The following is a 115343-nucleotide window of genomic DNA, read 5'->3' as shown; positions in this document are numbered from 1 at the left end:
CACGGAAAGATGCGTCAGCCAGCGCGGGTTGCTGTCCGGCGCTTTGACCTCAAAATGGAGCCAGTAAAATTTAAGATCGGCGGGAAACTCCTCAACGCCAATATGGCGGCGATGCGGCCAAAGCAACAGGCTTTCCCCGGCTTCGACACAGAAAACACATTCTTCTTCCTGAATTTTCAGGCAGCCTTTTTCCACAAATATAATTTCCCACGATTGCAGACGCCTGGCAGGATGACGCCCAATGCCGCGAGAAATAAATAATCCGCCGTTTTGGACTTTAATCGGTAATGTCATGGATAATTCGAGCATTAATATGTCATTTCCCGCTCATTCAGCACCGTATTTCATATTAGCTTTTGATTATTAACTAAAAATAGTCATTTCACTCGATCCATCTCACATTTTTAAATACGGGTCGGAATCGTCATCTTTTTTTACTCTTTTATCGCCTTGTCGCTCACCGCTATCTGGGCAAAATGAATCAGGTCATAACGCGAAAATAAAAATTACTGCCATAAAATACCCCGTCAGCGAGGAATATCTATGACCTCTACAGCCTTAAGGAGCACGAAATGAACGTACTGGAAGTCGATCTGCATAAACTGACGGTCAGCGATCCGTTCCTCGGACAGTATCAACAACTGGTTCGCGATGTGGTTATTCCTTACCAGTGGAATGCGTTAAACGATCGTATTCCAGAGGCTGAACCCAGCCATGCCATTGAAAATTTCCGCATTGCCGCAGGCCAGCAGACGGGCGACTTTTACGGCATGGTCTTTCAGGACAGCGACGTGGCGAAATGGCTGGAAGCGGTTGCCTGGTCACTGTGCCAGAAGCCCGATCCAGCGCTTGAGAAAACCGCCGATGAGGTGATTGAACTGGTGGCCGCCGCGCAGTGTGACGATGGCTATCTCAATACGTACTTTACGGCAAAAGCCCCGCAAGAACGCTGGAGCAACCTGGCGGAGTGCCACGAGCTTTATTGCGCCGGGCACCTGATTGAAGCGGGCGTCGCCTTCTTTCAGGCCACTGGCAAGCGTCGGCTGCTAGACGTCGTTTGTCGCCTGGCCGATCATATCGACAGCACTTTCGGCCCTGGCGAAAATCAGCTGCACGGCTATCCGGGCCACCCGGAAATTGAGCTGGCGCTGATGCGTCTGTATGAGGTAACAGAGCAGCCGCGCTATATGGCGCTGGCAAGCTACTTTATCGGGCAGCGCGGCGTCCAACCGCACTTCTACGACGAAGAGTACGAAAAACGCGGCCAGACCTCGTACTGGCATACCTACGGCCCGGCGTGGATGGTCAAAGACAAAGCCTACAGCCAGGCGCATCTGCCAATTTCGCAGCAGCAGACGGCCATTGGCCACGCGGTACGTTTTGTCTATCTGATGACTGGCGTGGCGCATCTCGCTCGCCTGAGCAACGATGAAGGCAAACGCCAGGACTGCCTGCGCCTGTGGAAAAATATGGCGCAGCGTCAGCTGTATATCACCGGCGGGATTGGCTCGCAGAGCAGCGGCGAAGCCTTTAGCAGCGATTACGATTTACCGAATGATTCGGTCTATGCGGAAAGCTGCGCTTCAATCGGCCTGATGATGTTCGCCCGCCGGATGCTGGAAATGGAAGCCGATAGCCAGTACGCCGACGTGATGGAGCGCGCGCTGTACAACACCGTCCTCGGCGGTATGGCGCTGGATGGCAAGCATTTCTTCTACGTCAACCCGCTGGAAGTGCATCCAAAATCGTTAAAATTCAACCATATTTACGATCACGTTAAGCCCATCCGCCAGCGCTGGTTTGGCTGCGCCTGCTGCCCGCCGAATATCGCCCGCGTGCTCACCTCCCTTGGTCACTACATCTACACGCCGCGTGCGGATGCGCTGTACATCAATATGTACGTGGGTAACAGCATGGAAATACCGGTTGGAAATGGCGCGCTCAAACTGCGGATTGGCGGGAACTACCCGTGGCAAGAGCAGGTGAAGATCGCCATCGACTCTGTGCAGCCGGTACGTCACACGCTGGCGCTACGTCTGCCGGACTGGTGCCCTGAGGCAAAAGTGACGCTCAACGGGCTGGAAGTGGAGCAGGATATTCGCAAAGGTTATCTGCATATCCGTCGGACCTGGCAGGAGGGCGATACGATAACCCTGACGCTGCCGATGCCGGTTCGCCGCGTGTATGGCAATCCGCTGGCGCGTCACGTCGCCGGTAAGGTCGCCATTCAGCGCGGGCCGCTGGTCTATTGCCTTGAGCAGGCCGATAACGGCGAAGAACTGCATAATCTGTGGTTACCGAAAGAGAGTGAGTTCCGGGTCTTTGAGGGCAAAGGGCTTTTTGCGCATAAGATGCTGATTCAGGCTGAAGGCGAGAAGCAAAGCGCCCCAGATGCGCAGCATCAGGCGTTGTGGCACTACGATAACGCGCCGTCATCGCGCCAGCCGCAGACGCTAACGTTCATTCCGTGGTTTAGCTGGGCCAACCGTGGCGAGGGCGAAATGCGGATTTGGGTTAACGAGCGGTAATACTGTGCCGGATGGCGACTGCGCCTTATCCGGCCTACAAGATTTGCAATATCAGTATATTGCGATGAATTTTTGTAGGCCCGATAAGCGCAGCGCCATCGGGCATTACCTCTTGCGTCAGAACAGCCCCAGCGGCTTATCGGAATAGCTCACCAGCAGGCACTTGGTTTGCTGGTAGTGTTCCAGCATCATCTTATGCGTTTCGCGCCCGATGCCCGACTGCTTATAGCCGCCGAACGCAGCATGTGCCGGATAGGCGTGATAGCAGTTGGTCCATACGCGCCCGGCCTGAATGCCGCGCCCCATCTTATAGGCCAGATTGCCGTTGCGGCTCCAGACGCCAGCGCCCAGGCCGTATTGGGTATCGTTAGCGATTTCCAGCGCCTCCTCCATGGTTTTAAAGGTGGTTACCGCCAGCACCGGGCCAAAGATCTCCTCCTGAAAGACGCGCATATTGTTCTTACCAAACAGAATGGTAGGCTCAAGGTAATAGCCCTCTTTAAGTTCGCCATCCAGCTCCTTGCGTCGCCCACCGGTCAGAATATCGGCCCCCTCTTTTTTACCGATATCGATATAATTGAGGATAGTCTCAAGCTGGCCGTGGGAGACCTGCGCCCCCATCTGTGTACCGCTATCTAGCGGGTTCCCGCTGCGAATGCTCTCTACCCGGCGAATAGCGCGCTCCATAAAGCGCTCATAGATGGACTCCTGGACCAGCGCACGGCTTGGACAGGTACACACCTCGCCCTGGTTAAAGGCAAACAGGGCAAATCCCTCCAGCGCTTTATCAAAGAACGCATCTTCCTCATCCATCACGTCGGCGAAGAAGATATTGGGCGACTTGCCGCCTAACTCCAGCGTCACTGGAATAATATTCTGCGTGGCGTACTGCATGATCTGTTGACCCACTTCCGTCGAACCGGTAAACGCCACCTTCGCGATACGTTTCGAGGTCGCCAGATATTCGCCAATCTCGCCGCCCGCGCCGTTCACGACGTTGACGACGCCCGGCGGTAACAGATCGCCAATGACTTCCATTAACAGCAGAACGGAAAGCGGCGTCAGGCGTGCCGGTTTAAGCACCACGCAGTTACCCGCCGCCAGCGCGGGCGCCATTTTCCAGCTTGCCATCAACAACGGAAAGTTCCACGGGATTATCTGTCCCACGACGCCAAGCGGTTCGTGAAAATGGTAGGCCACAGTTTCGCTATCAACTTCGCTGATCCCGCCCTCCTGCGCACGTATACAGGAGGCGAAATAGCGGAAATGATCGATCGCCAGCGGTACGTCGGCGGCGCTGGTTTCACGAATCGGTTTACCGTTATCCCAGGTTTCCGCTGTCGCCAACAGTTCGAGGTTTTGTTCCATCCGATCGGCGATCTTAAACAAGATAGCGGCACGGTCTTGTACTGACGTATGCGCCCACTTATCTTTCGCCTTATGCGCGGCGTCGAGCGCTAAATCGATATCTTTTTTACCGGAGGAAGCGACTTCACATAGCGGCTGGCCGGTCACTGGCGTCAGGTTTTGATAATATTCGCCGTCGGCGGGCGCAACCCAGTCACCACCAATAAAATTGTCATAGCGGGCTTTTAACTTCAGTGGGTACCCGTATTCACCTGGCTGAATACGTGTTGAAGGGGGATTGTTCGTCATGACCAACTCCTTATTGTAAAGGTACTCCACAAGGGTAGACGGTGCTGGTGAATTTTTCGCCAATGATTTCCCGCTTTACGACAGCAATCACGAATTACTTTCCTTTACGTTTCTCCGTCTGGTTTTAGCCATACTAAACAGGTGCCTGTTTAACGTACGGAGAACACTATGCAGCAATATATCGGTATTGATGTGGGAGGAACTCACGTCAAATATGGCGTGATTAACAGTGACGGCGAAGAATTAACCCATCATCAATTCGATACGCCAGAGGACGCCTCCACGTTTACCCGCAAATGGCAGGATGTGGTGGCGCGTTGCCAACAGGACTATGACATTGCGGCAATCGGGGTTAGTTTCCCCGGCCATATTAATCCCCATAACGGTCATGCGGCAAAAGCGGGCGCGCTGGCTTACCTGGATGACGTCAACCTGATGGAGTTGTTCAGCGGGCTGACCGATCTGCCGCTGGTCGTGGAGAACGACGCGAACTGTGCGGCGCTGGGCGAAATGTGGCGAGGTGCCGGGCAGCATTATGACAATCTGGTCTGTATTACCATTGGAACCGGCATTGGCGGCGGTATTATCGTCGGACGAGAACTGTATCGCGGCGCGCATTTTCACGCCGGTGAATTCGGCGTCATGCCGGTCGGGAATAATGGCGAAAGTATGCATAAAATCGCGTCAACCAGCGGATTAATGGCGTCGTGCCGCCAGGCGCTGGCGCTGCCTGCCGAAGAGATGCCGCCTGCGGATGTGATCTTCGAACGAATGGCGACCGATGTTCATCTGCGTGAGGCGGTCAATGACTGGGCGCGTTATCTTTCACGCGGCGTTTACAGCGTGATCTCTATGTTTGATCCGGGCGTGGTGCTGATCGGCGGAGGAATAAGCGAACAGGAAAAGCTCTACCCGCTCCTGACGCGGCATCTTGAAACGTTTGAAATGTGGGAGGCGCTCCAGGTGCCGATTCAGCCCTGCCAACTGGGAAATCAGGCGGGCAGGCTGGGCGCCGTCTGGCTGGCGCAGCAAAAGCTCGCCCGAAGCTAACGAGTTACGCCTTATCCGGCCTGCATCGTCTACGCAGGCCCGGTAAGCGTCCGCGCCACCGGGCAAAGGCGTTACATCGCCGTGCGATAAAGTTCCACAATCTCATCGTGAGTCGCCTGAATAAGGCGCAAAGAATACGGGCAAAATTATTCTGATAACAGGTTCACGCTGGCTATTTTAAGAAGCCAGAAAAATAAAAAGCAACGCAATAATTGTATTGCTTCATTTGTTATTTAATTTAACCATTTCATTCTTTTTGCGGAAATAATAACGCATCACGTAATAAATGATCATTCCCACGACGTCGTGTAAACCCAATCCGGTCAAAATATTCAAGGATCTGAATGGCCAGTTTCCGCCCTACATTCAGCCTGTCGCGAAAATCCGCCGCACACGTTGATCCTCTCTCTTGATCCAGCTCGCGGATCATATTGGCGAAAGCGACAATCCGATCGTTACGATAGTACCGATCTTTTACGATCGCGGTAATGATGCCTTGCTGTGCCGCCTGCCGCAGCACCAGCCGCATCAATTGTTCTTCCGTTCCGGTCTCTTTCGCCAGATCGCGTACCCACCAGGGCTCATCGCCAAATAGCGGTTCGACTTTTTGCCAGACGGCCTGCTGCTCATCGCTAAATCCTGCTTTATGATCCGGCAGATGCAACCAACCGTGATGGCTATGAATCAGGCCGTCGTCGCGCATCCGCTCGATCAGCATCAGAACCAGCGCTTCATCCTCCATCGGCAGGGCCATGCGGCGTAAACGCTCGCGTCCCGGCCCCGGTTCATCGCGGTGCTGTTCGTGGTAGGTCGCCAGCGTATCAAGAATCTTACGCTGCCAGCGGGCGGCGACGGGCGCGCTTAACAGATTGTCTCCGGCCTGGATAAAACCATGTTGCTCAATAAGCTGACGCATACCGACAGGATTAAGCTGACGCGCCCAACCGAAATCCGGCAGGTTGACGGCGCCGCGTTCCAGATGAATGGCCAACGCCGCGCTATCGTCCTGCGCGGCGGCAAGCGTTGAAAGCCAGTGCAAATAATCTGGCTTACGTTTACCGCGACGCGGCGCCTTAAGCGTCACCACGCGTGCGCCGGCAAGGGTGGCGCGTGCGGAAATATCACGCAGCACCAGTCTGTCATTATCGGCCAGCCACAACGGCGTATCAAAGATCAGCTCGGCCAGCCCGCCTTCCAGCAAAGAGACGCGACCGGTCACATGGCTGGCGGCATGGTGAATATGTAGCGGTTGCCATTGGGAAAGCGGCGCATGAAGCGCCAGAGAAACGATCACCCGGGAAAAAGCTTCCCCCACCGGCGCATCGGAAAGCAGCCAGTCGCCGCGGTTAAGCTGCTCCTTCTCCGCATCGCCCGCAATATTGAGCGCAATACGTTGCCCGGCATACGCATGGTCGGTGGGCTGATTTTGCGCGTGTAGACTTCGTACGCGCATCGGCGTATTAACGCCGGTCAACCATAGCGTATCGCCCACGTTTACCTCTCCGCTCAACGCCGTTCCGGTCACCACCAGTCCCGCCCCTTTCACCGTAAACGCACGGTCGATAGCCAGACGGAAGCGATGCTGCGCGGCGTGTAAACGTGCAGGAAGCTGCTGTAAATGAGCGCGAAGTTCTGCAATACCGCGTCCTTCATTGGCGGCGGTGACAAATAAAACGGTATCGGCGAAGCCATAGTTGTCGAGCGCCGCCAGCACCTCTTCACGTACTTCACCGATACGCGCCTCGTCCACGCGATCGGCTTTGGTCAGCGCGACGGTGAGCTGGAGATTACCCGTCAGTTGTAGGATCTGTAAATGCTCGCGCGTTTGCGCCATGACGCCGTCATCACAGGCGACCACCAGCAAAGCGTGATCGATACCGCCTACGCCCGCCAGCATGTTAGAGAGGAATTTTTCATGCCCAGGCACATCGATAAAGCCCAGCACACGACCATCCGGCTGCGGCCAATAGGCGTAGCCCAGATCGATAGTCATCCCGCGTTTTTTCTCTTCCGGCAGGCGATCGGCATTGACCCCGGTAATCGCCTGGAGCAACGTCGTTTTACCGTGGTCTACGTGTCCGGCAGTTGCAATAATCATTTCAGCATCATCTCCATAAACCGGCTTTCGTCTTCAAGACAGCGCATATCCAGCCATAAACGGCCATCATAAATTCGGCCAATGACCGGTACAGGCAGCATGCGCCAGCGGGCCGCCAGCGCCTCCAGCCGACTACCGCGCCCGTCGTGCGGGGTAAAGGTCATGGCGGCGCTGGGAAGGCGGTCTACCGGTAATGAACCGCTGCCGATTTGCGACAGGCAGGGTTTAACCTCCAGCGCAAATTCATCGCCGTAACGTGCCGCCAGCCGCGCCTGTAACCGCTGCGCTTGTTCGCGAATCGACGCTTCACTGCGAGTTAACAGACGCAGGGTGGGTAATTTCTCCGCCAACGCTTCCGGGTGCAGATACAGACGTAACGTTGCCTCCAGCGCCGCCAGCGTCATTTTATCAGCGCGCAGAGCGCGCTTCAGCGGATGGCTTTGCAGTTGGGCAATCATCGCTTTTTTGCCGACGATAATCCCGGCCTGCGGCCCGCCCAGCAACTTATCGCCGGAGAAGCTTACCAGGCTGACGCCTGCGGCAATGAGCTGCTGCGGCATCGGCTCTTTGGGTAAGCCATATTGACTTAAATCCACCAGCGAACCGCTGCCCAGATCCGCCACCACCGGAATATCCAGCTCTCGCCCGATTTCCGCCAGTTCCGCTTCCTCTACCGTTTTGGTAAAGCCCTCAATGCTGTAATTACTGGTATGCACCTTCATCAACAGCCCGGTATTTTCATTTACCGCCTGACGGTAATCTTTCGCGTGCGTCCGGTTGGTGGTGCCCACTTCATGCAGCGTACAGCCCGCCTGGCGCATAACATCCGGAATACGAAACGCGCCGCCGATTTCGACCAGCTCGCCACGCGAAACTACCACCTCTTTGCCGCTGGCGGTCGCCGCCAACATCAGCAATACCGCCGCCGCATTGTTATTGACGATACAGGCGTCCTCCGCCCCGGTGATTCGGCATAACAGCGTCGCCAGCGCCCGGTCGCGATGCCCCCGCCCGGCGCCATCTAAATCGTATTCCAGCGTCACCGGCGCGCGCATCGCCTGCGTTACCGCCTCAACCGCTTCTTGCGCCTGCAATGCGCGGCCAAGATTGGTGTGCAACACCGTCCCCGTCAGGTTAATCACCGGGCGCAGCGCGCTTTGCGCCGCATTTTCCAGCCGGAGTTTCGCCTCTTGCGCCCAGTCTGCGTACCAGTCGGGAAGCGTTTGCGTATTCCGGATGACGTCGCGCGCGTCGTCAAGCATCCGCCTAAGCAGATCAACCACCTGGGTATGGCCATACCGATCGCGCAGAGAAAGAAAGGCGCTATCGTGCAATAAACGATCGATAGCAGGAAGCTGGCTGTAGAGTGTACGCGTTTCGCTTGTCATGAAAATGCCTGGCTGTTGGTGGCCCTCTCCTGGTGGGAGAGGGATATCGACATAAGGGGGATTGTAACGTGAGTTTGCTCAGGCGGACATAATGCGCGTCAAGCCTTTGGCGCTTCGGTGCGGGCAAAGCTTTCGCGTTGAAAAAGCGTTTCGACCAGTTTGACCAGGTGGGGGCGGCTAACACACCAGCCAGGCGCGACCCGGCGGAAGTTGAGATAGCCTACCGCACAGGCAATCGCGATAGTCGCCAGATTGACCGTATCCGTTTTTAGCGTCCCGTCGCTCAGATAACTTTCGAGCATATCCAGGCTGCGGTTGATTTTTTCCCGCTGGCGCAACAGTTCCGTTTCCGATTGTTGCGCCGCCGGGCGCGCCTGTTCGCGTACAGAAACCAACGCTGCATCCATAATGCCGTCAGCCAACGCTTCAAGCTGGCGAACTTTAAGCGCTGCCATCGGGTCACGCGGGAGCATCGCTGGCGCGATATCCAGCAGCTCAATATATTCCGCGATGATCGGCGAATCGAACCAGTACTCCCCTTTCTCCGTCACCAGCGCTGGCACCTTACCCAGAGGGTTGTATTGCGCCACGCCGTTATCCGCCTCGTAGGGTAGTTCATTAATAAATTCGAAGGTAATGCCTTTTTCGAGCAGCAGAACAGAGATTTTGCGCACAAAAGGGCTGGTGTAGCTACCGATGAGTTTCATGCCGTGTCCTTTTTGCCAACCAGTAAAAATCATAGTATGGCTCAAATAAGACGAAAAGAGACACAAAAGGAGGTTGCTGAATGACATAACGTGAGAGGGCTCGCGACAAAATGTTTGCCGGATCGTATTGACGTTACCCGGGCTTAAAATTTCTTGTGAAGAGGATCACAAAAATTCAACAAAGCACCAAAATAAAAATGTGAAATATCTCACATAAAATGGTCTTTTAAGGGCTAAAAATTAGATTCGTTGTTTTTTTACACAGCCAATTTGTGATCAATATCACATCAATTACCTCTCTACCCCCTATATTTATGTGACACAAATCACATAAATTGTCCCTGTCTGGACAGTTGAACGATTCAGTGCCAGATTGCGCAGTATCTACACTACAGGGTCCGGCTACCTCTGCCGCTACATTAACAAACCTCGGGCTTTCAGCCTGCGCGACAGCAACATAAGAAGGGGTGTTTTTATGTCATCCGATATTAAGATCAAAGTGCAAAGCTTTGGTCGATTCCTCAGCAATATGGTGATGCCTAATATCGGCGCGTTTATCGCGTGGGGTATTATCACCGCATTATTTATTCCAACAGGGTGGTTGCCTAACGAAACGCTGGCGAAACTGGTTGGTCCGATGATCACCTACCTGCTGCCGCTGCTCATCGGTTATACCGGCGGTCGTCTGGTTGGCGGCGAACGCGGCGGCGTGGTGGGCGCTATCACTACCATGGGCGTTATTGTCGGCGCGGATATGCCGATGTTCCTCGGCTCGATGATCGCCGGTCCATTAGGCGGCTACTGCATTAAGAAATTCGACAGTTGGGTAGACGGTAAGATCAAATCCGGTTTTGAGATGCTGGTGAACAACTTCTCCGCTGGCATCATCGGTATGATCCTCGCCATCCTGGCGTTCCTCGGTATTGGTCCGGCGGTTGAAGTCCTGTCCAAAATTCTGGCGGCGGGCGTTAACTTCATGGTGGCGCACGATATGCTGCCGCTGGCGTCCATTTTTGTTGAACCGGCGAAAATCCTGTTCCTCAATAACGCGATTAACCACGGCATCTTCTCACCGCTGGGTATCCAGCAGTCCCATGAGATGGGTAAATCCATCTTCTTCCTGATTGAAGCTAACCCGGGTCCAGGGATGGGCGTCCTGCTGGCGTACATGTTCTTCGGTCGCGGCAGCGCTAAACAGTCTGCGGGCGGCGCGGCAATTATCCACTTCCTGGGCGGTATCCATGAGATCTACTTCCCGTACGTGCTGATGAACCCACGCCTGATTCTGGCGGTGATTCTCGGCGGTATGACTGGCGTATTCACCCTGACCATCCTGAACGGCGGTCTGGTTTCTCCGGCTTCTCCTGGCTCCATTCTGGCCGTACTGGCGATGACGCCAAAAGGCGCTTACTTCGCTAACATCGCTGCCATCGTGGCGGCAATGGCGGTCTCCTTCGTGGTTTCTGCAATTCTGCTGAAAACCAGCAAAGTGAAAGAAGAAGATGACATTGAAGCGGCCACCCGTCGTATGCAGGACATGAAAGCGGAATCTAAAGGCGCCTCTCCGCTGGCGGCTGGCGACGTGACCAACGACCTGAGCCATGTGCGTAAAATCATCGTGGCTTGCGATGCCGGTATGGGTTCCAGCGCGATGGGCGCAGGGGTACTGCGTAAGAAAGTACAGGATGCGGGCCTGAGCCAGATCTCCGTCACCAACAGCGCCATTAACAATCTGCCGCCGGATGTGGATCTGGTCATTACTCACCGTGACCTTACCGAGCGCGCGATGCGTCAGGTACCGCAGGCGCAGCATATTTCGCTGACCAACTTCCTGGATAGCGGCCTGTACACCAGCCTGACCGAACGTCTGGTTGCCGCACAGCGCCACAATACTAATGAAGAGAAAGTACGCGATCATCTGAAAGACAGCTTTGAGGAGGGTGATAACAACCTGTTCAAACTGGGTGCGGAGAATATCTTCCTGGGCCGTAAAGCCGCTAACAAAGAAGAGGCGATTCGCTTTGCCGGTGAACAACTGGTGAAAGGCGGCTATGTTGAGCCGGAATACGTCGAGGCGATGCTGGACCGCGAAAAGCTGACACCGACTTACCTCGGTGAATCCATCGCAGTTCCGCACGGTACGGTAGAAGCGAAAGACCGCGTGCTGAAAACCGGCGTGGTGTTCTGCCAGTATCCGGAAGGCGTACGCTTCGGTGAAGAAGAAGACGATATTGCCCGTCTGGTCATTGGTATCGCCGCACGTAACAATGAGCACATCCAGGTCATCACCAGCCTGACCAACGCGCTGGATGATGAATCCGTGATCGAACGTCTGGCGCACACCACCAGCGTGGATGAAGTGCTGGAACTGCTGGCAGGTAAAAAAGCTTAACAGTTAAGTATCCCCAAAATAGTTCGAGCTGCAGGAAGGCGGCAACGCAGTGAATCCCCAGGAGCGTACATAAGTACGTGACTGGGGTGAGCGAGGAGAGCCAACGCATCTGCAGTTCGAAATATGAAGGCGATATCCTCTCCCTTGTGGAGAGGGTTAGGTTGAGGGAAAAGCCTCGCCCCAGCCCTCTCGGGTAAAAACATTAATGAAGGTTAATACTATGAAAGCATTACATTTTGGCGCAGGTAATATCGGTCGTGGCTTTATCGGCAAACTGCTGGCTGACGCGGGGATACAACTGACGTTTGCGGATGTAAATCAGGTCGTACTCGATGCCCTGAATGCCCGTCATAGCTATCAGGTTCATGTTGTGGGTGAAAATGAGCAGGTGGATACCGTTTCCGGCGTCAACGCTGTCAGCAGCATCGGCGATGATGTTGTCGACCTGATTGCCCACGTTGATTTAATCACTACTGCCGTGGGTCCGGTTGTGCTTGAGCGTATCGCTCCGGCCATCGCTAAAGGGCTGGCAAAACGTAAGGCGCAGGGCGTGGATGCCCCGCTGAATATCATCGCCTGTGAAAACATGGTGCGCGGCACCACACAGCTGAAAGGCCACGTAATGAATGCGCTGGCGGATGGCGATAAAGCCTGGGTTGAACAGCACGTCGGTTTTGTCGATTCCGCCGTTGACCGCATCGTGCCGCCATCTGCTTCTGCGACCCATGACCCGCTGGAAGTGACGGTAGAAACCTTCAGCGAGTGGATCGTCGATAAAACCCAGTTTAAAGGCGCGTTGCCAAACATCCCGGGGATGGAGTTAACGGATAACCTGATGGCATTTGTCGAACGTAAACTCTTCACGCTGAACACAGGTCATGCTATAACCGCGTACCTCGGCAAATTAGCCGGTCATCAAACCATTCGCGACGCTATTCTCGATGAGAGTATTCGCGCGGTGGTGAAAGGCGCGATGGAAGAAAGCGGCGCGGTGCTGATCAAACGCTACGGTTTTGATGCCGACAAACATGCGGCATACATTCAGAAAATCCTCGGTCGTTTTGAAAACCCGTATCTGAAAGATGACGTCGAACGCGTAGGTCGTCAGCCGCTACGCAAACTCAGCGCGGGCGACCGTCTGATCAAACCGCTGCTTGGCACCCTGGAATATGGTCTGCCGCATGTGAATCTGGTCAAAGGGATCGCGGCGGCGATGCATTTCCGTAGCGATGAAGATCCGCAGGCGCAAGAGTTGGCGGCACTGATTACCGAAAAAGGCCCGCAGGCCGCGCTGGCGCAAATTTCCGGGCTGGATGCCAATAGCGATGTGGTGGCGGAGGCGGTTAACGCATATAACGCGACCAAATGACGCAGAATCCGGCGCAGGTTAGCCTGCGCCCAAATAACAGATTGTCAGATATGCAGGCAATAATGGAACAAACCCAGGCCTTTGAAAATCGTGTGCTTGAGCGTCTGAATGCTGGCAAAACCGTACGGAGCTTCCTGATTACCGCCGTCGAGTTATTGACCGAGGCGGTGAATATTCTGGTGCTCCAGGTGTTTCGCAAAGACGACTATGCCGTGAAATACGCTGTGGAACCGTTGCTGGATGGCGACGGGCCGCTGGGCGATCTTTCGGTACGTCTGAAACTTATCTATGGCCTGGGCGTACTCAGCCGCACCGAATATGAAGATGCGGAGCTGTTAATGGCGCTGCGCGAAGAGCTGAATCACGACGGCAATGAGTACGCCTTTACCGACGATGAAATCCTCGGGCCGTTTGGCGAACTGCACTGCGTCATGGCGCTACCGCCGCCGCCGCATTTTGATACGTCCGACGCGGCGCTATACGCCATGCAAATTCAGCGCTACCAGCAGGCGGTGCGTTCGACGATGGTCCTCTCTCTGACCGAGCTGATTTCTAAAATCAGCTTAAAAAAGGCCTTTCAAAAGTAAATCCCGCCGTTAACCTCTTTCTTCTTCTTTTGGTCGGTACAGCCGCCGGTAATATTCCAGACGCTGCAAATAAATGGGCGCGCTCTCCGACGGCACCTCGGAAGGAACATAATCACGCGGCGGCGTTTTATTCAGGTATTCACGGAACGCCTGGCTGGACGCCATAAAATCGACGGCTTTATCAATAAGAAGTGGTACGTTCTCACCTATTTTTGCCATGATAGATCCTCCATGTGGGACCCGCGTCTGACTCCCGCGGTCGCTTATTTGAGTTTAGGATCAATTTAGCGTTGTCATTGAGGAAAATGTGCTTAATCGCTTTTCTTGCCGACAAAAGGGCGCTTCATCTTTTCTTTCGACAAAAAGGATTTTATTCTCAACGAGATAATTAAATAATGAGCAGTGTAATACTTGCCATAATTGATTATCTTTACGTCATGAGTTGTGAAGAATCACTCACTGCGCGCATACTATAAGGTATCTATCCCATTTCTATCAGAAGCTATCCCATGAAAGAAGTTGAAAAAAACGAAATTAAACGCCTGAGCGATCGTCTTGACGCTATTCGCCACCAGCAGGCAGGTCTCTCTCTGGTTGAATCCGCCGATAAATACGCGGAGCTGGAAAAAGAAAAAGAGACGCTGGAAGCAGAAATTATCCGTCTGCGCGAAGTACACAGCCAGAAACTGAGTAAAGAAGCGCAGAAGCTGATGAACCTGCCGTTTCGCCGCGCGATCACTAAAAAAGAGCAGGCCGACATGGGCAAGTTGAAGAAAAGCGTGCGTGGCCTGATTGTTGTCCACCCGATGACGGCGCTGGGCCGGGAAATGGGGCTCAAAGAGATGACAGGTTTCGCGAAGAGCGAGTTCTAAACCTTCCGCATCCCAGGCTCTCAGGACACCCGTTGTACGGAGGATGTCTTGAGAGCATCGGGCTATATTCCGAATTTTTCATGGAAGTATTTACACCGATTATATACAAGTTCATTTTTAACGGTAATCCCTGCTTTTTCAGGATGAAAAATCCCACTATCGTGCCTGTTTGTATTTATACAATGAATTTTTTCATCCTCTTTTCTCATACCCCGCAGAATATGATTGACCCGCAAAATTAAATAACATTATCATCCCTGAAAAAAATCCCCATACATAAACATTATAATTATATTTTTATAAAGCATTGCTATGAGCAATTGATAAATAACGTCGGGTTTTTGCGCGCTTCTATAGAAGCGACGAATGTTTTCATTCTAACCATACGTTAATGAGTTATTGGCAATACTCGCTGAATGATGAGCTAGTTGTATAAATAACAGGTTAACTATTTATATTATATAAATTATTAACAAGGATATTTCATATGCACAAAAATGGAAAATTTATCCCCCTGCTTGCGTTGGGATTCACATTCTTTTTATCTGGTTGTGATTACTTCGCAGATAAACACCTTGTTGAAGAAATGAAAGAACAACAAAAAGAACAAGAAACAAAGATAAACCTGTTAGAAAAACAACAAAAAGAACAAGAAGCAAAGATAAATCTGTTAGAAAAACAACAAGCTACGATTATCAACACAACCAAAAAGGTCACCGAAGTCGTTGGCCGCGTTGAACGCAAACAACGGCTATTCGACTATACAGAACTGGACCCATCACAAACGCACTATTTTATTATTAACAACGGCAATATCGGATTAGCCGGGCGTATTCTATCTATTGAGCCAATAGATAATGGAAGTGTTATTCATCTTGATTTAGTTAACTTACTCAGCATTCCGGTATCAAACCTTGCGTTTAATATGACATGGGGTACGAAAAAACCTTCCGAGGCAAAAGATCTGCCTCGCTGGAAACAACTCCTGCTCAACACGAAAATGGACTCGACAATCGAACTCTTACCGGGAGCATGGACAAACGTCACGCTAACATTAAAAGGCGTATCGCCCAATAATCTTAAGTATCTAAAAATAGGTATTGACATGGAGAATGTCATATTCGACAGCATACAACCTATTAACGATACAAAAAAGAAGCCAAAAAAATAATAGCCATTGATACAATTATTTTAGAAAAGGAAATTACTCATTCATGAATAGAATATTTAAAGTCCTCTGGAATGCCGCTACGGGAACATTTGTTGTCACCAGCGAAACCGCAAAAAGCCGCGGCAAAAAAAACGGCCGCAGAAAGCTGGCGGTTTCCGCACTCATCGGTCTTAGCAGCATTATGGTTTCTGCGGATGCACTGGCCAACGCAGGAAACGATACAGGCGACGGCGTTACTCCAACGGGTACCCAGACTGGAGGAAAAGGGTGGATTGCAATTGGTACCGATGCCACAGCCAATACTTACACCAACGTTGATGGCGCAAGCGCCGCAATGGGTTATAAAGCCTCCGCGATGGGGAAATGGAGTACCGCCATTGGTTCCTACAGCCAGTCCACCGGCGACTCTTCGTTAGCGCTTGGCGTAAAATCGGTTTCTGCCGGTGACCGGGCCATTGCAATGGGCGCCTCATCCTCAGCCAGTGGAAGTTATTCAATGGCAATGGGTGTGTATGCCAATTCGAGCGGCGCAAAATCGGTTGCGTTAGGTTATAAATCTGTCGCGAGCGGAGCAACTTCCTCTGCATTAGGTTATCAAGCTACTGCGAGCGGCGACGACAGCGCTGCTTTTGGTAATGGCGCAAAAGCGGTAGGCACCAACTCAGTTGCCCTTGGCTCGGGCTCTATTGCCCAGGAAGACAATTCCGTCGCCGTGGGTAACAGCACCACTCAGCGGCAGATCACCTACGTTGCTAAAGGCGACATCAATTCCACCAGTACCGATGCCGTTACAGGTGCGCAAATTTATTCTTTAAGTCAATCCGTCGCCGATCGACTCGGCGGAGGGGCTTCCGTTAATTCTGATGGTACAGTGAATGCGCCCCTCTACGAGGTAGGCACAGGCATCTACAATAACGTAGGCAGTGCATTAAGCGCACTTAACACGTCTATCACTAACACAGAGGCCTCTGTCGCAGGATTAGCCGAAGACGCGCTGTTGTGGGATGACAGCACCAGCGCCTTTAGCGCTAGCCACACGGGAAACGCCAGCAAAATCACCAATCTGGCGGCAGGCACCCTGGCCGCAGACAGCACCGACGCCGTTAACGGCTCCCAGTTGTTTGATACGAACGAGAAAGTGGATCAGAACACTGCTGATATCACCGCCAATACCGACAGCATTAACCAGAACACCGCTGATATCACCGCCAATACCGACAGCATCAATCAGAACACAACCGATATCGCCGCCAATACGACCAGCATCAATCAGAACACCACTGATATCGCCACCAACACCACCAATATCAACAGTCTGAGCGACTCCGTCACCACGCTCACCGATGATGCACTGCTTTGGGATGCAGCCTCTGGCGCATTCAGCGCTAAGCACAACGGAAACGACAGCAAAATCACCAATCTGGCGGCGGGTACCCTGGCCGCTGACAGCACCGACGCCGTTAACGGCTCCCAGTTGTTTGATACAAATGAGAAAGTGGATCAGAACACCGCTGATATCACCACCAATACCAACAGCATCAATCAGAACACCACTGATATTGCCACCAACACCACCAATATCAACAACCTGAGCGATTCCATCACCACGCTCACCGATGATGCCCTGTTGTGGGATGCAGCCTCTGGCGCATTCAGCGCTAACCACAACGGAAGCGCCAGCAAGATCACCAATCTGGCGGCGGGCACCCTGGCCGCGGACAGCACCGATGCGGTTAACGGCTCCCAGTTGTTTGCCACCAACGAAAATGTGTCTCAGAACACCGCTGATATCACCACCAATACCAACAGCATCAATCAGAACACCACTGATATTGCCACCAACACCACCAATATCAACAACCTGAGCGATTCCATCACCACGCTCACCGATGATGCCCTGTTATGGGATGCAGCCTCTGGCACATTCAGCGCCAGCCGTAGCGGAAGCGCCAGCAAGATCACCAATCTGGCGGCGGGCACCCTGGCCGCGGACAGTACAGACGCGGTAAACGGCTCCCAGTTGTATGAAACCAACCAGAGGGTGGATCAAAACACCTCTGCTATCGCAGATATTAATACGTCCATCACCAATCTTAGCTCTGACAACCTGAGCTGGAATGAGACAACGAGTTCGTTCTCTGCCAGCCACGGAAGTAGTACGACAAACAAAATCACCAACGTTGCTGCCGGAGAGCTGTCTGAAGAAAGTACCGACGCCGTTAACGGATCGCAGCTGTTCGAAACCAATGAAAAAGTGGATCAGAACACGACCGATATCGCCGCCAATACCACTAACATCACTCAGAACAGCACCGCGATTGAGAACCTGAATACTTCTGTCTCCGACATTAATACGTCCATTACCGGCCTCACTGATAACGCTCTGTTATGGGACGAAGACATCGGCGCTTTCAGCGCAAACCACGGTGGAAGCACCAGTAAAATAACCAATGTCGCCGCCGGGGCGCTTTCTGAGGACAGTACAGACGCGGTAAACGGCTCACAGTTGTATGAAACTAACCAGAAGGTGGATCAAAACACCTCTGCTATCGCGGATATCAATACGTCCATCACCAATCTTGGTACCGATGCACTGAGCTGGGATGACGAAGAAGGCGCGTTCAGCGCCAGCCACGGTACCAGCGGTACCAATAAGATAACCAATGTGGCTGCAGGTGAAATCGCCAGTGACAGTACTGACGCTGTTAATGGCTCTCAGCTCTATGAAACTAACATGCTGATTTCTCAGTATAGTGAATCTATTAGCCAACTAGCCGGCGATACCAGCGAAACCTATATCACGGAAAATGGTACCGGCGTGAAATACATCCGTACGAATGATAATGGGCTTGAAGGCCAGGATGCATACGCAACGGGTAACGGCGCAACGGCAGTAGGTTACGACGCCGTCGCCTCTGGCGCTGGCAGTCTGGCTCTTGGCCAAAACAGCAGCAGCAGCATTGAGGGCAGTATCGCTTTGGGCAGTGGCTCCACCTCTAACCGCGCTATTACAACCGGTATACGAGAAACGAGCGCAACAAGCGATGGCGTCGTCATTGGCTACAATACAACAGACAGAGAGTTGCTGGGCGCGTTGTCATTGGGGACGGATGGAGAAAGCTATCGTCAAATTACCAACGTTGCTGACGGCTCTGAAGCGCAAGATGCGGTAACAGTTCGTCAGTTACAAAATGCCATTGGTGCGGTCACTACTACACCGACCAAGTACTACCACGCAAACTCAACGGAAGAAGATTCACTGGCTGTCGGAACTGACTCACTGGCAATGGGTGCGAAGACCATCGTCAATGCTGATGCAGGTATTGGTATTGGTCTGAATACACTGGTGATGGCTGATGCCATCAACGGTATTGCTATCGGTTCTAACGCACGCGCCAATCATGCAAACAGTATTGCAATGGGTAATGGTTCTCAGACCACTCGCGGCGCACAGACTGACTACACCGCCTACAACATGGACACACCGCAGAACTCTGTCGGTGAGTTCTCTGTCGGCAGTGAAGACGGTCAACGTCAGATCACTAACGTCGCGGCGGGTTCGGCAGATACCGATGCCGTTAACGTGAGTCAATTGAAAGTAACGGACGCGCAGGTTTCCAGGAATACCCAGAGCATTACTAACCTGAATACTCAGGTATCGAATCTGGATACCCGCGTCACCAATATCGAAAACGGCATTGGCGATATCGTCACTACCGGTAGCACCAAGTACTTCAAGACCAACACCGATGGCGCAGATGCAAATGCCCAGGGTGCGGACAGCGTCGCGATTGGCTCTGGCTCTATTGCTGCCGCTGAAAACAGCGTGGCGTTAGGCACAAATTCCGTCGCAGATGAAGCTAATACTGTGTCTGTTGGCTCTTCTACTCAACAACGCCGTATTACCAACGTTGCCGCAGGGGTGAACAACACTGACGCGGTTAATGTGGCGCAACTGAAAGCCTCAGAAGCAGGCTCCGTGCGTTATGAAACCAATGCAGATGGCTCGGTTAACTATAGCGTGCTCAACCTGGGAGACGGGAGTGGCGGCACCACTCGGATCGGCAATGTTTCAGCGGCGGTGAATGATACGGATGCGGTTAACTATGCGCAATTGAAACGCAGCGTCGAAGAAGCAAACACCTATACCGACCAGAAAATGGGGGAAATGAACAGCAAAATCAAAGGAGTAGAAAACAAGATGAGCGGCGGTATCGCTTCAGCGATGGCGATGGCCGGTCTGCCACAAGCCTACGCCCCGGGCGCCAACATGACCTCGATTGCTGGCGGTACGTTTAATGGTGAAAGTGCCGTCGCCATTGGTGTCTCCATGGTAAGTGAAAGCGGGGGCTGGGTGTATAAATTGCAAGGAACCAGCAACAGCCAGGGCGATTACTCTGCGGCCATTGGCGCGGGCTTCCAGTGGTAATGAAGTAACAACACTCCCGACATCAAAGGCAATGGCATAATGCCATTGCCTTTTCACTTCCCTTTGCTGTCCTCTCCCCTCAACTGGCCCTACCAATTTTAGCCAGTTACCACAGCCTACTCACATTTCACTAAATTAACTCTACAATACCGTTGCCAATAAATAACATCTGGTTAACTATTTGTTGTCATTATCCATACACAACAATATTGGCAGGACCACTTTTACACATAATGTGACTTCAACGAGATGAGCAAAGATTCATCCCATTATGCGTGTGGTTCTCAGGAGACCTGCAATGAACCTCTGGCAACAAAACTATGACCCGGCGGGTAATATCTGGCTTTCCAGCCTGATCGCATCGCTCCCAATCCTGTTCTTCTTTTTCGCCCTGATTAAACTCAAGCTGAAAGGCTATGTTGCCGCTTCGTGGACGGTGGTTATCGCGCTCGCCGTCGCGCTGCTGTTCTATAAAATGCCGGTCGATCACGCGCTGGCATCGGTCGTGTATGGCTTCTTCTACGGGCTATGGCCGATAGCCTGGATAATCATCGCCGCGGTCTTTGTCTATAAAATTTCGGTCAAGACCGGGCAGTTTGACATTATTCGCTCGTCAATTCTGTCGATTACCCCCGACCAGCGTCTGCAAATGCTGATTGTCGGCTTCTGCTTCGGCGCGTTCCTTGAAGGCGCGGCAGGTTTCGGCGCGCCGGTGGCGATAACCGCCGCGCTGCTGGTGGGTCTGGGCTTTAATCCGCTGTATGCGGCAGGGCTGTGCCTGATTGTAAACACCGCGCCAGTCGCCTTTGGCGCGATGGGGATCCCGATTCTGGTTGCCGGACAGGTCACGGGCCTGGACAGCTTTGAAATCGGTCAGATGGTCGGTCGTCAGCTACCGTTCCTGACCATTATCGTCCTGTTCTGGATTATGGCGATTATGGACGGCTGGCGCGGCGTGAAAGAAACCTGGCCTGCGGTGATGGTCGCTGGCGGCTCGTTTGCTATCGCCCAGTATCTCAGCTCCAACTTTATCGGGCCGGAACTGCCGGACATCATCTCTTCACTGGTGTCTCTGGTGTGTCTGACGCTGTTCCTCAAACGCTGGCAGCCGGTACGCATCTTCCGCTTCGGCGATATGGGCGCGTCGCAGGTCGATCAGACGCTGGCCCGCACCCGCTATACGACAGGGCAAATTGTTCGCGCCTGGTCGCCGTTTCTGTTCCTGACCGCCACGGTCACTCTCTGGAGCGTACCGCCGTTTAAAGCGTTGTTTGCCCCCGGCGGCGCGCTGTATGACTGGGTAATTAACGTTCCGGTACCGTATCTCGATAAACTGGTCGCCCGTATGCCGCCGGTCGTACACGAAGCGACCGCTTACGCGGCGGTGTATAAATTTGACTGGTTCTCCGCCACCGGCACGGCGATCCTGTTTGCCGCGCTGTTGTCTATCGTCTGGCTGAAAATGAAGCCCTCAGCCGCAATCCAGACCTTTGGCAGCACGCTGAAAGAGCTGGCGTTGCCGATTTACTCCATCGGCATGGTGCTGGCGTTCGCGTTTATCTCGAACTATTCCGGGCTTTCCTCCACGCTGGCGTTAGCGCTGGCGCACACCGGCAGCGCCTTCACGTTCTTCTCGCCGTTCCTCGGCTGGCTGGGTGTCTTCCTGACCGGGTCCGACACCTCATCTAACGCGCTGTTTGCCTCTCTACAGGCTACCGCGGCGCAGCAAATCGGCGTCTCTGATGTGCTGATGGTGGCGGCGAACACCACTGGAGGCGTAACCGGGAAGATGATCTCGCCGCAGTCTATCGCCATCGCCTGCGCGGCGGTGGGACTGGTAGGGAAAGAGTCCGATCTGTTCCGTTTTACCGTCAAACACAGCCTGATCTTCACCTGTATGGTGGGCGTGATCACTACGCTTCAGGCCTATGTTTTAACCTGGATGATTCCGTGATTGTGATGCCAAAACGCCTGTCAGACGAGATTGCCTCTCGCGTGCGGGCGCTGATTGAAGAACAAAACCTGGAAGCGGGCATGAAATTGCCCGCCGAGCGCCAGTTGGCTCTACAGCTTGGCGTATCACGCAACTCTTTACGCGAAGCGCTGGCGAAGCTGGTCAGTGAAGGCGTGCTGGTGAGTCGTCGCGGCGGCGGGACATTTGTCCGCTGGCAGCACGAAACCTGGTCTGAACAGAATATCGTGCAACCGCTGAAAATGCTGATGGCGAACGATCCGGACTACAGTTTCGACATTCTGGAGGCCCGCCACGCCATTGAAGCCAGTACGGCCTGGCACGCCGCCATGCGTGCCACCGCTGCCGACAAAGAGAAAATCAGACTCTGCTTTGATGCGACGCTCAGCGAAGACCCGGATCTCGCCTCCCAGGCCGACGTGCGCTTTCATCTGGCGATCGCGGAAGCCTCGCACAATGTGGTGCTGTTGCAAACCATGCGCGGTTTCTTCGACGTCCTGCAATCCTCCGTCAAACAGAGTCGCCAGCGTATGTATCTCGTTCCGCCCGTATTCTCAAAGCTGACGGAACAACACCAGGCAGTGATGGACGCCATTCTGGACGGTAACGCCGAGGGCGCGCGTAAAGCGATGATGGCGCACCTCAGTTTTGTCCACACCACGATTAAACGATTTGATGAAGACCAGGCCCGCCAGGCGCGTATTACCCGCCTGCCCGGCGACCATAATGAGATGACCAGGGAGAATAAATCATGATTATTTCAGCAGCCAGCGATTATCGCGCCGCAGCTCAGCGCACGTTGCCTCCTTTCCTCTTCCACTACATCGACGGCGGCGCGTATGCGGAATATACCCTGCGCCGAAATGTGGAAGACCTGTCGCAAGTCGCTCTGCGCCAGCGCGTGCTGAAAAATATGTCCGATTTAAGCCTGGAAACGACCCTGTTTAACGAAACGTTGTCGATGCCGGTGGCATTAGCGCCGGTAGGCCTGTGCGGCATGTACGCCCGTCGCGGCGAAGTACAGGCCGCCGCCGCCGCAGACGCAAAGGGCATTCCGTTCACCCTTTCCACCGTCTCCGTCTGTCCGATAGAAGAAGTTGCACCAACCATTAAGCGCCCGATGTGGTTCCAGCTTTATGTGCTGCGTGACCGGGGCTTTATGCGCAACGCGCTTGAACGTGCGAAAGCGGCGGGTTGCTCCACGCTGGTCTTTACCGTGGATATGCCAACGCCGGGCGCGCGCTACCGTGACGCCCACTCCGGGATGAGCGGCCCAAACGCCGCCATGCGCCGTTACTGGCAGGCGGTGATGCACCCTAAATGGGCGTGGGATGTCGGCCTGAACGGTCGCCCGCATGATTTAGGCAATATTTCCGCCTATCTGGGTAAACCGACCGGCCTTGAGGACTATATCGGCTGGCTGGCAAATAACTTCGATCCGTCCATCTCCTGGAAAGATCTGGAGTGGATACGCGAATTCTGGGACGGCCCAATGGTGATCAAAGGGATCCTCGATCCAGAAGATGCCCGCGATGCGGTACGTTTCGGCGCTGACGGTATCGTGGTGTCGAATCACGGCGGCCGCCAGCTCGATGGCGTGCTCTCTTCCGCCCGCGCCCTGCCCGCCATTGCCGATGCGGTGAAAGGCGATATCGCCATTCTGGCGGATAGCGGGATCCGTAACGGGCTGGATGTCGTGCGTATGATTGCGTTGGGGGCCGATACCGTACTGCTGGGTCGGGCCTATCTCTACGCGCTGGCGACGGCAGGAAAAGCGGGTGTCGCCAATCTGCTGGACCTGATCGAGAAAGAGATGAAAGTCGCCATGACCCTGACCGGCGCGAAAACCATTAGCGAAATCAGTGGCGATTCACTGGTGCAGGAACTGGGGAAAAGTTTGCCCGCCGCGCTGGCGCCAATGAGCAAAGGCGATACCGCCTGAACGCCTGGCGCGTGAGAGCCCGGTAAATTTCTGCTATTCTGCCCCCCCGCATTTAAGGGGGCATCATGCTTAACATCGTACTCTTCGAACCAGAAATCCCGCCGAATACCGGCAACATCATTCGTCTTTGCGCCAATACCGGCTTTCGTCTGCACATCATCGAACCGATGGGGTTTACCTGGGATGATAAGCGCTTACGCCGCGCAGGGCTGGACTATCACGAATTCGCCGCGGTTCAGCGCCATCACGATTATGCCGCCTTTGTCGCCGCCGAAAACCCGCAGCGCCTGTTTGCGTTGACGACAAAGGGCACGCCCGCCCATAGCGCCGTAAGCTATCAGGATGGCGATTATTTGATGTTTGGCCCGGAAACGCGCGGCCTGCCCGCCAGCATTCTCGATGCGTTGCCTAAAGAGCAGAAGATTCGCATTCCGATGATGCCGGATAGCCGTAGCATGAACCTGTCGAATGCGGTGTCGGTGGTGGTGTATGAAGCGTGGCGCCAGTTAGGATACTCCGGCGCGGTATTACGGTCGTAATATATTCAATGCCGGATGGCAGCTGACGCCTGATCCGGCCTGGCCGATCCCGATGGCATGTTCCCGTTTATGCGGACTCTCGCTCAATCAAATGAAAGCCAATATCCACAATAGCTTCTGCGCACGGTTTCTGTTCAATACGATCGGCCAACAGCGTAGCGGCGCGCTGGCCAATGGCGCGTCTGTCAACGCTTACGGTAGTAATTGACGGTCGATTGCTGGCGGCAAAATCAAGGTCGCCAAAACCAATAACCGCTAAATCATGCGGGATGCGCAAACCACGGCTTTCCGCCTCCATCATCGCCCCCTGGGCCAGGGTATCAGAACTGCAAACAATGACATCAAACGTCCCTTCGTCAAAAAGCTGGCTTAAACCGCTGCGCCCCAGCGAAAGCGATGCCGGAAGGGGGACATCTACCTGCGGTACGGCATGAATAGCGTGGCGTTGAAGAACACTACATAACCCCTGCTTACGTTGCGCGGCTCGGCGATCGGCGGTCCACAACAAGCCGGGACGACGATAGCCCTTACTCAAAAGATACTCCCCCGTCGCCTGCCCGACTTTTTCATGGGAAAAACCGACCAGCATATCAAGCGGCGTGGGCGTTAAGTCCCAAATTTCCACCACCGGAATAGCCGCGTTCAGGATGACCTTTTTCAGTTCTATCGTGTGATGGATCCCGGTAAGCACCACGCCATCGGGGCGGCGGGAAAGCAGTGTCGCCACCAACTCCGCTTCCGTTTGTTCGGTATATCCCGCCACGCACAGCAATATGTGATATCCGCGTCGGGCCAGTTCATCGCTCAGTGACTGGATGGTATCGACAAACATGTTGTTGTTAATTTGCGGCACGACGACAGCGATTAATTTACTCCGTCGCGACGCCAGACCACCGGCTAACGCGTTGGGTATGTAGCCTGTGACGCGAACCGCCTGCATGACTTTCTCAACCGTTTTGGGGCGAACCAGTTGTGGCGAATTCAATGCCCGGCTGACTGTCATCGGAGACAGCCCGGCGCTACGTGCTACATCTTCCAGCGTCGGCGCACGAGGTGATTTGGTTCTCTTCACGTCTGATGCCCCTGCAAAGATTGGCTGATTTATCCGCGCATTATTCATCATGCCTGCGGCTATTGCCAGCTTCGCATCAGGAAAGGCCGTAAATACAGTAGCTTATCAAGCTCAGTCATTACAAAATGATAGCGCCATCATTTTGTATTATGCATTTCCCCAGATATTTTTGGATCGTGATCCATTTTGCAATAAATCCTGCTTTTTATACGACATATGTGATCAAATGTTCAAATCAACATCAACTTTCTGGATCCTGCGTTCGCTTAATAATAAAAATGTTAGCGCAATCATTTTGTGATTATCAGGAGAAAAAAATGGCTTTAAGCGCGAATTCCGACGCCGTAACGTATGCAAAAGCGGCGAATACCAGAACCGCGGCAGAAACCGGCGATCGTATCGAATGGGTGAAGCTATCACTGGCTTTTCTACCGCTGGCGACGCCAGTGAGTGACGCGAAGGTACTGACCGGGCGCCAGAAACCTTTGACCGAAGTGGCAATCATCATTGCCGAAATCCGCAGTCGCGACGGCTTTGAGGGCGTTGGTTTTAGCTACTCCAAACGTGCTGGCGGCCAGGGTATTTATGCTCACGCCAAAGAGATAGCCGATAATCTACTGGGCGAAGATCCCAATGATATCGACAAAATATACACCAAGCTGCTGTGGGCCGGAGCCTCGGTGGGGCGTAGCGGGATGGCGGTACAGGCTATCTCCCCTATCGATATCGCCCTATGGGATATGAAGGCTAAACGTGCCGGTCTGCCACTGGCAAAACTGTTGGGCGCGCACCGCGACTCCGTTCAGTGTTACAACACCTCAGGGGGGTTCTTGCATACACCGCTCGATCAAGTGCTGAAAAATGTGGTGATTTCCCGCGAAAATGGCATTGGCGGTATTAAGTTGAAAGTCGGACAACCCAACTGCGCTGAGGATATTCGCCGCTTAACCGCAGTACGTGAAGCGCTTGGGGATGAGTTCCCGTTAATGGTTGACGCTAACCAGCAGTGGGATCGCGAAACGGCTATCCGCATGGGGCGTAAAATGGAACAGTTCAATCTTATCTGGATTGAAGAACCATTAGATGCCTACGACATTGAAGGCCACGCCCAGCTTGCCGCCGCGCTGGATACGCCTATCGCCACCGGGGAAATGCTGACCAGTTTCCGGGAACACGAGCAGTTGATTCTGGGCAATGCCAGCGATTTCGTTCAGCCAGATGCGCCGCGTGTCGGCGGTATCTCTCCGTTCCTGAAGATTATGGATCTGGCGGCGAAACACGGGCGTAAGCTGGCGCCGCACTTTGCGATGGAAGTACACCTGCACCTTTCCGCAGCGTATCCCCTGGAGCCGTGGCTGGAACATTTCGAGTGGCTGAACCCATTATTCAACGAGCAACTTGAGCTGCGCGATGGCCGCATGTGGATTTCCGATCGTCATGGTCTGGGTTTCACGCTCAGTGAACAAGCGCGCCGCTGGACACAATTAACATGTGAATTTGGCAAACGCCCTTAACCCGACTGGCGGGAATCCGTCCCGCCTCTCTTACCTTACAGGATGCATTCTGCCCTTATCTGAGGAGTAGATAATGAACACAATAATAAAGCGCACAAAAGTGCGTCATACCATTCTTATATTTTTATTTCTTGCTACCGTATTTAATTATGCGGATCGCGCAACTCTATCCGTAGTTGCCCCAATAATGAATAAAGAATTAGGTTTTGATCCGGAAGCGATGGGCCTGGCCTTCTCCTCATTTGGTATTGCCTATGTCATTATGCAACTACCCGGCGGTTGGCTATTAGACCGCTACGGTTCACGACTGGTTTACGGTTGCGCATTGATTGGCTGGTCGTTAGTAACCATGTTTCAGGGAACGATCTATCTGTATGGCAGCCCATTAATTGTACTGGTTATTCTACGTCTGCTGATGGGCGCGATTGAAGCGCCTGCCTTTCCGGCGAACAGTCGTTTAAGCGTACAATGGTTTCCCAATAATGAACGAGGTTTCGTTACTTCAGTTTATCAGGCTGCGCAATATATCTCGCTGGGCATTATCACCCCGCTAATGACGATCATTCTGCATAATTTAAGCTGGCATTTTGTCTTCTATTATATTGGCGCTATTGGCGTGATGCTCGGTATATTCTGGTTAATGAAAGTCAAAGATCCGATGCACCATCCAAAAGTTAATCAAGCGGAAATTGACTATATTCGTAGCGGTGGTGGCGAGCCCTCTCTGGGCTGTAAAAAGGAGCCGCAGAAAATAACGTTCGCGCAGATTAAAACCGTCTGTGTTAACCGGATGATGATCGGTGTTTATATCGGGCAATTCTGCGTCACCTCTATCACCTGGTTCTTCCTGACCTGGTTCCCGACCTATCTGTACCAGGCGAAAGGCATGTCGATTCTGAAAGTCGGTTTTGTGGCCAGTATTCCAGCCATTGCCGGTTTTATTGGCGGCCTGCTCGGCGGCGTGTTCTCCGACTGGCTACTCAAACGCGGCTATAGCCTTACCGTCGCGCGGAAACTGCCTGTTATCTGCGGTATGTTGCTCTCTTGCGTAATTGTGATCGCCAACTACACCTCTTCAGAATTTGTGGTCATTGCGGCGATGAGTCTGGTCTTTTTTGCCAAAGGGTTTGGTAACCTGGGCTGGTGCGTACTCAGCGACACCTCGCCGAAGGAAGTTCTGGGTATTGCCGGCGGCGTATTTAACATGTGCGGCAATATGGCAAGCATCGTTACGCCGCTGGTCATCGGCGTGATTCTTGCCAATACTCAGTCGTTCGACTTTGCCATTTTATACGTTGGCTCGATGGGACTTATTGGTCTCATTTCATATCTGTTTATCGTCGGCCCGCTGGATCGCATTACGCTGACATCATCCGCAGCCTGATTGTCCACATTGCGAATTCTTCGCTCCGCTGTTCCGGGATTGCACTCCATCGGAACAGCGTTTTTTAGTTGTACCTCGCAATTCAGATGCCGTCGCCATACTCAAACGTATGGTGTAGCCCGTTGAAATGCTGGTCCATATCCATCGACGGCTTATCGCTGCCCGGCTTGCCGACAATACGCGCCGGAACGCCTGCGGCGGTAGTGTGCGGCGGGACAGGCTGTAAAACGACGGAACCTGCGCCAATTTTCGCGCCGCGCCCCACCTCGATATTGCCAAGAATTTTCGCGCCCGCGCCAATCATCACGCCTTCGCGGATTTTAGGATGACGATCGCCGCTCGTTTTCCCGGTACCGCCCAGGGTGACGGATTGCAAGATCGACACATCATCTTCAATAACCGCCGTCTCCCCCACCACAATACCGGTGGCATGGTCGAGCATAATCCCGCGGCCAATTTTCGCTGCCGGGTGAATATCCACCTGAAACGAGACCGAAACCTGATTTTGCAGGAAGATAGCCAGCGCGCGGCGACCTTTATTCCACAACCAGTGACCAATGCGGTAGGCCTGTAGCGCATGAAAGCCTTTCAGATATAACAGCGGCGTGGAGTATTTATCCACCGCCGGATCGCGAGTGCGCACGGCCTGAATATCGCAGGCTGCCGACGCGATCATTTCCGGGTCGGCGGCATAGGCTTCTTCAACTACTTCACGGATAGCGATAGCGGGCATGATGGGCGAAGCCAGTTTATTTGCCAGCATATAGCTCAGCGCACTGCCCAGATTTTCATGCTTGAGTAGCGTGGCGTGATAAAAACTGGCCAACATAGGCTCACAGTCAGCTAAAGCGCGGGCTTCAGCTTTAATATTCTTCCAGACGATTTCCAGTTCTTCACACGGCATGGCTTACTCCAGACGGGCAGAAAACGACCAACCCGTTCTGTGCGGGTTGGGTCGTTTATGCAAACAGTTCCTTACGGCTAGTGGCGACTCAGCTCTTCCTTGCGGGCGCGACCTAATAACGTTAATGCTGCCTCGCGCGCGTTTTTTCCGCAATACAATACTTGATAAATTTCCTCGGTTATTGGCATTTCAACACCAAAACGGTGCGCCAATTCACGAACTTCTTTCGTATTGCGATAGCCTTCGACCACCTGGCCAATCTTATCCTGCGCGCCTTTAACGTCCATGCCCTGGCCAAGCATCATGCCAAAACGACGGTTGCGCGACTGGTTGTCGGTACAGGTCAGCACCAGATCGCCTAAACCCGCCATCCCCATAAAGGTGGCGGGATCGGCACCAAGCGCTGCGCCAAGCCGCGACATTTCGGTCAGTCCACGCGTGATTAGCGCCGTGCGGGCGTTCGCGCCGAAGCCGATGCCGTCAGACATCCCCGCGCCAATCGCAATCACGTTTTTCACCGCGCCGCCAAGCTGCACGCCGATAAAATCCGCATTGATATAGACGCGAAAACTTTTTCCGCAGTGCAACAGTTGCTGGAGATCGTCGGCAAAGGTCTCATCGGTTGAGGCCAGCGAGATTGCCGTCGGCAAACCCGCCGCCAGCTCTTTAGCGAACGTCGGACCGGAAATCACCGCCAGCGGGATTTGATCGCCTAACGCCTCGCGAGCGACATCCTGCAACAGGCGCCCCGTTTCCGCTTCCAGGCCTTTGGTCGCCCATACCAGACGCGCATCCGGACGCATCAGCGGTTTAATCTGCCGCAGCACGTCGCTGAAAACATGGCTTGGCACCACCACCAGAATGTTACGACTGGCCGCCAGCGCGGTTGCTAAGTCGCTTTCCAGGTGTAACGTATCGGGAAAAGGCACATCGGGAAGGAACGCGACGTTGCAGCGATCGTGCTCCAGGGTCGCGATATGTTTTGGGTCGTGGCCCCACAGGACAACCTGGTGGCCGTTTCTCGCCAGAGTGATGGCAAGAGCGGTGCCGTACGAGCCGGCACCGATGACTGTCATTGACGCATTACTTTGGTTCATCAGGCATCCTGATGTTCTTCAGTACCTTCGCCAGCCTGCTGCTGCAAATAGTTCATGAACAGCGCATCAAAGTTGACCGGCGCAAGGTTCAGTTGCGGGAACGTACCGCGTGAAACCAGGCTGGTGATGCACTCGCGAGCATACGGGAACAGAATGTTCGGGCAGTATGCACCCAGGCAATGCGCCATCTGAGTACCTTCAATACCGCTGATGGAGAAAATACCGGCCTGCTGAACTTCGCACAGGAACGCGGTTTCTTCCCCCAGGGAAGCCGTTACGGTAACACGCAGCACAACTTCATAAACGTCATCCGCCAGTTGGGAAGATGCCGTATCAAGATCCAGTTTAACCTCTGGCTGCCAATCTTTCTGGAAAACATGCGGTGCGTTTGGCGCTTCGAAAGAAACATCCTTGGTATAGATACGTTGGATCTGGAAAGCCATTTCAGTGTTATTTTGTTCTGACATGTGTAAAACCCTTTAGTGTTGTCCTTAAATACTTGAGTACGCCTTAACGCAACAGCGGATCCAGTCCACCACGCGCATCCAGCGCATACAAGTCGTCACAACCGCCAATGTGCTGTGCATCAATAAAAATTTGCGGAACCGTCGTTCGGCCACTACGTTTGATCATCTCTTCACGCTTCACGGCGTCGCCGTCAATCGCAATTTCCTGGAAACTCACGCCCTTGCTGTTTAACAGCGCCTTTGCACGATGGCAAAACGGGCAGGTTGCTTTGGTGTAGATTTCAATATTGGCCATGACTTCGCTCCTGTTTTTTTACCCGATGGATTTCATGTCGACGCAAAGGCAAGTCATTCCCCTTGCGCCATGAAAACGACGGGTAATCACTTACCGCGCACCAGAGGCAGATTCTCGCCGCTCCAGCCTGCTACGCCTTCTTTCAACACAAAGACCTTTTCAAAGCCGGCTTTTGTCAGCGCGTTAGCGGATTCCTGGCACTGCATACCAGAACCGTCGACCACGATAATCGGCTTGTCTTTGTGCTTTTCCAGTTCGCCAACATTGTTGGCTTTGATTTCGCTCGGCAGCAAATTGGTCGCGCCAGCGATATGGCCTTTACGGAAATCGTCACGTTGACGTAAATCCACAACAACGGCGTCCTCTTTGTTGATAAGGCGCGTGGCTTCGCCGCGTGTAATCACCTTAACTTTTGAAGTCAGACCTTTGAACGTGGTAAATAAAACCGCCACCAGTAACGCAATCCAGGCGATACTCAGTATGGGATGACGGCCAACAAATTGCATAATTTCTTGCATGGGGGGTAACAACTCCCGACGTAGTGATTAAAAAACCAGGAAAGGAGTATACCTGCGCAGTGGCGCAAATACAGCCAGAGCGTGCACTGGAATGCATTTTTGCGGGGCGCTACGAAAAAAAATCACGCTATTACTTGCCTTCTCACGCCAGCGCGATCCCTTTCTTTGATCTTCTGAGGCTATTTTATCGATTCAGCTGTAGTAAAATTACGCAATTATTTTGTCTATTGAGTATGAGGTTGTCGCAATGTCGGTTTCTAAAAAACCTATGGTACTGGTGATTCTGGATGGCTACGGCTACCGTGAAGAACAGCAGGATAACGCTATCTTAAACGCCAAAACCCCGGTGATGGATGCTCTGTGGGCAAAACGTCCGCATACCCTGATCGACGCATCCGGTCTGGAAGTGGGTCTGCCTGACCGCCAGATGGGCAACTCCGAAGTGGGCCACGTTAACCTGGGCGCAGGCCGCATCGTTTATCAGGACCTGACGCGTCTGGACGTTGAAATTAAAGAACGTACTTTCTTTGCTAACCCAGTCCTGACCAATGCGGTAGACCAGGCGAAAAACGCCGGTAAAGCGGTTCATATTATGGGTCTGCTGTCCGCGGGCGGCGTCCACAGCCACGAAGATCACATTATGGCGATGGTGGAGCTGGCCGCAGAGCGCGGCGCAGAAAAAATCTATCTGCACGCCTTCCTCGATGGTCGCGACACGCCGCCGCGCAGCGCTGAAGCCTCGCTGAAAAAATTCGAAGACAAATTCGCCGCGCTGGGCAAAGGCCGCGTGGCGTCTATCGTCGGTCGTTACTACGCTATGGACCGCGACAACCGTTGGGATCGCGTGGAAAAAGCGTATGATCTGATGACCCTGGCGCAGGGCGAATTCCAGGCAGATACCGCTGTGGCTGGCCTGCAGGCCGCTTACGCTCGTGATGAAAACGATGAGTTTGTCAAAGCGACCGTTATCCGCGCCGAGGGCCAGGCTGATGCGGCGATGGAAGACGGCGACACGCTGATTTTCATGAACTTCCGCGCTGACCGCGCGCGCGAAATTACCCGCGCTTTCGTTAATGCTGATTTCGACGGCTTTGCGCGTAAGAAAGTGGTTAATCTGAACTTCGTGATGCTGACCGAATACGCCGCCGACATCAAAACTGCCGTTGCCTACCCACCAGCGTCGCTGGCGAATACCTTTGGCGAATGGATGGCGAAAAACGACAAAACTCAGCTGCGTATTTCCGAAACGGAAAAATATGCGCACGTAACCTTTTTCTTTAACGGCGGCGTAGAAGAACCGTTTGCTGGCGAAGAGCGCATTCTGATCAACTCCCCGAAAGTGGCCACTTATGACCTGCAACCGGAAATGAGCTCTGCAGAATTGACTGAAAAATTGGTCGCGGCGATCGAAAGCGGTAAGTACGACACCATCATTTGTAACTATCCAAACGGCGATATGGTCGGTCATACCGGCGTGATGGAAGCCGCCATCAAAGCGGTGGAAGCGTTGGATAACTGCATTGAACAGGTAACAAAAGCGGTTGAGTCCGTTGGTGGACAACTGTTGATTACCGCGGACCACGGCAACGCGGAGCAGATGCGCGATCCGGCGACCGGTCAGGCGCATACCGCCCACACCAACCTGCCGGTGCCGCTGATTTATGTCGGCGAGAAAAACGTGAAGGCGGTTGAAGGCGGCAAACTTTCAGACATTGCGCCTACCATGCTGTCGCTGATGGGGATGGAAATCCCGCAAGAGATGACTGGTAAGCCGCTGTTCATCGTGGAATAATCCCTCCCCATGAGGGGAAAGGCGATTAACACCATTCAACAGGCCGTGAAACTAAAAACGTTTTCAGTCAGGCCTTTGTTCTACGCCAGCGTACTTAGCGCTGGCGTATTGTTGTGCGCCTTTTCCGCCCACGCGGATGACCGTGATCAACTCAAATCTATTCAGGCCGATATCGCCGCGAAAGAACGCGACGTACGCCAGCAGCAGCAACAGCGCGCCAGCCTCCTGGCACAACTGAAAGCCCAGGAAGAGGCCATCTCGGCCGCAGCGCGTAAGCTGCGCGAAACGCAAAGCACTCTGGATCAGTTAAACGCGCAAATTGATGAGATGAACGCCTCAATTGCCAAACTGGAGCAGCAAAAAGCCAGCCAGGAGCGTAATCTCGCCGCGCAGTTGGACGCCGCTTTCCGCCAGGGCGAACACACCGGCATTCAGCTTATTCTTAGCGGAGAAGAGAGCCAGCGTGGGCAACGCCTGCAGGCCTACTTCGGCTATCTGAACCAGGCGCGCCAGGAGACTATCGCCGAACTGAAGCAGACTCGCGAACAGGTCGCCACGCAAAAAGCCGAGCTGGAAGAGAAGCAAAGCCAACAACAAACGTTGCTGTATGAGCAGCGCGCCCAACAGGCGAAGCTGGAGCAGGCGCGTAATGAACGTAAGAAAACGCTTGCCGGACTGGAGTCGTCTATTCAGCAAGGCCAGCAACAGTTAAGCGAACTGCGCGCCAACGAATCACGCCTACGCAACAGTATCGCGCGGGCGGAAGCGGCGGCCAAAGCGCGAGCGGAGCGTGAAGCCCGCGAAGCGCAGGCGGTACGCGATAAGCAGCAGGAAGCCTCGCGTAAAGGCAGCACCTATAAGCCGACGGAAAGCGAGCGTTCGCTAATGTCCCGCACCGGCGGTCTGGGCGCGCCTCGCGGTCAGGCATACTGGCCGGTACGCGGCCCGATATTGCATCGCTATGGCGAACGGCTGCAGGGTGAGCTACGTTGGAAGGGGATGGTGATCGGCGCGTCGGAAGGCACCGAGGTCAAAGCCATCGCCGACGGCAGGGTGATTCTGGCGGACTGGCTGCAAGGCTATGGCCTGGTGGTGGTCGTGGAGCATGGTAAAGGCGATATGAGCCTTTACGGCTATAATCAGAGCGCGCTGGTCAGCGTAGGCGCGCAGGTACGCGCCGGACAACCTATCGCCCTTGTGGGCAGTAGCGGCGGTCAGGGCAGACCTTCGCTTTATTTCGAAATTCGTCGCCAGGGTCAGGCCGTCAATCCACAGCCGTGGTTGGGAAGATAAGTTTTGCCTCAGTTTCGTCGCTCCATTCTCACGCTGGCCACTTTGCTGGCGTTTGCACATCCCGTTTTCGCTGGCAAGCTCGCCATCGTGATTGATGATTTTGGCTATCGCCCGCACACGGAAAACCAGGTTCTGGCGCTGCCGCCAAACATCTCCGTCGCCGTACTGCCCAACGCGCCGCACGCGCGCGAAATGGCAACTAAAGCGCACAATAGCGGGCATGAGGTGTTAATCCATCTGCCGATGGCGCCGCTAAGCAAACAGCCGCTGGAGAAGGATACGCTGCGACCAGATATGAGCAGCGATGAGATCGAGCGCATTATCCGCGAGGCGGTAAACAACGTGCCGTATGCCGTCGGGCTTAATAACCACATGGGCAGCGCAATGACCTCCAGCCTGTTCGGTATGCAAAAAGTTATGCAGGCGCTGGAACATTACAATCTCTATTTTCTCGACAGCATGACGATTGGCAATAGCCAGGCGATGCGCGCGGCATCCGGTACGGGTGTGAAAGTGATCAAGCGTAAAGTGTTCCTCGACGATACGCAAAACGAGGCGGATATCCGCCGTCAGTTTAATCGCGCTATCGAACTGGCCCGTCGCAACGGTTCCGCTATCGCGATTGGTCATCCGCATCCCGCAACGGTTCGCGTGCTGCAACAGATGGTTTATCGCCTGCCGGCGGATATCACCCTGGTACGTCCAGGCAGCCTGCTCAACGAACCGCAGGTAGATACGTCCCGACCTGGTGTGACGCCGCAGAAAATTGACGCGCCGCGCAATCCCTTCCGCGGCGTGAAGATGTGCAAGCCGAAAAAACCGCTGCAACCGGTCTACGCTACGCGCTTTTTCAGCGTCATCGGCGAGAGCATTACGCAAAGTTCCGTGGTTGTCTGGTTTCAGCACCAGTGGCAAGGCTGGGGGAAAATCGCCGCGCCTAAAAACGTGAGCGCTAAGACAGATTGAGCGCCTTACGGGCCATACGACGGTGTGACAAGGTTTTGTCGCGCCATTGCCACAGCCGGAAAGACCAGAGCAGCGTCTGATAAGCCGCTTTCGCGCTGCGGACGTTAGCCATCATCCGTCTATACATGCCAGAAGTAAAAATTTCGGCAATCATACGCTGGCGGGTCAAAATATCAGGCTCTTTACGTACCGCATGACAAACGCGTAACGCTTCCCAGGTAATTTGCTGGCGAAACTCCGGGTAAATCGGAATACGCCGGGCATAATCACGATTGAGCTTTTCTAATAACCGCGTAATTTTAATATAATGCCGCTGATAATTAAGATTTTTACTGCCTTGTCTTTGCAAACGGCTTACCGAATTATCATGCAGGAAATATTTATATAATGATTGTTCGGTATAACGTACGCGCGTGGCATTAAACATAACTTCCGTCGACCATAATATGTCCTGATGATGTAGTCCGGGAACGAAAGTAATATTGTTATCGGTAATTAACGCACGTCGATAAACGCCCATCCAGACAACATGCGTCCAGCGCCGCGAGGCCAACGCCATACGCAACCAATCCGGTCCGCTTAATACCCCGGTGGAGCGCAGGCGATCGGTCGGAATAGATTGCCAGGCGTGCCCGGTTTTTCGGACGCACCAGTCCGCGTTGCACTGCGCAACGTCCAGATCATCGTTAAGCGCCATGGTCATCAGCGTTTCATACATCTTCGGGTAGACCAGGTCATCTGCATCGACAAAGGCGACATAATCGCCGGTCGCTGCTTGCAGGCCAAGATTACGGGCGACAGATGCGCCAGCATTGGCCTGATGAAGCAGTCGAACATGCGGGTAATGTTCCGCGTAATGTTTTGCTATCTCAACGGAATGATCCGTCGATCCATCATTCACAATAATAATTTCCAGCGCCGACCACGTTTGCGCGATTAATGACGCCATGCAAGCATTAAAATCCGCTCCCGCATTATATAACGGGACAATGATACTCACTTTGGTTTTACTATTTTTCATAACGATTACCAGAAAAACCTTAATTTACCCTGCCTTTATACTGTGGCTCTATTAAGAAACTATTAAGCCGCCATAATTAATTTTTACAGTAAAAAGCAAGCACAAAACTCAGAGTAGAGCGTTACGTTAGCGAGTAAAATAAGAGTAAAGCGCAATTACGAATGCTTGATGTCTATGACAATTCTTTACGGCTTTCCAGATTTTCCCTAACAAAAAAGGTTGGCGAATGACACCAACCTTTTACGATGAAACGTATATCAGACCCGATAAATATCATCGGGTCTCTATACATATTAATCCCAGCTCAGAATAACTTTTCCTGACTGGCCTGAACGCATGGCGTCAAAACCTTTCTGGAAATCATCAATAGAGAAACGATGGGTGATAATCGGTGACAAATCCAGACCGGACTGGATCAGCGCCGCCATTTTGTACCACGTTTCGAACATCTCACGACCATAAATACCTTTAATGAACAAGCCCTTAAAGATAACTTTTGTCCAGTCGATAGACATATCTGATGGCGGAATCCCCAGCATCGCAATACGACCGCCGTGATTCATAGTGTCCAGCATGGTACGAAACGCCGGCGGCGCGCCGGACATCTCCAGACCCACATCGAATCCTTCGGTCATTCCCAGCTCCGCCATGACGTCGTTCAGGCTCTCTTTCGCGACGTTGACCGCGCGGGTGACGCCCATTTTGCGCGCCAGCTCCAGACGGTATTCATTGACGTCAGTAATCACCACATGACGCGCGCCAACATGTTTCGCCACCGCGGCGGCCATTACGCCGATTGGCCCCGCCCCCGATACCAGTACATCTTCGCCGACAAGATCGAAAGACAGCGCCGTATGCACCGCATTACCAAACGGGTCGAAAATAGAGGCTAAATCATCAGAAATGTTATCCGGGATTTTAAACGCATTGAACGCCGGGATGACCAGATATTCCGCGAAGCAGCCGGGACGGTTGACGCCCACGCCGGTGGTGTTGCGACACAGGTGAGTACGACCACCACGGCAGTTGCGGCAATGACCGCAGGTGATATGACCTTCGCCGGAGACGCGATCGCCGATTTTAAAGCCTTTCACTTCCTGACCGATGCCGACCACTTCGCCGACATATTCATGCCCCACGACCATCGGAACCGGGATGGTTTTTTGCGACCAGTCATCCCAGTTATAGATGTGAACGTCAGTACCGCAGATGGCTGTTTTACGGATTTTAATCAGCAAATCGTTATGGCCGACTTCCGGTTCCGGAACGTCGGTCATCCAGATGCCCTCTTCCGCTTTCAGTTTGGATAACGCTTTCATCTTACATCCTCAGGCAATCACGCCCAGTTGTTTACCAATACGCGTGAACGCGTCTACCGCACGCGTAATTTGCTCAGGCGTATGCGCCGCAGACATCTGGGTACGAATACGCGCCTGACCTTTTGGTACGACCGGATAGAAGAAACCGGTAACGTAAATGCCCTCTTTTTGCAGTTCGCGGGCAAATTTCTGCGCGACAACCGCATCTCCCAGCATTACCGGGATGATGGCGTGATCCGCGCCTGCCAGCGTAAATCCCGCGGCAGACATCTGCTCACGGAACTGCCGGGCGTTCGCCCACAAGCGATCGCGCAGTTCTGCGCCCGCTTCCACCATCTCCAACACTTTAATAGAAGCCGCCACGATTGCCGGCGCCAGGGAGTTGGAGAACAGATATGGGCGGGAACGCTGACGCAACCACTCAACGACCTCTTTACGCGCCGCGGTATAACCGCCGGATGCGCCGCCTAACGCTTTGCCCAGCGTACCGGTAATAATATCTACGCGGCCCATTACGTCGCAGTATTCATGGGAACCGCGACCGTTTTCGCCGACAAAGCCTACCGCGTGAGAATCATCAACCATCACCAGCGCATCGTATTTATCGGCCAGATCACAGACGCCTTTCAGATTGGCGATGACGCCATCCATTGAGAACACCCCGTCGGTGGCGATCAGGACATGACGCGCGCCGGCCTCACGCGCCTCTTTCAGCCGCGCTTCCAGCTCTGCCATATCGTTGTTGGCATAGCGATAGCGCTTCGCTTTACACAAACGCACGCCGTCAATGATAGACGCGTGGTTCAGCGCGTCGGAGATAATGGCGTCTTCCGCGCCCAGCAACGTCTCAAACAAGCCGCCGTTAGCGTCGAAACAGGAGGAATACAGAATCGCATCTTCCATGCCGAGGAAGCTTGCCAGCTTTTGCTCCAGCGCTTTGTGGCTGTCCTGGGTGCCGCAGATAAAACGCACGGACGCCATACCGAAACCGTGGCTGTCCATACCCGCTTTTGCGGCATTAATCAGCTCAGGGTGATTCGCCAGCCCGAGATAGTTATTGGCGCAAAAGTTAATAACGTGGCTTCCATCCGCCACGGTGATATCCGCCTGCTGCGCAGACGTAATAATGCGCTCTTCTTTAAACAATCCTTCCGCCCGGGCGGTTTCCAGATCGTTGGTTAACTGTTTGTAAAAATCCCCACGCATTGCGATTCTCCAGACTGGGCAAATTTCAGCACATATTACCCAAAGCGATACGTTGATACGAGATGACGCGTCATCACTTCTTTAAAATGCAGCATAAATCACGCGTATCCTCACGGGTTATCAGTGAATGGATGAATAGTGTTATGATAAGAGCATTCATGTCTGAGACAGTCTCTGACACCATAATTCAAAGGTTACAGTTATGATCATCGTTACCGGCGGCGCGGGCTTTATCGGCAGCAATATCGTTAAGGCCCTGAATGATAAAGGTATCACCGATATTCTGGTGGTGGATAACCTGAAAGACGGCACCAAGTTTGTAAACCTGGTGGATCTGAACATTGCTGACTATATGGATAAGGAAGATTTCCTGATCCAGATTATGTCCGGAGAAGAGCTCGGCGATATCGAAGCTATTTTCCATGAAGGCGCCTGCTCTTCCACCACCGAGTGGGACGGCAAGTATATGATGGATAATAACTATCAATACTCCAAAGAGCTCCTGCACTATTGTCTTGAACGCGAAATCCCGTTCCTCTACGCCTCTTCTGCCGCCACCTATGGCGGTCGCACGTCTGATTTCATCGAATCGCGCGAATACGAAAAACCGCTTAACGTTTACGGCTATTCTAAATTCCTGTTTGATGAATATGTGCGCCAGATCCTGCCAGAAGCGAACTCGCAGATTGTCGGTTTCCGCTATTTCAACGTCTATGGACCACGTGAAGGCCATAAAGGCAGCATGGCAAGCGTGGCATTTCATCTGAATACACAGTTAAACAACGGCGAAAGCCCGAAACTGTTTGAAGGCAGCGAAAACTTCAAGCGCGACTTCGTTTACGTGGGCGATGTGGCCGCCGTTAACCTGTGGTTCCTGGAAAGCGGCAAGTCCGGCATCTTTAACCTGGGCACAGGCCGTGCGGAATCTTTCCAGGCCGTCGCCGACGCGACGCTGGCATACCATAAAAAAAGCAGCATTGAATACATTCCGTTCCCGGATAAGCTGAAAGGTCGCTATCAGGCGTTTACGCAGGCGGATTTAACCAATCTGCGCAACGCGGGCTACGACAAACCCTTTAAGACCGTCGCCGAAGGCGTCACGGAGTATATGGCCTGGCTGAACCGCGACGCGTAAGTATGAAAATTTTGGTCATTGGCCCGTCCTGGGTGGGCGACATGATGATGTCGCAAAGTCTCTATCGCACGCTTAAAGCGCGCTATCCCCAGGCGATAATCGACGTGATGGCGCCAGCCTGGTGTCGTCCGTTGTTATCGCGTATGCCGGAAGTTAACGAGGCGATACCCATGCCGCTGGGCCACGGCGCGCTGGAAATCGGCGAGCGCCGTAGATTGGGCCATAGCCTGCGTGAGAAGCGCTACGATCGCGCCTGGGTGCTGCCAAATACGTTTAAATCGGCGCTGGTTCCTTTCTTTGCCAATATCCCGCACCGTACCGGCTGGCGCGGCGAAATGCGCTATGGCCTGCTGAACGATGCGCGCGTCCTTGATAAAGACGCCTGGCCGCTGATGGTGGAGCGCTACGTGGCGCTGGCCTATGACAAGGGGGTGATGCGCACGGCGAAAGATCTGCCGCAGCCGCTACTCTGGCCACAGCTCCTGGTTAGCGAGGGTGAAAAGTCGTTGATACGCAGCGACTTTTCGCTATCTTCTGAACGTCCTCTGATCGGCTTTTGCCCCGGCGCGGAATTTGGCCCGGCAAAACGTTGGCCGCACTATCACTACGCCGAACTGGCAAAGCAGCTCATTAACGAAGGGTACCAGGTCGTACTGTTTGGCTCGGCAAAAGACCATGAAGCCGGAAATGAGATCCTGGCGGCGCTGAATAGCGAGCAGCAGGCATGGTGTCGCAACCTGGCGGGGGAAACCCAGCTGGAACAGGCCGTCATTCTGATAGCCGCCTGTAAAGCCATCGTCACCAACGATTCCGGGCTGATGCACGTCGCGGCGGCGCTCGACCGCCCGCTGGTCGCCTTGTATGGCCCAAGTAGCCCGGATTTCACGCCACCGCTGTCTCATAAGGCCCGGGTGATTCGTCTCATTACGGGTTATCACAAAGTGCGTAAAGGCGATACGGCGCAAGGCTATCACCAGAGCCTGATCGATATCACGCCGCAGCGGGTTCTGGAAGAGCTTCATTCGCTGTTGTCGGAAGAGGGCGTTTAATGCGGGTTTTGATCGTTAAAACATCATCGATGGGCGACGTATTACATACCCTGCCTGCGCTTACCGACGCGCAACAGGCTATTCCAGGGATTCAATTTGACTGGGTTGTCGAAGAAGGGTTTGCGCAAATTCCGTCCTGGCACAGTGCTGTCGATCGCGTGATTCCCGTCGCTATTCGCCGTTGGCGCAAAGCCTGGTTTTCCGCGCCCATTAAAGCGGAACGCACAGCCTTTCATCGGGCGGTATGCGCATACCAATACGACGCTGTGATTGATGCGCAGGGGCTGGTGAAAAGCGCGGCGCTGGTGACGCGTCTGGCGCATGGGATAAAGCACGGTATGGACTGGAGTACTGCCCGCGAACCGCTGGCCAGCCTGTTTTATAACCGTAAACACCATATCGCAAAGCAACAACATGCGGTTGAGCGGACGCGCGAGCTGTTCGCCAAAAGCCTGGGATACGATAAACCGCAGTCGCAGGGCGATTATGCCATCGCAAAACATTTTCTGCATTGCCAGCAGGCGGTCAGCGATCCATATGCGGTATTTTTACATGCCACGACCCGCGATGATAAACACTGGCCGGAAGCAAACTGGCGCGAGCTTATCGGTATGGTGGGCAACACCGGATTACGGATAAAACTTCCCTGGGGCGCGCCTCATGAGGAGGCCCGGGCTAAACGACTGGCCGAAGGCTTTGACTATGTGGATGTGTTACCGCGCATGAGCCTGGAGGAGGTCGCCAGAGTGCTGGCTGGCGCAAAATTTGTCGTATCGGTTGATACCGGCCTGAGCCATCTCACCGCCGCGCTCGACAGACCGAATATTACGCTATATGGCCCAACGGACCCTGGGTTAATTGGAGGTTATGGGAAGAACCAAATGGCATGCTGCTCACCAGAAAAAAACCTGGCGAATTTAGATGCCACAAGCGTATTTGGAAAGATTCATTAAAGAGACACTGTCTCATCCCAAACCTATTGTGGAGAAAAGATGCTAACCACATCATTAACGTTAAATAAAGAGAAATGGAAACCGATCTGGAATAAAGCGCTGGTTTTTCTTTTTGTTGCCACGTATTTTCTGGATGGTATTACGCGTTATAAACATTTGATAATCATACTTATGGTTATCACCGCGATTTATCAGGTCTCACGCTCACCGAAAAGTTTCCCCCCTCTTTTCAAAAATAGCGTATTTTATAGCGTAGCAGTATTATCATTAATCCTTGTTTATTCCATACTCATATCGCCAGATATGAAAGAAAGCTTCAAGGAATTTGAAAATACGGTACTGGAGGGTTTCTTATTATATACTTTATTAATTCCCGTACTATTAAAAGATGAAACAAAAGAAACGGTTGCGAAAATAGTACTTTTCTCCTTTTTAACAAGTTTAGGACTTCGCTGCCTTGCAGAGAGTATTCTGTATATCGAGGACTATAATAAAGGGATTATGCCATTCATAAGCTATGCGCATCGACATATGTCCGATTCCATGGTTTTCTTATTTCCAGCATTATTGAATATTTGGCTGTTTAGAAAAAATGCAATTAAGTTGGTTTTTTTGGTGCTTAGCGCCATCTACCTTTTCTTTATCCTGGGAACCCTATCGCGAGGGGCATGGTTGGCGGTGCTTATAGTAGGTGTTCTGTGGGCAATACTGAACCGCCAATGGAAGTTAATAGGAGTTGGTGCCATTTTATTAGCCATTATCGGCGCTTTGGTTATCACTCAACATAATAACAAACCAGACCCAGAACATTTACTGTATAAATTACAGCAGACAGATAGCTCATATCGTTATACTAACGGAACCCAGGGCACCGCGTGGATACTGATTCAGGAAAACCCGATCAAGGGCTACGGCTATGGTAATGATGTGTATGATGGTGTTTATAATAAACGCGTTGTCGATTATCCAACGTGGACCTTTAAAGAATCTATCGGTCCGCATAATACCATTCTGTACATCTGGTTTAGTGCAGGCATATTGGGTCTGGCGAGCCTGGCCTATTTATATGGCGCTATCATCAGGGAAACAGCCAGCTCTACCTTCAGGAAAGTAGAGATAAGCCCCTACAATGCTCATCTCTTGCTATTTTTATCTTTCGTCGGTTTTTATATCGTTCGTGGCAATTTTGAACAGGTCGATATTGCTCAAATTGGTATCATTACTGGTTTTCTGTTGGCGCTAAGAAATAGATAAAAAAAACGCGCTGATACTTATTACGGTATCAGCGCGTTTTCCATCGTCCGGACTCAATCACTTATCAAACCAGCTTTTCATCTGTTCCTCGAAACGCTGAGCTACATTTTCCCAACTGTATTTTGAAAACACCAGGGATTTTGCTTTTTCGGCAATCTGGTGGCGTTCCTTATCAGCAAGCGCACGGTTAATATCATTAATTATACTGTCGCTCGACATAGGTTCTGCGAGGTGATAGCCCGTTATGCCATCTAACACAAATTCGCTAATCCCCCCTTTTTTGCTGGCAAGAACCGCTTTTCCTGCTGCCATCGCTTCTACAGCCACCATGCAAAATGCTTCTTCAACCTGAGATGGCACAATAACCAGATCGGCTATATGATAGAAGTTATGCATCTGGTCAGGAGATTGCCCCCCAGCCATAATACAATCAGTTCCAATCTCTTTTGCGGCGTCCAGTACTTTCTTTTGATACTCTGCTTTTTCACCCTTGCGGCTTGCATAAGGATCGCCAACAACGACAAGTTTAATATTACTTCTTAAGGTACGTAATTTTTTGAACGCCTGCAAAAGCAACAGGATGCCTTTATCAGGCGAAATTCTCCCGGCATATAAGAGAACGGTGGCATCTTCCGCAATATTTAATTGCTGACGGAGGTTATTTTGTGGGTTTCTTTTATAAGTCTCAGCACAAAAACCATTAGGCACAATACTAACAGCAGCGGCGGGCAATCTTTCTTCATAAAACGCTTTAAGAAACTGACTGGGCACGATAATTTTTGCATCCTTATCAGGAAGTTCTGGTTCAAATGCGTTATGCATGTGCATAACCAGTTTTGCATTCGGATTGCGCTCTCTGATCTGCCGATACAGTTTCATACTATTATGAATAACAATGACGCTATCTTCCTGGGTAGTCACTTTATCTCTAATATTAAGGACGCGCTGGGAATAGGGTAGTGGGTCGAGACGAGTCCATTTCTGAAAAAGACGCTTATAAACTTTACTAAACCCGATGTAATGAATATCACAGTTATCGTTTATTTTATTATATTCAGGATAGCCAGCATTCTTTATACAAGCAATAGCATTCGGTATTGATAGTCGTTTTGCAACCTGGTAAATCCAGGTTTCTACCGCAGCCGCGCCACGTGGAGGAATTGAAAATATAGGAGTAACAGTAAATATGATTTTTTTAATCATAATAGCTATAATCCAGAATAGTTAACTTTATAGAAAAAGAAATGTTATAGAAAAAGAAATGCGTGCCGAAGCAACTCAAAATAATGATGTATCTAGTGTCTAGACAATTTTATCGTAATATATTTCATCCTCAAGTTCCGAGGCTGTAATATATGGAATAATATCGTAATGAATTGCAGTATCATCTGATAAATTAAAGATATTTAAATCACTCACATTTTTTCTCATAAAAGTAAAAAATGGCAGTATTTTAAACAGGTCTTTACTAAGCTCAGATGGCATAGGGCTGGTAGATTCGTCATAGAAACGTGGGCAACTCCCTGTTAAGTCAAGCCCAGAACATATAATACGGCCATACTTGAGGGAATAAGCAACCTGAATAGCGGTATAAGCAATAGTATGGCAAGAGCAATACCCGATGCTGATATCCTTGCAAAATCCAGCCAGTCGCCCTCTTTTCGAAAGGGGAACTGAAATAAGTAATGCTTTATGAACCCGCTTGAGGATATTAAATTTAATTTTCTTTAAAAAGCCCCCTTTTTCTCGGCGATAAAAGGAGCGAATAATTAAACAGTTTTCTTCAATATATTTTTGATCATCCACTGAAGCCTGTTCGTACACATCAAGATTGACGATAGTAAACTGACTGTTACGGCTAAAGTTATAAAAATCTTCGCGCCGGCGATGGAGGAAGCGAACATCCGTCAGAAGGTACAAAAATGGCTTGACGTTATTGTTTAGCAAATATTGAACAGAACCATTGACTGCAATGACATCTTTCATTCGTAACAAGGACAGCGGCGTCTTTCTGGACGTAGGACCAGAAAGAAAAATAATACAATCTTCAGCCGTTCTTTTCGCAATAAGTTGCAGAACATCGGCGTGAGTTATGAAGTTAACGCTGCCCATAAAAAACTCGTATTTTTATCATGCAACCTATAAATAAATGTTATATTCAATAACTAATATTACATCTCAAATTCTCTCAAGTATGTCATAACGCTGCAGCAAATAAAAGTCAGTCAGTCCCTTAAATTAAACCAAACGTGCTACATTGATCAGCGCTTTTCCTTACCCTTAATACGACGCAAGAAATTTCGAAGTTTTTTCTTATAAATCAATAAGTAAAATCCGATATCTCTCACATTATTTTTGATACCATAATGTCTTTCTAAATCAATACGATCCTTTGCTTTTCGTTGTCTGGAAGGTCTTTTTCCGGACAAATCGATAATTCTGATCTCATTGCCTTGCAGGATAAAGTTACCTTTATGGGGATCGCCCGAAACCATACCATGCTGATGCAGAGAATATATCGACTGTTTGATTTTCCCTCTCACCTCGTCAGAAATTTCTGGCATATCAACAAGTTCAATACCTTCAATATACTCAATTATCATCACGTATGTTTTTACATAGCGTAATGTTTTAATTTCCGCCAGCAGGTAAAAATCATTAAGCGCCGTAAACCCTTCTCGCCGAACACGATCTGTCTGATGAAAAAGCTTTTCGTAGTAATCTCCTTTTACTAACGATTTGAAAAATCGTTCAGTATTTTTTACTTTTGGACTAAATACCTTGAGAATATATTTTCCGTAGTCTGTATTAATCAATACAACTTTTGTATCTTCTATATTACGGAAGACTTTAATAACCTGATGATTATAAGATAGAAAATCTTTGAATATCTCAATGTATTTTTCACCGTCTTTTTTGACAAAGACGGTATAGTTTTTAATCTTTTTTTCAATAATCATAATAGAGATTTAGGCAGGGGAATTATTTGTGGAAAAGTTTACGATAAAGATATGCGCTTCCAGCCATAAGGCCTTTAAAATAATGACCCTGCACGAGAAGATGTTTATATCGCTTCTTAAATTCGACTATGGTACGCGCATCTTTTGCAGGAGAATCTTTCCAGGGCGAGTTCAGTCGTGCATTTTTATAATAGATAACTGAAGGATAATTTGCCCAGGCATGCCATGGTTTTGTAGCGCCCGTATAATGAATTAAAACAGTATTATCATTAATTATATTGCTATATTTTTTATGTGACTTATCTTTCAACTCACTTTTGATAGTATAAATGGTATTATATGGTCGCGGTAGAAAAATGACTTTATCCTGTAGGAGAATATTCAAAACATCCTGATCGGGATATTTAAAAGAGTCAGCCTCTTTACCTGCCAAAAGTAAAAATGCCTTTTTGGTTAAGGCATTCTCTTTCCATAATTTCAGGTTAACAAAAACCACGCCGGAGTTAAAATAACCACCTTGTAAATTAAAAGCGCTTAATCTCTCATTTACCTTATTCTGGATGGAATCAACATCTTTTACGACCGCAGCAATCTTCTCTGTCAAATCAAGCCGTAGAAGATCTTGCAAAGATCCTTTGCATACAACATCGGCATCCAAATAAAGTAAGGTATTTACCTTCTTGCTGAGATAATCGAAAGCAAATAAACGAAAATACATTGCTCTCGACCATACTTTAGTTTGAGGCAATACCTCAAGGCTTTCTACTTTAATAAGATAAAGAGAAATTTTTATGTGATGCTGTACGGCTAAACGCTCTATATATTTTACAAAACACGGGGAGTATGAATCACAAATAATGTGAAAAGCGAGCGGGATATTATTGTTTAATACAACTGAAGCGATTGATACCCCCACACCATCAAGATAGTTTTCATCAACACCATAAGAAATGTTTAATACGTTATCATCATTATTATTATTACTTTCATCAAAAACTTTATATTCAGCTATTTCTATCTCAGGAAATGAATCCATTACATCACCTATGGGTTTTATTCAAGAAGTTTACGTTTAAAGTAGGCTATATAGTAATTTATACCCGAAGTATAATGCTTCTGATTAAACATATGCTTTGCCGCATAACGTAACTGATGGCTAGTGACTGGATTTAAAAGTGCACAATGAGACCACGGTGAGTTGCTCTTAGCCTGTAAAAAATATTGTGACACAGGGTAAGCCCCCCAACTATGCCAGGGCTTCGTTGGTCCGATATAATGAACAAATACAGTCTCAGCATCGACTGGATTAATAACTGAATCTTTTAATTCATAGTTAAGACTAAATTGTGTATTAAACTTTTTATCAACAAAACGCGCTTTATTCACTAACAATATATTTAATACATCCTGATCAAGGTGCGTTATGCGCTGTACTACCTCTGGATCTTTTAGCATTTCAATCGCTTTCTTAGAGATATTTTCTGCGGTCCAAAGAGGTATGTTAATTAAAATAAAACCGGCATTAAAATAGCCAGAAACCAGCCCAGGCGTTGCCAGGCTAACCGAGCGCTTAGTCCACCATTCCAACTCGCCTTCAGCAACGACAGCCGCAATCTCATTTTCAGCAAAATTAAGATCAATAAGTTCCTGAATACTCCCCTTACATGCAATATCTGCATCCAGATAAAGTACTCTATCTGTTTTATCTGAAAAATAATCGGCGATAATGAATCTAAAGTATGTTGCATAGGTCCAGTTTTTGGTACTGGGTAGCGATTTTAAGCGCTCACAGTCGATTAGGTAAACAACAATCTGCGTAGCGTACTGTTTTGCTAATGCCTCAAATCGCTGCTGGTCTTCAGAGCCAAAGAAATCGGTAAAAACATGGAAAGCTAACGCCTTCTCTGGGTTAGCGAGGAGAACCGATGCAATAGAGACACCACAGCCAAAAAGAAAGTTTTTATCAATCCCATAAGCTATATTAAATTTAGCAGCATCACTATGTTGTGCATAGTTATAATCTAAAGTCTGTTGAATGACTTCTTCTTCAAAATATTTTCTGCTCATAGTGATCACTTTTGTAATTTCGAGAATATTGCATTATTAAAATTTTTAAAATATAGCACATCGTAAAATCTCTCAATCGTGCCGGGAATAATATCATGCTGATATTTTACTTCACCAGAAATAACGCGATTAAGGTGTCCTACAAAATCATCTATAGCACCCGGAGTGTAAAGCTCACCATTCAAACCGGGTTTAATCATATCGCGCGGGCCAGACATACAATCAGAACTAATACACGGAATTCCATATGACATTGCTTCCAGCAGGGTCATAGGAAATCCCTCAAACGCAGAGGTAAGTAGTAACGCGGTGACATTTTTTATTTTTTGCTGTACGACTTGCCACGGCGCGCTTTGCCAACCATACCAGATCACACGCTGCTCAATACCAAGCTCCCGACTATAGGCCTGGCACTTTTCAAAATCTGAGCCATCACCAATAATATGTAGCTGCCATTCCCCTGTCGTACGAGTTAAGCCATCAAATAAATCTTTAACTCTTTTCTGTCCTTCAAATTTAAGACGCCCTACATAGAGAAATACAGCGGGTTTATCGCGCTCAGGCGGCGGCACAATGATTGTTTTAATAGAGACAGGATTATAAACGACGCTAATATTTTGCGCTGAGATACCCCGTGCCATCATCTGTTCTTTAATACCACTACTTATGGCCAGATGATAATCCGCGTACGTTATACATTCTGCATGTTTTTTATGGTCGAGCGAAAAATGCGGCCACGAGAAAATAGTGAACTGTTTACCACTTTTCTTTCGTGCTTTATTGGCATAAAGACATGAGATGATATCAATACATATCACAATATCCGGTGACGTTTCTTTCAGCCACTGACTAAAATTATAAACATGCTTAGCTCGACGAAGAAAACTTAATTTTATATTTGAGAATGATTGCGCATATTTAATCTCTTTTAGCCATGCTTTATCCATTTTGTCATTACGACAAAAGAAAAACATTTCACAGTTGATTTTCGGAGAGCTATTTTCAAACGTATGGATAACGTTGCTAATAACGGTTTCCATCCCTCCAAAACCAGATACCGCTTCGCCAATAAATGCTATTTTCATATATACCCCAGAGTTAAAACCTTAATCTAAAGACTTTAGATATTAAATAGCAAAAATAGTAATATAACCCTATGGAGTAATTTTTACCTGACATCTCTTTTTTTGCTTTAAGGCGTATTCAATATCTTTATTATTTTCGATAATGGAATATATTGCCACACCTGCTGGCATTATAAAACCATGATCAAAGCAAAGAGCAATGTCCAGTCCTCTTCCAAAAAAATCATCATGTTGAATTATGTTTTTTTGGTTTGAAATATAACTTTTAATGTCAGACATTCTGTCTATCCTTGTCTCACTCATAAATTACTCACTGAGTGCATAATTATTATAATTACAGATTTTTTCTTATTGTTCTTTCTTTAATTCGAGCGGCTTTAACATCCGCCTGGTGAATCAACCCCGATTCTTTTTGCAAAATCTCTCGCAGGGGAAGAGAGAAATACTCACGCATAAACCGGAATATATCTCGCTGAGTCAGGCCAATATTCATTGAAGAAAAATAAAGCCCAATTAAATCTTTGTCACGCCAGCGAAGGGGAACACGCTGGCGTATCTGCGCGCGATGCAGGTCGATTACGGAGATTTTTAAATCCTCTTCGCGACCAGTGAAAGGTAAATGCAGAAGAAAGTGGCAAATATAACAGTCGCGATGGTTAATTCCCCCGGCGTGCATTTTACGTACCATAGTCGCAACACGCTTAATGATCATCCACTTCACCTGCGCGTCCGGTGGATTAACAGCCCAGTCAGCGCAGTAGTCTTCAAGGCTAATGGTAGGCGTTAAATCTTCGGTGATAATAAATGATGTTCTGGTTAGCGGGTTTACGCCTTTTTCACCAAAACCAACGCCGTGCATCGTATCAACGCCCAGCTCATGTAGACGATGAATGGCGTGCCATTCTCTGTCAGCGCCCAGAACAGGCATACGTAACGAAATCAGGTTCTTCACAATTTCTTTCAGCGAAGTACCTTTATGCCACTTCAGGAAGTAGCTTTTACCGTCCAGCTCAAACCGCAATGTTCGACGCGTCTCCAGCTCTCTGAACACTTCGCCCTGTAACGTTTTTACTTCCTCAAAAGCATCTTTACCGCGCCATAGTGTGGTTAACGGCGCTTTCAGCTCAACCATCTAAATCACCTGTAATAATATCCGCGGCCTTCTCCGGTAAGCTGTATAAATCCTGGGTATCAGCATAATACCGCGCATTTTCAGCCCAGGCGTTGCGTAAGGAAGGCTGTGTCAGCGCTTTGAGTAAAACCTCATTTAGCGCATCCTGGCGGAATGGTTCAGTCATCGCTTCGCCACAGTTTGCATCCACAATATAATGTGCATAACCGCACACCGCGGTTGTCAGCACCGGCAAACCAGCAGTAATGGCTTCCAGCAAAACAATACCAGCAGCTTCCTGATAGGCTGGATGCAGTAAAAGGTCGGCTGCCGCCATTAACTCCGCGATATCATTACGTCCGGAGAAAAAATGCACATTCGTGCCGACGCCGCTTCTTTCAGCCAGTGCTGCAAACTTCTTCGGCTTATCCTGCCCGACAACATAGAGCACCGTATTTTGCCGTAAAGATTCGGGTAGCGATGCCAGCGCTTCAATAGAGCGATCCACACCTTTACGGGTAAAGTCAGACCCTACTTGCAACAGTAATTTTTGCTGTTCTGAGATACCATTTTTCTGACGATAAATTTGACGACTGTTTGGGATCTGTTGGCTATATTTTCTGTCCGGGTAAATCCCCGGAGGAAGAATATGGAAACGCTCCGCTTCAGTCTGATAATGTTTTTGGAAGTCAGCAATCTGCTTATTCGTCAGCATTAATAGTTGCGTCGGCTTGCCGTGTTCAAACGTGGCGCGTTCAAAAGCAGCATAATGCCGATAGCGTGATGTCAGGCGATAGAAAAATCCTTTTTCCTGTGCGACTTTTTCGGCGTAACACACGTCTGCGGCGTAATACACATCAAGGCCCGGCATCTTATTGAATCCAACCACCCGATCGACAGGGTGGTCGCGCAAATGGTGTTGCACCCAGGCATAATATTCTGCGTTACGACCGTGGTTCGTCCGGGATTTAACCGGCACGCGGATTAATTCAAAGTTATCCGGGCATTCCCCTTCCCATGACTGAGTATAAACACGAACCTGATGACCTCGCGCCGCCACGGTTTGAGCAATACGCATAAAATCACGCTGCAGACCGCCAAAAGGAAAATATTTATATAAGCAAAAGGCAACTCTCATAGCAGGCTGTCCAAATCTATGGGGCGTGCCTCATGCGGCAGCATTTTTTCCGTCGCGGCGATAACATCTTCAGCCGGAATCACGGAAAGGTATTTTTTATTACGATCAAGCTCATGCCGTTCAGGCATCGGCTGATAATTTCCTGCCCAAAACTGAATGATGTCGTCGGTCCAGGGACGCCAGAATACATGATCCGTCGCGCCAAAAAGACAAATGACCGGCGTTTTGACTGCTGCGGCAATATGACCGGGGGCCGAATCAACGCCGATAAAGAGATCCGCATGGTCAATCAATGCGCCCAATTCAGGAAAGCGAGTTTTACCCGCCAGACCAGTAACCGGTTTTGTCTCACAGCCGCGTGCAATAGCATCCACGCAGGCCATCTCGTCTGCGGCCGGGCCTGACGTCAGTACAACCTGATAACCGCGGCGCTGCACGGCATCAATAACCTGCGAGAATTTATCATTATCCCAGCACTTAAATAGCTGCCGTGCCGTAGGCTGAATAACAACATATTGTCGGGTCACACCAAGTTGTTTGAGCTGTTGTCGCATGTTTTCCCAATGTTCCGGGCGATAGCTCATGGTGGTTTCCGTGACATACTGTTTTAGCGCTAACGGCTTTAGCGCGGATAATGTGCGCTCAACAGCATGTTCTCCCGCATAAGGTACTAAATGCGTAAAGCTCTTTTTCCATAAAGCAGACTGACGATTACCGAAATCCTGCGAGATTTTTATTTTTGCGTTTAAAAAACGCACAATAAGCGCCACGCTCCACTGATCGGTGAGATTGACGACCAGATCATACGAGTTAGCACGCAATTTTTTGATTAGCGATAGCGCGTTTTTGATCTTCTCTTTTGTTCCTGCGCCTTTGTTACTGATGCCGTAGAGTGCATTAATCTCCGGATTTTCCGACAATATCGGTATGGTGTTCTGGTAAAGAAGCACATCGATTTTTGCATCGGGATAATTCTGCTTCAGCGTGCTGATGACAGGGGTGGTAAGTAACATGTCTCCATGAAAACGCATTTTTATAATCAGAATTCTTCGAAATGGCTTTTCCACAAGCGACTCTTTGGTTGAAATTGTCCGGATAAATAAGCAGAAAAAAGCACGCTACCGCCCCAGGCTTCACAGCAACCCGATGGCTAATACCGCACTCATTTTAGATGCGCTAGTGTAACACTTCTTTCGCAGCAATCCGATACGAATAATTTTTATACACAATCATTTTTTTAATCATAAATTCAAAGAGATATTAATTTATCCCTCTCTTGTGAATGGTCATTCCCATTGTCTGGGGCGACAAGGGCGGCAAATTTCAATGGATTGCGTAAAAATGCAAAAATAATGGGGTTCAGCGCCTGGAATCCTCGCTTCTGAGCCAATTTGGCGCAAAAATGGGAAAAGTAATGGTAAAGCCCAGGCTAAATACATAGAATCCCCAGCACATCCATAAGTCAGCTATTTACTATGCTCGAATTGCTTTACACCGCTCTTCTCTACCTTATTCAGCCTCTGATCTGGATACGGCTTTGGGTGCGTGGACGTAAAGCGCCGGCCTATCGTAAACGCTGGGGTGAACGCTACGGATTCTACCGCCGTCCGTTGAAACCGGGCGGAATCATGCTGCATTCCGTCTCGGTGGGCGAAACTCTGGCGGCCATCCCATTGGTCCGCGCTCTACGTCATCGCTATCCCGATCTGCCTATTACCGTAACGACCATGACGCCGACCGGCTCGGAGCGCGTCCAGTCCGCCTTTGGCAACGATGTTCAGCACGTTTACTTGCCTTATGATTTGCCCGATGCGCTCAATCGTTTCCTCAATAAGATTGATCCTAAGCTGGTATTGATCATGGAGACTGAGCTCTGGCCAAATCTGATTGCTGCGCTGCACAAACGTCATATTCCGCTGGTTATCGCTAATGCGCGGCTTTCCGCCCGCTCCGCCGCGGGTTATGCGAAGCTTGGCAAGTTTGTCCGTACGCTCTTGCGCCGTATCACCCTGATTGCCGCGCAAAACGAAGAAGATGGCGAACGCTTTGTGGCATTGGGCGCGAAGAACAATCAGGTCACGGTCACCGGCAGTCTGAAATTTGATATTTCAGTTACGCCGCAGCTGGCGGCTAAAGCCGTTACGCTACGCCGCCAGTGGGCGCCGCACCGTCCGGTCTGGATTGCCACCAGCACCCACGATGGCGAAGAGAGTATCGTTATCGCCGCTCACCAGGCGTTATTACATCAATTCCCGAATTTATTACTGATTCTGGTGCCCCGCCATCCGGAGCGTTTCCCGGATGCTATCAATCTTGTGCGTCAGGCAGGGTTAAGCTACATCACTCGTTCTTCGGGCGAAGTACCGTCCGCCAGCACCCAGGTCGTGGTAGGCGATACCATGGGCGAATTAATGTTGCTCTATGGCATTGCCGATCTCGCCTTTGTTGGTGGTTCGCTGGTTGAACGCGGCGGTCATAACCCGCTGGAGGCCGCCGCTCATGCGATTCCGGTACTGATGGGTCCGCATACCTTTAACTTTAAAGATATTTGCGCCCGTCTGGATCAGGCGAGCGGACTTATCACGATTACCGATGCGGCTACGCTGGCAAAAGAAGTTTCCTCTTTACTGACCGACGCTGATTATCGTAATTTCTACGGACGTCACGCAGTTGAAGTGCTGTATCAAAATCAGGGCGCGCTCCAGCGTCTGCTGCAACTGCTGGAACCTTATCTGCCACCGAAAACGCATTGAGGACTGTCATGCAAAAACGGGCGATTTATCCAGGTACGTTTGATCCGATTACTAACGGTCATCTCGATATTGTGACGCGCGCAACGCAGATGTTCGACCATGTCATTCTGGCCATCGCCGCCAGCCCCGGCAAGAAACCCATGTTCACCCTGGACGAACGTGTGGCGCTGGCGCAAAAAGCGACCGCACACCTGGGTAACGTAGAGGTGGTGGGCTTTAGCGACCTGATGGCCAATTTCGCCCGCGACAGACAGGCGAATATCCTGATTCGTGGTCTGCGCGCGGTGGCGGATTTTGAATATGAAATGCAGTTGGCGCATATGAATCGCCATCTGATGCCGCAACTGGAAAGCGTTTTCCTGATGCCGTCCAAAGAGTGGTCGTTTATTTCATCGTCGCTGGTCAAAGAAGTGGCGCGCCATCAGGGCGATGTGACCCACTTTCTGCCGGACAATGTGCATCAGGCGCTAATGGATAAGTTGAAATAAGTTTCCTTCCCTGCCGGGCCTGGCGTTTTACTTCTGACAGTGACGGCAATAGAACGTCGCACGCTGTGCGTGTTTCGTTGCGACTATCGGCGTACCGCATACCCGACACGGCTCGCCTTTGCGCCCGTACACCTGCAACTCCTGCGCAAAATAGCCCGGTTTCCCATCGCTTTGCAGAAAATCCTTCAGCGTTGTCCCGCCTTGTTCAATAGAGCGCAGCAAAACGGCTTTAATCACCCGTGCCAGCAGGTCGCACTCCTCTGTCGAGAGTGACGACGCCAGGCGGTCAGGGTGAATACCAGCGGCAAACAGCGACTCGCTGGCGTAGATATTCCCCACGCCGACCACCAGCTTGTTATCCATCAGCCAGGGTTTAATCGCCGTCTTCTTCTTCGCGCATTTCTGCTGCAAATATTCGCCATTAAACTCATCGCTTAGCGGCTCCGGTCCCAGATGCGCCAGTACGTTATGCCCTTCCAGCTCTTTGGTCCATAACCAGGCGCCAAAGCGGCGAGGATCGGTATAACGTAGAATTTTGCCGTTGCTCATCACCAAATCGACATGGTCGTGCTTTTCCGCCGGCAGCGCTTCCGACAATATCCGCAAGCTTCCCGACATCCCCAGGTGAATAATTATCCAGCCGTCAGGCAGCTCCAGCAGTAAATATTTAGCACGACGCTGAACGCTAAGGACGGGTGTATCGCTCAGACGATAAATTTCGTCTGAAACCGGCCAGCGCAGACGGCCGTTACGGATATGGGCGTGCAGGATAGTAGCGCCAACTAAATGGGGTTCAATACCCCGGCGGCTGGTTTCAACTTCGGGTAATTCAGGCATAACGTCTCCGGCTGTGTGGCAGGTCTCATTAATATGGGGACGGCCAGAAAACAAAAAACCCCGCCGAAGCGAGGTTTTTGTTACATCAAAGCGAGAATTATTTGATTTTCGCTTCTTTGTAGATCACGTGCTGACGGACAACTGGATCGAATTTTTTCAGTTCCAGTTTTTCCGGTTTAGTACGTTTGTTCTTCGTAGTGGTATAGAAGTGACCAGTACCAGCAGAAGAAACCAGCTTGATTTTCTCACGAATACCTTTAGCCATGATTTATTTCCTCTTAGTACTTAGTACTTTTCGCCACGGGCACGCAGTTCAGACAGAACTGTTTCGATGCCTTTTTTATCGATGATACGCATACCTTTAGCAGATACACGCAGGGTGACAAAACGCTTCTCGCTCTCAACCCAGAAACGGTGAGAGTGCAGGTTAGGCAGGAAACGGCGTTTAGTCGCGTTCAGTGCGTGGGAACGGTTGTTACCGGTCACCGGACGCTTGCCAGTAACTTGGCAGACTCGGGACATGTCTATTCTCCAAAAATCAAATTAGCTCGAGCTTCGTATGGGGTATCGGCGCCTCGTCAGGCTTTACAGCCTGGTCATCGCGCAGTTCTATTGAACTCTCGATTGCCAGGCCCAAATGCCAAACCCGAGATTCTCAAAGGTGGCGTAGTATACGCTGACCCGGCGATATGCTCAAGTCCCGAACAGACAAAGATCCCGATGGATCGCGCAAAGAATCTTAAATCCAGCCGCGTTCGGCAAAAGAAACGTACTCTCCGCGCCCAATTATCAGGTGATCGAGCACCCGGATATCCATAAACTGGCAACACTTTATCACGCGCTCAGTGATAAGTTTATCTGCTTTACTTGGCTCTGCGCAGCCTGAAGGGTGGTTATGCGCCAGAATGACCGCTGAAGCATTGAGTTTAATCGCTTCCCGAACAATCTCACGCGGATGCACCTCTACGTGGTTAAGCGTGCCGGAAAACAGGCGGCTGTGCTGAAGCACCCGGTGCTGGGCATCTAGGAAGATCACCAGAAAGATCTCACGCTCTTCGCCCGTCAGTTGGCTTTGCAGAAATTCCCGCGTCATTTCCGGACTCAGCAACGCACTTTCCTCATTCATGCGCACGCTGTAATAGCGCCTTGCCAGCTCAGCAATGCCTTTCAACTGCGCGAATTTCGCCAGGCCGATGCCGTTTACGCCGCGAAACTGCGCAAAGTCCGCCGACAGCAGGCCATACAGCGACCCAAAGTGCTGCAATATCTCTTTTGCCAACGTCATAACATCTTTTCCCGGCGTGCCGGTACGTAAAAAAAGCGCCAGCAGCTCCACGTCGCTGAGGGAAGCAATGCCGGATCTGAGCATTTTTTCACGCGGTAATAATTCGTCCAACGTATCCATACGCGCACCTCCTTTTTTAAGGAAGCGGCATAGTGGCACAGCCTTTGGGAGAGATCGACGCCCCGATTTTGCTCTTGCGTAGCGCCTCGCAAAGTGGAGCGCAGGCAAAGACACGACGCCGTAGAGATTGTGATAAAATAGCCGCCTTTCAAAGTCACCCAACAGGAAAGACATGATGAGCCTGGCCGGTAAAAAAATTGTTCTCGGCGTTAGCGGCGGTATCGCTGCGTATAAAACGCCGGAGCTGGTGCGCCGTTTACGTGAGCGCGGCGCTGACGTGCGCGTGGCAATGACCGAGGCGGCAAAAGCCTTTATTACCCCCCTGAGCTTACAGGCAGTGTCGGGCTATCCCGTATCCGACAGTCTGCTTGACCCTGCCGCCGAAGCCGCGATGGGGCATATCGAGTTGGGGAAATGGGCCGACCTGGTGATTCTTGCTCCCGCGACCGCCGATCTGATCGCCCGTGTAGCATCGGGTATGGCTAATGATTTAGTCTCCACCATCTGCCTGGCGACGCCAGCCCCGGTGGCCGTGCTTCCGGCCATGAACCAACAGATGTACCGCGCTGCCGCCACGCAACATAATCTGGAGGTGCTCGCCTCTCGCGGCCTGTTCATTTGGGGGCCGGATAGCGGCAGTCAGGCGTGCGGCGACGTAGGCCCAGGCCGAATGCTGGACCCATTAGTTATCGTTGATAAGGCCGCCGCGCAAATCGCTGCCGTCAACGATTTGCGACATATTAATATCATGATTACGGCAGGCCCGACGCGCGAACCGCTCGACCCGGTGCGTTATATTTCCAACCACAGCTCCGGTAAAATGGGCTTCGCTATTGCGGCGGCCGCCGCGCGTCGCGGCGCAAATGTCACGCTGGTCTCCGGTCCCGTTTCGTTACCGACGCCGCCTTTTGTAAAACGGGTTGATGTCATAACCGCGCTGGACATGGAAGCCGCTGTTCAGGCCGCCGTTCAACAGCAGCATATTTTCATTAGCTGCGCCGCCGTGGCTGACTATCGCGCAGAGACTATTGCCAGTGAAAAAATCAAAAAACAGGCGGCGCAAAGTGATGAATTAATAATAAAAATGGTCAAAAACCCGGACATTGTCGCCGGGGTGGCCGCACTCAGTGACAATCGCCCCTACGTTGTTGGGTTTGCCGCGGAAACGAATAATGTGGAAGAATACGCCCGGCAAAAACGTATCCGTAAGAACCTTGACCTGATTTGTGCAAATGATGTTTCTCTTTCAAATCAGGGATTTAATAGCGATAAAAACGCTTTACACCTTTTCTGGCAGGATGGAGATAAAGTCTTACCGCTTGAGCGGAAAGAACTCCTGGGCCAATTATTACTCGACGAGATCGTGACCCGTTATGATGAAAAAAATCGACGTTAAGATTCTGGACCCGCGTGTTGGTCAGCAGTTTCCGCTGCCGACTTATGCTACTTCTGGTTCTGCCGGGCTTGACCTGCGCGCCTGTCTCGACGACGCCGTAGAACTGGCGCCTGGCGCAACGACGTTGGTACCTACCGGACTGGCCATTCATATCGCCGATCCATCACTGGCGGCAGTCATGTTGCCGCGTTCGGGCCTGGGCCATAAACATGGTATCGTGCTGGGCAACCTGGTCGGGCTGATTGATTCCGATTATCAGGGGCAACTGATGGTTTCGATCTGGAACCGTGGTCAGGACAGTTTTACCATTGAACCGGGCGAACGTATCGCGCAAATGGTGTTTGTTCCGGTCGTTCAGGCCGAATTTAATCTGGTGGAAGCATTTGACGCCACCGAACGTGGCGAGGGCGGCTTCGGTCATTCTGGCCGTAAGTAAATTTTACGCATCCCCATAACGTCATAATACTGCCGCAAGCGCTGAGTTTGCGGTTATAGCGTGGGTGCTCGCCTGGCAAGTGCTTATTTTCAGGGGTATTTTGTAACATGGCAGAAAAACAAACTGCGAAAAGGAATCGTCGCGAAGAAATACTTCAGTCACTGGCGCTGATGCTTGAATCCAGCGATGGAAGCCAACGCATCACGACGGCAAAACTGGCGGCCTCGGTCGGCGTTTCCGAAGCGGCGCTATACCGCCATTTTCCCAGCAAGACCCGCATGTTCGATAGCCTGATTGAGTTTATCGAAGATAGTCTGATTACCCGTATCAATCTGATTTTAAAAGATGAAAAAAACACCAGCACGCGTTTGCGCCTGATTGTGTTGCTGATTCTGGGTTTTGGCGAACGCAACCCTGGCCTGACGCGCATTCTTACCGGGCACGCGCTGATGTTTGAACAGGATCGCCTGCAGGGGCGCATTAATCAGCTTTTTGAACGCATCGAAGCGCAGCTCCGCCAGGTGCTACGAGAAAAAAGAATGCGTGAAGGCGAAGGCTACACGACGGATGAAAATCTGCTGGCAAGCCAACTGTTAGCCTTCTGTGAAGGGATGCTTTCACGGTTCGTACGTAGCGAATTTAAATACCGCCCAACGGACGATTTCGACGCCCGCTGGCCGCTCATTGCCGCTCAGCTACAGTAACGCTGACTGGATAGTGGCTCACGCCTTATCCAGGCGACAGAAACATAAGCCCGGTAAAGCGCCACCGGGCAATTCGCTTACACGCCAAATTCTTCCCGGTATGCTCGCACAGCCGCCAGATGCTCAGCCATATCAGGTTTTTCTTCCAGATAGGCAATCAGGTCTTTCAGCGTAATGATGGAGATAACCTTACAACCATAGTCGCGCTCCACTTCCTGAATCGCGGAAATCTCGCCGCGGCCACGTTCCTGACGATCCAGCGAAATCAGTACGCCAGCCAGCGTAGCCCCGTGCGCCTGAATAATCTCCATCGACTCGCGAATCGCCGTACCTGCGGTAATCACGTCATCCACCAGCATCACGCGGCCCTGTAGCGCGCTGCCCACCAGACTCCCGCCTTCGCCATGATCTTTTGCCTCTTTGCGGTTAAAGCAGTACGGCAGGTCTTTATCGTGATGTTCCGCCAGCGCAACCGCCGTCGTCGTCGCGATCGGAATACCTTTGTACGCGGGGCCAAACAGCAGATCAAATTCAATACCGGAATCCACCAGCGCTTCGGCATAAAAACGGCCTAACAACGCCAGGTCGCGCCCGGTATTAAACAGCCCGGCGTTGAAGAAATAGGGGCTTTTGCGCCCGGATTTCAGCGTAAACTCGCCAAACTTTAGTACCTGCTTGTTAAGCGCAAACTCAATAAACTGGCGCTGATACGGTTTCATGGATTCGCTCCTTTTCTTACTTTCATCATTTACGAAATTTACGGACAAAAAAAAGGCGACTTTTCAGTCGCCTTAAAATCAATTTTCTAGCGCCGCCTTCTGCGTCGCCACAATGGATTCAATTCCCCCTCGGGCCAGCGCCAACAAAGTGAGAAGTTCTTCATGGCTGAACGGCTCGCCTTCCGCGGTACCCTGTACTTCAATAATGCGGCCGTCTTCAGTCATCACGACGTTCATGTCGGTTTCTGCTGCGGAATCTTCAACATATTCCAGATCGCAGATCGCTTCGCCGTTAACGATGCCTACGGAAACCGCCGCCACCATGCCTTTCATCGGGTTGGTTTTCAGCTTACCGTTGGCAACCAATTTATTCAGCGCATCCGCCAACGCCACGCAGGCACCGGTAATAGACGCTGTACGCGTACCGCCATCGGCCTGGATTACATCGCAGTCCAGCGTAATGGTAAATTCGCCGAGCGTTTTCAGATCGACCGCCGCACGCAGCGCACGCGCGATCAAACGCTGAATTTCCATAGTACGGCCGCCCTGCTTACCCTTTGCCGCTTCACGCGCATTACGGGTATGGGTAGCGCGAGGCAACATGCCATACTCTGCGGTGATCCACCCCTGGCCTTGCCCTTTCAGAAAACGAGGGACGCCTTCTTCAATGGAGGCGGTGCACAACACTTTGGTATCTCCAAATTCGACCAGTACCGAGCCTTCAGCGTGTTTTGTATAGTTACGGGTCAGGGTTACGGGACGCACCTGATTAGCGCTACGGCCTGCTGGACGCATATTGAGATCTCCGGCTTAAAACGAATGTGGCTGCGCATTATACGGACTTCCGATGGTTATTCCTATCCTGACAAGGCCTGGATAGCTATAATCCCCTCATCTCTCCTTTAAAAACGGGAACATCTATGATCCGCAGTATGACCGCCTACGCCCGGCGTGAAATCAAGGGTGAATGGGGTAGCGCGACCTGGGAAATGCGCTCGGTAAACCAGCGTTATCTGGAAACTTACTTTCGTCTGCCGGAACAGTTCCGTAGTCTTGAACCCGTCGTGCGCGAACGCATTCGTACACGCCTGACGCGTGGCAAAGTCGAATGTATGCTGCGTTTTGAACCCGATGCCAGCGCGCAAGGCGAGCTTATTCTGAATGAAAAGCTCGCGAAACAATTAGTTAGCGCCGCAAACTGGGTCAAAATGCAGAGCGACGAAGGGGAAATCAATCCGGTTGATATTTTGCGCTGGCCAGGTGTCATGGCGGCGCAAGAGCAGGATCTGGACGCGATTGCCGCAGAAATTTTAGCCGCGCTGGACGGTACCCTGGATGACTTTATCGTCGCGCGCGAAACGGAAGGCCAGGCGCTGAAAGCACTGATTGAACAACGTCTGGAAGGCGTCAGCGCCGAAGTAGCGAAAGTCCGCGCGCATATGCCGGAAATCCTGCAATGGCAGCGTGAGCGCCTGGTCGCGAAGCTGGAAGATGCTCAGGTTCAGTTGGAAAACAACCGTCTGGAGCAAGAGCTGGTGATGATGGCGCAGCGCATTGATGTGGCGGAAGAGCTGGATCGTCTGGAAGCGCACGTCAAAGAGACTTACAACATTCTGAAGAAAAAAGAGGCGGTAGGTCGCCGTCTGGACTTCATGATGCAAGAATTTAACCGTGAGTCGAACACCCTGGCCTCCAAATCCATCAACGCTGATGTAACTAACTCCGCTATTGAATTAAAAGTGTTGATCGAGCAAATGCGCGAGCAAATCCAGAATATTGAATAATTCTGGCGCTCAATATGTCATAGAGCCCGCCTTATGCGGGCTCTCGCGTTTATCGGTAGTACGTTTTTAATTTCCGGCGAATAGCGTCGATAAGGCGCCGCTTCCACTCTACCGTTGAAGCCCGATACTGCATAAAAATAGCGCCTTCCGCCTGCTCCCCGGCAAGCGGCAGGACAAAAAGACCGCGCTTATCGGATAAATTTTCATACCAGGGGCGCGGTACAATCGCCATTAGCGGCGCCGACTGGACAGCAGGCGCCAGTTGACTGTAATCATGACAAACAAACGCCAGCGGGCGTTCAAACCCGGCACGAGCCTGCTGCCTGTCCAGTTCGTTGTTCTCTTTTGTCCACGGCAAACAGTAAATGTGTTGATAATGCTGTAGATCAGCAAAATTCAACGCTGTGGCATTCTCCAGACGTGAACGCAATGGCGCGCCATAAACCGCGATCAAACGCGTAGTCCCCACCCGCTCGTAATGCAGAGCGCTGACCTGCTTTTGATGGTCGCCAATTGCCAGCACCAAATCAACCGAGCTATCCAACAGTTCATCACGCCAGGGTCGGCGGGCAAAAGGAAGGCACTCGATCACCGCCTGATGAAGATGACCTTTCTCTGCGAGAACGGGCGTAAGCAGCGCGTTCAATGCGGGAGGAAGTACCACCCGGAAACAACGGGAGCCGTTCTCTTTATCGCCAAACAGCTCCTCATTAAGCGAAACAAACACAGGCGCCAATTTGTCACGCAGCGCCTGCGCATAAGGCGTAGCAATCTGGCGGTTCCCTTCCCGTCGAAACAACGGGTCGTTTAGCGCATCGCGCAATCTCATTAACGCATGACTTACCGCAGAAGGCGATAAAGCCAGCTTTTGCGCCGTTTTCCCCGTAGAGCTCGTCTCCAGCAGCACATACAGTACTTTTAACAGGTTCATATCCATTTGCAGCAAGTTCATTAAACGTCTCTCTTATTGAACCTGGCTAAATTACTGCCAGGTATACTGCGGGCGCTTCAATCAGGAGAACATTATGAATCGCTATGCATTATTCTTTGTATGTATATTTTCAACATCAGCACTTCCTGCCATGGCGGCATTAGATCCTTCACAACCGTTATCACCCACGCCTCCGTTATCACTGTTTAAAGCGTGGGCTAAGCCTATAAAGCCGTTTCAAATCACAGAAGGCGTGTGGTATGTCGGCACGAAAAATCTCTCTTCTATTCTGCTGACCACTCCGGCAGGGCATATTCTTATTGATGCGGGGTTGGATGAAAGCGCACCGCAAATTAAAGCGAATATTGAAGCGGCAGGATTCCGCCTCACAGACGTGCGCTATCTGTTGAATAGCCATGCGCGGCTGGATCAAGCGGGGGGCATGGCACGTTTGAAAGCGTGGAGCGGCGCACAATTGGTCGCCAGCCAACCCAACGCCGATCAGATGGCGAGGGGTGGACGACAGGATTTTGCGCTTGGCGATGCGCTCCCCTTCCCGCCCGTCACCACCGATAAAATTATCCACCACCAGGAAAGCATCATCCTCGGAGGGATAACCGTGACAGCGCTATTCACGCCTGGACATCTACCCGGCTCAACCTCCTGGCGCGTAACGCTCCGCAACGGCAAGACGCTAATTTACGCTGACAGTCTCGCCACGCCCGACTATCTGCTGATTAACAACAAAAATTACCCTGACCTGGTTACTGATATTCAGGGTAGCTTTAAGACGCTGGCCGCCCAGCATGTTGATATCTTTATTGCCAACAAAGGTGACCGCTTCGGGCTACTGGAGAAACGACAGCAACTTCGCAACGGCGATACACAGGCATTCTTTGATTCCAATGGCTTGCAACAGTATGTGGAACGCTCGCGCCAGCGCTTCATCACACAACTTACCGCACAGCAGCCATAATGAAATAACTCACCGGCGGCGCATCCAGGGCGCCGTTCATTTAATTTATCTAAGTCAAAACAGAAAAACCTCGTATACAATAAACCACAAAAATGATGTTCAATTTATTGATATTTATAATAAATAATTATTAATCATAAATTTAAAATCATTACTAAAATTTATTAATCGTGTAATGCCTTAGAAAATCTCAATCGTGATACAGCGCACAAATCGTTAATCTTCGCCCCCAGTAAATTAGGGGGAAATCATGCTGTTGCACGTTCTTTATTTAATTGGCATCACTGCCGAGGCCATGACGGGCGCACTCGCTGCGGGTCGTCGTCGCATGGATACATTCGGCGTAATTATTATTGCTACCGCCACCGCCATTGGTGGAGGCTCAGTTCGCGACATTCTGCTCGGTCACTATCCGCTGGGTTGGGTGAAGCATCCCGAATATGTCATTATTGTGGCGACTGCCGCTGTATTGACCACCATTGTTGCCCCCGTCATGCCCTATTTACGCAAGCTTTTCCTGGTACTTGACGCGCTGGGGTTGGTGGTTTTCTCTATTATTGGCGCTCAGATAGCCCTTGATATGGGCGAAGGGCCAATTATCGCCGTGGTAGCCGCCGTCACTACCGGCGTCTTTGGCGGCGTGCTCCGCGATATGTTCTGCAAACGCATTCCACTGGTGTTTCAAAAAGAGCTATATGCCGGCATTTCGTTCGCCTCGGCGGTGCTCTATATTGCGCTGCAACATTACGTCATGAATCCGGATGTCGTCGTTATCTCTACGTTACTGTTTGGCTTTACAGCAAGGTTATTAGCGCTACGTCTTAAACTTGGCCTGCCGGTATTTTATTACCGCCATGAAGGGCACTAAGACCCAAATCCGGGAATATGCTGAGCAGCCAGCCATCTGCTCAGCGTTTTGATCTGCGGATTATTCCGCCAGTCGATGACTCTCCCGGCACGACGCTCGCCCGTCGCTGGTAACTGCCGCCAGTGTTGCTCTGTTCGCATTAATAACTGCTCCCATGAACGATCGCCGCTGGCCTGTAATGCAGCCTGCGTTAAGGGGATATCCATCGCCATGATCCAGCGGGTAAACGACTGCCGGCGCGCCAGGTTAAATTGCCGCCATATCTGCTCGCTTTTTCCTTTAGCAAAGCCTGGCGTGTTGGCTATTTGCGCTGACGTCAGGGCAAGCCAGGAGAAGATATGCTTAAAGCGATGCGTCTGATGCAAGGCCCGCCAGCTGGCTTCGCCCATTCCGTCCAGACCCAACGCCGACCGTGACCCCAGCCATACCAGCCTGGAGATAAACTGTTCCTGACACGTTTCCGACGCGTAAAAGCAGGTCAGCGAGTTGAAATGGCTATCAGGCGGTACAGGCTTACTCCGCTCACGACTCCGCCAGACGACCTCATCAAGCCGGGGAATGCCTTGCCCCGCCAGACTCACCAGGATCTGATCGCCCGGCGCGATATCCCACGCTTCCCAACGCTTCACAGAATCGATATTGACCCGCTGAACCCGCTTATCATCCAATATAACGGGGACAAGCGACGCTACTACGGTAATTTTGCCGCTTTTCCCCACCGAGAACTGAATAGCGCTCACTTGCGCGACCTGCGCTACTGGCGGATATTTCCATGCTGCCAGCCAGTCGCCCTGCCCGGGTCGCCAGTGTTGTGACGCAGGTTCTTTAGCCATGCGTATCACTACGCCATCCGTTACAAAGGGTAATGCTGACGTCAGCCATGACTGGCGCGCCCGCTCGACCTCGCTGGCATCTTTTACCGCCAGGGTATATTTATTCGTCAGACTGAATCCAGCCTTAGCAAGTTGGCTTAATCTTTCGGGCATATTTGCCGGACCGTCCGGCCACGCCCAAATAAAAATACCCAACGAATTTAGCGCGGAGGCGTTATCCTGGCGCATTAACATTCCTGCGACTTTCGAGCGCGCATTCATCCCGCCCATCCGTTGCTGGATATGTCCCTCGCGCTGTAGAAAGATTTCGCCCTGCAACACCGCGTTAGCAAGCGCGCCTTGTGTTGTCTGCGGTATAGAGGGGATCAGGCGAATTTTTGGCGTCCAGTCCTCGCCTTGTAGTCCGTTACCCCGGCTGATAGCCCTGGTCAGTTTACCGTTTTGATAAACCAGCGTTACCGCTACACCATCCACTTTTGGCTGTACCCAAAGCTCGCTGCGCCCGCGCATCCACTGTTCTACCGCCTGTCGGTCCGCGAGTTTACGTACGCCCGTGTGCGCAACAGGGTGCATTGTTGTACCGTTTAACGGCGGTGAAACCGGAGTAGATGAAACATCCTGACCAACACAGCGTTGCCACTGAACCAGCCTTGCGCTGAGCTGGTCGTACACACTATCGTCAACCGCGCTAACACCTTGTTTCCAGTAGATGTCATTCCAGTCAGCGAGCTGTTGCTGTAAACGGGTGATTTCTTCAGCGGCCCTTGCTGGCGGCCAGGCCGGGCAAAGCGCCCCACTCTGCGAATGCCACAATAAAATTCCCCACGCCATACTTTTCCATAATCTCATCACGACCTCCTGCGCACATTGCCCGGCAGGTATAGCGCTTTAGTGAATAAAAACCGACAGGTAAAAATGCATCATCCGAGCCGCTTTCCAGATTTTTTGGTGGGTTGCTGCAACGACGCGATAAAAGCGGAAAAAGGGACGCAAAATGCAATAATCTGGCGCAAAAAGTGTGACAAAGACTACGTCGCATAACGGCGATGTGTATAATAAGCCCGTATCAAGGCTCTATTTCGATAATCACAGACGTAAGATACTCATGGCTCAAGGTACGCTTTATATTGTTTCTGCCCCCAGTGGCGCGGGTAAATCCAGCCTGATTCAGGCTTTATTAAAAACCCAACCGTTGTATGACACTCAGGTTTCCGTTTCACATACCACGCGCGCGCCGCGTCCGGGTGAAGTGCACGGTGAGCACTATTTCTTTGTAAATCATGATGAGTTTAAAACCATGATTGGCAGGGAGGCGTTTCTGGAGCACGCGGAAGTGTTTGGCAATTACTACGGCACTTCGCGCGAAACCATTGAGCAAGTGCTGGCAACCGGCGTTGATGTTTTTCTGGATATCGACTGGCAGGGCGCCCAGCAAATTCGCGAAAAGATGCCGCAAGCACGCAGCATTTTTATTTTGCCGCCATCAAAGATCGAATTGGATCGCCGTTTACGCGGCCGCGGGCAAGATAGCGAAGAAGTCATTGCCAAACGAATGGCGCAAGCGGTTGCAGAAATGAGCCATTACGCCGAATATGATTATCTTATTGTGAATGACGACTTTGATACCGCGTTAAGCGACTTGAAAACTATCATTCGCGCTGAACGTCTGCGTATGAGCCGCCAAAAGCAGCGTCATGACGCTTTAATCAGCAAATTGTTGGCAGACTGAACCCACTTTCAGTATCATGCCCAGTCATTTCTTCACCTGTGGAGCATTTTAAGTATGGCACGCGTAACTGTTCAGGACGCTGTAGAGAAAATTGGTAACCGTTTTGACCTGGTACTGGTCGCCGCGCGTCGCGCTCGTCAGATGCAGGTAGGCGGAAAGGATCCGCTGGTACCGGAAGAAAACGATAAAACTACCGTTATCGCGCTGCGCGAAATCGAAGAAGGTCTGATTAACAACCAGATCCTCGACGTCCGCGAGCGCCAGGAACAGCAAGAGCAGGAAGCCGCTGAATTACAAGCCGTTACCGCTATTGCTGAAGGTCGTCGTTAATCACAAAGCGGGTCGCCCTTGTATCTGTTTGAAAGCCTGAATCAACTGATTCAAACCTACCTGCCGGAAGACCAGATTAAGCGTCTTCGGCAGGCGTATCTCGTTGCACGTGACGCTCACGAGGGCCAGACACGTTCAAGCGGTGAACCCTATATCACGCACCCGGTAGCGGTGGCCTGTATTCTGGCCGAGATGAAACTCGACTACGAAACGCTGATGGCCGCTCTGCTGCATGACGTGATTGAAGATACCCCCGCCACCTATCAGGACATGGAACAGCTTTTCGGTAAAAGCGTTGCCGAGCTGGTAGAGGGGGTGTCGAAACTTGATAAGCTCAAGTTCCGCGATAAGAAAGAGGCGCAGGCCGAAAACTTTCGCAAAATGATTATGGCGATGGTGCAGGATATCCGCGTCATTCTCATTAAGCTTGCTGACCGTACCCATAACATGCGCACGCTGGGCTCGTTACGCCCGGATAAACGTCGTCGTATTGCCCGTGAAACGCTGGAAATCTACAGTCCTCTGGCGCACCGTTTAGGTATTCATCACATTAAAACCGAGCTGGAAGAGCTGGGTTTTGAAGCGCTGTATCCCAATCGTTACCGCGTCATTAAAGAAGTGGTAAAAGCGGCGCGCGGCAACCGTAAAGAGATGATCCAAAAAATCCTCTCTGAAATCGAAGGACGCTTGCAAGAGGCGGGAATTCCGTGTCGCATTAGCGGTCGCGAAAAACATCTTTACTCGATCTACTGTAAAATGGTGCTCAAAGAGCAGCGTTTTCACTCGATCATGGACATTTACGCGTTTCGCGTGATCGTTCATGACTCCGATACCTGCTATCGCGTACTCGGCCAGATGCACAGTCTCTATAAGCCGCGTCCGGGACGGGTGAAAGACTATATAGCCATTCCCAAAGCGAACGGCTATCAGTCTTTGCACACCTCGATGATCGGCCCGCACGGCGTTCCTGTTGAAGTCCAGATCCGTACCGAAGATATGGATCAGATGGCGGAAATGGGGGTCGCGGCACACTGGGCGTATAAAGAACACGGTGAGACCAGCACCACGGCGCAGATCCGCGCCCAGCGCTGGATGCAGAGCCTGCTGGAGCTACAACAGAGCGCCGGTAGTTCGTTTGAATTTATCGAAAGCGTAAAATCCGATCTCTTCCCGGATGAGATTTACGTTTTCACCCCGGAAGGGCGCATTGTCGAACTGCCCGCTGGCGCTACGCCGGTGGATTTTGCCTATGCAGTGCATACCGACATCGGCCACGCCTGCGTCGGCGCGCGTGTCGACCGCCAGCCTTATCCGCTGTCGCAGCCGCTTAGCAGCGGTCAGACCGTCGAAATTATTACCGCGCCGGGCGCGCGTCCCAACGCCGCCTGGCTGAACTTTGTCGTCAGCTCTAAAGCGCGCGCTAAAATTCGTCAGTTGCTGAAAAACCTCAAACGTGATGACTCCGTAAGCCTGGGCCGTCGTCTGCTTAACCATGCTTTAGGCGGCAGTCGTAAGCTGGCGGAAATTCCGCAGGAAAATATTCAGCGCGAACTGGATCGTATGAAGCTGGCAACGCTTGACGATCTGCTGGCGGAAATCGGTCTCGGCAACGCGATGAGCGTAGTGGTCGCGAAAAATCTGCAGCAAGGCGAAGCCGTGGTGCCGACCGTTGCGCAATCGAATCACGGCCACCTGCCGATTAAAGGCGCGGATGGCGTGCTTATCACCTTTGCGAAGTGTTGTCGTCCGATCCCAGGCGACCCGATCATCGCTCACGTCAGCCCAGGTAAAGGACTGGTGATCCACCACGAATCCTGCCGTAATATCCGTGGATACCAGAAAGAGCCAGAGAAATTTATGGCGGTCGAATGGGACAAAGAGACGGAGCAGGAATTCATTACCGAAATCAAGGTGGAAATGTTTAACCATCAGGGCGCGCTGGCTAACCTGACGGCGGCGATTAATACCACCACCTCCAATATTCAAAGCCTGAATACTGAAGAGAAAGATGGTCGCGTCTATAGTACCTTTATTCGCCTTACCGCACGCGATCGCGTACATCTGGCGAATATCATGCGCAAAATCCGCGTGATGCCAGACGTTATTAAAGTCACCCGTAACCGAAACTAGCGCTATGAATCCAAAACGTTATGCGCGTATATGCGAAATGCTCGCCAGGCGTCAGCCTGATCTCACGGTCTGCATGGAGCAAGTCCACAAACCTCATAACGTTTCTGCAATCATTCGTACCGCAGATGCCGTTGGCGTCCATGAAGTCCATGCTATCTGGCCAGGTAGCCGGATGCGCACCATGGCTTCCGCGGCGGCGGGCAGCAACAGTTGGGTACAGGTGAAAACTCACCGTACCATTGGCGATGCGGTAGCCCATTTGAAAGGACGGGGAATGCAGATTCTGGCAACCCATCTTTCTGATAAAGCCGTAGACTTTCGCGAGATTGATTACACGCGCCCGACCTGTATTCTGATGGGTCAGGAGAAAACCGGTATTACTCAGGAAGCATTAGACCTGGCGGATCGGGATATCATCATTCCGATGATCGGCATGGTACAGTCGCTGAACGTTTCCGTCGCCTCCGCGCTCATTCTTTATGAAGCCCAGCGCCAGCGACAGAACGCGGGCATGTATCTGCGTGAAAATAGCATGTTGCCGGAAGATGAACAGCAGCGCCTGCTGTTTGAGGGTGGTTATCCGGTGCTGGCGAAAGTCGCTAAACGTAAAGGTCTGCCTTATCCTCGCGTCAATCAGCAGGGCGAAATCGACGCCGATGCTGACTGGTGGGCGACGATGCAGGCGGCAGGGTAATCACCATGTCAGGCCGCTTGTTAGACGCTGTTCCGCTCAATTCCCTGACAGGCGTCGGCGCAGCGCAAAGCAGTAAACTGGCGAAAATTGGCCTGCACACCGTGCAGGACCTCCTGCTCCACCTCCCTCTGCGTTACGAAGACCGCACCCATCTCTACCCCATTGGCGAACTGCTGCCTGGCATCTACGCCACCGTTGAAGGCGAAGTGCTGAACTGCAATATCACTTTCGGCGGTCGTCGGATGATGACCTGCCAGATTAGCGACGGTTCCGGCATTCTTACCATGCGCTTTTTCAATTTTAACGCAGCGATGAAAAACAGCCTGGCGACGGGACGACGTGTGCTGGCCTACGGGGAAGCGAAGCGCGGCAAGTATGGCGCAGAGATGATCCATCCGGAATATCGCCTGCAGGGCGATCTCAGCACGCCGGAACTTCAGGAAACGCTCACCCCCGTCTATCCGACCACCGAGGGCGTGAAGCAAGCGACACTGCGCAAGCTTACCGATCAGGCGCTGGAGTTGCTCGACACCTGCGCCATTGCCGAACTACTGCCGCCGGAACTGGCGCAGGGTATGATGAGCCTGCCGGAGGCGCTACGTACCTTGCATCGCCCGCCGCCGACGCTCCAGCTCGCCGATTTAGAAACCGGCAAACACCCGGCGCAGCGGCGGCTTATTCTTGAAGAGCTACTGGCGCATAATCTCAGTATGCTGGCGCTTCGCGCAGGCGCGCAGCGCTATCACGCGCAGCCGCTAAGTACCAACAACATATTGAAAGACAAGCTGCTGGCGTCGTTGCCGTTTAAACCCACCAGCGCGCAGGCGCGGGTGGTGGCAGAGATCGAACGTGATATGGCGCTCGATGTGCCAATGATGCGTCTGGTTCAGGGCGACGTGGGTTCCGGTAAAACGTTGGTTGCGGCGCTTGCCGCCTTGCGCGCTATTGCCCACGGTAAGCAGGTGGCGTTGATGGCGCCGACCGAACTGCTGGCTGAACAGCACGCAAATAATTTCCGCAACTGGTTCGAACCGTTGGGCGTTGAAGTGGGTTGGCTGGCCGGTAAGCAAAAAGGTAAAGCACGTCAGGCGCAGCAAGAGGCTATTGCCAGCGGTCAGGTGCAGATGATTGTCGGCACCCACGCTATCTTCCAGGAACAGGTGCAGTTTAACGGGCTGGCGCTGGTCATTATCGATGAGCAGCACCGCTTTGGCGTCCACCAGCGGCTGGCATTGTGGGAAAAAGGCCAGCAGCAGGGCTTTCATCCGCATCAGTTGATTATGACCGCAACGCCCATTCCTCGCACCCTGGCGATGACTGCCTACGCCGATCTCGATACCTCGGTGATTGACGAGCTACCGCCGGGCCGTACCCCTGTCACTACCGTTGCTATTCCGGATACCCGTCGCCATGAAATCATTGATCGTGTGCGCAACGCCTGCACAACCGAAGGCCGTCAGGCCTACTGGGTCTGTACGCTGATTGAAGAATCTGACCTGCTGGAAGCGCAGGCGGCGGAAGCCACCTGGGAGGAGCTCAAGCTGGCGTTACCGGAGTTGAATATCGGCCTGGTACACGGCCGCATGAAGCCCGCCGAAAAACAGGCGGTGATGCAGGCCTTTAAGCAGGGTGAACTGCATCTGCTGGTCGCCACTACGGTGATTGAGGTGGGGGTCGATGTTCCTAACGCCAGCCTGATGATTATTGAAAACCCGGAGCGACTGGGCCTGGCGCAATTACACCAGCTCAGAGGCCGTGTTGGCCGTGGCGCGGTCGCATCGCACTGCGTGCTGCTCTATAAATCGCCGTTGTCGAAAACGGCGCAGAAGCGTTTACAGGTATTGCGCGATAGCAACGACGGTTTTGTGATTGCGCAAAAAGATTTAGAGATTCGCGGCCCGGGGGAATTACTGGGCACGCGCCAGACAGGGAACGCCGAATTTAAAGTTGCGGATTTACTGCGCGATCAGGCCATAATCCCCGAAGTTCAGCGTATTGCCCGTCATATTCACGAACGTTATCCGCAGCAGGCACAAGCGCTGATTGAGCGCTGGATGCCGGAAACCGAACGTTATTCCAACGCCTAGTGAGCACGGCGGCTTTAATGCCGCCGTACAAACCCTTATTGCGCGAAAATCGGTAACATCAGGTACAGCTTAATCACCAACGCATTGACGATATCGATAAAGAACGCGCCGACCATCGGCACCACCAGGAACGCCATATGCGAGGGACCAAAACGGTCGGTAATCGCCTGCATATTAGCAATGGCGGTCGGCGTTGCGCCCAGGCCAAAACCGCAGTGACCCGCCGCCAGCACCGCCGCATCGTAGTTTTTCCCCATCATGCGCCAGGTGACGAAGATCGCGTACAGCGCCATGAAGATGGTCTGTACCACCAGAATCGCCAGCATCGGCAGCGCCAGCGACGCCAGTTCCCACAGCTTCAGGCTCATCAGCGCCATTGCCAGGAACAGTGACAAACTCACGTTCCCCAGTACCGAAACAGCACGCTCAAATACGCGATAAAAACCCACCAGCGCCAGGCCATTGCTGAGGATCACCCCAACAAATAGCACACAAACGAAGACCGGCAGTTCAAGCACCGTTCCCGCCAGTAGCTGCGCTACGATTTTGCCCACGGTCAAACAGATAGCAATCAGGGCGATGGTTTCGATTAGCACCAGAGAGGTGATCATACGGCCCACATCCGGCTTTTCAAAGGCTGTCGGCACGGCCTGATCGTCAGGCATTCCATCCGGCGTGGTGGAGTGTTTCACCAGATAACGCGCTACCGGACCGCCAATCAACCCGCCCAGCACCAGGCCAAAGGTTGCACATGCCATCGCAACTTCGGTGGCATTGGCAAAACCATAACGTTCGACAAACAGTTTACTCCACGCCGCGCCGGTACCGTGTCCGCCGGACAGCGTAATTGACCCGGCAATCAGCCCCATTAACGGGTCCAGCCCCAACAGACTCGCCATGCCGATACCGATGGCATTCTGCATCAGCAGTAATCCGACCACGACGACCAGGAAGACGCCAACAACGCGTCCCCCCTTGCGCAGGCTGGCAAGGTTAGCGTTAAGGCCGATCGTCGCGAAAAACGCCAGCATCAACGGATCGCGCAGGGTCATATCAAAGTTGACCTCCCAACCGACGCTTTTTTTCAGCACCAGCAGAGCAACCGCGACCAGTAACCCCCCCGCCACCGGTTCCGGAATCGTATATTTCTTCAGTAAGGAGACAGACTGGACCAGCTTGCGACCCAGTAGCAGCACCAGCGTGGCGGCGACAAGGGTCGATAAGGTATCGAGTTCAAACATTTAAAGCTCCTGTAGTGCGCTGTGACATGTGCGCACAAATCATTTCCTGAGTCATTTTTTTAGCTCTTTGCGAGTCTTCGGCATGGATTTTAAGCAGAAAAAGGCAAAAAGTTATATAAAAAGGTGCATTTATCTTTTTTAAATATTAAGAATATTCGCTAGCAATCGTTTGCTTTTACCACCTGGTCAGATAAAATCACCGCTTTTCCACCACGAGAATGTCCCTGATGTCCGTTAACGCCATCGAGTCGGCAGATGCGCAACCGGTTGCGCAGACGCAAAACAGCGAATTAATTTACCGTCTTGAAGATCGCCCGCCGCTCCCTCAAACCCTTTTTGCCGCTTGTCAGCATCTGCTGGCCATGTTTGTCGCGGTAATCACGCCAGCGCTGTTAATCTGCCAGGCGTTGGGTTTACCGGCGCAGGATACGCAGCACATTATCAGCATGTCGCTGTTCGCCTCCGGCGTAGCCTCTATTATTCAAATCAAAGCGTGGGGGCCGGTAGGATCGGGGCTGTTATCCATCCAGGGAACCAGTTTTAACTTTGTCGCCCCGCTGATTATGGGCGGTACCGCGCTGAAAACCGGCGGCGCGGATGTCCCGACGATGATGGCGGCGCTGTTCGGCACGCTGATGCTGGCAAGCTGCACCGAGATGGTGCTTTCTCGCATTCTACATCTGGCGCGCCGGATTATCACGCCGTTAGTCTCCGGCGTCGTGGTGATGATTATTGGCCTGTCGCTGATTCAGGTGGGGCTAACCTCCATCGGCGGCGGCTATGCCGCCATGAGCGACAACACCTTTGGCGCACCGAAAAACCTGCTGCTGGCCGGCGTCGTCCTGGCCATTATTATCCTGCTGAATCGGCAGCGTAATCCCTACCTGCGCGTGGCTTCTTTGGTTATTGCCATGGCGGCAGGCTATCTTTTAGCCTGGTTTATGGGCATGTTGCCTGAGAATAACGCGCCGGTCTCGCAGGACATCCTGATGGTGCCGACCCCGCTGTATTATGGTCTGGGCATTGACTGGAACCTGTTACTGCCGTTGATGCTGGTCTTTATGATTACGTCGCTGGAGACCATCGGAGACATCACCGCCACCTCTGATGTCTCCGAGCAGCCGGTATCCGGCCCCTTGTACATGAAACGGCTAAAGGGCGGCGTACTGGCTAACGGCCTGAACTCATTTGTTTCAGCGGTATTTAATACGTTCCCGAATTCCTGTTTCGGTCAGAACAACGGCGTAATTCAGTTGACTGGCGTCGCCAGTCGCTATGTGGGATTTGTTGTCGCGCTGATGCTGATTGTACTCGGCCTGTTCCCGGCGGTAAGCGGTTTTGTGCAGCATATCCCGGAACCGGTGCTCGGCGGCGCCACGTTGGTGATGTTCGGCACCATTGCCGCCTCCGGGGTGCGTATTGTCTCGCGTGAGCCGCTGAACCGCCGCGCGATTCTGATTATCGCCCTGTCGCTGGCCGTGGGTCTTGGCGTCTCGCAACAGCCGCAGATCCTGCAGTTCGCGCCGGAATGGGTGAAAAATCTGCTCTCATCCGGAATTGCCGCTGGCGGCATCACGGCTATCGTGCTGAACCTGATTCTCCCGCCGGAAAAACCGTAAAAACCCTGCGGCGGCGACACGATTCGCCGCTGCTGTAACGCTCTTTCACCATTCCTGTCTTGAGGATTGCACGCAAATCGTGCATAAATCCCCTATGTGCATTTCACGGGATGGAAGACCATGAAATTGATTGGGAGGTTGCTTCTCTACGTGCTGATCGCCTGTTTAGTGGTGATTTTCGGCTTTTATTTTCTGCTGCAAACGCGCTGGGGCGCAGATCATGTCAGCAACTGGGTATCAGAGAACAGCGGTTATCACCTCACATTCGACGTGATGGATCATCGTTTTTCCGCCCCATCCCATCTTTTACTGGAGAATGTGACCTTTGGTCGTGATGGTCAGCCTGCTACCCTGGTCGCGAAAACCGTAGATATCGGTCTGAGCATTCGCCAGTTAACCGCGCCGCTGCATGTCGACACGATTCTGTTACAGGACGGCACGCTGAATATTTCAGTGCAAACCGCCCCTTTCCCGTTTGAGGCCGACCGCCTGCAACTTCGCAATATGGCGCTCAATAGTCCCGGTAGCGAATGGCGGTTGAGCGCCCAGCGCGTTAACGGCGGCGTTATGCCATGGCACCCCGAAGCCGGTCGGGTATTGGGCAATAAAGCCCAGATCCAACTGAGCGCCGGTTCGCTGACGTTAAACGACGTTCCCGCCACTAATGTGCTTATTGAAGGCAGTATCGACCATGATCAGGTGATGTTAAACACCGTCGGCGCCGATATGGCGCGCGGAGCGTTAACCGGCGTCGCCCGGCGTAACGCTGACGGTAGTTGGGTCGTTGAAAATCTGCGGCTGAATGATATTCGGTTACAAAGCGATAAATCCCTGAGCGAGTTTTTCGCGCCGCTTACTACGGTTCCATCTTTGCAGATTGGTCGTCTTGAAGTGACGGACTCCAGCCTGCAAGGACCAGACTGGGCTGTCACCGATCTTGACCTGAGTTTGCGCAATCTGACTCTGCGCAAAGAAGACTGGCAAAGTCAGGAAGGTAAATTATCGATGAACGCCAGCGAGTTTATTTACGGCTCGCTGCACTTGCTCGATCCAATCCTGAACGCCGAATTTTCACCACAGGGCGTTGCGCTACGCCAGTTCACCACCCGCTGGGAAGGCGGTATGGTCAGAACCTCCGGCGCCTGGTTACGCGAAGGCAAAGCGCTTATTCTGGACGATACCGCTATCGCCGGGCTGGAGTATACGCTGCCGGAAAACTGGAAGCAGTTATGGATGAAGCCGCTGCCCGACTGGTTGAACAGCCTGACGCTGAAAAAATTCAGCGCCAGCCGCAATCTGGTGATCGATATCGACCCGGCCTTCCCGTGGCAAATCACCGCCCTGGACGGCTACGGCGCAAACCTGGAGCTGGTACAACATCATCAATGGGGCGTCTGGAGCGGCAATGCGACCCTCAACGCCGCAGCGGCAACCTTTAACCGTGTGGACGTGCGCCGCCCGTCGCTGTCGTTGACGGCTAATGCCAGCACGGTCAACATCAGCGATCTGAGCGCGTTTACTGGAAAAGGGATGCTGGAAGCCACTGCCAGCGTATCGCAACTGCCGCAGCGTCAGACGCAAATCAGCCTGAACGGACGCGGCGTACCAATGGATGTGCTACAGCAGTGGGGCTGGCCGGCATTACCGATTGCTGGCGATGGCAATATTCAGCTCACGGCCAGCGGCAATATTCAGGCCGATGCGCCGTTGAAACCGACGGTAAACGGGCAATTACACGCGGTCAACGCACAAAAGCAGCAGATAACACAGACGATGCAAGCGGGCGTGGTGTCCGGCGGTGAAGTTACGTCAACGGAGCCAGCGCTGTAATTGAGGGCTTGCCCGGTGGCGATGGCGCTTACCGGGCTTACGGTTCTTGCTCATTTGTAGGCCGGATAAGCGCAGCTCACGGCGCCATCCGGCGATTCAGATTTAAAGCGTAATCACCACTTCATTTCCCAGCGGGGTAACCACTACGCCCAGTTCACTTCCCGCATATGAGCCGCATTTGGTACCGCTAATCTGCGTAATATTACGCAGACACAGCGTCCAGTTGCGCGCCTCGCCTTCGCCGCTCACCGTAATGGTATTGCCTGTGCGTTTCGCCTGCAGCGTAAAGATTGTCGAACCATCCGTAGCAGGGACTTCGCAGACCGCTTCGCAGCCGTCATCCAGATGGAATAACTGGAAGGCCGTACCCTCATGCCAGGCGTAATCGGGCTTCTGGCTATTGTTGCCCAGCGCCAGTAGTGTATTGTCACGCACATACACTGGCAGGCTCAGGAAGTCATGCTGCTGTTTATGCCAGCGACTGCCCTGCACTTCATCGTTGCGCCACAGGTGCGTCCAGCGGCCTTCTGGCAGGTAGAACTCCACGTCGCCCGCTTCACTAAATACCGGCGCTACCATGACCGCATCTCCCAGCATGTACTGGCGATCAAGATAATCACACGCCGGATCGTCCGGGAACTCCAGCATCATCGCCCGCATCATTGGCGTACCGGCTTCGTTGGCACGCGCCGCTTCCCGATACAGATACGGCATCATCCGGCACTTCTGTTCAGTGAAGAAGCGCACCACGTCACAGGACTCGTCGTCATAGGCCCACGGAACCCGGTAGGATTTGCTACCGTGCAGGCGGCTGTGGCTGGAGAGCAAGCCGAATGCGCACCACCGCTTGTAGACATGCGCCGGCGCGGTATTCTCGAATCCGCCAATATCATGACTCCAGAAGCCAAACCCTGACAGGCCGATGGACAGCCCGCCGCGCAGGCTTTCCGCCATCGATTCGTAGTTGGCGTAGCAGTCGCCGCCCCAGTGCACCGGGAACTGTTGCGCGCCCACCGAGGCGGAACGGGCGAACAGCACCGCCTCTTCAACGCCGACGGTCTCTTTCAGCACGTTCCACACCAGTTCGTTGTAGATGTAGGCATAATGGTTGTGCATTTTCTGTGGATCTGAACCATCAAACCACTGCACATCCGTTGGAATGCGTTCGCCGAAGTCAGTTTTGAAGCAGTCCACTCCCATCTCCACCAGGCCCTTCAGCTTGTCGGCATACCATTCGCAGGCTTGCGGGTTGGTGAAGTCGTAAATCGCCAGTCCCGGCTGCCATTTATCCCACTGCCACAAGGAGCCGTCCGGGCGTTTTAGCAAATATCCTTTCTCTTTCAACTCCTGGAAGACCGGGGATTTCTGGCCGATGTAGGGGTTAATCCACACGCAGACTTTCAGCCCTTTCGCTTTCAGGCGGCGAATCATCCCTTTCGGATCGGGGAAAGTCACCGGGTCCCATTCAAAATCGCACCACTGAAAAGCTTTCATCCAGAAACAGTCGAAGTGGAAGACGTGCAGCGGCAGATTGCGCTCGGCCATACCGTCGATAAAACTGTTAACGGTCGCTTCGTCGTAGTTGGTGGTGAATGAGGTGGTCAGCCACAGGCCAAACGACCAGGCGGGCGGCAGCGCCGGACGACCCGTAAATTGGGTATAGCGGTTCAGCACGTCTTTCGGGGTCGGGCCGTCGATGACGAAGTATTCCAGATACTCGCTCTCGACGCTGAACTGAACTTTGGAGACTTTCTCGGAGCCAATTTCAAACGACACGCACTGCGGATGATTCACCAGCACACCGTAGCCACGGTTGGTGATATAGAACGGGATATTCTTGTACGATTGCTCGGTGCTGGTGCCGCCGTCGCGGTTCCAGGTCTCCACCGTCTGACCGTTACGCACCAGCGCGGTAAAGCGCTCGCCCAGCCCGTAGACGGTTTCGCCCACGCCGAGATCCAGACGCTCGAACATGTAGTTGCGCCCGCTGTTGGTATCCTGCACATAGCCGTTATTCTTCAACTGGCTACCGGTGATACGTACACCGTTGCGCAGAAAATCCAGAGACCAGATCTCGCCTTTGGTGACGCGCACGCTCAGGCTGCCGCTCTTGAGTTCGGCAAATTCGGCGTTGTTCTGCATCTCCACGTTGATATCTTGCAAGACATTGAGCGGATAATGTGGGCCGTTATCCAAAGCGCCCTGGAAGTGTTCCATCCGTACACCTATCACTCCTTCCTGCGGCGAGAAAAAGCGCAGGGTAAACAACGGGGTATCCAGTTGCCAGGTTCGTTCGCGGACATCACGCGGCGCGGCATAGATCACCATCTCATTCCCGTGCTGTTCAACGTCGAACACCTGAACCGGGTGAATCAAATTAAGGCCAGGCTGGATCAGCCAGTTTCCGTCGCTAATTTTCATAGTCTGTTCCTTTAGTTTTGCAATTTTTTATGGGTAAATTCTTGTTCGTTGCGGTGTGCGCCCTGCGCCAGTTGTTCCAGAATGGTTTTCAGGAACGGGCTTTTCAGGGTGTAATAGCGTTTAGCGATCGCGGCGCTCAGCAGATAACAGATGGCCGGAACGATAGTGAACAGAGCGATGATGATGCTGATCGTGGCGCTGTTTTGCGTTTTCGCCGCCGCGTCGTAACCGCCGCCTGCCAGCATCCAGCCAATCAGCGCCCCGCCGAGGGCAAGACCCAGTTTCAGCACGAACAACGTGCCGGCAAAACTGATCCCCGTCAGGCGTTTGCCGTTACACCATTCGCCGTAGTCGACGGTGTCAGACATCATCACCCACTGGATAGGCGTGACTAACTGGTGCAATACGCCAATCACGAAGATAAAGACGAACATAGCGATCGTGGCGTGCATCGGTACGAAGAACATCGCCACGCTGATTACTGCGAGTAAAGCGTTGGTCCACCAGAAAACGCTCACTTTGCATTTCCAGTCGGTCAACGGTTTTGCCAGCGCCGAGCCAATCAGGTTGCCGACGCAATAGGTGGTGAGGAAGGCGACAAACACGCCCGGTTTGCCCAATATCCAGGTGACGTAATACATCATCGCCCCGCCGCGCACGCATACCGCCAGAATATTCAGGATGGTGAGCAGGCCGACTATGCGCCACTGGTCGTTGTGCCAGATATCACGCAGGTCTTCACGCATGGAGGTATGGGTGGCAGGCGCTTCAACGCGCTCTTTGGTGGTAAAGAAACAGAACGCCAGCATCAGGAACGCCACCACCGAGAGCGCCGCGATACCCCCCTGGAAGCCCAGCGCCTTATTCTCGCCGCCAATCAGTTTCACCAGAGGCATCATCAGTACGGTAGAGAGCATTCCGCCCGCCGTTGCCAGCACAAAGCGCCAGGATTGCAGGGAGATACGCTGCGTTGGGTCATTGGTTATTACACCCCCCAACGCGCAGTAAGGGATGTTGACCACAGTGTACAGAAGGGTGAGCAACGTGTAGGTGATGGCGGCATAAATCATTTTGCCGTTCAGACTGAGATCCGGCGTGCTATAAGCCAGCACACAAACGATACCAAACGGCAACGCGCCAAACAGCACCCAGGGTCGGAATTTGCCCCAGCGAGAGCGGGTGCGGTCGGCCAGCAGGCCCATGCAAGGGTCGGAGATGGCATCAAGCGCACGCGCCAGTAAAAACATGGTGCCGACAAAACCAGCGGGAATACCGAAAATATCGGTATAGAAGAACATCATATATAACATGACGTTATCAAAGATGATGTGGCTCGCGGCATCGCCCATACCATAGCCAATCTTCTCCTTAACGGAGAGAATCTCACTTTTCATTACGCATCCTTAACGCTCACAACGCTCACTGATACCGGTTACAGTTTTTGTAAACCTTCCCTGCGAGCGTGAATATTCCGTTATTTAGTTATCAAATTACGATTCTTGTTTTCTGTGATCAGGGTAGCGTCAAAAAGTGTGATGAAATGTAACTAATGGATTTTATGGGGGTTTATATGAAACCGGTCATGGCAGAAGGAAAGGGAAGTTAAAAAAGCACGGGAGGGGATGTGGAAACGCCAGGAAGTAGCTATAATGCGCGCGCCTCCATGTAGCAATCGAGGCGCGGAAGATCGTCGTCTCCGGTGAGGCGGCTGGACTTCAAATCCAGTTGGGGCCGCCAGCGGTCCCGGGCAGGTTCGACTCCTGTGATCTTCCGCCAACATCCTTCTCTCATGCCCACCATTCGTCCTCTATTTCGGGACAAAGTATTTGCTTATTATTAAGACCAGTTCTTGCATATAATACGAAAGGAAAGGTGGAGAGAGAAAGTGGAATATTATTTTATTAATCACCATTTACCGATTGCTAAAACCGAACGTCCATTTATTGTGGGATATCGTCTGCAAAGAAGGGATAAAAGTACGCCAGGACTAACGCGGGCGGGACTTAACTAATCACCAAACGAATTTGTGGGTTATACTTACAGGCTCATCCTTTCTCAAAAGAGATACGCTTACCAGGCCAAAATTATGAGATCAACGTATAGAGCCATCCGGATAAAGATACATGCCTCCCTCCAGATACACGGGTTCTCCTTCTTCTACCGCTAAATTATGATACAGCGATTGCATTTCATCATCTGCACTTTCTTCCGGTTGGTTTTCAACTCGATAATAGGTATCTACATCATAGTTCTGTTTACGGAGATCGTCGTCGCTGTATACGCCAAGCCGTTTTTTTAAGCCTGTTATATTAAATATCCATTTTAACCCATCTTTAATATAATAGGCATCACCATAAGCATTTTCATCGGGGCATTCTTTATAGCCCATCCGCAATGCAACATCACAGCCATGCTTACCAACATATTTATAACTCATATCCCCCCCAATATGTTGCTTCAATATCCCGGATAAAATTCATAACGAAAACCTATCCTGATAACCTATGCCACATGAAGGATAGAATTTAAACTAAAGTACGCGTTATATTATCCCCTAAGTCCGTATCAAGTATGCGTATTCTGTAGTAGTTAGTAATATGTTCTAATTTATTAATGTGAGTTATATATGAAGAGATTATTTACAGCTATGATTATCGCTTTTATTACCGTCACGGCATCATCCAGTGCGCTTGCCTGCCCAAAGGGTCAACATCCACATGGGGATACAGGCTCACATCATAAGGGTGGATGGTGTTCATACGAGCAGTAACGTCGCAGCTTACTCATCTACTTGAAGGCACTATAGCCTTACGTTTATCAACGCAGGCGCTACGTTTGTCGATGCCGTAACTTTCTGAAGAAAAAACATGAACGAGTTGGTATCGATCGCAAAGAATATGGTTACCAGCAACAGTCACCTTGTCTCCAGGCTGTCGATATTCTACGGACACGACAGGAAAGGATTTTATTAATTTCTTATAAAAACCATGTTAATCAACAGGATAAATAGTTAAAACGTGATAAAAGGCGTAACCTTTACCCGCTTAAAGCGGGCAAGATTGCAGGCAAGAGATGTTATTATACTAAAACATAAAAACAGGTGAGGCTAGTGTAATGAGAATCGACAAACTTTCACTGCTTCACTTTCGTTGTTTCAGGCAGCTCGATATTACTTTTGATGAACACATTACGATTCTGGTTGCACCAAACGGCGCGGGCAAGACGACAGTACTGGATGCGGTACGCCTGGCGCTGTTCCCCTTTATTCGTGGCTTGCCGGCCTCTATGTAAAAGATAAATCGCTGGTGATCCGTACAGAAGATGTACGTCTGGTTTTCCGCCCTGAAGCGCTGAACATGGAAATGTCATCTCCGGTCATGATTACAGCTACCGGAGAATGGGAAAGCGGAAAGACGGCAACCTGGATGCTCGACAAGCGAGGAGAACAGCCGCCGCATGAAGATAAGACGGCGGCGCAGCTTACCCGTTGGGGTGAACAACTTCAGACGCTGGTGCGTGAAGAGCATAATTTGCTGCAGGTTGAACTTCTCCTAATGCTTTATCTGGGGACTGCTCGCTTGTGGTATCAGGAACGTTATGAGGCACAGCCTACTGAACAGCGTCTGGATAACAGCGCCTTTTCACGTTTGTCTGGTTATGACGATTGCCTCTCGGCCACATCAAACTATAAACAGTTTGAGCAGTGGTATAGCTGGCTATGGCATAGCTACCGTGAACATCAAATCACACAACTTGAATCACCTTCAACAAAGTTAAAAGAAGATGTTCGTATTCGCGGATGAAAGAAGCTATTCAGGCTATCCAGCAAACCATTAACTGTCTGACAAAAGACGTAACTGGCTGGCGCGATCTGGAATACAGCTCCAGCCATAACCAGCAACTGGTAATGAATCATCCGCAGCACGGCAAGATCCCCTTAGCCCAGCTCAGCGACGGCCTGCGTAATGCGGTTGCGATGGTAGCGGATATCGCGTTTCGCTGTGTCAAACTCAACCCCCATTTACGCGATGAAGCCGCCTTAAAAACACAGGGGATTGTGCTGATCGATGAAGTCGATATGTTCCTGCACCCAGCCTGGCAGCAGCAAATTATCCAGTCTTTGCGCAGCGCATTTCCACTAATCCAGTTTATTGTCACTACCCATAGCCCGCAGGTTATCAGCACGGTAAAACGTGAGTCTGTTCGCCTACTTGAACAGGACGAGAAAGGTAATGGTCTGGCGTCAATACCACCGGGGCGACCTACGGCGAGCCAAGTAATGATGTACTGCACAGCGTGATGGGCGTCGATCCCCAACCTCCGGTTAAGGAACAGGATGTTTTCGAACGTGGGATTATCAATGTATTTAAGGGGTTAAGCCAGGAGTACAAAACCAATAATCCTTGTTATTTCGGCAAGAAGATTATCGTCAACAATCTGGTGAAGCATGACCGATGGGGCTACAGCCTGAACTGGGGCTGGCGACGCGACCAGCTCGCCGATCTGGAACGAATGCTCTACCTGCTGGATAGTAAAACCATTCCTGACAACCGGCATGATGTCTCTATCCGGTTTATGGACTTCGTGCGCGATAATCCGCGTGAGCAGGTCTTTGAAGACGATATGTTCACCATCCGCTACTTTTAGAAGGGCAGCGGACATATCACATTTAAGCGTCTGGATCTGGTGGAGAATATGAATGATATCGTGGCGAAGCATTATCCGGGGGCGCTGCCCGCAAAATAAACGCTATCTGCGTAATAAGCTTCACCAGGAATTTCTGGCATACTAGGCAGATTACGGCATTGCGAGTCAGATATAAGCGGAGGCGGCATGGCAGACAAATACTTAACCCAATCCCCGGCAGGCGAATTTGTTATGTTTGCCAGCGATGACGGTGAAGTTCGTGTGGAGTGCCGCTTTGAGCAAGAGACGCTATGGCTCCCTCAGGCAACCATCGCCAACCTTTATCAGATCACTCCCCAGGCAGTTACACAGCACATTAAAGCGATCTATGAAGAAGGCGAACTTGAGCAAAACGCAACCTGTAAGTCTTACTTACAAGTTCAACAGGAAGGTAGCCGTCAGGTAAGCCGCAACAGGCTTCACTACAGCCTGCCTGTCATCCTTGCTGTCGGCTACCGCGTTCGTTCCCCGCGCGGCACACAGTTCCGCCAGTGGGCAACCCAGACGCTCCAGAAATACCTGATCAAAGGTTTTGTGATGGACGATGAGCGCCTGAAAAATCCGCCCGTGGGTTCATCGGCTGTACCCGACTATTTTGATGAGATGCTGGAGCGTATCCGCGATATTCGCGCCAGCGAACGTCGGGTTTATTTGCGGGTACGAGAGATCTTTGCGTTAGCCGCCGACTATCAACCATCGCTCAAAGAAACCACGCAATTTTTTCAAACCATCCAGAACAAGTTGCATTTTGCCTGTACCGGACATACCGCTGCTGAACTCATTCATCAGCGTGCTGACGCCAGCCAGCCGCATATGGGGCTGACCAGCTATAAAGGTGAAGAGGTACGTAAGGGTGACGTGACGGTGGCAAAAAATTATCTCACTCAGGATGAAGTCAGCGAGCTTAACCGCGTAGTTAACATGTGGCTGGATTTTGCCGAGGATCAGGCCCGTCGTCGTCAGCAGATCTTTTTACGCGACTGGCAGGATAAGCTGGATCAGTTCCTGCAATTTAACGACCGTGAGGTTTTACAAGGCGCAGGTAAAGTCACTAAGAAAATGGCCGATGAAAAAGCGCAGGCGGAATATAGTCAGTTTGCTGAACAACAACGGCGCTTAAAAGAAGCCGAAGGTGAGAAGGATATCGCCGGTTTGCTACAATGGAAAACAGAACCTAAAAAGTAGCTCAGAATGCCCCGAACCCCACAAGCAAAATCATTTGGGGGCACAATAGTGGGCACCAGTAAAAATCCAACAAGATAAAAATCAATAAATTCAACAGACCAAGATATCAAATTAGACTCCTGTGATTGCATGATACCGTCGTGAATATGGCGGTTTTATCCAGGCGTAAAGACTGTGGGTAGTAATATCAAGACGTGTTGCGACGCTGGAAACAGAATGGCCGCGCTCAATAACCTGTTTTACCGCTTTAATTATAAACTCTTCGGGATAACGTTTACCGCTCATGGGCTCCTCTCTTTAAGCTATCTTAAATGACTCTGCGGTGTCTGTTAAACCTGTGGCGATTCATTTAATTTTTTGTACGTATCCCACATAATCGTGCTATTCACATTTAGAGATCACGTCATCGATCTGCTAACGAAGGAATCTCTATGTGTAAATCCCGTCTCACTGAGCATCAGAACATCGCCGTAATTAAGTTGGCCGAAGCCGGATGAATGGTTAAAGATATCTGCCAGGAGGCGGATATTTGTGAAGTGACTGACTATATCTATGGACATTGGGTTTCACCACATCCTGTTTCTCACTAATGTGCTCCGGGAAAGAGTTTTCATCAGATGAGCGATTGAAAAGAGAAGCCAGAAGCTGAAGTTGCTTCGACCGATAAGTCTGTCGGTTGCTCAGACTGTCACGATCAGAATTAAGTCAGATCAACTTATTGGCAAGGTATGACTCCCGGCGTTAAGTTACAAAATTTTCTCATGGCATTAGCATTACACCCTCTTAAAGTTTACATGCGTCTCTATAAAATAGTCTTAAATTTGTATATAAGAAGTTGATGAGAGCACAAATGTCACCATTAAGTCATTGAATAACAATGCAATAAAAGAAAAAATCTTAAATTAGCTTTTAATAATAAGAATTCATTACAGGTTTACAGGAATTACTTTTATATTTCATCACATCACCCCGATAGTGACAAAGGCAGCAGACAGATGGTATTGAGAACCGTTATTTATCACTCTCATGATTTAGCAAATAGTGCTGTTTTAAGATTTTTTATGATATTGGAGATACTGTATAAAAATCTCAATGCGTGAAATACAAATCCGAAATGATGTATTACGACTGTCGGATCTGTCATGGTTTTTTAAAGCTGTATTTTAGTGCTTTCCAGGAGTTTATGACACTGACAATATTTCGCGACTTTTGACAGTCGTAGTACTTTATATTATCTGGATTGACACATTTATTTACCAATGAAATATTAATAGAAACATCGACAGGAGTCGTTCAGGATGATGAGAAAGCCTTCACAAATTGTCCATTGCATTAGTTGCGATTTATCCTGTCAATTATTTCCTGACAGCGCAGTACGGGTGCAATACTGTCATAATGCGGCATTTTCCATCTGGCCAGATGGTAATGCTTTCCTGAAAAAAGGGTTTATTGAAAAGTTATTGCTTGATAGACACAACCATTTATCCAGCGGTTTTATCTTTGTTGATTTTTCTTTCCCGAATCTTCGACGATTTACCGATTTGCAATGGGCTGACAGTCTGGCAGACAGTGGCATGCATATTGTCCTGATTTCTGACAGAAGTTTAACTCCGCTGGCCAATTACTGGATTTTGAAAAGCAATAAAATACAAGGAATTATTTATTCCGATGACGATGATATTGTGCAACAGCAAAAGATGCACCGCTTGTTTACCGGTCGGCTTGCCAACAGTAAACGTGGACGAACGCTTAACTATACGGAATTTATATTACTGAAGCGCTTTGTATCAGGAATAAGTATTCAGCAGATTGTAAATATTGACAATATTGATATTAAGAAACTTTATGTGCATAAGCTGCGGCTTGAAAATAAGCTAGGGCATAGCATTCATAAAATAATATCAAATATTTTATAGATCCGTTTCCATTTTTATTATTTCCATATTATTGCGATGTGGAAGACGCTTTACGCCATAATGCAGGAGGCAGAATGCCAACTCCCCAAAATTACTCATTCATCGCCATAGCGGTATCAGCAGCGTTAGCCTCTATGGTATTTCCCTCCCAGGCGGCCTGGGTTGACGTTGATAGTCTGCCATCCAGTGGGCTGGTCAGCCAGTTGCCGCCGGAATTACAGGCTATTATTCCCGCTCAGGCCAGTACCGGTTTCACCAAAGTCGGTACTATGCCCAACTACGTTTATCAGTGGAACACCGGCACCATCCCGGTTTATGGCAATGGCCTCACGCTTAATGGGCCGGGCGCGGAGGCGTTTGAACACACTGTCACGGTTATTCAGAACAGCGGGACGGGAAATCCGGGCGTGATTTTTGGCAACGACCTGACCATTCGGACGCAGTCGGCGAATGCCGCGAATAATGGTAGAGACGTCGATGGCATCCGTACTCACGGCGCAAATACTCCGGATAACCCGGTATTTATTATTACCGGTGACCGTACCAACATCTACGTGGATGGTCAGGATGGTGACGGTATTAACGCCGGATATAACTCACTGGGCCAGGGTTGGACCGGATCGGCCAATATTTACGTCGGCGACGATCTGTATATCAAAACGACCGGTAGCCAGGGACGTGGCATTACAGCTAACGCCATGCGGGATGCGTCACGTGCCAAAAATACGATTGTCGTCGGCAATCGTGCGCATATTGTTACTACCGGCGACAGTTCAGAGGGGCTGCGTACCGGACAAAGCGGTTCGTTGATTCGTCTGGGTGACGATGCAACTATCGAAACATCCGGCGCATCCTCAACGGGGATTTACGCAGCATCCTCCTCCAGAACCGAGCTTGGCAACAACGCTACTATTACGGTGAACGGTGCCAGCGCACACGCGGTATATGCAACTAACGCTACCGTTAATTTGGGAGAGAATGCCACTATTAGCGTTAACAGCGCCAGTAAGGCTGCATCCTATAGTAAAGCCCCTGCCGGTTTATACGCCCTCTCCCGAGGCGCCATTAATCTGGCAGGCGGTGCGGCTATTACTATGGCGGGCGATAACAGTAGCGAAAGTTACGCCATCAGCACGGAGACTGGCGGCATTGTTGACGGTTCTTCAGGAGGTCGTTTCGTCATCGACGGTGATATTCGTGCTGCTGGCGCCACCGCTGCCAGCGGTACGCTACCGCAGCAGAACAGTACGATTAAGCTCAATATGACGGACAACTCGCGATGGGACGGGGCGTCGTACATCACCAGCGCTACGGCGGGCACAGGCGTTATCTCTGTACAAATGAGCGATGCGACCTGGAATATGACCAGCAGCTCAACGCTCACTGACCTGACGCTGAATAGTGGCGCAACCATTAACTTCAGCCATGAAGATGGCGAACCATGGCAAACGCTCACCATCAATGAAGATTATGTAGGCAACGGCGGTAAGCTGGTCTTTAATACTGTGCTCAACGATGATGATTCCGAAACGGACAGGCTGCAGGTTCTCGGCAATACTTCAGGCAACACATTTGTTGCAGTAAATAATATTGGAGGAGCCGGGGCGCAAACCATTGAAGGTATTGAAATTGTTAACGTTGCTGGCAATTCCAACGGTACTTTCGAAAAAGCAAGCCGTATTGTTGCCGGAGCCTATGACTACAACGTGGTGCAGAAAGGTAAAAACTGGTATCTGACCAGCTACATTGAGCCGGACGAACCGATTATTCCTGATCCAGTAGACCCTGTTATCCCTGACCCTGTCGTTCCCGATCCGGTGGACCCTGATCCAGTAGACCCGGTTATCCCTGACCCTGTGATTCCCGATCCGGTGGACCCTGATCCAGTAGACCCTGAGCCAGTAGACCCGGTCATCCCTGATCCGACAATTCCTGACATAGGGCAATCTGACACACCGCCGATAACAGAACATCAGTTCCGTCCGGAAGTGGGCAGCTATCTTGCCAACAACTATGCGGCAAATACGCTGTTCATGACGCGTCTCCATGACCGTCTGGGTGAAACCCAGTACACCGACATGCTGACGGGTGAGAAGAAGGTCACCAGCCTGTGGATGCGTAACGTCGGCGCCCATACTCGCTTCAACGATGGCAGCGGGCAGCTAAAAACCCGCATCAACAGCTATGTGTTACAACTGGGAGGCGATCTGGCACAGTGGAGCACTGACGGTCTTGACCGTTGGCATATTGGTGCAATGGCAGGTTATGCCAACAGCCAGAACCGCACGCTGTCGTCCGTGAGTGACTATCATTCCCGTGGTCAAGTCACCGGTTACAGCGTCGGCCTTTACGGCACCTGGTATGCTAACAATATCGATCGGTCTGGGGCTTATGTGGATACCTGGATGCTGTACAACTGGTTTGATAACAAGGTCATGGGTCAGGATCAGGCCGCTGAGAAATATAAATCCAAAGGAATTACCGCCTCGGTTGAAGCCGGTTACAGCTTCAGGTTAGGTGAAAGCGCGCATCAAAGCTACTGGTTGCAGCCCAAAGCGCAGGTGGTATGGATGGGCGTGCAGGCTGACGACAATCGCGAAGCCAATGGTACCCTCGTCAAGGATGATACCGCCGGTAATCTGCTAACCCGCATGGGCGTAAAAGCCTATATTAACGGCCACAATGCTATTGATGACAATAAATCTCGAGAGTTCCAGCCATTCGTGGAAGCGAACTGGATCCATAATACGCAGCCTGCCAGCGTGAAGATGGACGATGTCAGCAGCGATATGCGTGGTACGAAGAATATTGGAGAACTGAAAGTAGGTATTGAAGGACAAGTTACCCCGCGCCTGAACGTATGGGGTAACGTGGCGCAACAGGTGGGTGACACAGGTTATAGTGATACCCGAGGAATGTTGGGGATGAAATACAGTTTCTGATTCAGGTAACAACAGAGCCGCTGATCTTCAGCGGCTTTTACCCGGAAGCGCTTTCATTTAGCTGATAGGTTTCATGAACGGCTCCCAAAACCGCTTAATGTGTACAGAAAAATATCGGGCGTTTCCCGATGGTGAACATAAAGCCACGATGGCCCTGAGTCAGGATGGTGTAACTGATACTTTTCCCTGGATAGACATAAAAATCGGGTAAAACCGTCTCGATAACCGCATCGGACAGTGTTTCGTCACGCGTGACTTTGTTGATATCCGTCGATATAAAATGGGTGCTGTCTTTATTTTCACTCCATACATAGGAAACATCACGGCGGATCACGCCGCTCATTTTATTATCGACGTAATACGTTCCGCTGATGGAAACCACCCCAGTGCGTTTTTTCAGCGAATACATAAAGTCCAGCGTCAGGTTAGCCTGAGTGTTGTTATAAAACACAATCACAGGCGCCGTACATTTCTCTGGATCCCGGTTCTTTTCCGTATACAAATGAAAAAGATGCCCAAGCCCTACTCCCAGAAACAGTAGCGTCAGGCAGGCTAACATCAGTGCCTTTTTACCCATGTGTCACCCCGCGGAAAAAAAGCGTCACGCAGCCTGTATCACCGCGCGTTTTATAAGGTTGCTGACAAATCAATGCCGTAACCGCTGGGGTGCGACTGCTGGAAGGGAAATAGACCCATGGGTATTTCTGACAATCCATACCGGTTTTTAGAATCATTGACTTATAGCTTGCAAAGCGGCTACCGCTTTCGATATCTTCATTCCGCGAGAAAAAATGACAGCCCTGAGTTGTTTCAACCAGCGTGTAGCGATCGTAAAAATCCTTATCGGGAACGGTTTGCCAGCTTATAGTGCCAAGCAAAATACCAACAGCAAATGTCCCGGTCATCCAAAGTACAGGTACATAATGTTTAAACCAACGCCCTGACATACGCGGCGGCGTCTCACCCTTTTTTTCTATTGTCTGAGCGAAGTCTTTGCGGATGGTCATGAGGCTCACACCAGGCTCAATCTGAAAGCCTCTACGCGGAACCGTGATTATCAGCGTATCTTCATTTTCGCCAACGGTACGTAATCCGCGGCGAATAATGGAGATATTCTGATAAAGCGTATTTGCCGACACCACCATGCCGTCTTCTTCCCACACTTTTTGAAAGAATGTTTGTTGTGAGACGACGGAGGGGGCGTTTTCCAGCAGAAGGCGCAAGCAGCGGCTGGCGGGCGTTGTCAGAATAATGTTGAGATCTGGCCTCGATAATGACGCCAGGCGATTCATTTCTGGATTAAATTCAATATTATCGTTAATTATCCATAACATCGCATTGTTACCATGCCAAAACATAACGTAGTTGGAGAGGGTTAATAGACACCACTGAGTATAGTCTGATGCTGTGGCTGCGTAGCAGGACATGGATTGTCCCCTGCACATACCGATCATATAGAAGAGCGAGAGGCATAAGACATTAACAGGTAAGCGTAGACACCGCTTTTCTCATTATAGCAGACTCAGGGGTGAAAGTACGTTTGGTTTTCTTGTTCGTTAAGTCTCCTGTTTTGTATTGAGGTGAGAATATCACCTTTAATCAAGTGGCCAAATTTACTGTGCCACTACGCTTTAATATCTCATATATAAATCATGAGAAAAAATATCCTGATAATCTACCCCACATGAAAGACAAGGTTTTATTCAATGTGTTCCTATAATGGCTTGTAATATCCCAAAAAGCAGCACTCGTTATATAGGGATAGTTTCCAATTTATTAAGAGTTACAGTAGCCATACTTAATAAAAGCACGCTTCCCACTTAATATTTAAGCTGTGCTTTATGTTATTTAAATATAAATAAGTTAATCCTTAACCAACATATTTCAAATTTATACCAAATAATTTTAAAACTATCTATCAGAAACAATTTGTAGGGGCATAGTTTGTTTTTTCAATCAATAATCCTCTCTGACATGTAAAATAGAAACATTTATTCATAATATGAATATTGTTGTGATAACAAATTCGCGTGAAAGTAAATCGACTGAAGGTGATGCCGATGAATATTCCTTCAGAAAGAACTCAACAGGGTAATCCAGAATCGGCAACGGATTACTGTCATCAGCTTAAAAACGGAAATCGCCCCGGCGATTAATGACTTTAACACTGATAGTGACTATCAGTGAAAGGCAACAACAAGGAATGAATTATGTCTACACCCGCGAATTTTAACGGTCAACGCCCTGCCATTGATGCTAACGACGCAGTAATGCTGCTGATTGACCACCAAAGTGGCCTGTTTCAGACCGTCGGCGACATGCCGATGCCGGAATTACGCGCGCGCGCCGCGGCGCTGGCTAAAATCGCTACCTTATGCAATATGCCAGTCATTACTACCGCATCCGTACCACAGGGACCAAATGGTCCGCTGATTCCGGAAATCCATGCGAATGCACCCCACGCGCAATATGTCGCGCGTAAAGGGGAAATTAATGCCTGGGATAATGCCGATTTTGTACAAGCGGTAAAAGCGACAGGCCGTAAAACGCTGATCGTCGCCGGTACTATTACCAGTGTCTGCATGGCTTTCCCAGCCATCAGCGCCGTCGCGGAAGGGTACAAGGTATTTGCGGTAATTGATGCCTCCGGTACGTACAGTAAAATGGCGCAGGAAATTACGATGGCCCGCGTGGTACAGGCGGGCGTAGTACCAATGGATACCGCGGCGGTAGCCTCTGAGCTGCAACGTACCTGGAATAGGGAAGATGCCGCAGAATGGGCGGATGTATATACCAAAATATTCCCGGCCTATCAGCTACTGATTGAAAGTTATACCAAAGCGCAGGAAGTAGTAAAAAATAATGAACTGCTGGATTCTCAACGCGCATAAATAACGCCCTGAAGCGGCTAAATAGCCCCATTTAATGGGGCTATTTTACTTGCCATTTTGGTCCTGGGCAGTGCTCGCCAAAACGCGTTAGCGTTTTGAACGCCGCTTGCGGCGGCCCGAAGGGCGAGCGTAGCAAGTCAAACCTCACGTACTACGTGGATAGGCTCTTAATCAAATACGCCATTAATAATCGCCGTGACCACCGCGGTACTGAGCGCGATCAGCACCAGATTATCCCCAACGATTTTCCACTCATAGCCCGGATAATAAGGTAATTGTCCCAGCATAGACGCCGGCACCGTTTTTTTAGCGATTCCCGGCGGCAGCGGTTTTCCTCTCGCCAGATTTTTCGCAATCCCCGGAGGTAAAGACTGATAACCCGTCAGCCCTAAATTCACTGCCAGTTGTCTGGCGACAGCGTAGCTAATGTCCGACTCGACGTGATCCGGTTTACCGCCATTTTTACGGTGTTCCGTTTTTTGCCCGGCATTTCCTTTATGTCCGTTACCGTTATTACCCTGATTAGCCGCGTTATTACCATGTCCGCCGCCATTGCCATTTCCCGGATTCGCCAGCACAGGCGTAGCGCTCAGGGAAAACGTAATCAACGTCGCCAGGACGGCGGTTAAACCACGACGATTATTCATGATATTGCCCTTCTGATGTGGGATACCATGAAAATAGCGCCCCGCCATAAAAAGAACAACTACATCGATTCTTATTTTAAGCGGGGCTCGCCAACAGCAACTTATCGTATCCAGATAGTCAGTAAAATCAGGATGATTGCTATCAGGACAACCTGATAAAAAATTTTGTCCAACCCTCTTTTTTGCATGGCGTCACCTCGTTAGAAAACGATTTGCCAGAGGGCTAAACACAACACCAACAGGCTAATCAGTAAAAATATCAGCGCGATGATTTTATCGGGTGAGCGATTCATCTGGGCGATCCTCAAACATCATTAAAACCACTGGCCAAAGCGTTTGATATAAAAGCGCTTCATGCCTTGCGCCACCAGACAGTAGCTCAATAATGTCGCCACCAACCATGGGAAGTAGCTCAGTGGCAGCGGCTCCAGTCCAACCATCGCGCCCAGAGGTGAGAATGGAATATAAATGCCTATCGCCATAATCAAGCCGGTCGTCAATAATACCGGCAACGTCGCCCGACTTTGGATAAACGGTATTTTCTGCGTCCTTAGCATATGCACGACCAGTGTCTGCGAGAGCAGACCCTCAATAAACCAGCCGGACTGAAAGAGCGCCTGCGCCTCTACGTTATTAGCTGCAAAGACGTACCACATCAACGCAAAGGTTGTGATATCGAAAATAGAAGACGTTGGGCCAATCCATAGCATAAAACGGCCAATATTTTTCGCGTCCCATTTCCGCGGCTTACGCAGGAACTCTTTATCCATTTTGTCCCACGGCAACGACAACTGCGAAATATCGTACATCAAATTCTGGATCAACAGATGAATCGCCAGCATCGGCAGAAACGGAATAAACGCGCTGGCTACCAGTACCGAAAAAACATTGCCGAAATTAGAGCTGGCGGTCATATTCAGGTATTTAATGATATTGCCAAAGGTTTCCCGCCCTTTGATAACGCCTTCCTCAAGCACCATGAGATCTTTTTCCAGCAGAATAATATCTGATGACTCTTTAGCAATATCGGCGGCGCTATCGACGGAAATTCCCACATCCGCATCACGAAGCGCGGGCGCGTCGTTGATCCCATCTCCAAGAAAACCAACGGTATGACCATTTTTCTGTAGCGCTTGCAAAATACGCGTTTTTTGTAACGGCGTCAGCCGGGCGAATACTGCGCGTTTCTCCACCTCAGCCGCCAGTTCGGCATCCGACATCGCCTCAACCTGGGTTCCGGTCAGGATATCGTGCGTATCAATACCCACTTCCAGACAGATACGCGCCGTCACGACCGGATTATCGCCGGTGAGGACTTTGACCGCCACGCCGTTATCCCGCAACGCGGCAATAGCTTTTCCGGCGCTCTCTTTCGGCGGATCGAGAAAAGTGAGCATCCCTTCGATGGTAAGTTCGTTCTCATCCTCCACACTTAATGTCGGATTGTTCCCGGAACCATCCAGCTTACGTGTCGCTATCAGCAATACACGGAATCCCTGCGCATTGTAATCTTCGGTTTTCGCCAGCAGTAGCTCGCGGCGTGTTTCCGTCAGCGCCACCACACGATCGCCTTCGCGAAGATGGGTGGCTACCATCATCATCTCTTCAACAGCGCCTTTACAGATCAGACATCTGTCTCCATGCTGCGCATCCTCCACCAGGACCGATACCCGGCGACGTACAAAGTCGAATGGCAGTTCATCGCGTTTAATGAAGCGCGCTTTTGTCGATGGCGCGATGCGGCCCTCGCCAAAACGCAGTATGGCGCGATCCATCACATTCCGGGCGCCGCTCTGGCTGCTACTATTCAGCCAGGCCAGCATCAATACCCGGCTGCTTTTTACACCGCTCACATCCAGATGATGCTCCAGAAAAATATTGTCCTGGGTTAAGGTGCCAGTTTTATCTGTACACAGCACATCCATCGCGCCGAAGTTTTGAATAGCGTTCAGGCGCTTGACGATCACTTTGCGCCGCGACATCGCGATCGCGCCTTTTGCCAGGTTGGAACTGACAATCATGGGCAACATTTCCGGCGTCAACCCCACCGCAACCGCCAGCGCGAACAGCGAAGCCTCTACCCAGTCTCCCTTACTGAAACCATTGATCAGCAGGACAACCGGCACCATGATCAGCATAAAGCGTATCAACAGCCAGCTCACGCTGTTGACTCCGCGATCGAAAGCCGTCTGGGTACGCGTACCCACAATGGATTTCGCCAGCGAGCCGAACCAGGTACGGCTTCCCGTCGCGACCACGACCGCTTGCGCTCTGCCGCTGGTTACATTGGTTCCCATCAGACAGATATTGCCCAAATCTAGCAGGCTTTTATCTTTATCAGGCAATTGCTCGCTGTCTTTACCTGCCACATCAGCCATAACATCGTATTTTTCTACGGGTAATGATTCACCACTAAGAATTGACTGACTGATAAAGAGATCGCGCGACGCCAGCAGTCGAACGTCGGCGGGCACCAGATCGCCTGCGGCCAGAAAAACCACATCGCCCGGCACCAGTTCTTCAATGGGAATCTCTTCCTGCACCGCGCCTATATTGCCCGGCCCACGACGCAACACCGTGGCGGTGGTGCGAACCATCTTTTTCAGCGCCTGTGCTGCTCTGTTAGTGCGAAACTCCTGCCAGAAACGCAATAACCCGCTCAAACTGACCATCGTCAGAATAATCAGCACGCCAGTGAGATCGGTCTCTTCGCCACGGCGTAACGGGAGCCAGTAATCCGTGATGAAACTAACCCCTGCCAATGCCATCAGAACGTAAATAAACGGGTTATTGAATGCCTGCAGAAGCTGAATCAGCGCCGGAGGAACTTGCTCATGCGCCACTTCATTGCGCCCATACACTTTCAACCGTTCGCTGGCCTCTTCTATCGTGAGGCCCTGACGATGGCTGTTCAGCCGCGCCAGTGTCTCCTCCGGGCTATGAAAAGCTTCCGCTTCGATCGGAAATACTTTTTTATGCTGCTTATCATTTTCTGACGCCGGGCGATTGAGTTTCCGGTTTTCAATGTTCATGTCAGTCATGATGAATCCCCAAAATTAAGGTGTAGTGTTTCCTGCATATCACGCCCGGGGAATAGCAAACTCACGATTTCAAGGTGAATGCCCCGGGAGAATTATCTATGCATAAAAAAGGTTATTGCTTACTCACTATTTTGAGTGGGTTTTATTTTATCGACTCGGGAATATCCATCATTCCCTCCTTATACGCCTGGCGTAATGTTGCAATTGAATAAAAAACTATTATTGACTATCAATGCTCCAGTGAATTGCGGTGATATTATCGTTATCACCTATTCTGGATATAATCAGTTCTCGCGTTTTACGATAATCAGCATGACCCACGAGCTCGGCACGAATTTCTTTATAGCCCTGTTCCTGAGCGGGGACCGAACCTAACCCTTGTAAACAGATCGCGGCCTCTTTTACGATATTCAGTAACCACTGACGAACCTCGCTTTCATCTTCTTTATTACAGGTTACTTTCAGGATATAACGTTTTTCTCCCTCGGCGGATACCGGGAGTTGATTTATACGCTGCGCCGCTTCACGCAGTAAAATATTGGCGCAAAGAATAATGATCGTCGCCGCCAGCGCATTTTTGAACTGCCCTAAGCCGCATAACACGCCGATGCCCGCCGAACACCATAGCGTTGCCGCAGTGTTCAGCCCGCGCACATTCATCCCTTCGCGCATGATGACGCCCGCCCCCAGAAAGCCAATACCAGAGACAATCTGCGCCGCAATTCTCCCGGGGCTGTCTGGCGATGTCGTCATGGAGCTCAGAATAAAAACGGCGGCGCCTGTCGCCACCAGCGCATTAGTGCGTAATCCCGCCATACGTTGACGCCATTGTCTTTCCGCGCCAATCAGCGCGCCCAACAGCATAGCGGCCAGTAAATTCAAAATATAAGGAAACATTAACATACGTTCCTCCATTTTTTCTGGAAGAATAAGTACGTGCTATATTTAGCAGCACACGACAAATTTCTGCCCTGAGGCAATTAGCGTCGTGTTAACGGCGGAGGAAATAAAGCGTGTTTAAACATGAACATGACGATTACCTCGCGACAATGCGCGTGTTGTAACATTATTGGGATGACAATCGTCACAAGGGGAGATTGCTGCCCACCGGTTCGGCAAGCAGCGCAGGAATAGCGTGCGTTAACTTGCCAGATGATTTACGTAAAAGTGACTGTCCAACATATTACTCCTGCATGAATTTGCGCTTATTATAGTCAGCCAATATGTTCCGTAAAGTGCAAAGGCGGGTTTAGTGACGTTCTGTTTAAGTTTGTTTGATATTTTTTCTTATGACAAAAAAATGACAATATTATGTCGATAACAAGCTCGTCTGAAATCATTAAACAATAAATTCCTGCTTAATACCGGCGATAGCTCTGTTATGATGCCTGCACGTAAAAAAATAAAACAACATGACGAGGAAAAAATGGGTTCCACCAGAAAAGGGATGCTAAACGTCCTGATTGCCGCCGTATTGTGGGGGAGTTCAGGTGTTTGCGCGCAGTACATCATGGAGCAAAGCCGTATGTCGTCACAGTTCCTGACGATGATACGTTTGTTATTCGCCGGGCTGATACTGGTGACCTTCTCCTTTATGCACGGCGATAAGATATTTTCGATTCTTAAAAACCGCAAAGATGCCCTGAGTCTGCTGATTTTCTCCGTGGTGGGCGCGCTCACCGTTCAGCTAACCTTCCTGCTTACGATTGAAAAATCCAATGCCGCCACCGCGACAGTGCTGCAATTTTTATCGCCGACCATTATTGTAGCGTGGTTTGCATTAGCGCGAAGAACACGACCAGGCATTCTGGTCTTAACCGCCATTCTTACATCGCTTATCGGCACCTTTTTACTGGTGACTCACGGCAATCCAACATCGCTGTCGATCTCTTCAGGCGCGCTGTTCTGGGGTATCGCCTCCGCATTTGCCGCCGCCTTTTATACGACCTGGCCTTCCAGGCTAATCGCCCAATACGGCACGCTGCCAGTGGTCGGCTGGAGTATGTCCTTTGGCGGCCTTATTCTGCTGCCCTTCTACGCTAAAGAAGGAACGCACTTTGCGGTGAGCGGCAGCCTGATTCTGGCCTTTTTCTACCTTGTGGTGATCGGTACGTCGCTGACGTTCAGCCTGTATTTGAAAGGCGCGCAACTGATTGGTGGCCCCAAAGCCAGCATTTTAAGCTGCGCGGAACCGTTAAGCAGCGCCCTGCTGTCGCTACTGCTGTTGGGGATTAGTTTTACCTTGCCGGACTGGCTGGGCACGCTGCTCATTCTCTCGTCAGTGATTCTGATCTCCCTCGATTCCCGTCGACGCGCGCGGGCCGCTTAACGCCGTTGATAATCACGATGACCGGGCGGAAAAGGGAAAAGTTTAATGGCGCTTTGCCTTAATCTCTTCGTCAGAAAGCCCGGTAATCATCAGCACCATCTCTCGCTCGATCCCCTGTTCCAGCATCGTATGCGCAATACGCAAGGCTTCCTCCTGCTTACCTTGATGTATACCTTGCTGTATGCCTTGTTGCACGCCTTCACGCTTACCTTTTCTGCGCCCCGATTCACGTATTCTGTCTACGATCGTCATTAATCTCTCCTTGTGTTGGGGAACACGACGCGCCACCTCGCGGATAAACTTGCCAAAACGAGGCGTGCTGCCATGCTGTATTAGCAAATAATTAAACAGCGCTTTTAGCTGACTGTCATTAGCGTTTCCCGTAATCAGAAGTACCGCTAAGCGCTCGACCAATCCCATCAGGTCGCGTTGACGTATATGCTTTTGTACCAGCTCCAGCATCGCGATACGTCGATGCTGCATAATCTCGTTATCCGGCACCACCGTAATGTCTACCAGTGGAAATGCCGTCGCATAAAGCTGACGCGCCAGTGCAGGATCGTCAAACTCATCCAGCCAGCACAGCGAAAAGGGATACGGGCTTTTCGCGCCATGGTAAAACAGCATGGGAATCACCAGCGGTAACGTTTTATGGCCAGCATCCAGATGGCGCTGCATCGCGGCAGTCGCGTAACGCATTAACCGGAACGCCATATGCGCGTCCGGCGTACTCTGATGCTCTATAACGACATAGATATAACCGTCGCCTTCACACGTTTTTAGTGACCAAAGGACATCGGAATAAAACGCGCGTAAATTTTTCTCGATAAAACTGTCCGGCGCCAGTTTCAACGTCGTCAGATCGCAACGTATTCTTAGCGAATGGGGAAGATGAATATTGAGAAAATCCCGCGCGGTATCCGGATGGCGTAAAAACGTTTTGAATACCGCATCATGAGGCGTGGACGTGGGGCTTTTTTTCATGGCGATCCGTCACCTGAGGAATAAGATGACGCCACTGTACTCGCCAAAAATACAGACAGCATTCAGGAAAATTTACCCCTGCGAGGAGGCTCGAAAGGGAATCACTGACGGCTGCAATACGTACATTTTTGCCCAGCCTGCTACGCATTATCGCCCAATAGCGTAACGCTAACCGGGCCTACAAATACACGTCATCTGTAGGCCAGGTAAACGTAGCGCTCTTCGGCGATAAATCTCACACCAGCGCTTTGACTATCTCCATCAACCGAATGACGTCTTCGGGGCGCGTATTGCCGGTTTGCGGATCGATAATCGAGCTGTAAACATGCGGCATAACGCGCGGCACGCCTGCTTCCAGGCAGGTTTGCAGGATAATACCGAAATTATCCAGTGAGATACCGCCGGTCGGCTCGATAAGCGTCATGCCGTGGCGGGCAGCGGTTGTCGCCAGCGCATAGAGTTCCGGTAACGACTTTTCGCCGCCCATCGGGAAAAACTTCGCCGCATGTGCGCCCATATCCTGCATCATGCGTACCGCCGCTTCACAGGAAACGCGGGCTGGCGTTCCCTGGCTGCTGCTGACGCCGGTAGAAATCAACACCTCGCCAGGCGTTCCCGTCGGGCTGACCAAGGCGTTAATATGTGTTTGCTCGCCGCCTGTCGCCGCCAGTGCGCCCGCTGCGAAGCCGCTGCCGGTAAAAGTCTGGTTGACGTGGGCCGGGTGAGTATGGGCGGCAATCATCGCCGCTTTGTAGTACTGCGCCGGGTCGCCTGCGCCCAGTCCCACCGAGATAGACGGCACCTCCGCCATCCAGCGTTTCACCTCCGGCACGCCCTCTTCTACCGTAGCGAACTGCGCGGAAAGTACGCCAATGACCGCATGGCCTTCGGCGGCTTCATAGATAGCCTTCGCGTTGGCGATATCCTTTGCCAGTACGTTAATCGCTACCCGCTGACGATAAAAATTAATCTGCTGCATGTTCTGCAATCTCCCTGAGTCGCGCCACAATCAATGCCATTTCCCCTTCAGCTACCGTGCGTGGATCGAGGCTAAAAACCCCCTGATGAAGCTGATATTTGCGGGCGTAAATCGCTATCTCGCCGCCGCGCAGCTGCGCTTCGACGTCCTGCGCGTTCAACCCCAATTCAGATGCGTTCACCCGCACACGAATACGCCAGATTGCACGCCCGGCCTCATCCTGTTCGATATCGGCATAAAGCCCATGGATAGCGGAAATCGCTTCTGCGACCGGCTGTAACTGTGCTGCGGTCACGGTCGTCTGGCCCTGGTGGTAATTCTCCAGCGCATACACCAGCCCAACCATGTTTTCCTTGCCGATTTTCATTGCTCTGGCAATCCCCTGGTGCTGCGCTTTGCAGGCGGCAATCCACGTTTTCTTACCAGTGATAAAGCCGGAGGTTGGCGCATTAAAGGCTTTCGCGCCGCTATAGATAACCATATCCGCGCCGCTCGCCACCCAGCCGCGCAAATCCTCTTCCGCCGCGGCATCGACAATCAACGGCAGGTGGTTGGCCTGCGCCACCTGTACAAAATCGTCAATGCTCAACATGCCTTTCTGTACGCAATGGTGTGATTTCACATACAGTAGCGCGGCGGTCTTTTCGTTAATGGCGCTTTCCAGTTGCCAGCGGGCCGCCAGATTGCTCGACCCCACTTCCACTATGCGCCCGCCGCCAAGACGAATGGCGCTGGTGACTGGCGCGCCGTAGTCAACGTTATGCCCGCGCAGCATCACTACCTCATTGGCCATACCGCTACTGTCCGGCATCAGGGCGACGCGCGCCCGCTCGCCGTGGGTGATGGCGGCAGCGACGGCAATGGCAATACCCGCCGAGGCGCACGAGGTGATATAGCTATCTTCAGCACCCGTATAGCGCGATACCAGTTCGCCGGTTTTTTCCACCAGCGCGTCAATCTCGACGAAAGCGGAAGCCGCGCGCGCGGTGGCCTGCATGACCTCCGGCGCGACGCTTGAGACGCCCAGAATGGTCATTTTGCCGCAGGCGTTAATGACCTTTTTCAACCCCAGTTGTTGATAGATATTCGGCGTCATGATTTACAGCACTCCCAACAACGAACAGACTATGCTCAGTGCGACAATCGACAGCAAAATGGTGGTGTAGCGCGGCCCTTTTTTTACCAGATAGAAGTAGATGGCGAATACCGCCGCCAGTGGCAGTAAGCCCGGCGCGATAGAGTCGAGGATCTGCTGAACCACCACTTCAGATCCTTTCAAAGCGCTAATTTTTAACGGCGTGGTGATTTTGACGTAGCTGGCGGAAAGCGCGCCCATCATGATCAAACCCAGCACGTTGGCCCCGTAGATCAGTTCTTTGATTCGCCCCCCTTGCAGCAGGCCGATAATCGAATCACGCCCCAGCGTATATCCCTTGTGGACCATACCGTAGCTGATCGCCAGGGTGATCGCCGGGTAGAGAATCAGCGGGATAATACCGCCCATCGCGCTGCCATTTGCCGCGAACGGAATAAAGATCGCTATCAACAGCGGCATCACCGCCGCCCAGATAATCGAGTCGCCCATCCCGGCAAGCGGCCCCATCAGGCCAGTTTTAATGCCGGTGATAGACGAGTCGTTAATCGGCTCGCCGCGCGTTTTTTGTTCTTCCATGGCAATAGAGATGCCCTGAATCACCGCGCCGAAGGTCTGCTCGGAGTTAAAAAAGTTAAGGTGGCGTTTTAGCGCTTCTACCTGCTCCTCTTTTTGTGGGTAGAGTTTTTTGATGATCGGCGTCATCGAGGCGCAGAAAATCAGGCTTTGTAAGCGCTCATAGGAGCTGGAAACCTCGGCGCCCAGCCAGTAGATAAACCAGGCTTTGGTGATATCTGCTTTGGTCAGCGCCCCGCTTTCCCGCGCGCGCTCAACCAGTTCATGCTGCATTACGTCACTGTTCATCATGCTGCTCCTTCATTTTTCGCCAGGCCTTTAATCAGGAAGGCGACACAGGTGCCGAAGATGGCCATCGCCATGATGTCGACCTTGAGGTACAACACCGCGAAGAACCCGCCGATAAACCACGGCAACAGGCTCTTTTTACCGATCACCATAATGGTGATGGCAAAGCCCAGCGCCGGCAGAATGCCGCCCATGATTTCAAAGGAGTGGGTTAACCAGTGCGGCATCAGTTTAAGGAAACTTTCCACCACATCCTGGCCAAAGTAGTTAGCGGCAAAGACCACCGGGAAGCGCAGCACCAGCCCCAGCAATGCCGGGTAAAGAAAGGCGCAACGCATGATGCCCGCCATGTTTGCCGTTTCCGCGTGTTTATCCGCCATATGCACCCAGGCGGCGTTCAGCGTGCGCCTAAGCTGATCGAGAAACACGCCAATCACGCCAAACGGGATTGCCAGCGCGATCGCCAGGTTTGGGTCCATACCGGCCTTCACCGCGATAGGAATGGAGATACAGGCCGCCAGCGCCGGGTCCGACGGCACGTTGCCGCCCGGCGTTGAGGTCACGCCCAAATAAACGAGCTGCATCCCTGCGCCGATGATCATCGCGGTCTGCATATTGCCAAGCAAAAGCCCGACAAATACCGCGATCACCACCGGTTGTAACAGCATCGCGGAGAAGGTGTAGCCGAGGCGTAAACGGGCAAACCAGTAATACAACCCCATCAGGCTTGCAAAGAGTAAGGTATCCATAGTGTTATCCTATACACTTCATCCTTCAGGCTGCCTCTTTGTTGGCTGCCTTCGCTCACCCCAGTCACTTACTTTAGTAAGCTCCAGGGGATTCACTCAGTTGCCGCCTCGATGCATCCAGAATGATTTTGTGTCTATTAAAGGGTTAGAATTTTTTCAGGATATCGTCGAGCGGCTGCGGCTTATCTTCCGGGATGGTCTGGAAAAATACCTGAACGCCACGGTTTTTCAGGTCGTTAAGAATGCCGACGTCTTTTTCATCCAGCGTAATATTCTGAAAAACCGCCTTGCGGTTTGGCCCGCCGCCGAGACCGCCAACCTGAATGCGGGTAACGTCAAAGCCCAGTTGTATGGCGTCCTGCACCGCCGCCAGTGAGGGAAAAAGCACCAGCACGTTACCGTCGCCAAGCTGATTTTCTTTCCATGCGGCGGCAAAACTCTGGTTGCCGAAGCAATCCACTTTGATATTTGGCGGCGCGGCCATCAGGTAGATATTTTTCATAAACGGATCGGCATCCAGTTCATCACTCACAACGGCTATCCGGTTCGCCTGAGATTGTCCGACCCACTTCGTGACAACCTGCCCATGAATGAGACGGCTGTCGATGCGGCATAAAACGATATTGGCCATGATGTTTTCCTTAGAGTGATTGTTGTAGCTGACGTACATGGGCGACCACATCCAGGCAGCTACTGCGCCCGGCCTCAACTAACTCATCCACGCAGGCGGTTAGCATCCCTTGTTCGCGCCTGTCCAGCGCCTCCAGCAGTAGCGACGCATTCAGTCCGGCAATCACCGCCACCGGATAATCGGCGCTTAGCCGCGCCGCGACGTTGGACGTTGTGCCGCCGACAAAATCCGTCAGGATCAGCGAGCCTTCCGGCAGCGTTTTCACCACGGCCTCGACGCGTTGATAAAACTCGCCCAGCGTATCGACAGGCATTAGCGCGATTTCCGTCACGCCTTTAATTTCGCCCGTGACCATACGCAGGCTGTTGCAAAGCGGTTGTCCCCAGCCGCCATGCGTCAGCAGCAGGATGTGGGGCAACGGTTGTGTGGTAGTCAAAATGGCCTCCTGGCGCAATTACATGAGAACACCGGCATATATTGCCCGGTGGCACTGCGCTTACCGGGCCTACAGAACGCTCCCGGTAGGCCGGATAAGGCGTTTACGCCGCTATCCGGCATAACGCATCATCAGAAGAGCAAAGGTTGTGCCAGAATTTGTGTCACGCGAGGAAGAAGAAAGGTCTGGCGAGGCGCGAAGCCCCGCCAGTAAAAGGATTAGCTATAGAGCAGTTCGTAGATATAAAAATATTCCGCATCCGATAAACGGATGGCGTAGGCGTCTTCGATGGGCAGAAAAGCGGATTTGATGACACTAAACGCGCGCGCGTCCAGATTCGGCTGACTTTCCAACGCCATCTGTAACGGTTTTCGGTTAATCACAATACGCTCTACCATACAGCAGCAGTGGATCAGGAAGCGCAGTGTCACCTGGCGGCTTGGTTTCAGGGAAAGCGAAGACGTCAGATGGTTAAAAACGCCCTCCATCTCTTTCAGAATACGCTGCGGGTTAAGCACGGAAATATGGTTGATGATACTCTCCATCGTTAGCGCGCTGATAAAGCGCATGGCGCTGCGCTCCATCTCCAGACGGCGTTCAGCATTGGACAGATCGGGCGTTAACAGGCTCAACACCAGTTCCGGCCCTTGTTCGGAGAAAAGCTCTTCCAGCGAAATAAACGGAATATCCGGCAGCCCCGGCTGGAAAGTGCCGACAATCCCCGCCAGCCGCTCGCTGGCATTCAATGCCTGCTGAACGCGCTCCAGACTTCGTACCTCGTTATAATCAAGGATCACCATCCTGGTGTCCTGCGACATCAGTTCGCCAAAGCTCTCCTCCAGCACCTTTTTGATTTTTTCCGCCGTTCCCATGCCAGTAATACAGGAGATGACCAGCACTTTGCCGCCGTTCTCCTGCTGCGGCGTACAAAGCTGGCAGGGGATATTTTTACTCTGCAGGAGCGCCGTCAACTGTGGTAAGTCGCTGGTTTCATAGCTTAAATCCAGCCCGACTTCCAGCAGACTGGTCAGCGTGATGTTCGGCATGAGCAAAACATCTATCTGGAATAACTTACTGATCGTACTGCCGAAATGGATCAATGAGCCGATGTCCACCAACAGGATAAGCCGCCGATATTGGCGGGTTTGAATCATTTGGGTCAGCGTTTCCAGCGTGTCATGCACCGACTGTTCAAACGGCATGTCGATGGCGCTGAACAACTCGCGCTCCAGCACGCGGTTGACATATTGCGCCTGACTGGTGGCGGTGGTCGCGCCGTGGGCGATTAAAATAACCCCGCAGTCGGGGCTGGCATCGATGCGCTGACGATAATGGCGGCACTCTTTCAGGAACAGGCATAGCCAGACCACTTCCGTCGCCGGACACTGAATATGCAGCAGTTCGTTGATTTTCCGACACAGCAGCGTGGCGTTGTCATATTCGTCTTTGCAGCGATCCAGGATCAAACTGGAAGAGTAAAGCTGCGGGATCAGGCCGCGCTGCACGTAGCCTATCAGCGCCAGGAAGTGTTTACGCAGTGGGTTAACCAGATTTTCCGGCAGCGAAAATCCCAACACCTGCTCTACGCAGCCAATCAGCAGCGTCACGCGCTCTTCAATCTGGTCGCCATAGCGCGGCGGATGCGCCACGCTGTCGCGGCTGTAGAGACCGTATTCAAAAATCGAGCTGAGTTTATTTTTCAGGATCGCCAGCGTCTCCGCCGGGGGGACGTTACTGTTGCGCAAATTAACATATTCGCGCGTCAGGAAGCTGTAAAAGAGGTCGCTCTCTTCAATTTCCGCCCCGGTCGCCAGCGACGTCTTCAATGCGGGCAGCGTGCGCGCGTCTATATTTAGCCGCGCTTTACCGTCAAACAGAGTATCCACCAATAGACGCTGTTCCGGCGTCGGGTTAACCGACATCTCCGCCAGCCGCTTATCCAGTTGTAGCGTGTCGTTATGCTCGGTCATTCCCGATGCCCACGCCTGAGCGCAGAGAAACTGAATATCGCTTTTTAGCTGGCCGATATTGCCTTCCAGGGGTTTATTCAGCAACCAGAGCAACAACGGTTTATCAATGCTGACCGTGCGTTCTATTTTGCGGCTTTCCCGCTGTAAGAACCCCACGATCAGTTCGATCTGTTCTTCAACGGAGCGCTGGCGAATACCCGGCAAATCAATGCATACCTGAATACGCCGCTGGAAAGTACGTAACAGCGCCGACCCGACCGGTTCGGTAGTGGCGCAAATCAGGCGTACCGAAATTGATCGCGGCTGGCTGCTCACGCCGAGCGGACGGTACTCGCCTTTATCCAGAATAGAGAACAGCTTTTCCTGCCCTTCATAAGACAGACGGTGCACCTCGTCCAGCAGCAGATAACCACCGTCCGCCTGCTCCACGAGGCCTGTTTTATGTTCATTCGCGCCGGTAAACGCCCCCTGCCGATGACCAAACAGATGCGAGGAGAGCAGTTCCGGGTTATGGGCGTATTCCGCGCAGTTAAAGTAGACCAGCGGCGGGATAGCGCCGCTCGCCTGTTCACAGGCGAAACGGTGCATCAGTTCCGCAAAAAAGGTTTTACCGACGCCGGACGGCCCGGTAAGCAGAACGTGTAAACCGTGCGGATAGAGCACCGCCGCACGGCCTTTTTCTACCGCATCGCGCAGGCTGCGATCGTAACCAATCAGGCTGGTAAACGGATCGTCGGGCGCGTAATGCTCTTCATGCGGCAGCACATCCGCCACCGACCGCACTTCGCGTTCAGACTCTTCCAGCTGTCGTCCCAGCAACGTTTCCAGCGCCTGGCGATGCAGAAAATAGACCGGGCGGCCACGGCTTTTGATTGCCAGGCCGTCATTCCATAACTGATTGAGATCTTTGCTGACGGAGTTACGCGCCAGCCCAAGATTGAAACCTATCGCCTCCGCCGTAAACGCCGTCTCCTGCGCCAAATCGGCAAGGCATAGCCCGCGCGTCAGCCGTTCCAGCTCTCCCAGTACGATCTCAATACGTCTCATTACACTACCGCTTACGAAATAAAAGAGTAGTCAGAACATACACTATTCTGCCACGCAAGAAAGTGAAGGCGCAGCGAGAAACCGCCTTCCCACTTTTGCCTGACTTCAACGCCAACGGATAGCACGCCCCGATGAGTGAACGTCGCACGGTCTACACTTACTCTTGAAAAAGTGCAAACCGATAAGGATACCGTTTATGAAACGAAAAACGCTTCTGCTTATTGCCGCGCTTGTCGCGCTACCGGGCGTCACGTATGCCGACTCTCCGTTTAGCTCACTCCAGTCGGCGCATGAAAAAAATACGATTTTAAAGGATTTGCGCAAAATGTGTACGCCCAAAGGCGCGCTAACCGATGAAGCCTGGGAGAAAAAAATCATGGCAAGCGAGGGGAACCAGCAGCATATTCGGGAGGCGATGATCGCGATAGAGCGCAACAATCAGCATAACTACTGGCAGGCTCTCGGCAAGGTGGAATGCCCGGAGATGTAGCACAGCTTTTCCGCTTTTTGGTCGCGAAAATGCGGACTGTAACCGGTTTCTGTTCGCTAAAACCGCGTATTCTGGAGCGAATTTACGCGATCAAGGAGTACGAAAATGCGATACCGTTTTCCCGATAACTTCTGGTGGGGCAGCGCCTGCTCAGCGTTGCAAACCGAAGGGGATAGTCTGAATGGCGGTAAAAGCCAGACCACGTGGGATGTGTGGTTCGAGCGCCAGCCTGATCGTTTTCACCAGGGCGTCGGTCCAGCGGAAACCTCAACGTTCTATCGCCACTGGAAGCAAGACATCGCGCTACTGAAACAGTTAAAACATAACAGTTTTCGCACCTCGCTAAGCTGGGCGCGGCTCATTCCAGACGGCGTAGGCGAGGTGAATCCACAAGCGGTGAGCTTCTACAATCACGTCATCGACGAGCTACTGGCGCAGGGCATCACGCCGTTTATTACGCTGTTCCATTTTGATATGCCGATGGTCATGCAGGAGAAAGGCGGCTGGGAAAATCGCGACGTCGTAGAGGCGTTTGGTCGGTACGCGCAAACGTGTTTTACCTTGTTTGGCGACCGCGTGAAGCACTGGTTTACCTTTAATGAGCCGATTGTGCCGGTGGAAGGCGGCTATTTGTACGACTTCCACTATCCCAATGTGGTGGATTTTAAACGTGCGGCCACCGTGGCGTACCATACCGTGCTGGCGCACTCGACCGCCGTGCGCGCCTGGCGCGCCGGGCGCTACGACGGTGAAATCGGCGTAGTGCTGAATCTGACGCCGTCCTACCCACGCTCGCAGCATCCCGCCGATGTGCAAGCCGCGCATCATGCGGATCTGTTATTCAACCGCAGTTTTCTTGACCCGGTATTAAAGGGAGAATACCCGGCGGACTTGGTGGCGCTGCTGAAAACCTATGACCAGCTGCCTGCCTGTCAGCCAGGCGACCGTCAGCTTATTGCCGACGGCAAAATCGATTTACTGGGGATTAACTATTATCAGCCGCGCCGCGTGAAATGCCGTGATACGGCGGTGAATCCGCAAGCGCCGTTTATGCCGGAATGGTTATTTGACTATTACGACATGCCGGGGCGCAAGATGAACCCTTACCGCGGCTGGGAAATTTACGCGCCAGGAATTTACGACATCATCACCAACCTGCGGGATAATTACGGCAATCCGCGCTGTTTTATCTCCGAAAACGGGATGGGCGTTGAGAACGAGCAGCGTTTTGTGCAAGCGGGACAGATTCACGATGATTACCGGATTGACTTTATTTCTGAGCATCTTAAATGGCTGCATAAAGGCATTAGCGAGGGCTGTCACTGCCTTGGCTACCACATGTGGACCTTTATCGATAACTGGTCATGGCTGAACGGCTATAAAAATCGCTATGGTTTTGTACAACTGGATTTAGCCACCCAAACGCGCACGGTGAAAAAAAGCGGAGAATGGTTTGCCGCCACCGCAGAGCATAACGGTTTTGATTAAGCGTTTATTATTGCCGGATAACGACTAACGTCGTATCCGGCCTACAAATGGCAGCAATATCAACTCATTGGCGTAATACGGACTTTCGCCGCCACGACTAACGCCGTCAACAGCATCAGACAGCCGGAAAGCGCCAGCGGCGAAAGCAGCCCGAAATTGTCGAGCGCATAACCGCCCACTGCCGCGCCACAGGTATTTGCCAGTTGAATCACCGCGACCTGGATGGAACCGGCTTTTTCCGCCTGATCGGCAAGGGAACGAGTGATCCACGTTGACCATCCCACCGGCACCAGCGCAAACGCCAGCCCCCAGATAATCGCTATGACCGCCGCCACGGTTTTGTCGCTTCCCCACACAATGAGCGTCAGCGCGCTCAGCGCCAGTAGCAGCGGCGCACCGGCCAGCGCCAGTTTTACCGAACGTTTCAGGACGTAAGAGGAGAAAGAAGTGCCAACGAAGCTGGCAATACCAAAACTGAGCAGCACCAGCGTCAGACCATCAACATCAAAGCCCGCCAGATTCATATAGACCGGGCGAATATAGGTAAAGAAAGCGAACTGCCCGGCAAAAGACATAAAGATGGCGATCATCCCGGCCATCACGCCAGGGCGTTGCAACAGGCTAAACATATTCTGTTTCTGGTGAGAAGGTTCGCCCGGCAGCGACGGCAGTGATTTCACCACCCAGATGACGCACAGTACGCCCATCACCGCAGCGGCGTTAAAGACATTACGCCAGCCAATAATACCGCCCAAAAAACTGCCCAGCGGCGCGGCGATCACTAACGCGATGGAGACCGCGCCAAAAATCACCGACAGCGCTTTCGGCACGGTACGCGCGGGAACCAGTCGCATGGTCAGCGACGCCGACATCGCCCAGAATCCGCCCAGCGCCAACCCAAGACAGGCGCGGCCCAGCAATAGCAGCGTAAAGCTGTTGGCAAAGGAGACCATCAGACAAGAAGCCGTCAGCAAAACGGCGAACAGAATAACGATATAACGCCTGTCGGTCGCCTGAATAATCTGGGTAATGAACAGGCTGGAAAACATCGCGACAAACGCCGTAACGGTGACCGACTGACCGGCGATGCCCTCGGAGATCCCCAGATCCTGCGCCATCGGCGTCAACAGACTAACGGGCAAAAACTCAACGGTAATCAGGCAGGCGACACAAAACGCCACGGCAAAAACGGCTGACCAGTTAGGCCTGGCAACCCCATCAGCGCGGAATTTTTCTGCGATATTTTCATTCATTGTGGTTACCTGCGTCGTTTTAGTGCGGAAAATCCACGCAGTGTAACATTACAAAATGTGATCTGATTAACGTTTTAGCAACTGACATTGTTGCGCTGCATTTTGCGAGGCTGGTCGAGAGTTGAGAATTATCTTCTCTCGCTGCGTGTAAAACCAAAAGGTAAGACATAGTGTATCACCTGGTGCTACACTTTAGATTACAGGATGTCAACCTGATGCGAACCTTCAAAACCAGGTGGTTTAACAGAGAAGCGAAGCCCCACACGATAAAAGATGACGAGTTAAGCGAGGCCATCAACGCCGTACTGCAAGGAAAAGCAGATAATCTTGGCGGCGGGGTTTATAAAAAACGTCTCAATCAAAATCGCGATCGCGCAATCGTGTTGGCAAAGGGAGGCGAACATTGGTTTTACACCTTCCTGTATGCCAAACAGGATATGGCCAACATTCGCTATCGCGAACTTGCGGGTTTCCGTGAGTTAGCAAAACACTATGCTTGCCTGACCGAAGATCAGATAACGGCACTCATTAATAACAAAGAACTGGTAGAGGTGCGCCATGTCAGCAAAAACTAAATTCAAAAGCCCTGCCTTTGAAGCGATTCATAGCGCGGCATCTGGATTATTTAGCGTGGATGCCATTCCCCAGGAGACAATGCGCAGTTTTGACACGGCCTGCTTAAGCAGCATCAAAGACCTGCAGCCACTTGAAATAAAAGCGTTACGAGAAGAACTCAACGTTAGCCAGCCGGTTTTCGCTCGGTACCTGAATACCAGCGTATCAACGGTTCAAAAGTGGGAAAGCGGCGCCAAGCGTCCCAGCGGGATGTCACTGAAACTACTTAATGTTGTCCAAAAACACGGGCTAAAGGTGCTGGTATGAGGGTTTTACCGATGGTCTGTTAAGGCTAAGTCGGATGTCTGGGGGTGGGCAAATTCAGTGTGCCACTACAATGTTTTCATGGTGCGCGCCTAAACATTTAGAGTTGTCTATAGACAATCATGTACAACTTCGAGTTTATGATAAGAAATTTTGAGACAGGAGGTATGGCAAGGAGTCACAGTTTTAGTGTTCAAAACAAGATCACATTTCCGTGATATATGTCACGGAAATGAGGAGCTACAAGTCTCTGACGTTTTGGCGTCGTTAGCGGTTATTCGGTGCGTTACTTCTGTGGCTCACCCTTAGCAAATACGATGGCGGCTACGCTTTATTTGGCTAACGATGAATCGCGCCATCCGGCCGTTAATCGTGGCTCGCCGCCCTTGCCAGCCTCATTCATCTCGTCTTTTGTTAACGAGATAGTGAAGAGTATCAATGCAGCCAGTGGACACCCTCTTCCGGCTGAAAAAAGGCGTTATAGCGCAGTTGAAACGCGTTGATCTCCTGCATATCGGGTTCCATTTCGCGCAAAAAGCCCAGCGCCAGCCGTACCTGCGTATCGGTGATCGGCGCGGCTAAACGCGCTTTTTGCAGCAACCGATGCCACCGCTGCAAATTCTGATCGCCGCCATCGACAATCACCATTTGCCAGATCAGTAACACCTGAGCGGCATTTTGCAAATGCGATTCATCAGGGCGATGCAGATACTGTAAAAACTCACCGCCCGCCGTTTTACCCATCTGATCAATCATCGATTCTATCGGCACTACATCAATATTCAGACGTTCGCTCAGACGGCGAATCGCCCGGCGGGTATCCGATGTCAGCACCCGAAAACCCACAATAAACACCACCACAAACGTGGCCAGAATCAACCAAATCATGCGCACATCCGTCACCAAACAGGATGCCCATCATAACGGTAAATTTATAACTGTCGACGTTCTGGCCTGTCAGGATGTGATTTATTAACGCCTGTCTTCATTTACGCCAGACACCGGATGTCCTGTCTGACGAACGCAAGGCATAAAAAAGCCCGGCGTTAAGCCGGGCAAAACGTTACCAAATGCACACATTTAAGCGATATTGACTTGCTGAATTTTTTTCTCACGGCGGATTTTGCGCTCTTCCATCACGGCGACCATCGCCATCAGGCAGATACAGCCGATCGCGGCGGCGTCCAGCGCGGCGAAGGTGCCCGCCCAGCCGGTCAGACCAAAAACGGGGGTGCCGTCGGCAATCATGCCCAGACCCAGCTTGGCAAAGCTATCGCCGATAAGATAAGCGAAGGTTCCTTTGATACCGTCCGCAGCGCCGATGGCTTTTTTCGGTACGAAACCGACTGCCGCCACGCCAATTAATAGCTGCGGCCCAAACACCAGGAAACCGAGCGCGAACAGCGAGGCCAGATAGACATACTGGTTGCTGGCGTGCTGGTAGACGCCGAGGGTGGCGATGATCAACGCCAGCGCCACACAGGCTACCAGCGCGCGACGACCGTTCGCCAGGTCAGAGAGCCAGCCCCACAGCAACGTGCCGACCAGCGCGCCCACTTCGAACAGGGTAAAGCCCTGAATCGCCACCTCTTTTGAAAGTTTCAGTTCCTGGAAGGCGTAGACGGTTGACCACTGGTCGATACCAATACGTACCACATACAGGAAGATATTGGAGAAACACAGCAGCCAGATCACTTTGTTTTTCAACACATATTCAACAAAGATCTGCCACTTGGTCATTTCGTTTTCTTCAGTCTCTTTATCCTCTTCGCTGATCTCTTCGCCGAACAGTTCTTCAGCTTTGCCCAGACCGTAAGACTCCGGGGAGTCGCTGCCAAAACGCAGACCGATAAAGCCAACAATCAGCGCGATAATCGACGGGAAGATAAACATGCCGATGACGTGACCGTCGAACAGGTAGTTGGCGCCGAACAGCGCCACGCCTGCCGCGCCCGCGCCGCCGAGGTTGTGGGAGATATTCCAGAAGCCGAGAAAGGTGCCGCGTTTACGACGCGGAGTCCATTTGGTGATGGTCGAGTAGCTGCACGATCCGCCGGTACTCTGGAAGAAACCGCTCAGGGCATAGAAAGCGATCATCAGAAACAGACTGGTTGACCCCGCGCCCATGCTGGCGCTGAAGCCGAGCATACAGATAGCGGAGAGGATCAACATAAACGGTAGAAACTGCTTGGTATTTTTACCGTCAGCGTAGTAGGAAACCAGCGTTTTCCCCACGCCGTAGGTGATCGAGAAGCCCAGGCCAATCATCCCCAGCTCGGTCATGCTCAACCCGTAGGTAGAAATCATGTCGTTCTGCGCGATGTTAAAGTTT

Annotated in this window: 101 protein-coding genes, 1 tRNA gene and 3 pseudogenes (2 of these 105 cut by a window edge); 49 read left to right on the top strand and 56 right to left on the bottom strand. The window is 51.5% G+C overall.

The genetic code is table 11. The annotated features are described in order from the left end of the window. Positions 1 to 309 carry the start of a helix-turn-helix domain-containing protein gene (locus tag J1G48_RS00795; protein ID WP_000891818.1) on the bottom strand. The gene continues 507 nt to the left of window position 1, outside the view, so only the first 309 of its 816 coding nucleotides appear in the window; its start codon is at positions 307 to 309; the stop codon falls past the left edge of the window. A gap of 263 nt (positions 310 to 572) precedes the next feature. Between J1G48_RS00795 and J1G48_RS00790 the strand changes: the two genes are divergently transcribed. Continuing rightward, entirely contained in the window at positions 573 to 2528 is a 1956-nt protein-coding gene (locus tag J1G48_RS00790) for a glycoside hydrolase family 127 protein (RefSeq protein WP_001101523.1), read from the top strand. A 117-nt stretch (positions 2529 to 2645) separates the two neighbouring features. Here the strand turns inward: J1G48_RS00790 and aldB are convergent, their stop codons facing one another. Beyond that, complete coding sequence (aldB, locus tag J1G48_RS00785) at positions 2646 to 4184, bottom strand: aldehyde dehydrogenase AldB (RefSeq protein WP_000183988.1); 1539 nt, start codon at positions 4182 to 4184, stop codon at positions 2646 to 2648. Between the two features lie 168 nt (positions 4185 to 4352). On the opposite strand from aldB, the gene J1G48_RS00780 reads away from it, so the two are divergent. Continuing rightward, positions 4353 to 5234: an ROK family protein gene (locus tag J1G48_RS00780; RefSeq protein ID WP_001188269.1), complete on the top strand. Its 882-nt coding sequence runs from the start codon at positions 4353 to 4355 to the stop codon at positions 5232 to 5234. A gap of 247 nt (positions 5235 to 5481) precedes the next feature. Here J1G48_RS00780 and selB read toward each other — a convergent pair whose 3' ends face one another. The 3 genes from selB to J1G48_RS00765 all read right to left on the bottom strand — a co-directional run bounded on the left by selB (position 5482) and on the right by J1G48_RS00765 (position 9427). Next, complete coding sequence (selB, locus tag J1G48_RS00775) at positions 5482 to 7332, bottom strand: selenocysteine-specific translation elongation factor (protein WP_000582387.1); 1851 nt, start codon at positions 7330 to 7332, stop codon at positions 5482 to 5484. Then, positions 7329 to 8720 carry an L-seryl-tRNA(Sec) selenium transferase gene (gene selA / locus J1G48_RS00770; protein ID WP_000200193.1) on the bottom strand — a complete coding sequence of 464 codons (1392 nt, stop codon included), beginning with the start codon at positions 8718 to 8720 and terminating at the stop codon, positions 7329 to 7331. Before selA ends, selB begins: the two co-directional genes overlap by 4 nt. 98 nt (positions 8721 to 8818) lie before the next feature. Continuing rightward, positions 8819 to 9427: a glutathione S-transferase gene (locus J1G48_RS00765; protein ID WP_000766681.1), complete on the bottom strand. Its 609-nt coding sequence runs from the start codon at positions 9425 to 9427 to the stop codon at positions 8819 to 8821. 475 nt (positions 9428 to 9902) lie between these two features. Here J1G48_RS00765 and mtlA point away from each other — a divergent pair, with 475 nt between their 5' ends. The 3 genes from mtlA to mtlR all read left to right on the top strand — a co-directional run bounded on the left by mtlA (position 9903) and on the right by mtlR (position 13775). Continuing rightward, complete coding sequence (gene mtlA, locus J1G48_RS00760; RefSeq protein WP_000093290.1) at positions 9903 to 11819, top strand: PTS mannitol transporter subunit IICBA; 1917 nt, start codon at positions 9903 to 9905, stop codon at positions 11817 to 11819. A gap of 220 nt (positions 11820 to 12039) precedes the next feature. Next, positions 12040 to 13188 carry a mannitol-1-phosphate 5-dehydrogenase gene (mtlD, locus tag J1G48_RS00755; RefSeq protein ID WP_000645377.1) on the top strand — a complete coding sequence of 383 codons (1149 nt, stop codon included), beginning with the start codon at positions 12040 to 12042 and terminating at the stop codon, positions 13186 to 13188. Beyond that, the gene (gene mtlR / locus J1G48_RS00750; RefSeq protein WP_000193201.1) at positions 13185 to 13775 is read left to right on the top strand and encodes a mannitol operon repressor MtlR; all 591 of its coding nucleotides are present in this window, start codon (positions 13185 to 13187) and stop codon (positions 13773 to 13775) included. The genes mtlD and mtlR overlap by 4 nt, the downstream gene beginning before the upstream one ends. 9 nt (positions 13776 to 13784) lie before the next feature. Here the strand turns inward: mtlR and J1G48_RS00745 are convergent, their stop codons facing one another. Continuing rightward, a complete protein-coding gene (locus tag J1G48_RS00745) occupies positions 13785 to 13994 on the bottom strand; it encodes a hypothetical protein (RefSeq protein WP_001062558.1) in 210 nt (69 codons plus the stop codon). 290 nt (positions 13995 to 14284) lie between these two features. Between J1G48_RS00745 and J1G48_RS00740 the strand changes: the two genes are divergently transcribed. The 7 genes from J1G48_RS00740 to trmL all read left to right on the top strand — a co-directional run bounded on the left by J1G48_RS00740 (position 14285) and on the right by trmL (position 24700). Next, a complete protein-coding gene (locus J1G48_RS00740) occupies positions 14285 to 14647 on the top strand; it encodes a YibL family ribosome-associated protein (RefSeq protein ID WP_000665687.1) in 363 nt (120 codons plus the stop codon). A 487-nt stretch (positions 14648 to 15134) separates the two neighbouring features. Next, positions 15135 to 15818, top strand: a complete 684-nt coding sequence (locus tag J1G48_RS00735) for a DUF3251 domain-containing protein (RefSeq protein WP_000549457.1) — start codon at positions 15135 to 15137, stop codon at positions 15816 to 15818. Between the two features lie 43 nt (positions 15819 to 15861). Then, entirely contained in the window at positions 15862 to 20247 is a 4386-nt protein-coding gene (gene sadA / locus J1G48_RS00730; protein ID WP_001079603.1) for a trimeric autotransporter adhesin SadA, read from the top strand. 298 nt (positions 20248 to 20545) lie between these two features. Continuing rightward, the gene (gene lldP, locus J1G48_RS00725; RefSeq protein ID WP_001055305.1) at positions 20546 to 22201 is read left to right on the top strand and encodes an L-lactate permease; all 1656 of its coding nucleotides are present in this window, start codon (positions 20546 to 20548) and stop codon (positions 22199 to 22201) included. After that, positions 22198 to 22974, top strand: coding sequence for a transcriptional regulator LldR (lldR, locus tag J1G48_RS00720; protein WP_000636696.1), 777 nt, complete (start codon positions 22198 to 22200; stop codon positions 22972 to 22974). The genes lldP and lldR overlap by 4 nt, the downstream gene beginning before the upstream one ends. Next, a complete protein-coding gene (lldD, locus tag J1G48_RS00715) occupies positions 22971 to 24161 on the top strand; it encodes an FMN-dependent L-lactate dehydrogenase LldD (protein ID WP_000586995.1) in 1191 nt (396 codons plus the stop codon). The genes lldR and lldD overlap by 4 nt, the downstream gene beginning before the upstream one ends. A gap of 65 nt (positions 24162 to 24226) precedes the next feature. Then, positions 24227 to 24700: a tRNA (uridine(34)/cytosine(34)/5-carboxymethylaminomethyluridine(34)-2'-O)-methyltransferase TrmL gene (trmL, locus tag J1G48_RS00710; protein ID WP_000932336.1), complete on the top strand. Its 474-nt coding sequence runs from the start codon at positions 24227 to 24229 to the stop codon at positions 24698 to 24700. A gap of 67 nt (positions 24701 to 24767) precedes the next feature. On the opposite strand, the gene J1G48_RS00705 is transcribed toward trmL, so the two are convergent. Continuing rightward, the gene (locus J1G48_RS00705; RefSeq protein WP_001537635.1) at positions 24768 to 25772 is read right to left on the bottom strand and encodes a LacI family DNA-binding transcriptional regulator; all 1005 of its coding nucleotides are present in this window, start codon (positions 25770 to 25772) and stop codon (positions 24768 to 24770) included. Between the two features lie 317 nt (positions 25773 to 26089). Here J1G48_RS00705 and J1G48_RS00700 point away from each other — a divergent pair, with 317 nt between their 5' ends. Continuing rightward, positions 26090 to 27286 carry an L-talarate/galactarate dehydratase gene (locus J1G48_RS00700; protein ID WP_001218249.1) on the top strand — a complete coding sequence of 399 codons (1197 nt, stop codon included), beginning with the start codon at positions 26090 to 26092 and terminating at the stop codon, positions 27284 to 27286. Between the two features lie 73 nt (positions 27287 to 27359). Next, positions 27360 to 28670 (top strand): MFS transporter, encoded by a 1311-nt coding sequence (locus J1G48_RS00695; protein ID WP_001092099.1) that lies wholly within the window; start codon positions 27360 to 27362, stop codon positions 28668 to 28670. A gap of 82 nt (positions 28671 to 28752) precedes the next feature. On the opposite strand, the gene cysE is transcribed toward J1G48_RS00695, so the two are convergent. The 5 genes from cysE to J1G48_RS00670 form a co-directional block, all read right to left on the bottom strand. After that, complete coding sequence (gene cysE, locus J1G48_RS00690) at positions 28753 to 29574, bottom strand: serine O-acetyltransferase (protein ID WP_001112114.1); 822 nt, start codon at positions 29572 to 29574, stop codon at positions 28753 to 28755. A gap of 77 nt (positions 29575 to 29651) precedes the next feature. Then, entirely contained in the window at positions 29652 to 30671 is a 1020-nt protein-coding gene (gene gpsA / locus J1G48_RS00685; RefSeq protein ID WP_001076596.1) for an NAD(P)H-dependent glycerol-3-phosphate dehydrogenase, read from the bottom strand. After that, positions 30671 to 31138: a protein-export chaperone SecB gene (secB, locus tag J1G48_RS00680; protein ID WP_000003370.1), complete on the bottom strand. Its 468-nt coding sequence runs from the start codon at positions 31136 to 31138 to the stop codon at positions 30671 to 30673. Before secB ends, gpsA begins: the two co-directional genes overlap by 1 nt. A gap of 43 nt (positions 31139 to 31181) precedes the next feature. Then, entirely contained in the window at positions 31182 to 31433 is a 252-nt protein-coding gene (grxC, locus tag J1G48_RS00675) for a glutaredoxin 3 (RefSeq protein WP_001273795.1), read from the bottom strand. 86 nt (positions 31434 to 31519) lie between these two features. Next, positions 31520 to 31951: a rhodanese-like domain-containing protein gene (locus tag J1G48_RS00670; protein WP_001156179.1), complete on the bottom strand. Its 432-nt coding sequence runs from the start codon at positions 31949 to 31951 to the stop codon at positions 31520 to 31522. A gap of 247 nt (positions 31952 to 32198) precedes the next feature. On the opposite strand from J1G48_RS00670, the gene gpmM reads away from it, so the two are divergent. Genes gpmM through J1G48_RS00655 form a run of 3 tightly spaced genes read left to right on the top strand, consistent with a single transcriptional unit; the run spans position 32199 to position 36002 of the window. Then, the gene (gene gpmM, locus J1G48_RS00665) at positions 32199 to 33743 is read left to right on the top strand and encodes a 2,3-bisphosphoglycerate-independent phosphoglycerate mutase (protein ID WP_000116576.1); all 1545 of its coding nucleotides are present in this window, start codon (positions 32199 to 32201) and stop codon (positions 33741 to 33743) included. Between the two features lie 33 nt (positions 33744 to 33776). After that, the gene (gene envC / locus J1G48_RS00660) at positions 33777 to 35036 is read left to right on the top strand and encodes a murein hydrolase activator EnvC (protein ID WP_228770042.1); all 1260 of its coding nucleotides are present in this window, start codon (positions 33777 to 33779) and stop codon (positions 35034 to 35036) included. Positions 35037 to 35039: 3 nt separating this feature from the next. Beyond that, positions 35040 to 36002: a divergent polysaccharide deacetylase family protein gene (locus tag J1G48_RS00655; RefSeq protein WP_001135519.1), complete on the top strand. Its 963-nt coding sequence runs from the start codon at positions 35040 to 35042 to the stop codon at positions 36000 to 36002. Here the strand turns inward: J1G48_RS00655 and J1G48_RS00650 are convergent. From J1G48_RS00650 to kbl, 3 genes are all read right to left on the bottom strand, one after another. Then, the gene (locus tag J1G48_RS00650) at positions 35989 to 37023 is read right to left on the bottom strand and encodes a glycosyltransferase (RefSeq protein ID WP_000798202.1); all 1035 of its coding nucleotides are present in this window, start codon (positions 37021 to 37023) and stop codon (positions 35989 to 35991) included. The two genes, J1G48_RS00655 and J1G48_RS00650, sit on opposite strands and share 14 nt — an antisense overlap. A 293-nt stretch (positions 37024 to 37316) precedes the next feature. Next, positions 37317 to 38342 (bottom strand): L-threonine 3-dehydrogenase, encoded by a 1026-nt coding sequence (tdh, locus tag J1G48_RS00645; RefSeq protein ID WP_000645990.1) that lies wholly within the window; start codon positions 38340 to 38342, stop codon positions 37317 to 37319. 9 nt (positions 38343 to 38351) lie between these two features. Next, the gene (gene kbl / locus J1G48_RS00640) at positions 38352 to 39548 is read right to left on the bottom strand and encodes a glycine C-acetyltransferase (RefSeq protein WP_001213790.1); all 1197 of its coding nucleotides are present in this window, start codon (positions 39546 to 39548) and stop codon (positions 38352 to 38354) included. Positions 39549 to 39750: 202 nt separating this feature from the next. Here kbl and rfaD point away from each other — a divergent pair, with 202 nt between their 5' ends. The 4 genes from rfaD to rfaL are packed head-to-tail and all read left to right on the top strand — an operon-like array spanning position 39751 to position 43939. Next, on the top strand, positions 39751 to 40683 hold the full coding sequence (rfaD, locus tag J1G48_RS00635) for an ADP-glyceromanno-heptose 6-epimerase (protein WP_000587775.1): 933 nt from the start codon (positions 39751 to 39753) through the stop codon (positions 40681 to 40683). A 2-nt stretch (positions 40684 to 40685) separates the two neighbouring features. Further along, the gene (gene rfaF, locus J1G48_RS00630; RefSeq protein WP_000699204.1) at positions 40686 to 41732 is read left to right on the top strand and encodes an ADP-heptose--LPS heptosyltransferase RfaF; all 1047 of its coding nucleotides are present in this window, start codon (positions 40686 to 40688) and stop codon (positions 41730 to 41732) included. Beyond that, positions 41732 to 42685 carry a lipopolysaccharide heptosyltransferase RfaC gene (rfaC, locus tag J1G48_RS00625; protein ID WP_001264616.1) on the top strand — a complete coding sequence of 318 codons (954 nt, stop codon included), beginning with the start codon at positions 41732 to 41734 and terminating at the stop codon, positions 42683 to 42685. The genes rfaF and rfaC overlap by 1 nt, the downstream gene beginning before the upstream one ends. Positions 42686 to 42724: 39 nt before the next feature. Then, positions 42725 to 43939 carry an O-antigen ligase RfaL gene (gene rfaL, locus J1G48_RS00620; protein WP_000958457.1) on the top strand — a complete coding sequence of 405 codons (1215 nt, stop codon included), beginning with the start codon at positions 42725 to 42727 and terminating at the stop codon, positions 43937 to 43939. Positions 43940 to 43996: 57 nt separating this feature from the next. Here the strand turns inward: rfaL and J1G48_RS00615 are convergent, their stop codons facing one another. The 10 genes from J1G48_RS00615 to rfaQ all read right to left on the bottom strand — a co-directional run bounded on the left by J1G48_RS00615 (position 43997) and on the right by rfaQ (position 53367). Then, a complete protein-coding gene (locus J1G48_RS00615) occupies positions 43997 to 45142 on the bottom strand; it encodes a lipopolysaccharide N-acetylglucosaminyltransferase (RefSeq protein WP_000591821.1) in 1146 nt (381 codons plus the stop codon). A 99-nt stretch (positions 45143 to 45241) separates the two neighbouring features. Beyond that, positions 45242 to 46051: a 3-deoxy-D-manno-oct-2-ulosonate III transferase WaaZ gene (gene waaZ / locus J1G48_RS00610; RefSeq protein ID WP_000536017.1), complete on the bottom strand. Its 810-nt coding sequence runs from the start codon at positions 46049 to 46051 to the stop codon at positions 45242 to 45244. Between the two features lie 149 nt (positions 46052 to 46200). After that, positions 46201 to 46899, bottom strand: coding sequence for a lipopolysaccharide core heptose(II) kinase RfaY (gene rfaY / locus J1G48_RS00605; RefSeq protein ID WP_000582810.1), 699 nt, complete (start codon positions 46897 to 46899; stop codon positions 46201 to 46203). A 22-nt stretch (positions 46900 to 46921) separates the two neighbouring features. Further along, positions 46922 to 47935 carry a lipopolysaccharide 1,2-glucosyltransferase RfaJ gene (gene rfaJ, locus J1G48_RS00600; RefSeq protein WP_000376877.1) on the bottom strand — a complete coding sequence of 338 codons (1014 nt, stop codon included), beginning with the start codon at positions 47933 to 47935 and terminating at the stop codon, positions 46922 to 46924. Between the two features lie 17 nt (positions 47936 to 47952). Further along, positions 47953 to 48966, bottom strand: a complete 1014-nt coding sequence (gene waaO, locus J1G48_RS00595) for a lipopolysaccharide 3-alpha-galactosyltransferase (protein ID WP_000088475.1) — start codon at positions 48964 to 48966, stop codon at positions 47953 to 47955. Positions 48967 to 48971: 5 nt separating this feature from the next. Beyond that, positions 48972 to 50051, bottom strand: coding sequence for a lipopolysaccharide 1,6-galactosyltransferase (gene waaB / locus J1G48_RS00590; RefSeq protein WP_000683975.1), 1080 nt, complete (start codon positions 50049 to 50051; stop codon positions 48972 to 48974). A 69-nt stretch (positions 50052 to 50120) separates the two neighbouring features. Then, complete coding sequence (locus J1G48_RS00585; protein ID WP_001280093.1) at positions 50121 to 50330, bottom strand: hypothetical protein; 210 nt, start codon at positions 50328 to 50330, stop codon at positions 50121 to 50123. A gap of 55 nt (positions 50331 to 50385) precedes the next feature. Next, positions 50386 to 51183 (bottom strand): lipopolysaccharide core heptose(I) kinase RfaP, encoded by a 798-nt coding sequence (gene rfaP / locus J1G48_RS00580; RefSeq protein WP_000229830.1) that lies wholly within the window; start codon positions 51181 to 51183, stop codon positions 50386 to 50388. Next, positions 51176 to 52300 (bottom strand): glycosyltransferase family 4 protein, encoded by a 1125-nt coding sequence (locus J1G48_RS00575; protein ID WP_001261577.1) that lies wholly within the window; start codon positions 52298 to 52300, stop codon positions 51176 to 51178. The genes rfaP and J1G48_RS00575 overlap by 8 nt, the downstream gene beginning before the upstream one ends. Continuing rightward, positions 52297 to 53367 carry a lipopolysaccharide core heptosyltransferase RfaQ gene (gene rfaQ / locus J1G48_RS00570; protein WP_001522125.1) on the bottom strand — a complete coding sequence of 357 codons (1071 nt, stop codon included), beginning with the start codon at positions 53365 to 53367 and terminating at the stop codon, positions 52297 to 52299. The genes J1G48_RS00575 and rfaQ overlap by 4 nt, the downstream gene beginning before the upstream one ends. Positions 53368 to 53775: 408 nt before the next feature. On the opposite strand from rfaQ, the gene waaA reads away from it, so the two are divergent. Together waaA and coaD are read left to right on the top strand one after the other, a co-directional pair. Then, the gene (gene waaA, locus J1G48_RS00565) at positions 53776 to 55053 is read left to right on the top strand and encodes a lipid IV(A) 3-deoxy-D-manno-octulosonic acid transferase (protein ID WP_000891582.1); all 1278 of its coding nucleotides are present in this window, start codon (positions 53776 to 53778) and stop codon (positions 55051 to 55053) included. A gap of 8 nt (positions 55054 to 55061) precedes the next feature. After that, the gene (gene coaD, locus J1G48_RS00560; RefSeq protein WP_001171884.1) at positions 55062 to 55541 is read left to right on the top strand and encodes a pantetheine-phosphate adenylyltransferase; all 480 of its coding nucleotides are present in this window, start codon (positions 55062 to 55064) and stop codon (positions 55539 to 55541) included. 27 nt (positions 55542 to 55568) lie between these two features. Here coaD and mutM read toward each other — a convergent pair whose 3' ends face one another. From mutM to radC, 4 genes are all read right to left on the bottom strand, one after another. Further along, the gene (gene mutM / locus J1G48_RS00555) at positions 55569 to 56378 is read right to left on the bottom strand and encodes a bifunctional DNA-formamidopyrimidine glycosylase/DNA-(apurinic or apyrimidinic site) lyase (protein WP_001114515.1); all 810 of its coding nucleotides are present in this window, start codon (positions 56376 to 56378) and stop codon (positions 55569 to 55571) included. 97 nt (positions 56379 to 56475) lie between these two features. Then, positions 56476 to 56643, bottom strand: a complete 168-nt coding sequence (gene rpmG, locus J1G48_RS00550) for a 50S ribosomal protein L33 (protein WP_001051798.1) — start codon at positions 56641 to 56643, stop codon at positions 56476 to 56478. A gap of 20 nt (positions 56644 to 56663) precedes the next feature. After that, the gene (gene rpmB, locus J1G48_RS00545; RefSeq protein ID WP_001519051.1) at positions 56664 to 56900 is read right to left on the bottom strand and encodes a 50S ribosomal protein L28; all 237 of its coding nucleotides are present in this window, start codon (positions 56898 to 56900) and stop codon (positions 56664 to 56666) included. A 217-nt stretch (positions 56901 to 57117) separates the two neighbouring features. Next, entirely contained in the window at positions 57118 to 57783 is a 666-nt protein-coding gene (gene radC / locus J1G48_RS00540) for a DNA repair protein RadC (protein ID WP_000380129.1), read from the bottom strand. Positions 57784 to 57958: 175 nt separating this feature from the next. Here radC and coaBC point away from each other — a divergent pair, with 175 nt between their 5' ends. The 3 genes from coaBC (at position 57959) to slmA (ending at position 60319) form a co-directional block, all read left to right on the top strand. Beyond that, positions 57959 to 59179 carry a bifunctional phosphopantothenoylcysteine decarboxylase/phosphopantothenate--cysteine ligase CoaBC gene (gene coaBC / locus J1G48_RS00535; RefSeq protein ID WP_000050177.1) on the top strand — a complete coding sequence of 407 codons (1221 nt, stop codon included), beginning with the start codon at positions 57959 to 57961 and terminating at the stop codon, positions 59177 to 59179. Beyond that, positions 59157 to 59615, top strand: a complete 459-nt coding sequence (gene dut, locus J1G48_RS00530; RefSeq protein ID WP_000976078.1) for a dUTP diphosphatase — start codon at positions 59157 to 59159, stop codon at positions 59613 to 59615. The genes coaBC and dut overlap by 23 nt, the downstream gene beginning before the upstream one ends. Before the next feature lie 107 nt (positions 59616 to 59722). Then, positions 59723 to 60319: a nucleoid occlusion factor SlmA gene (slmA, locus tag J1G48_RS00525; protein WP_000818607.1), complete on the top strand. Its 597-nt coding sequence runs from the start codon at positions 59723 to 59725 to the stop codon at positions 60317 to 60319. Positions 60320 to 60396: 77 nt separating this feature from the next. Here slmA and pyrE read toward each other — a convergent pair whose 3' ends face one another. Both pyrE and rph read right to left on the bottom strand, forming a co-directional pair. Beyond that, entirely contained in the window at positions 60397 to 61038 is a 642-nt protein-coding gene (pyrE, locus tag J1G48_RS00520; RefSeq protein WP_000806167.1) for an orotate phosphoribosyltransferase, read from the bottom strand. A gap of 78 nt (positions 61039 to 61116) precedes the next feature. Further along, positions 61117 to 61833, bottom strand: a complete 717-nt coding sequence (rph, locus tag J1G48_RS00515; RefSeq protein ID WP_001247078.1) for a ribonuclease PH — start codon at positions 61831 to 61833, stop codon at positions 61117 to 61119. A 125-nt stretch (positions 61834 to 61958) separates the two neighbouring features. Between rph and J1G48_RS00510 the strand changes: the two genes are divergently transcribed. Then, a complete protein-coding gene (locus tag J1G48_RS00510) occupies positions 61959 to 62822 on the top strand; it encodes a YicC/YloC family endoribonuclease (RefSeq protein WP_000621352.1) in 864 nt (287 codons plus the stop codon). A 49-nt stretch (positions 62823 to 62871) separates the two neighbouring features. On the opposite strand, the gene J1G48_RS00505 is transcribed toward J1G48_RS00510, so the two are convergent. Then, complete coding sequence (locus tag J1G48_RS00505; RefSeq protein WP_001050866.1) at positions 62872 to 63774, bottom strand: LysR family transcriptional regulator; 903 nt, start codon at positions 63772 to 63774, stop codon at positions 62872 to 62874. Positions 63775 to 63847: 73 nt separating this feature from the next. Here J1G48_RS00505 and J1G48_RS00500 point away from each other — a divergent pair, with 73 nt between their 5' ends. Both J1G48_RS00500 and J1G48_RS00495 read left to right on the top strand, forming a co-directional pair. Continuing rightward, a complete protein-coding gene (locus J1G48_RS00500) occupies positions 63848 to 64729 on the top strand; it encodes an HARLDQ motif MBL-fold protein (RefSeq protein WP_001082975.1) in 882 nt (293 codons plus the stop codon). 250 nt (positions 64730 to 64979) lie between these two features. After that, on the top strand, positions 64980 to 65597 hold the full coding sequence (locus J1G48_RS00495; RefSeq protein WP_000924334.1) for a trimeric intracellular cation channel family protein: 618 nt from the start codon (positions 64980 to 64982) through the stop codon (positions 65595 to 65597). On the opposite strand, the gene ligB is transcribed toward J1G48_RS00495, so the two are convergent. Beyond that, positions 65594 to 67279 (bottom strand): NAD-dependent DNA ligase LigB, encoded by a 1686-nt coding sequence (gene ligB, locus J1G48_RS00490; protein ID WP_001241846.1) that lies wholly within the window; start codon positions 67277 to 67279, stop codon positions 65594 to 65596. The genes J1G48_RS00495 and ligB overlap by 4 nt on opposite strands. A gap of 256 nt (positions 67280 to 67535) precedes the next feature. On the opposite strand from ligB, the gene gmk reads away from it, so the two are divergent. From gmk to recG, 5 genes are read left to right on the top strand one after another with little or no spacing between them, the layout of a single operon-like run. Next, positions 67536 to 68159 (top strand): guanylate kinase, encoded by a 624-nt coding sequence (gene gmk / locus J1G48_RS00485; protein WP_000046966.1) that lies wholly within the window; start codon positions 67536 to 67538, stop codon positions 68157 to 68159. Between the two features lie 54 nt (positions 68160 to 68213). Beyond that, positions 68214 to 68489: a DNA-directed RNA polymerase subunit omega gene (gene rpoZ / locus J1G48_RS00480; RefSeq protein WP_000135058.1), complete on the top strand. Its 276-nt coding sequence runs from the start codon at positions 68214 to 68216 to the stop codon at positions 68487 to 68489. An 18-nt stretch (positions 68490 to 68507) separates the two neighbouring features. Then, positions 68508 to 70619: a bifunctional GTP diphosphokinase/guanosine-3',5'-bis pyrophosphate 3'-pyrophosphohydrolase gene (spoT, locus tag J1G48_RS00475; protein ID WP_001714181.1), complete on the top strand. Its 2112-nt coding sequence runs from the start codon at positions 68508 to 68510 to the stop codon at positions 70617 to 70619. Positions 70620 to 70623: 4 nt separating this feature from the next. Then, complete coding sequence (trmH, locus tag J1G48_RS00470) at positions 70624 to 71313, top strand: tRNA (guanosine(18)-2'-O)-methyltransferase TrmH (protein ID WP_001068436.1); 690 nt, start codon at positions 70624 to 70626, stop codon at positions 71311 to 71313. Between the two features lie 5 nt (positions 71314 to 71318). Then, a complete protein-coding gene (gene recG, locus J1G48_RS00465; RefSeq protein WP_000016747.1) occupies positions 71319 to 73400 on the top strand; it encodes an ATP-dependent DNA helicase RecG in 2082 nt (693 codons plus the stop codon). A gap of 35 nt (positions 73401 to 73435) precedes the next feature. Here the strand turns inward: recG and gltS are convergent, their stop codons facing one another. Next, on the bottom strand, positions 73436 to 74641 hold the full coding sequence (gene gltS, locus J1G48_RS00460) for a sodium/glutamate symporter (protein ID WP_000462250.1): 1206 nt from the start codon (positions 74639 to 74641) through the stop codon (positions 73436 to 73438). A 227-nt stretch (positions 74642 to 74868) separates the two neighbouring features. Between gltS and xanP the strand changes: the two genes are divergently transcribed. Together xanP and J1G48_RS00450 are read left to right on the top strand one after the other, a co-directional pair. Continuing rightward, on the top strand, positions 74869 to 76260 hold the full coding sequence (xanP, locus tag J1G48_RS00455) for a xanthine/proton symporter XanP (RefSeq protein WP_000115436.1): 1392 nt from the start codon (positions 74869 to 74871) through the stop codon (positions 76258 to 76260). Between the two features lie 120 nt (positions 76261 to 76380). Further along, positions 76381 to 78090 carry an AsmA family protein gene (locus J1G48_RS00450; protein ID WP_000766659.1) on the top strand — a complete coding sequence of 570 codons (1710 nt, stop codon included), beginning with the start codon at positions 76381 to 76383 and terminating at the stop codon, positions 78088 to 78090. Between the two features lie 102 nt (positions 78091 to 78192). Here the strand turns inward: J1G48_RS00450 and yicI are convergent, their stop codons facing one another. Both yicI and J1G48_RS00440 read right to left on the bottom strand, forming a co-directional pair. After that, positions 78193 to 80511 carry an alpha-xylosidase gene (yicI, locus tag J1G48_RS00445; protein WP_000702990.1) on the bottom strand — a complete coding sequence of 773 codons (2319 nt, stop codon included), beginning with the start codon at positions 80509 to 80511 and terminating at the stop codon, positions 78193 to 78195. 11 nt (positions 80512 to 80522) lie between these two features. Next, on the bottom strand, positions 80523 to 81905 hold the full coding sequence (locus tag J1G48_RS00440) for a glycoside-pentoside-hexuronide family transporter (RefSeq protein ID WP_000834260.1): 1383 nt from the start codon (positions 81903 to 81905) through the stop codon (positions 80523 to 80525). A 287-nt stretch (positions 81906 to 82192) separates the two neighbouring features. Between J1G48_RS00440 and J1G48_RS00435 the strand changes: the two genes are divergently transcribed. Continuing rightward, positions 82193 to 82287 (top strand) — tRNA-Sec (locus J1G48_RS00435). Positions 82288 to 82603: 316 nt separating this feature from the next. Here J1G48_RS00435 and J1G48_RS00430 read toward each other — a convergent pair. After that, on the bottom strand, positions 82604 to 82948 hold the full coding sequence (locus tag J1G48_RS00430) for a hypothetical protein (RefSeq protein ID WP_000120776.1): 345 nt from the start codon (positions 82946 to 82948) through the stop codon (positions 82604 to 82606). Between the two features lie 417 nt (positions 82949 to 83365). Between J1G48_RS00430 and J1G48_RS00425 the strand changes: the two genes are divergently transcribed. From J1G48_RS00425 to J1G48_RS00410, 4 genes and pseudogenes are all read left to right on the top strand, one after another. Continuing rightward, positions 83366 to 83521, top strand: coding sequence for a TA system toxin CbtA family protein (locus J1G48_RS00425; RefSeq protein ID WP_077904897.1), 156 nt, complete (start codon positions 83366 to 83368; stop codon positions 83519 to 83521). Positions 83522 to 83625: 104 nt separating this feature from the next. Continuing rightward, positions 83626 to 84811, top strand: a pseudogene (locus J1G48_RS00420) (AAA family ATPase). Between the two features lie 29 nt (positions 84812 to 84840). Continuing rightward, positions 84841 to 85257, top strand: a pseudogene (locus J1G48_RS00415) (DUF4942 domain-containing protein); the annotation flags it as partial. Between the two features lie 87 nt (positions 85258 to 85344). Continuing rightward, positions 85345 to 86382: a virulence RhuM family protein gene (locus J1G48_RS00410; protein ID WP_000774140.1), complete on the top strand. Its 1038-nt coding sequence runs from the start codon at positions 85345 to 85347 to the stop codon at positions 86380 to 86382. Between the two features lie 153 nt (positions 86383 to 86535). Here J1G48_RS00410 and J1G48_RS00405 read toward each other — a convergent pair. Continuing rightward, positions 86536 to 86667 (bottom strand): annotated as a pseudogene (locus J1G48_RS00405) (transposase); the annotation flags it as partial. Between the two features lie 1013 nt (positions 86668 to 87680). Here J1G48_RS00405 and J1G48_RS00400 point away from each other — a divergent pair. Next, positions 87681 to 88298 (top strand): helix-turn-helix transcriptional regulator, encoded by a 618-nt coding sequence (locus tag J1G48_RS00400; RefSeq protein WP_000984806.1) that lies wholly within the window; start codon positions 87681 to 87683, stop codon positions 88296 to 88298. A 74-nt stretch (positions 88299 to 88372) separates the two neighbouring features. Next, positions 88373 to 91240, top strand: coding sequence for an intestinal colonization autotransporter adhesin MisL (misL, locus tag J1G48_RS00395; RefSeq protein ID WP_001143034.1), 2868 nt, complete (start codon positions 88373 to 88375; stop codon positions 91238 to 91240). Positions 91241 to 91334: 94 nt separating this feature from the next. Here the strand turns inward: misL and J1G48_RS00390 are convergent, their stop codons facing one another. Together J1G48_RS00390 and J1G48_RS00385 are read right to left on the bottom strand one after the other, a co-directional pair. Beyond that, the gene (locus J1G48_RS00390; RefSeq protein WP_001521985.1) at positions 91335 to 91799 is read right to left on the bottom strand and encodes a hypothetical protein; all 465 of its coding nucleotides are present in this window, start codon (positions 91797 to 91799) and stop codon (positions 91335 to 91337) included. Positions 91800 to 91809: 10 nt separating this feature from the next. Next, a complete protein-coding gene (locus J1G48_RS00385) occupies positions 91810 to 92667 on the bottom strand; it encodes a transcriptional regulator (protein ID WP_001278065.1) in 858 nt (285 codons plus the stop codon). Positions 92668 to 93450: 783 nt separating this feature from the next. Here J1G48_RS00385 and J1G48_RS00375 point away from each other — a divergent pair. Then, a complete protein-coding gene (locus J1G48_RS00375; RefSeq protein WP_000106464.1) occupies positions 93451 to 94131 on the top strand; it encodes an isochorismatase family protein in 681 nt (226 codons plus the stop codon). A 167-nt stretch (positions 94132 to 94298) separates the two neighbouring features. On the opposite strand, the gene cigR is transcribed toward J1G48_RS00375, so the two are convergent. From cigR to J1G48_RS00355, 5 genes are all read right to left on the bottom strand, one after another. Continuing rightward, positions 94299 to 94778: an anti-virulence regulatory inner membrane protein CigR gene (gene cigR, locus J1G48_RS00370; protein WP_001065324.1), complete on the bottom strand. Its 480-nt coding sequence runs from the start codon at positions 94776 to 94778 to the stop codon at positions 94299 to 94301. Positions 94779 to 94879: 101 nt separating this feature from the next. Beyond that, the gene (mgtU, locus tag J1G48_RS23510) at positions 94880 to 94966 is read right to left on the bottom strand and encodes a magnesium transporter protection protein MgtU (RefSeq protein WP_252515021.1); all 87 of its coding nucleotides are present in this window, start codon (positions 94964 to 94966) and stop codon (positions 94880 to 94882) included. Positions 94967 to 94978: 12 nt separating this feature from the next. Then, positions 94979 to 95071, bottom strand: coding sequence for a protein MgtR (mgtR, locus tag J1G48_RS00365; protein WP_001082117.1), 93 nt, complete (start codon positions 95069 to 95071; stop codon positions 94979 to 94981). A 21-nt stretch (positions 95072 to 95092) separates the two neighbouring features. After that, a complete protein-coding gene (gene mgtA, locus J1G48_RS00360; protein ID WP_000131287.1) occupies positions 95093 to 97819 on the bottom strand; it encodes a magnesium-translocating P-type ATPase in 2727 nt (908 codons plus the stop codon). 219 nt (positions 97820 to 98038) lie between these two features. Then, positions 98039 to 98734, bottom strand: a complete 696-nt coding sequence (locus tag J1G48_RS00355) for an MgtC family protein (protein WP_000392700.1) — start codon at positions 98732 to 98734, stop codon at positions 98039 to 98041. 511 nt (positions 98735 to 99245) lie between these two features. Between J1G48_RS00355 and J1G48_RS00350 the strand changes: the two genes are divergently transcribed. Next, positions 99246 to 100148: an EamA family transporter gene (locus J1G48_RS00350; protein WP_000535970.1), complete on the top strand. Its 903-nt coding sequence runs from the start codon at positions 99246 to 99248 to the stop codon at positions 100146 to 100148. Between the two features lie 42 nt (positions 100149 to 100190). Here J1G48_RS00350 and J1G48_RS00345 read toward each other — a convergent pair whose 3' ends face one another. The 8 genes from J1G48_RS00345 to dagR all read right to left on the bottom strand — a co-directional run bounded on the left by J1G48_RS00345 (position 100191) and on the right by dagR (position 108901). Beyond that, entirely contained in the window at positions 100191 to 101132 is a 942-nt protein-coding gene (locus J1G48_RS00345) for an Rpn family recombination-promoting nuclease/putative transposase (RefSeq protein WP_000749540.1), read from the bottom strand. A 235-nt stretch (positions 101133 to 101367) separates the two neighbouring features. Then, positions 101368 to 102111: a 2-dehydro-3-deoxy-phosphogluconate aldolase gene (locus J1G48_RS00340; RefSeq protein ID WP_001186140.1), complete on the bottom strand. Its 744-nt coding sequence runs from the start codon at positions 102109 to 102111 to the stop codon at positions 101368 to 101370. Beyond that, positions 102098 to 103207, bottom strand: a complete 1110-nt coding sequence (gene dgaE, locus J1G48_RS00335) for a D-glucosaminate-6-phosphate ammonia lyase (protein ID WP_000188476.1) — start codon at positions 103205 to 103207, stop codon at positions 102098 to 102100. The genes J1G48_RS00340 and dgaE overlap by 14 nt, the downstream gene beginning before the upstream one ends. A gap of 3 nt (positions 103208 to 103210) precedes the next feature. After that, positions 103211 to 104071, bottom strand: coding sequence for a PTS system mannose/fructose/sorbose family transporter subunit IID (locus J1G48_RS00330; RefSeq protein ID WP_001575156.1), 861 nt, complete (start codon positions 104069 to 104071; stop codon positions 103211 to 103213). Continuing rightward, a complete protein-coding gene (locus J1G48_RS00325) occupies positions 104068 to 104817 on the bottom strand; it encodes a PTS sugar transporter subunit IIC (protein ID WP_000380259.1) in 750 nt (249 codons plus the stop codon). Before J1G48_RS00325 ends, J1G48_RS00330 begins: the two co-directional genes overlap by 4 nt. A 145-nt stretch (positions 104818 to 104962) precedes the next feature. Beyond that, complete coding sequence (locus tag J1G48_RS00320) at positions 104963 to 105448, bottom strand: PTS system mannose/fructose/N-acetylgalactosamine-transporter subunit IIB (RefSeq protein WP_001284295.1); 486 nt, start codon at positions 105446 to 105448, stop codon at positions 104963 to 104965. Positions 105449 to 105458: 10 nt separating this feature from the next. Then, a complete protein-coding gene (locus tag J1G48_RS00315; protein WP_000214106.1) occupies positions 105459 to 105884 on the bottom strand; it encodes a PTS sugar transporter subunit IIA in 426 nt (141 codons plus the stop codon). 218 nt (positions 105885 to 106102) lie between these two features. Beyond that, entirely contained in the window at positions 106103 to 108901 is a 2799-nt protein-coding gene (gene dagR, locus J1G48_RS00310) for a transcriptional regulator DagR (RefSeq protein WP_001252672.1), read from the bottom strand. Positions 108902 to 109097: 196 nt separating this feature from the next. Here dagR and J1G48_RS00305 point away from each other — a divergent pair, with 196 nt between their 5' ends. Together J1G48_RS00305 and J1G48_RS00300 are read left to right on the top strand one after the other, a co-directional pair. Then, entirely contained in the window at positions 109098 to 109391 is a 294-nt protein-coding gene (locus J1G48_RS00305) for a YicS family protein (RefSeq protein ID WP_000824212.1), read from the top strand. Between the two features lie 105 nt (positions 109392 to 109496). Continuing rightward, positions 109497 to 110879 (top strand): glycoside hydrolase family 1 protein, encoded by a 1383-nt coding sequence (locus J1G48_RS00300; RefSeq protein WP_001270471.1) that lies wholly within the window; start codon positions 109497 to 109499, stop codon positions 110877 to 110879. Between the two features lie 59 nt (positions 110880 to 110938). Here J1G48_RS00300 and nepI read toward each other — a convergent pair whose 3' ends face one another. Next, complete coding sequence (gene nepI / locus J1G48_RS00295) at positions 110939 to 112132, bottom strand: purine ribonucleoside efflux pump NepI (protein ID WP_001004790.1); 1194 nt, start codon at positions 112130 to 112132, stop codon at positions 110939 to 110941. 215 nt (positions 112133 to 112347) lie between these two features. On the opposite strand from nepI, the gene J1G48_RS00290 reads away from it, so the two are divergent. Next, the gene (locus J1G48_RS00290) at positions 112348 to 112707 is read left to right on the top strand and encodes a type II toxin-antitoxin system RelE/ParE family toxin (RefSeq protein ID WP_001258723.1); all 360 of its coding nucleotides are present in this window, start codon (positions 112348 to 112350) and stop codon (positions 112705 to 112707) included. Then, positions 112691 to 113014 (top strand): DNA-binding transcriptional regulator, encoded by a 324-nt coding sequence (locus tag J1G48_RS00285; protein WP_001274841.1) that lies wholly within the window; start codon positions 112691 to 112693, stop codon positions 113012 to 113014. The genes J1G48_RS00290 and J1G48_RS00285 overlap by 17 nt, the downstream gene beginning before the upstream one ends. A gap of 432 nt (positions 113015 to 113446) precedes the next feature. On the opposite strand, the gene J1G48_RS00280 is transcribed toward J1G48_RS00285, so the two are convergent. Further along, a complete protein-coding gene (locus J1G48_RS00280) occupies positions 113447 to 113899 on the bottom strand; it encodes a DUF1198 domain-containing protein (RefSeq protein WP_001519640.1) in 453 nt (150 codons plus the stop codon). Between the two features lie 192 nt (positions 113900 to 114091). Further along, on the bottom strand, positions 114092 to 115343 hold the 3' portion of the coding sequence (gene uhpT / locus J1G48_RS00275; RefSeq protein ID WP_000879181.1) for a hexose-6-phosphate:phosphate antiporter. 140 nt of this gene lie beyond the right edge of the window; only the last 1252 of its 1392 coding nucleotides appear in the window; the start codon falls outside the window, past its right edge — the gene reads right to left on this strand; it ends in the stop codon at positions 114092 to 114094.

It is taken from the genome of Salmonella sp. SAL-020, from assembly GCF_017372215.1.
Classification (GTDB): domain Bacteria; phylum Pseudomonadota; class Gammaproteobacteria; order Enterobacterales; family Enterobacteriaceae; genus Salmonella; species Salmonella enterica.
Note: the sequence above shows the minus strand (reverse complement) of the source record. Positions and strands in the feature narration are given on the sequence as shown.

Coding starts and splice junctions, on each gene's coding strand:
- J1G48_RS00790 (WP_001101523.1), top strand. CDS start 573: ATGAACGTACTGGAAGTCGATCTGCATAAACTGACGGTCAGCGATCCG.
- aldB (WP_000183988.1), bottom strand. CDS start 4,184: ATGACGAACAATCCCCCTTCAACACGTATTCAGCCAGGTGAATACGGG.
- J1G48_RS00780 (WP_001188269.1), top strand. CDS start 4,353: ATGCAGCAATATATCGGTATTGATGTGGGAGGAACTCACGTCAAATAT.
- selB (WP_000582387.1), bottom strand. CDS start 7,332: ATGATTATTGCAACTGCCGGACACGTAGACCACGGTAAAACGACGTTG.
- selA (WP_000200193.1), bottom strand. CDS start 8,720: ATGACAAGCGAAACGCGTACACTCTACAGCCAGCTTCCTGCTATCGAT.
- J1G48_RS00765 (WP_000766681.1), bottom strand. CDS start 9,427: ATGAAACTCATCGGTAGCTACACCAGCCCTTTTGTGCGCAAAATCTCT.
- mtlA (WP_000093290.1), top strand. CDS start 9,903: ATGTCATCCGATATTAAGATCAAAGTGCAAAGCTTTGGTCGATTCCTC.
- mtlD (WP_000645377.1), top strand. CDS start 12,040: ATGAAAGCATTACATTTTGGCGCAGGTAATATCGGTCGTGGCTTTATC.
- mtlR (WP_000193201.1), top strand. CDS start 13,185: ATGACGCAGAATCCGGCGCAGGTTAGCCTGCGCCCAAATAACAGATTG.
- J1G48_RS00745 (WP_001062558.1), bottom strand. CDS start 13,994: ATGGCAAAAATAGGTGAGAACGTACCACTTCTTATTGATAAAGCCGTC.
- J1G48_RS00740 (WP_000665687.1), top strand. CDS start 14,285: ATGAAAGAAGTTGAAAAAAACGAAATTAAACGCCTGAGCGATCGTCTT.
- J1G48_RS00735 (WP_000549457.1), top strand. CDS start 15,135: ATGCACAAAAATGGAAAATTTATCCCCCTGCTTGCGTTGGGATTCACA.
- sadA (WP_001079603.1), top strand. CDS start 15,862: ATGAATAGAATATTTAAAGTCCTCTGGAATGCCGCTACGGGAACATTT.
- lldP (WP_001055305.1), top strand. CDS start 20,546: ATGAACCTCTGGCAACAAAACTATGACCCGGCGGGTAATATCTGGCTT.
- lldD (WP_000586995.1), top strand. CDS start 22,971: ATGATTATTTCAGCAGCCAGCGATTATCGCGCCGCAGCTCAGCGCACG.
- trmL (WP_000932336.1), top strand. CDS start 24,227: ATGCTTAACATCGTACTCTTCGAACCAGAAATCCCGCCGAATACCGGC.
- J1G48_RS00700 (WP_001218249.1), top strand. CDS start 26,090: ATGGCTTTAAGCGCGAATTCCGACGCCGTAACGTATGCAAAAGCGGCG.
- J1G48_RS00695 (WP_001092099.1), top strand. CDS start 27,360: ATGAACACAATAATAAAGCGCACAAAAGTGCGTCATACCATTCTTATA.
- cysE (WP_001112114.1), bottom strand. CDS start 29,574: ATGCCGTGTGAAGAACTGGAAATCGTCTGGAAGAATATTAAAGCTGAA.
- gpsA (WP_001076596.1), bottom strand. CDS start 30,671: ATGAACCAAAGTAATGCGTCAATGACAGTCATCGGTGCCGGCTCGTAC.
- secB (WP_000003370.1), bottom strand. CDS start 31,138: ATGTCAGAACAAAATAACACTGAAATGGCTTTCCAGATCCAACGTATC.
- grxC (WP_001273795.1), bottom strand. CDS start 31,433: ATGGCCAATATTGAAATCTACACCAAAGCAACCTGCCCGTTTTGCCAT.
- J1G48_RS00670 (WP_001156179.1), bottom strand. CDS start 31,951: ATGCAAGAAATTATGCAATTTGTTGGCCGTCATCCCATACTGAGTATC.
- gpmM (WP_000116576.1), top strand. CDS start 32,199: ATGTCGGTTTCTAAAAAACCTATGGTACTGGTGATTCTGGATGGCTAC.
- J1G48_RS00650 (WP_000798202.1), bottom strand. CDS start 37,023: ATGAAAAATAGTAAAACCAAAGTGAGTATCATTGTCCCGTTATATAAT.
- tdh (WP_000645990.1), bottom strand. CDS start 38,342: ATGAAAGCGTTATCCAAACTGAAAGCGGAAGAGGGCATCTGGATGACC.
- kbl (WP_001213790.1), bottom strand. CDS start 39,548: ATGCGTGGGGATTTTTACAAACAGTTAACCAACGATCTGGAAACCGCC.
- rfaD (WP_000587775.1), top strand. CDS start 39,751: ATGATCATCGTTACCGGCGGCGCGGGCTTTATCGGCAGCAATATCGTT.
- rfaF (WP_000699204.1), top strand. CDS start 40,686: ATGAAAATTTTGGTCATTGGCCCGTCCTGGGTGGGCGACATGATGATG.
- rfaC (WP_001264616.1), top strand. CDS start 41,732: ATGCGGGTTTTGATCGTTAAAACATCATCGATGGGCGACGTATTACAT.
- rfaL (WP_000958457.1), top strand. CDS start 42,725: ATGCTAACCACATCATTAACGTTAAATAAAGAGAAATGGAAACCGATC.
- J1G48_RS00615 (WP_000591821.1), bottom strand. CDS start 45,142: ATGATTAAAAAAATCATATTTACTGTTACTCCTATATTTTCAATTCCT.
- waaZ (WP_000536017.1), bottom strand. CDS start 46,051: ATGGGCAGCGTTAACTTCATAACTCACGCCGATGTTCTGCAACTTATT.
- rfaY (WP_000582810.1), bottom strand. CDS start 46,899: ATGATTATTGAAAAAAAGATTAAAAACTATACCGTCTTTGTCAAAAAA.
- rfaJ (WP_000376877.1), bottom strand. CDS start 47,935: ATGGATTCATTTCCTGAGATAGAAATAGCTGAATATAAAGTTTTTGAT.
- waaO (WP_000088475.1), bottom strand. CDS start 48,966: ATGAGCAGAAAATATTTTGAAGAAGAAGTCATTCAACAGACTTTAGAT.
- waaB (WP_000683975.1), bottom strand. CDS start 50,051: ATGAAAATAGCATTTATTGGCGAAGCGGTATCTGGTTTTGGAGGGATG.
- J1G48_RS00585 (WP_001280093.1), bottom strand. CDS start 50,330: ATGTCTGACATTAAAAGTTATATTTCAAACCAAAAAAACATAATTCAA.
- rfaP (WP_000229830.1), bottom strand. CDS start 51,183: ATGGTTGAGCTGAAAGCGCCGTTAACCACACTATGGCGCGGTAAAGAT.
- J1G48_RS00575 (WP_001261577.1), bottom strand. CDS start 52,300: ATGAGAGTTGCCTTTTGCTTATATAAATATTTTCCTTTTGGCGGTCTG.
- waaA (WP_000891582.1), top strand. CDS start 53,776: ATGCTCGAATTGCTTTACACCGCTCTTCTCTACCTTATTCAGCCTCTG.
- coaD (WP_001171884.1), top strand. CDS start 55,062: ATGCAAAAACGGGCGATTTATCCAGGTACGTTTGATCCGATTACTAAC.
- mutM (WP_001114515.1), bottom strand. CDS start 56,378: ATGCCTGAATTACCCGAAGTTGAAACCAGCCGCCGGGGTATTGAACCC.
- rpmG (WP_001051798.1), bottom strand. CDS start 56,643: ATGGCTAAAGGTATTCGTGAGAAAATCAAGCTGGTTTCTTCTGCTGGT.
- rpmB (WP_001519051.1), bottom strand. CDS start 56,900: ATGTCCCGAGTCTGCCAAGTTACTGGCAAGCGTCCGGTGACCGGTAAC.
- radC (WP_000380129.1), bottom strand. CDS start 57,783: ATGGATACGTTGGACGAATTATTACCGCGTGAAAAAATGCTCAGATCC.
- coaBC (WP_000050177.1), top strand. CDS start 57,959: ATGAGCCTGGCCGGTAAAAAAATTGTTCTCGGCGTTAGCGGCGGTATC.
- dut (WP_000976078.1), top strand. CDS start 59,157: ATGATGAAAAAAATCGACGTTAAGATTCTGGACCCGCGTGTTGGTCAG.
- slmA (WP_000818607.1), top strand. CDS start 59,723: ATGGCAGAAAAACAAACTGCGAAAAGGAATCGTCGCGAAGAAATACTT.
- pyrE (WP_000806167.1), bottom strand. CDS start 61,038: ATGAAACCGTATCAGCGCCAGTTTATTGAGTTTGCGCTTAACAAGCAG.
- rph (WP_001247078.1), bottom strand. CDS start 61,833: ATGCGTCCAGCAGGCCGTAGCGCTAATCAGGTGCGTCCCGTAACCCTG.
- J1G48_RS00510 (WP_000621352.1), top strand. CDS start 61,959: ATGATCCGCAGTATGACCGCCTACGCCCGGCGTGAAATCAAGGGTGAA.
- J1G48_RS00505 (WP_001050866.1), bottom strand. CDS start 63,774: ATGAACTTGCTGCAAATGGATATGAACCTGTTAAAAGTACTGTATGTG.
- J1G48_RS00500 (WP_001082975.1), top strand. CDS start 63,848: ATGAATCGCTATGCATTATTCTTTGTATGTATATTTTCAACATCAGCA.
- J1G48_RS00495 (WP_000924334.1), top strand. CDS start 64,980: ATGCTGTTGCACGTTCTTTATTTAATTGGCATCACTGCCGAGGCCATG.
- ligB (WP_001241846.1), bottom strand. CDS start 67,279: ATGAGATTATGGAAAAGTATGGCGTGGGGAATTTTATTGTGGCATTCG.
- gmk (WP_000046966.1), top strand. CDS start 67,536: ATGGCTCAAGGTACGCTTTATATTGTTTCTGCCCCCAGTGGCGCGGGT.
- rpoZ (WP_000135058.1), top strand. CDS start 68,214: ATGGCACGCGTAACTGTTCAGGACGCTGTAGAGAAAATTGGTAACCGT.
- trmH (WP_001068436.1), top strand. CDS start 70,624: ATGAATCCAAAACGTTATGCGCGTATATGCGAAATGCTCGCCAGGCGT.
- recG (WP_000016747.1), top strand. CDS start 71,319: ATGTCAGGCCGCTTGTTAGACGCTGTTCCGCTCAATTCCCTGACAGGC.
- gltS (WP_000462250.1), bottom strand. CDS start 74,641: ATGTTTGAACTCGATACCTTATCGACCCTTGTCGCCGCCACGCTGGTG.
- xanP (WP_000115436.1), top strand. CDS start 74,869: ATGTCCGTTAACGCCATCGAGTCGGCAGATGCGCAACCGGTTGCGCAG.
- J1G48_RS00450 (WP_000766659.1), top strand. CDS start 76,381: ATGAAATTGATTGGGAGGTTGCTTCTCTACGTGCTGATCGCCTGTTTA.
- yicI (WP_000702990.1), bottom strand. CDS start 80,511: ATGAAAATTAGCGACGGAAACTGGCTGATCCAGCCTGGCCTTAATTTG.
- J1G48_RS00440 (WP_000834260.1), bottom strand. CDS start 81,905: ATGAAAAGTGAGATTCTCTCCGTTAAGGAGAAGATTGGCTATGGTATG.
- J1G48_RS00430 (WP_000120776.1), bottom strand. CDS start 82,948: ATGAGTTATAAATATGTTGGTAAGCATGGCTGTGATGTTGCATTGCGG.
- J1G48_RS00410 (WP_000774140.1), top strand. CDS start 85,345: ATGGCAGACAAATACTTAACCCAATCCCCGGCAGGCGAATTTGTTATG.
- J1G48_RS00400 (WP_000984806.1), top strand. CDS start 87,681: ATGATGAGAAAGCCTTCACAAATTGTCCATTGCATTAGTTGCGATTTA.
- misL (WP_001143034.1), top strand. CDS start 88,373: ATGCCAACTCCCCAAAATTACTCATTCATCGCCATAGCGGTATCAGCA.
- J1G48_RS00390 (WP_001521985.1), bottom strand. CDS start 91,799: ATGTTAGCCTGCCTGACGCTACTGTTTCTGGGAGTAGGGCTTGGGCAT.
- J1G48_RS00385 (WP_001278065.1), bottom strand. CDS start 92,667: ATGTCCTGCTACGCAGCCACAGCATCAGACTATACTCAGTGGTGTCTA.
- J1G48_RS00375 (WP_000106464.1), top strand. CDS start 93,451: ATGTCTACACCCGCGAATTTTAACGGTCAACGCCCTGCCATTGATGCT.
- cigR (WP_001065324.1), bottom strand. CDS start 94,778: ATGAATAATCGTCGTGGTTTAACCGCCGTCCTGGCGACGTTGATTACG.
- mgtU (WP_252515021.1), bottom strand. CDS start 94,966: ATGCAAAAAAGAGGGTTGGACAAAATTTTTTATCAGGTTGTCCTGATA.
- mgtR (WP_001082117.1), bottom strand. CDS start 95,071: ATGAATCGCTCACCCGATAAAATCATCGCGCTGATATTTTTACTGATT.
- mgtA (WP_000131287.1), bottom strand. CDS start 97,819: ATGACTGACATGAACATTGAAAACCGGAAACTCAATCGCCCGGCGTCA.
- J1G48_RS00355 (WP_000392700.1), bottom strand. CDS start 98,734: ATGGAGGAACGTATGTTAATGTTTCCTTATATTTTGAATTTACTGGCC.
- J1G48_RS00350 (WP_000535970.1), top strand. CDS start 99,246: ATGGGTTCCACCAGAAAAGGGATGCTAAACGTCCTGATTGCCGCCGTA.
- J1G48_RS00345 (WP_000749540.1), bottom strand. CDS start 101,132: ATGAAAAAAAGCCCCACGTCCACGCCTCATGATGCGGTATTCAAAACG.
- J1G48_RS00340 (WP_001186140.1), bottom strand. CDS start 102,111: ATGCAGCAGATTAATTTTTATCGTCAGCGGGTAGCGATTAACGTACTG.
- dgaE (WP_000188476.1), bottom strand. CDS start 103,207: ATGACGCCGAATATCTATCAACAACTGGGGTTGAAAAAGGTCATTAAC.
- J1G48_RS00330 (WP_001575156.1), bottom strand. CDS start 104,071: ATGATGAACAGTGACGTAATGCAGCATGAACTGGTTGAGCGCGCGCGG.
- J1G48_RS00325 (WP_000380259.1), bottom strand. CDS start 104,817: ATGGATACCTTACTCTTTGCAAGCCTGATGGGGTTGTATTACTGGTTT.
- J1G48_RS00320 (WP_001284295.1), bottom strand. CDS start 105,448: ATGGCCAATATCGTTTTATGCCGCATCGACAGCCGTCTCATTCATGGG.
- dagR (WP_001252672.1), bottom strand. CDS start 108,901: ATGAGACGTATTGAGATCGTACTGGGAGAGCTGGAACGGCTGACGCGC.
- J1G48_RS00305 (WP_000824212.1), top strand. CDS start 109,098: ATGAAACGAAAAACGCTTCTGCTTATTGCCGCGCTTGTCGCGCTACCG.
- J1G48_RS00300 (WP_001270471.1), top strand. CDS start 109,497: ATGCGATACCGTTTTCCCGATAACTTCTGGTGGGGCAGCGCCTGCTCA.
- nepI (WP_001004790.1), bottom strand. CDS start 112,132: ATGAATGAAAATATCGCAGAAAAATTCCGCGCTGATGGGGTTGCCAGG.
- J1G48_RS00290 (WP_001258723.1), top strand. CDS start 112,348: ATGCGAACCTTCAAAACCAGGTGGTTTAACAGAGAAGCGAAGCCCCAC.
- J1G48_RS00285 (WP_001274841.1), top strand. CDS start 112,691: ATGTCAGCAAAAACTAAATTCAAAAGCCCTGCCTTTGAAGCGATTCAT.
- J1G48_RS00280 (WP_001519640.1), bottom strand. CDS start 113,899: ATGATTTGGTTGATTCTGGCCACGTTTGTGGTGGTGTTTATTGTGGGT.